The sequence below is a fragment of the Candidatus Binatia bacterium genome (assembly GCA_029243485.1).
Taxonomy (GTDB): Bacteria; Desulfobacterota; Binatia; order UBA12015; family UBA12015; genus VGTG01.
This window is the reverse complement of sequence record JAQWRY010000085.1, coordinates 1-109,833: the sequence shown is the minus strand read 5'-3', so window position 1 is coordinate 109,833 and position 109,833 is coordinate 1. Positions and strand designations below refer to the sequence as shown.

The window sequence follows — 109,833 nt, the reverse complement described above, 5'->3', positions numbered from 1 at the left end:
CGTGCAGTTCGCTCTCCGTCTGAACGTCCCGGTCGGTCTGCTCCAGAGCCCGTGCCGTCGCCGTGAGCACGCCGGGCGACGCTGGCTTCAGATACTCGACCTGGAGAGAAGTATGCATGACAAACGTGCCCTCGGGGAGGACGGCGAGGGCGGCGAGTCCGGTTGATGAGTCGAGCATCGCCGAGAGCATGCCACCGGCGATGGTGCCGATCCTGTTGGTGAACTCGGGCTGGGCTTCGTACCGGACCTCGATCTCTCGGAGACCGGGATCCGTACGGACCACGCTGGTGCCGATGAGCTTGCCGAAGCTGGATTGCCGCTGGAGGTCCTCGCGCATGAGGTCGGGATCTCATCGATGGCGGGAGTCTTCAACTGGGTGCCGCCCTGGCCGTTCGAGGTCGACCAATACACTGAGTCAGGTCAGCGGTGAACGAGTCTCGCAACGCTTCTCAGGAGGTCGTGGCGATCGTCCATGTCGAAGTTGATCGCCCCGAGCACGCCTGCGGTTGTCCTTCTCGTGGAGAGCGCGACTCGGTGCCCGACGAGAACGGCCTCGTGATGCGTCACGACGCATCGTGGCGGCTGATCAACATCGACCAGGTGCATTGGGTTCATGTCGAGACGAACGCGGGGCAGATGGCGTGTTGATGAGCGTGGTGGTGTGAGGTGGCGTGCGCGTGGCCGGTGAGATGGATGTCGGTGAGTCAGCGGTGGCGCAGGCGTCGTCACCGCGCAACTGCACTCACCCCCGGTGTGAGTAGGGAAGAAAATCTGCCCAATTTTGCGCGGTTCTGCCGGAGAGCGATCTGAAAAACCGTTGTGTTTCCGGACTTCACTTCGGTTTCAAATCCCGTCGGGGTCGCCTACTTTCGCTTGGCTTTCTCCGCTTGCTCACCCCGAAAGGGCGGTTCGGGGGGGGGGGGAACAACGGTTCGTTTGCAGAGGCGATGCGTATCTCGTCGGCGTGCCCCTCCCCGCCGTCGATGGCGGCCTGTTCGGGTTCAGCTATGACAAATGTAGAAAGCCTAAGGGGCAATATCATGACTTACGATCTCATCATTCGCCGAGGCCTCATTGTAGACGGAACGGGCGCCGAGCCCTTCATTGGAGATGTCGCCATCAACGGTGACACGATCGTGGCGATCGGGGTCGTCGACGGTAAGGGGGCACGCGAGATTGATGCCGAGGGCCATGCGGTGACGCCGGGCTTCGTCGACCTTCACACGCATCTCGACGCGCAGGTGGGATGGGATCCGGCACTTACGCCTGTCGTCTGGCACGGTGTGACGACGGCGCTGCTCGGCAACTGCGGTGTGACGTTTGCGCCCTGCAAGCCGGAAGATCGAGAAGTGCTCGCAGGCATGATGGAATCGGTGGAGGACATCCCGAGCGAAACCATCCTCAAGGGATTGCCCTGGAATTGGGAAAGCTACGGCGAGTATCTCGACTCGCTCGAAACGCTCGCTCCGGCCATCAACGTAGCCGGCATGGTGGGCCATTGTGCGATCCGGACGTACGTCATGGGCGAACGTGGCGTCGACGAGGAACCGACACAAGACGAGATCGGGCAGATGGCGGCGTTGGCCGGAAAATCGGTCGCAGAGGGTGCGATTGGATTCTCGAGTAGCCGGCTGTTGGCCCACCGCATGCCCGACGGCCGAAGCATCCCCGGCACCTTCGCCAAGACCGAAGAGATGGTCGCCATCGCCAAGGCGGTCGGTGAGAACAACGGCCTGGTGCAGAACGTTCTCGAGTACACGCGATTCGAATCCGAAATGGAGATCCTCCGCCAACAAGCACTGGCGGCCCAGAGCCGGACCATCTTCACAGCGCCCCATATTCCCGGCCCAGATGGCAAGGCGAGTGCCTATGCGCATTATGTAGAGGGGATGCGAGCCGAAGGACTCGACGTCACGGCCCTGACTTTGCCGCGTGCGGGCGGATTCTTGTCCGGTCTCAAGACCAACATCACGGTCATGCCGCCCGACGAGTTCATTCCAGGGTCCATGACGCCGGCATGGCGCGCACTCCTCAAGCTCGACTTCCCAGCTCGACTCGCCACCATTCGAGACGAGGCGTCTCGCGCAACGCTGGTCGAGCAAGCCAAGCAGTCAAAGGGCGTCGCGTTCTTTGCGCCCAACTTCTTCTGGCTGGGCGATGGGGAATCGCCGATTTACGACAAGAGCCAGGGCGAGAGTCTTCCCGAGCTCGCCAAGGCCGCGGGGGAGCATCCGGCCGAAACCTGGCTGCGCATGATGCTTGAGAGTGATGGGGAGGCACTCTTTCACGTCCGCTTCTTCAATCATGACTACGCGGCGGTGGAAGAGTTCCTCCAGAACGAATGGGTATTGCCGAGCCTCGGCGATGCGGGCGCGCACCTCACCCAGATCATCGATGCCGGCTGGCCGACTTTTTTTCTTGCGCATTGGCATCGCGAGAAGGGCACCTTCACTCTGGCCGAGGCGATTCGCCTGCTGACGAGCGCACAGGCCCGCATCCTGGGCTTTGGCGATCGCGGCACGCTGGCGGTCGGAATGCGAGCCGATGTCAACGTAATCGACATTGATCGCGTTGTGGAGGGACAACCCACGTTGGTGACCGACTTCCCAGGTGACGTGCCACGATTGATTCAGAAGGCGCAGGGATACCGTGCGACGATCTGCAACGGGAATGTGATCGTGTCCGAGGGGGAGCTGACCGGCGAGCGAGCCGGCAAGGTCTTGCGGAACAATGCCGTATCAGCGGCTCCCTGACAGCAAGAGCGGTCGAGACGTGTGGGAAGTCAGCCGACTTCGAGTTTGGAATGTGTGGAGCCAAGTAAAATGCGTCGAATGGTAATCACTTTGTGATTGGGGGCCTTAACACATCCGATGCGCGAATCGGCCAGCAGGGCCGTCAGGACAGAGGAGGAAGAATCGGAATACTACGGTTCTCTGGCCTCGCCATCATCAGTTGAACGTCCCCTATGTAGCGTTCCTCGAAGCCGCCCTCGCAGTAGCAGAGGTAGAACTCCCACATTCGGATGAACTCTTCGGAGAAACCGAGCTGGCGCACGTCGTCCAGGTTGTCGAGAAAGCTGGAACGCCAGCGGCGCAATGTTTCGGCGTAATGCGGTGTCAGGTCCTCGAGGTGCACGAGCTTCATCGAGCTGGCGCGCGTCGCGGATTGCAGCAACGCCGAGACCGAGGGGATGCAACTTCCCGGAAAGATGTACCGCTTGATGAAGTCGACGGTTTCTTTCGCACGATCGAACGCTTGGTCCTGAATGGTAATCACCTGGAGGAGGGCCATCCCATCGGGCGTGAGGAGAGAGTCGACCTGCTCGAAGAAGGCGTCGTAGTATTCGGCGCCCACCGCCTCCAGCATCTCGATCGACACGACACGGTCGAAGGTACCTTCGAGCGAGCGGTAGTCGCGGCAGAGGACCTGCACGCGATCTGCGAGCCCTTGCTCCTGCACGCGGCGGCAGGCCCGTTCATGTTGTTCGTGGGACAGGGTGGTGGTCACGACGCGGCAGCCGTACTCGCGAGCGGCGTGGACTGCCAGCGCTCCCCATCCGGTACCGATCTCGAGGAGCTGATGGTCGGGGCGTAGGCCGAGCTTGCGACACGCCCGATCGATCTTAGAGACGCTGGCCTCTTCGAGTGTTGCTTCGGGCTGCTCGAAGATACCGCACGAGTAGCTGAGTGTCGGATCCAAGAAGAGCTCGAAGAACTCGGTTCCGAGATCGTAGTGCGCGACAATATTTCTGCGAGCGCCCACGAGGGTGTTGCGCCGCAAGAAATGAAGGAACCGGTTCAGCGGCGCTCGGAGTCCGGTGCCCGCCGGCTCGATGTCTTTCCAGGCGTCCCGGTTCACCAACATCAGTCGAATGAGTGCGGTCAAGTCGGGGCTGTGCCACTCGCCGCGCATGTAGGACTCGGCTGCCCCGAGCGAACCGTGGAGCCCGAGGGCGCGGTAGAACGCGTCGTCGTAGACCCGCACGCTTGCATTCGGCGCCAGTCCCGCTCCACGAAATTCGTGGGTCCCCTGGCTGTCCTCGATCGTCAGGCACCCTTGCTGGAGCTCGCGGAGTTGCCGGAGGACGAGGCTTCTCGCCCACTTCGATGGAATCCCCAGGACGGTCGACGGATGTCGGGAAAGCGTCTCTGTTCGCTGCGGGGTGGCCGGGTTCATCGTTTCCTCCAAAGGCTCCATGCGTTTGTCGGGTGATCGAAGAAGGGTGCCCTTTTGAGCTTCAACCTCAGCGCTTCAAGATAGATCGCTCCTACCACCTGGCAGGTCATGAGCGGATATCGAACGAGCATCCTCGCGAGCGTCCCGGTGGTGATCTCTCGACGATCGAGTGCCATCGTCGCGTCGAAGACGACCGCGCCGTCGCGGCGATTCTTCATATGGCTCGTGATGTTCTGGGCAGGCTCGCCGAGGAACCACTCGTATTCGTGGTCCATTCCCAGGAACGGGGAGACATGGAAGCTTTTGGCGAAGCGAAAGAGCCAGCTCGAGCCGCGGTGCTCGCCGTCGTCGACGTCCAGCACGTAGCAGTGGCGTTCTCCCCACGGGGTATTGTGGACCTCGGCGACGACGCACTCGACTTCACGACCGGAAGGATCGAAGCAGTAGTAGAAGCTAACGGGATTGAAGCAGTACCCGAAGTAGCGCAGGTGGGTGAGAATTCGGATGGGGCCCGTCAACTCGCGTTCGGTCTTCTCGCGGACGAGGCGGCGGATCTCAACGTCCAGAGGCACGGCGGGGTCGCCGTAGTGATCGGCTCGATGAAACGAAGCCAGCGCTCGACGTTCGACCCCCCAACACCATCGAAGAGCGAACAGCTCCGGTATCTCCTCGAGATCGAGGTAGGCGAGAAAGATCCGGTACCGAAACCGATGCTCGACCGGCTCGAGGCGCCGATGGCCAATCCAGCCCTCGTACAGACAGCTCGCCGTTGCGCCCATCGTCACAGCCTCAACTCGCGAAGCGGGAGATCTGGCTGGCGTGCTCGATGTCGTCGAGTACGGCGATCGCGCTCACGACCCCGTCTTCGTGAAATCCGTGGCGCCAGTAGGCTCCGCAGTAATGCGTACGATTCACCCCGCTGATCTCCGCCTTCTGCTTCTGTGCAGCGATCCCGGCCCGCGTGAACAGCGGATGTTGGTAGTGGATCTCGCGCTGGATCCGCTCCGGGCGGATTTTGAACGTCGGGTTCAAGGTGACGCAGATCTGTTCGTTCGACTGCAGGCCCTGGAGCCGGTTCATCCAGTAGGTGAGGGCCACTGGTCGGGAGCGGTCGGGTGGCACGAGGTAATTCCAGCTCGCCCATGCACGTTGGTTTCGCGGCAGGGCGCGTTCGTCGGTGTGCAGGACGGCGAGGTTTCGCTGGTAGGGCAGGGCTCCGAGGATTTGTCGCTCCGAACGACTTGGGTCCGCCAGCAGGGTGAGCGCTTGATCGCTGTGGATCGCGAATACGACCTCGTCGAAGATCTCCGCCGGGGTGCCGTCGAATTCGAGCCGAACGTGTCCCGGCAATCGCACGACGCGTAGCACGGGACACCGGGTCCGGATGCGGTCGGCGAAGCTGCGGGTGAGCGGCCGCACGTACTCTTGGGAGCCGCCCCGGATCGTTCGCCATTTTGGCCGTCCGACCAGGTCGAGAAAGCCGTGGTTCTCGAAGAAGCGAATGAAGGAGTGGGCCGGGAAACGCTTCATCTCCTCTGCCGGCGTCGACCAGATGGCGGCACCGAGCGGCAGGAGAAACTGATGCACGAAGCTCTCGGAGTACCCCGACGACAAGAGGTACTCTCCGAGTGTGAGATCGCGATGGTCTTCGAGAAACCGTCGGCCCTCCCGGTTGAAGCGCAGGACGTCGCGTAGCATCGCGAGAAAGGAGGGTCGCAAAAGGTTGCGACGCTGCGCGAACAGCGAATTGATTGTGTCGCCAGACCATTCGAGCCCGCTCTGTCGACAGCTCAGCGAGAAGCTCATGTTCGTCTCGCGCGAGGGGACATCGAGTTCGTCGAGGAGCTTGCAGAAGTTCGGGTAGGTGCGCTCGTTGAAGACTATGAAGCCCGTGTCGACGGGAAGCGTCCCCTCGGCTGTCCGAACTTGGGTGGTATGGGTGTGTCCGCCGATCCGATCGTCGGCCTCGAAAACGTGAAGATCGTGATGTTCCGCCAGGCCACGGGCGACGGTGAGGCCCGAGATCCCCGTCCCGATGATGGCGATCTTCACGTGAGGTCCTCGACCGTCGATCTCATCGGGTGCGGTGGCCTAGCAGGGTGTGCGAGACGAACCACTCTTCACCGCCGCGGAATCGAAACAGCTCTTCGCAGGCCATGAAGAAGAGTCGCCACCGGCCGTGCCAGACGGAGCCCTGATCCGCGCCGTAGCACTGCTCGAGGATCGGCAGGATCCGGTCTCGCCGGTGGTCGAGATTGTCGAGCCAGGCGCGGGCGGTATCGGCGTAGTGCATGCCGCTCACGCGCCACTGATCCTGCGTCACGAGGTCGTGGTCGAACGAAGGGAGCGTGTCCACGCTGGGCATGATCCCGCCGGTAAAGAAGAAGCGTCCCATCCAATCGTCGTCTCGCTCGGTCTCGTACGGATACGCGAGCTCTCGGTGGCAGAAGGTGTGCACGAGTGCGCGGCCGTCGGGGCGAAGCCACATGGCGACGCGCGCCAGTAGCGCGTCCCAATTTCGCATGTGCTCGAACATTTCGACTGAGACGACCCGGTCGAAACGCAGCTCGGTGTCGAATGAGTTGATGTCGGCCGTTTCGACGCGGACGGAACGAAGCCCCCGCTCCGCGGCGGTGGCTTCGATTGATTCCCGCTGGCTGCGCGAGTTCGAGAGCGCGACAACGGTTACATTAGGATACTTCTCGGCAATCCAGAGGGTAAGCGCGCCCCAGCCGCAGCCGAGGTCGAACACGTCCATGCCGTCTTCGATCCCTGCACGCTGGCAAGTGAGGGCGAGCATCGCCTCCTCTGCCGCGGTGAGGTCTGCCACCCCGTCTGGCCAATACCCGGAGCTGTACTTGCGTCGGTCTCCGAGGACCTCGCTGTAGAAGGCTGCGGGGACCTCATAGTGCTGGGCGTTCGCGCGCTCGGTCGCAACGGCAATCGGTCCGACAGCCAGCGAACGATGGAACTCCACCTGGCGACGCTGGAGACCGTCGCCTCCCGCACCGTATTCGTCCGCGAGTCGCGTATGGAGCAGTCGGCGGATGGCCGCGCGAATCATCGCGTCGGGAACCCAGCCGCGTTCCGCGAGGCGTTGCCCGACCGTAGATCGGGTCGCCGGGCTGTCGTACGTCGCTGTCTTCGTCATCGGAGACTCCACGTTTCCAATGAATAGACGCTTTGAATGGTTCGCCAAGGAAAAAAATGTCCATCTTGACGACCGAGTTGGACGAGTAAGGCGGATCCAACTCGAAGAGGACCGGCGCCGCGACGGTCCGCGCTACGGGTTGGAGTCGGGCTCCCGCGAGCATGGTGGTCGGGGGAAGAGCGCGGAGGTGCGTTCTGCGTATTCTGCATACCCCGGCCTCGAGCGCTTGAGCCCGCGCTCGAGTATGCGCGCGCCGGACACGCGAATCTGAGCTGGATTGCAGATTCAGCGCCCGAAGAGTGGATCAAACTGATCCGGCGAGCCGACGCCGAGTATGCCCGTCGCGAACGCACGGATCACCGACTTAGGGGCACGTGCGGGGCGCAGATTCCGAGGCGGGCGCAGCGAATCGACCAGTCCGGACGATGCTCGACGAGGAGGCTCCGAGCTCTTCGAGCTGCGCGTTGGTCCCGGGGTGCCGGCTCCCGTGGCCCACCAGAATCATCGCGCCGTCCTTTCCCATGGAAGCTAGCTAGAGGATCTATGCCTCTGTGAAAGTACCGAAATGCAGAGAGTGCACCCTTGCCAGCTGGTCGAGAGGGCGTAGCTGTGGGGTGACTCCAGAGGACGTGTCGAGCATGGCTCTCTCTCTCGCAACGACATCCGAACGATGTTCACCGCGGCACTCGCGACGGCGGCATTCGCGTCGTGAACCGGGGGTATGATCCGCCGGGCCAAGAGTGGCGCGAAGCGGTTGGTCGGGCTTACCCGCAGGGAGATCCCGCGGTGGCGAGTCTGAAGGTGAGCTTCTTCGGACCGGTCTACGGCGGCTATCGCGTGATCTCGCTGGATGAGGATTGCCGCGCTGCCATCGTCGCGGAACCGAATGGCGCCCACCTCTGCTTCCGGCCCAGGACATCGGCCGCTGTCCTGCCATCGAACGCGAGAGTGTGATGTGTCAAGTAGCGTGAGACACTTTTGCTTTGTTGCTGCGTAGCTTCTCTCGAACCGCTTCGTAGGGCGTTGCGCCGCGGAATGCGCCGCGCGGTCGGTGGTAGTTGTAGAAGTTCTCCCACTCCTCGAGCTTGTTTTCGAGATCGACGTCGTCTTTGTACGTAAGCAGCTGATAGAATTCTTGCTTGTCGGTTCGGTGTGAGCGTTCGATCTTGCCATTGAGTTGGGGCGTGCGTGGCTTGATGTAGGCGTGCTCAATTCCGCGATCCGCCAGGTGCCAGTGAAACAGCCCCTGGAACTCCTGTCCGCGATCGGTGCGCACCATGTTGATGCGAAACGGAAACTTCTCGACGACGTAGCCCATGAAGGCGATCGCGTTCTGCTGGGTGTGGCGGGTGTAGTCCTTGAGCGCACGAATGCGGGTCGCGTCGTCGATCGCGGTGTATTGGAAGCGCCCCACAGGCTTCCCCCGCTTCCTCTTCAGGGTCAAAAACGTAACGTCTACCTGCACATGATGGCCCGGCACCTGCTTTTCGTAGCGATGGGTATGAATCGCGCGTCGCCCGACTCGGGCGGAGCCGTGCGAGGGACCAGACGCACTCTTTGCGGTCGCTCTTGGTCACTGTGACGCCGGCGTCCTCATTGTCTCGCGGTGGCAGGGCCTTCGGGTCGTGAACGCGTTCTATGCCGGAGGGACCGAAGAGTTCATCACTGTGGAGGGGGGCTCGGACTTCGTAGACGGTGGACACAACGGTGGTGGGTCTTGGCCGGTGGATGTCGAGTGCGATAGCGCGGGCTTCACTGTGGTGGTCTGTCAGTCCCGCCGATAGCGGGCGCTCGGTCTGCGCGGCGCCCGGGCCGAAGGCGCGCTCCCAATGACCAGCGTGTGCCGAGGGCCCTTCTGCACGTTCCCGCGTGCAAAGACGCTGCGCGACTCCGTCGACAGGCCGCATTTCGAGAGTGACTTCTCGAACGCAGGGCTCGGGGCGGCAGACCAGATCACGAGCACGCCTCCCGGGGACAGCGCACCCGCCATCTTCGACGCGCCCGCGGGTCCGTAGAGGGCAGCGTTGCCGCGAGCCGTGAAGGCATCCGGCCCATTGTCGACGTCGATCAGGACCGCGTCCCAGCGACCCGTGTCGAGCTGCTCGCGGACGTCGCCCTCGAACAACTCCACCCGCGGGTCCCGGAGGGGGTGGTTCGCGAGAGGGCCCAGCACGCCCTGATTGTAGCCGATCAGGGCCGGGAGCAACTCGGCAACCGTGATGTACGAGTCGTCCCCGAACACTTCGAGCGCCGCACGGCACGTGAACCCCATCCCGAGCCCCCCGATGAGGACCCGGTACGACGGGCGCGCGCCCAGCTTCGCACGGGCGACACGCGCCATCTCCTGCTCGGATCCGTGCATCGCACTCGACATGAGTGTCCTGCCGGCAACGCGCAGTACATGGTGGCCGCCCTCGACGGCGAGCTCGAGTGGCTCGCCGTCGGGTGTGACGGAACGGTCGAGGACCTCGCGCGCTCGCACGCTAGTGCACCGCGGAGTAAAGAACCCCGGCTCCGACGAGTTCGACGACGCAGAAGAATGCGGGCCAGAAGCCCGTGCGCTCGACGGCGAACGACACGATCCGCCCCGCCGCCATGCCGAACAGCGCGACCCCGGCGGTCAGGTAGATACCGGAGCTCCATGCCCCGAAGACGGGGTCGGCGAGGAGAAGCAGCGTTCCGAGACAGACTCCGAATCCGCCGTACACTGCGCGGATCTCGTTGCGGTAGTCCGCCGTTTCGACCCTTGCGCCGAAGAAGGCGACGACGGCTTCCGGGCGGACGAGCGCGCTCACGCCCATGGCCATGAAGAGGATGCCAGTGACCATTGCCTGCGGTGTCATGCAATCGGTGTAATCCAAATTGCGTGCCGATGCTTCTACGCGGGATTGCGACCGTTCCCAAAGGGCGCGAGGCGTTCAATGTCGCGCGGGTAAAGCGTCGGTTGCAGACCGGCTTCGCCCGCGGATCAATTCCGCACGAGGCGCACGACGGCGTCGTTCACGACTCCGGGCGTGAGATTGCCGAACCACACCGTGTTGCCCGGCCCGCGCGCGGGCGCAGACGGATTCAGAATCTCGGTATCGAGGAGGGCAATCGTGGGTTCGCCGGAGAGGTCGCCGCTCGCGCGTACGATCACGGTTCCCGACGGGTTGGCATTTCCGAACCAGGTGCTTCGGCCCGGACCGACCAGGGGCGTATCCGGAATGATGCTCGTTTCGAATCCGGTGCGGGTCGGGTTCCCAAGGCGATCTCCTTCGTACCGAGCCACAGGTTCCCGGCCGGTCCGACGACCGGATACATCGGGCTCTGGGCCGGCGTCTCGAATGCGGACACACGGAGCGAGGCCGCTTCCGCCCAGGGCCGCAACCCGTCGCGAGAACGCAGCGGATGGCTGTCCGCCCTCGGAACGGATGTGGTGTCGTTGTCGGCACAGGGTCGTCTCGTCTGAGGGATCACCGGGAGAGGCGACCAGAAACTTATGTCGGGTCAGAGGGAGCCCAGGAACCGAAGCAGGGCGGCGCGACGCTCGGCATCGAGTGCGGCGACATGGTTGCGGGCCGCAGCGGCCTCGCCGCCGTGCCAGAGAATGGCCTCCAAGAGGTTCCGGGCGCGGCCGTCGTGTAGGAAGCGCGTGTGGCCGGCGACGGCAGAGGTTCGTCCGATCCCCCACAACGGAGCCGTTCGCCACTCCCGCCCAATCGCAGGGTCGGGCTCGGCGAGGCCCTCGCCCATGTCGTGCAGCAAGAGGTCCGTGAACGGATGGATGACCTGGCTGCGCAAGGCTGGATGAGGGCCGTTGGCTGCGGTCAGGAGCGTCGGCGTGTGGCATGCTGCACAGCCGGCCTCGAGGAAGGTCTCGAAGCCAAGTTCCACCTCGGGGTCGTCGGTGTCCAGCCGCATGGGGACACCCAAGGTGCCAACGTAGGTGGTCACGTCGGTGAGGTCCGCGTCGCTCAGTTCGATCGATCCGAGCGGCGCCGGGGCCGCAGGGGTCTCGTCGTCGACGGCGAAGACCGGTGTCGTGACGCCCATGTCTCGTAGGTACGCGCGGGCAACCTGTCCCCGGAGGCTAGCGGCCCCGGCTTTCCATCCGAAGCGACCCAGCGCCGTCTCGCCCGTGACGTCGTCGATGACGATGCGAGCGCGGCCTGAGATGCCATCGCCGTTCCCGTCGTTCTGGTCTGCCATCTGCGCGAGCACCGAATCCGGTACGGCTTCGAGAAGCCCGAGGCCGACGAGCCGAGGCGCGACACGGAGCGCCGTGACGTCGGCGGGGCCGAACGCGAGATCGAGGAGTTGCGCCGAAGGCGACACCAACTCGTAGGGCGTTCCGTCCGCGAGGGCCCCCGGAGCCGACGTCCACGTGACCGCGAGCCGACCTTCGCGTGTGGAACCCGGGATACTTCGTCGTTGCAGTTGCGAGCCATACGCCGAGTGCGGCGCGCCGGTCCTCCGCACGCCTACGGTCAAACCGGCGCGCTCGTCGGCTGGGTTCTCCGGGGGGGCGGCAGAGCCATCTCTCACGTGACACTCGGCACAAGAGGCGGCGTCGTACCGCGGGCCGAGTTCGGGGGCGGCTTCTGCCTCGAGGTCGCGGTCAAAGAGCTGCTTTCCGCGCAGGAAGGTCACAAGACCGTCGTGGTCCAGGTTTCGCGCGGCCTGGGCGAACGCCCATTGCGGCTCTGAAATGACGTAGACGGACGTCGCGTCGCCGGGCCGCGAGAACGCAAGATCGACGACTTCGGTGAGCCCGCGTTCGCCCATCCGGTGTCGGAAGATGGCCGTGTAGTACTGCCCGTTGCTGCCGCTGTGCACCGGTTGGCTCTGCACGCGGCGAATCGTGAACTCGAGATCGACGAGCTCGCCCGGAGCGAGGTCGCGATCGAGCACCTCGTTTCGCTCTTGCCGCCAGTGCCAGGTCCGCACACCCGTTTGTGGGTCGTCGTACGCCAGCATCCGCGCGGCGACGCGGTAGTCGGCGCGCACCTCGCGAGACCGTTCGTGGGGGCGTGAGGGGTTCTGATCGAAGAGCTTGATGTCGACGAACTCGGCCTCGTCGGCGACGGCAACCGTCACGTCGAGGGCGTCTCCGAAATCGAGGAGAAGCACCGCAAACGTGCTCGCTTCGAAGTAGCCGGCGATGAACGGCTCGAACCGAAGTTCGTTCTCGTGGCGGTCGCGGAATCGGCCCGCCGTATCCACCAACAACGGCCCCGGTCGCTCTTCAGAACCGTTGCCGACGACCGCGTTGTGCGTGGCGGATCGCAGGTGCAAGGTGTTGGCTCCGTCGGAGATCGGCAGGAAGAAGGAGTACTCGATCGTCTGTCCCGGCTCCGCGTCGAACTCGACGGTCCATTCGTCGCCGTCTCGTGTCAGCTGAACGGACTGCTCGGGGCCACCCGCGAGGCTGTAGGTGGCAGTGGACGAGGCGAGCGGCGTGAACGGGCGAACGCGGAGGGTGGCGCGGCCTCCTGCGAAGGAGACCCCATGGACGTAGTCGGTGAAGGTCAACGGTTCGGGCGCGGTGCCGCCACCCGGGGGCGCCGTCGTCGGCGCCGGTGTGCTGTCCGGCGTGGTTACCGGTGTGGGTGCCGGTGTAGCCGTCGACGTGGGTTCCGGCGTTGGCGTTGCGGCCGGCGTGCCGGTTGGAACCGGCGTCGGGCTGCACCACTTCGCCGCGAATACATGCCGCAACCAGGCGGTGTTGGTGGCGGGACCATTGCGTTCGTAAGTGACGAAGTAGTCGACGACGTCTCCCGCGGAGAGCCCCTCGATGCGGTAGCGCCAACGCGGGCCGACAATGCTCATGCGCAGGTTCAGCTGTGAACCGCCGTTCACCCGGTAATGCACGTCGACGAAGTTCGCTGGGAGGCTCGGCGCCGCGACGAGCACGAGGCGGTCGGGCTCTCGCTCGACGACCGTCAACCGGAGCTCGTCGGTCTTCCAGACTTCCTCGGGTAGGTTGCAGCCGGCGACGGCGGCCACAGTCAGACCAAGGGCGATGTAGAGCGAATTACGCATGGGATCCTCCGCCGATGTCGCACGGAACGAGCGTACGACCTCGGGGCAGTGGGAGAGTCACCGAACTGCCTTGGGGTCCTTCCGTACGTCAATGCGCACCGGGCACAGGCTCTGCGAATTCTGCGCCGCCCGCTGGGGGAATCCCTACTTCAATTCGAGCGCGCAGCAACGGACGCCATCTTCAAATACGGCGACGACGACCTCGCCCGAGTCGCACTCGAGGCGCACGCGCGGTTCGTACGGTGGGCTCTTCTAGAAGTGGCAGGCGCCGAAGGAGATGCCGAACTTCGTCACGGCGACCTTCGTGATCGCGCAGGAGCTGGATGCATCGCTCGTTCCCGAGCCCTCTTCAGCGGCGCGGGCAGGTGCAATGCTCAGACAGATCGTGAGCATCGCTACGACTCCTCCGGGCGTTTCTACCTCCGTGCGGAGTTCGCTGGCGGGTGGGTTCAATCGGAAACCGCCTTTGGACAGCAGTTGGAAGAGCGGCCCCGCTGCGTGATGGCTGCGAGGGCCCATTCATGGATCGATGAACCGACGCCCAAGGAGGACTTCGATGGAGGCAATTCCGATCACCGGCTTCTACTCCGGCATCATGGGATTGATTCTGCTCTGGCTGAGCATCCGGATCGCCGCGACCGTCCGGGCGAAGGCCGAAGTTGGGTTCGGGGACGCAGGCGTTGCCGAGCACACGGTGATCATTCGAGGGCGGGGCAACTTCATCGAGTACGTGCCCACGATCCTGCATTACGTCTAGGCTTCGTTCGACGCGGCGGTCGGAAGCAGGTCGGTGAACACGAAGCCGTCGCGCGTGACGGTCTCACCGACCCGTAGGTCGATCTCGTGATCGAACATCGGCCCGGCGAACGCGAAGCTATGGAACTCACCGTTCTCCCCGCACGGATCCACGCCGGCAGGGAGGGCCGCGAGGAACGCGGCGTCGATCTCCGAGCCACAGAGGGCCTCGGGCATCTGGCGAGGGTCGACACAGGTGATCCGCGCGCGTAGACCGCCGCGGATCATCGTCTGGATGAGAGCGTCGGTCGGTTCGCCCCACAGGGGGAAGAGCGGCTCGATCCCGGTGCCCTCGAGGCGCTCCTCGCGGTATTTCCGAATGTCCTCGAGGTAGAGATCCCCGAAGGCGACGGCCTTGATGCCGGCTCCCTTCGCTCGATCGAGGGCGGATGCCATCGCCGCATCGTACTGCTCGTTGCTGCAACCGATCGGGATGGGGATCTCCTGGAGGGGAAGCCCCGCTGCTGCGGCCTGAGTGGCGAGGAGATCTCGTCGCACCGCGTGCATTGCCACGCGCTCATGGGTGACGTTGACCGTGGTGAGCAGCCCGACGAGTTCGATATCGGGCTGCTGGCGCAGCACGTGGAGGCTCCACGCGCTGTCCTTGCCGCTACTCCACGAGAGCAACACTTTCCGTCGGGCACTCGACATCTGCCCGAAGCTAGGTGCCGAGTGCCCACAGAACAACCGTCAGCGCAGGAAGACGGACCTGAAGGACGACTGGCAAGAGTTGGAGTCCGTCCTGCTGCCCGGCTTCGGCCGCTCGCGAACCATCCGCGAGATCCGCGCTACGACTTCCTCGGCGGTCTTTTGGCGGCCGCTTGGTCGTTGGGGCCGCTCGTCACGCCCTTACGTCTACGCAAGACCGACGAGCCGATCCGCTTCCGTTCGAGCGTGCCCCCGTTCCAGATTCAGCCGGCCTTCGAGTTTCTCGGGCTGTCCTGGGATCCGGCAGTGACTGGGCGCGCGTTCCTCGCCCGTCACGACAGCGGGGGCGGCGATGTGAAGATCTAGGAGACGGACGCCATCCGGAAGGACCGCGTTGGCGGCGCCGAAGGCCTCCTCGCGGACGCCCTGTCGGCTGGATTGCGGCAGCGAGTGAACAGCCTGTCGCGGCGCCTCGGGTACGCCGCCGACTAGCAACGGGTCCGCCCACGACCGTCGAATCACTGGGGGCATCGCGCGCTTGCCAAACGACGGGGGGGCCGCCATTCTCCGCGCCCATGGGTGGGCGCTTGGAAGGACCGGTCGTCGCCTATGGCATCATCGGGTCGGTGGCGTTGGCTTCGGTCGCGATGCTCGGAGCGGCCGGCATCGGGGAGGAGGGGATTCGCCTCGTCATCCGGATCACCGGACGGGTGTCGATGCTCCTCTTCGCGGCCGCCTTCGCCGCCTCCTCGGCGTTCGCGGTCTCGCGCAATGCGACGACGAGGTGGCTGCGCCGCAATCGGCGATATCTCGGTGTCGGCTTCGCCGGGTCGCAGACGATTCATCTCTTGGCGATCGTCGCACTGGCGGCAACGGTCCAGGAGTTCCGTGACGGGGTCGGTGTAGAGACGCTGGTCGTCGGAGGTATGGCGTACGTGTTCACGTTTGCCATGGCGGCAACTTCGTTCGATGCGGCAGTGCGCCGACTCGGGCGCGGTTGGCACCGGCTGCACCTCGTCGGGAGCTGGTGGATCTTCGCGGTCTTCGCCCTCACGATTCTGCCCGACGCCGGCACGAGCGTGGTCGGGGCCGTCTTGTCGGCTGCATTGATCGGGGCGTGGGCGCTTCGGGTGGCCGCGAGACGTGGGGTCCGAGCCGCCGCCGTTGCACCCTGAGGGGCGCAGGCCTCGACGCCCGGCGCCGGCTTCGGTAGCGGAAGACCTCTTCAACTGAGGGAGGTCGAAATCATGGGCGGTCCGTTGAATGGGGTGCGGGTCATCGAACTCGCGGGGATCGGCGCGCTACCGTTTGCGTCGCTCAAGCTGGCGGACATGGGCGCGGAGGTGATCCGGGTGGATCGGCTCTCGGACGTACCCGCGGAACCACAACCTGCGCCACACAATTTCTGGGAGCGTGGGCGCCGATCAATCGCCGCAAACTTGAAGAATCCCGACGCGGTCGAGACCGTCCTTCGGCTCGCGGAAGGCGCCGATGTGTTCCTCGAGTCTTTTCGACCCGGTGTGGTCGAGCGCCTCGGGGTCGGGCCCGACCAGGTCCTCGGTCGGAATCCGGCTATCGTCTACGGCCGCCTCACGGGGTGGGGCCAGGAGGGACCCCTCGCTACGACGGCCGGCCACTCCCTGAATTACGAAGCAATTACGGGTGTAATTCGCGCGATCGGCCCGCGAGGCGGCCCCCCGGTGCCGCTGCTGAACCTCCTCGGCGACTTCGCGGGCGGCGGACTCCACCTGGCCTACGGCGTCGTTTGCGCGCTCCTCGAAGCCAAGACGTCGGGCAAGGGGCAAGTGATCGACGGGGCGATGATCGATGGGGTCATGTCGATCGCGGTCCCGTTCTACGCCATGCACCAGTCTGGCATGCACACCGATAAGCTCGGTGAGAACCTGTTCGACGGCGGCGCCCCCTTCTACAACGTTTATGAGACGAAGGATGGGAAGTACGTGACCGTGGCGCCGATCGAGGGGCACTTCTGGACGCTGTTCCTCCAGAAGGTCGGACTCGATCCCGCGGACTTGCCCGACCAGTACGACCAGAGCCATTGGCCCGAGGTCCGCGACAAGCTCACGGACCTCCTCAAGGGGCGAACAAGAGACGAATGGTGCGAGGTGCTCGAAGGCACAGACGCTTGTTTCACCCCGGTTCTCACGTTCTCCGAGGCGCGTGATCATCCGCATCACCGTGCCCGCGGCACCTTCGTGGAGGGGAGCGAGATGCCCGAGATGGTGCCGACGCCGCGCCTCAGTCGGACTCCGGGAGAGCCGGGAACGTCGCCCGCCTGGCTGGGAGCGGACACTGACGTGGTCCTACGCGAGAGCGGCTTCGCAGAGGAGGAGATCGTGAAGTTGCGCGCTGCGGGTGCCATCGGCTGACACCGGCTCGAGCGCGGAAGCCACCGGGTCTTCGCCTCCGCTTCGAAGCCGAGGCCGGTGTCGCCGCGTGGCGTCATTGAAGGAATCGACTTCTGACACATTGGGGCTCTTGACCGGTCTGCATCATCGCGATTATTATGAAAATGACACCTGTCAAGCTAAAATGCGAGACGATGCGATGAGCACTTCGGCTCGCCGCCCGGTGCAGTTGCGTTCTGAGCGTAGCCGGGCGTCGCGATGCCGTGTCATCGATGCCACGATTGCGTGCATCGCTGGGGATGGGTTCGCCCGCGCCTCGACGACACAGATCGTGAAACGAGTCGGCGTCACCTGGGGGGTTCTGCAGCACCAGTTCGGAGGCAAGGTCGCGACGCTCGAGGCGGTGGTCGACCGCCTTTTGGACAGTGGGGCCGGAATGGACGACGGCCAGAAAGTGCCCGGAGACACAATTCGACAAGACGTCGTCGGGCTCGAACGCGTGCTGTGGCGTGTATTGAAGACGCCGACGTATCGCGCTTTGCTCGGAATCCGGCTCAATGCCCGACACGGCGACGTCGAGGGGGAACTAGGAGATCGCGTCACATAAGGGCTCGGCCGCACGCGCAAGGAGCTGTCGCGCCGCTGGTTCGAAAAGCTTGGGTTTACTCGGGCGCAGAGCCGCGCCGCGCTCGCCGTACTGGTCGCGGGCTTGCGCGGTCTCATCTTAGAGGTAATTACGAGCCGTCGCGCTGGGCGGCTCGACAGGGAACGAAAACTGATCGTCGAAGCCGTGATCCGCGCGCTCGGCGAAGGCGATGGATCCGATCGCAAACGAAAGGGAACTTGATGAGGCTAGTGAGACGAACGGACGCGGGCGATGGCCCGTGGCGTGCGCGCCTGTGGCGTGCGGCACTGGTGGTCGCCCTGTGCGGCGCCGTCGGCTGGAGTGCCGGCGCGCAGGCGCAGAGCGTGAAGGACGCGATCGGAGCCAGTGAGGGCACCAACAAGGAAGCCCAGGCGTCGCAGAAGAAGATCGACGCGATCAGCGACGATACCGACGCGCTTGCCGCCGAGTACCGCGCCGCGATCCAGGAAATCAAAGCACTCCGGGGTTACAACAAGCAGCTCGAGGGCCTGATCGTCTCGCAGGGCCAAGAGATGGAATCGCTCCGCGGCCAGATCGACAACGTGACCGTGGTCGGCCGTCAGGTGATGCCGCTCATGTCGCGCATGCTCGATTCGCTTGATCAGTTCGTCGCGCTCGACGTTCCGTTCCTCCCCGAGGAGCGGGCGGAGCGCATCGCCAACATGAAGGAGATGATGGGTCGCGCGGACGTCACCATCTCCGAGAAGTATCGTCGTATTCTCGAAGGCTACCAGGTCGAGAACGAGTACGGCCGCACGATCGAGGCGTACCGCGGGCCGGTCACCGTCGATGGTGAGGAGATCTCGGTCGACTTCCTGCGCATCGGACGGCTGTCGCTGCTCTATCAGACGCTCGACGGACAGCAGTCGGGGATGTGGGACAACGAGTCAAAGACGTGGGTCCCGCTCGACGACGAGTACCGCAATGCAATCAAGGCTGGCCTTCGCATGGCCCGTAAGCAGTCGGCGCCCGACCTGATCAAGGTCCCGGTCCCCGCCGCTCAGGCCGCAGAGGTGAACGGATGAAACGCGTAATTTGTCTTGGATTGGCGAGCGTACTTCTCGCCGGAACCGGCTGGGTCGCAGAGGCCCAGGAACCGAAGGCCAAGAGCCTATCCGCGCTGCTGAAGCAGGTGCGCGGTCAGCGCGCCAAGGAAAAGGCGGTGAACTCCTCTCGCGAAGCGGAGTTCCGTCAGAAGAAGGCTCAGCAGCAGAGCCTGCTCGCCGATGCGCGCATGAAGCGTGCTGCGGCCGTTGCGAGGAGTGAAGAGCTCGAGGCGGCCTTCGAGCTGAACGAAAACGAGATTCCCGAACTGCAGGAGACTCTGCGGAATCGTCTCGGCACACTCGGTGAGCTGTTCGGCGTCGTCCGTCAGGTTGCGGGTGACACGCGGGGCTTCCTCGAGGGCTCGATCGTCAGCGCGCAGCTGCCCGGTCGCGCCGACCGCCTGGACAAACTCGCCGAGAGCAAGGAGCTTCCGAGCATCGAAGAGCTCGAAGAGCTCTGGTTCGCGCTCCAAGAGGAGATGACGGAGTCCGGGAAGGTCACGCGCTTCCCCGCGGCGGTCGTTTCGGTCGACGGCGATACGACTCAGACCGACGTCGTTCGCGTCGGGCCGTTCAACGTCACGGCGGGAGGCAAGTACCTCCAGTACCTTCCGGAGACGGGCAAGCTCACGGAGCTCGCGCGTCAGCCGAGTGGTCGTCACCTCGATACTGTCGCGAACTTTGAGGGCACGCAGAGCGGTGTCGGCGGCTTCTCGCTCGACCCGTCGCGCGGCACCATCCTGTCGCTCCTGATCGGCACGCCGAGCCTCAGCGAGCGGGTCACCCAGGGTGGTCTCGTCGGCTACGTCATCATTGGCCTCGGCCTCGTAGGCCTCGCCCTCGTAGCGGAGCGGCTCGTGTCGCTCGGCATCGTCGGACGCAAGATCAAGGCGCAGATCGGGCAGGAGAGGGCAGACGAGGGGAACCCTCTCGGACGAATTCTGTCCGTCTACCAGTCGAATCCCAACGCGGATGTCGAAACACTGGAGCTCAAGCTCGACGAAGCGATCTTGAAGGAGACGCCGAGCCTCGAGCGCGGCAACGTGATGATCAAGGTGTTGTCCGCCGTCGCGCCGCTTCTCGGACTGCTCGGTACCGTCACTGGTATGATCGCGACGTTCCAGGCGATCACGCTGTTCGGTACGGGTGATCCCAAGTTGATGGCCGGTGGTATTTCGCAGGCACTCGTCACGACCGTTCTCGGTCTCGTCATGGCGATCCCGCTGTTGCTCCTTCACAGCGTCGTCGCCGGTCGCAGCAAGTCCTTGATCCAGGTGCTGGAGCAGCAGAGCGCCGGCGTCGTCGCCACACATGCGGAGCGGATGCACGGACGAGCTGGGGGGGCCGGTGCGCGCGCTAGCTGATCTCTGGGTAGCCAACCAGGACTTCCTCGAAACCGGAGGAGACGTCCTGGTGGCCATCCTTCTGGCCACGTTCCTGATGTGGCTGCTGATCCTCGAGCGGTATTGGTATTTTCGCACCGCGCACCTGCGCGAAGTGGAAGGTGTACTCGACACTTGGAAGCAGCGGTCGGACCATCACTCGTGGCACGCGCACCAGATCCGGCAATCGCTGATCTCGCGCGTGTCGATCGATGCGAATCGGAACGTCCCGATGATCAAGACTCTCGTTGCGCTGTGCCCTCTATTGGGCCTTCTCGGCACAGTGACGGGCATGATCGAGGTCTTCGACGTCATGGCGGAAGCTGGCAGCGGTAATCCGCGCGCGATGGCTTCGGGTGTTTCCAAGGCAACCGTCCCCACGATGGCGGGCATGGTCGCTGCAATTTCCGGATACATCCCGAGTGTCGCGCTCGAGCGCCGCGTCCAGTCGGAGGTGCAACAGGTCTCCGACCGGTTGTCGCCCGAGGAAGTAACCACATGAGAAAACAAAGAATACGCCACGACGAAGAGACCGAAGTGAACATGACGCCGATGCTGGACGTCGTGTTCATCATGCTGATCTTCTTCATCGTGACCGCTTCGTTCGTGAAGGAGTCCGGCGTCGAAGTGAATCGCCAACAGGCTTCGACGGCTGAGCCGAAGGAGTCGGCGAATCTCTTCATCGCGATCACCGAAAACGGCCAGATCTGGATGGACAAGCGCGTGATCGACGTTCGCGCCGTCCGGGCGAACATCGAGCGCCTCCATGCGGAGAACCCGCAGGGCGCCGTCGTCATCCAGGCCGACAAGAATTCCAAGAATGGGCTTCTCGTCCAGGTTCTGGATGCGGCAAAGGCCGCCGGTGTAGCGAACGTGTCTCTCGCTGCGGACCCCGGTGCGTAAGTGATCCCGCGTTACGCGATCTCCGCGACCGTCGCCCTCCTCATCACGTTTGGGCTCTTCTCGGTCATGCAGCAGTTGGTGGCGAGAGGCAGTGGTGGGCTTTCGGACAAGAAAGAACGCACGGTTTTCGACTTCGTACGCCTCGCGCGACAGGAGAAGACGGAAACCAAGAAGCGTCAGAAACCGGAACGCAAGATTCAGCAGCCGCAGTCGTCGATGCCGATGGCGATCGCCAAGTCGTCGAATCCGGTGAAGCAGGCGATCAAGATTCCGCACGCCGCCTTCCGACCGGAACTGTCGCTCGCAGGCGGGCCGACTCTCGGCGCCGGTGGCGCCGATGCCGACGTCATGCCGCTCGTACGTGTGAATCCACGCTACCCACCTCGTGCGCAGGCGCGCGGGATGGAAGGCTGGGTGTACCTCGAGTTCGCGATCACGCCACAAGGGACGACTACCGATATCGTCGTGCTCGACTCGGACCCCAAGGGGTACTTCGAGCGGTCCGCGGTGAACGCCGTGAAGAAGTACAAGTACAAGCCCCGAGTCGAAGGCGGGAAGGCGATAATGCGTCCTGGCGTGCAGGTCGTGATTTCCTTCGACATTCAGGAATGACCTTGGAGGCACCACGATGAAACGAATCTTGCGGCTCGATTGGCGGCGGGTCCTGATGCTGCTCCTGGCAGCGTTCCTCGTCGGCGGCGTTGGTTTCGGCGCAAGCGACGGGTTCGCGGCGGACAAGCGAGACAAGCCCAAGCCGCAGACGAAGAAGGTGAAGGCTGTCGGGCAGTGGGCCTACAAGCGACTCAACGCGGCTCACGAGGCACTCGCCGAAGAGAAGTACGGCGAGGCCACGGAAGAGCTGAATGACATGAAGGGGAACTCGAAGCTCAACGAGCACGAGCAAGCCCTCATGTGGCAGACGTTCGGCTACGTTTACTCCGCGCAGGCCAAGTACAAGCAGTCCATCGATGCCTTCGAGAAATGCTTGGCGCTGGGTGGTCTGCCCGACGTCGCGCAGCTGAACACCCAGTATAATCTCGCGCAGCTGTACGTAGTTCGAGAGAAGTACAAGCAGGCCGCGGTGACGTTCGGGAAGTGGATGGCGGCGACGGAGAACCCTCCTGCCGAAGCCCACTACATGTACGCGATCCCTCTGCTCCAGCTCGGGCGGAAGAAGGAAGCTCTCGTGCAGGCCGAGAAGGCCCTCGCGAAGGCGAAGACCCCGAAGGAGCCGTGGTTGCAGTTGGCGCTGTCGTTGTACTTCGAGAACAAGCGCTACCGCGATGCGGCGGGTGTTCTCGAGATCCTCGTCACGCGATTCCCCAAGAAAGCCTACTGGATGCAGCTCTCGGCGGTGTACTCGGAGCTGAACCAGCACAAGAGGGCCCTCGGCGCCCTCGAGATGGCCTACCTCCAGGGCATGCTCAAGGACGACCGCGAACTCACGAACCTCGCGCAACTCTACCTCTACAACGAAGTACCCTACAAAGCGGCGCGCGTGCTCGAGAAGGCCATGGCCGAGGGGAAGGTGAAGGGCAACGCGAAGTCGTGGGAGCTCCTCGCCAACGCCTGGCTGAACGCGCGCGAACGCGACAAGGCGCTGCGCCCGCTCGAGAAGGCCGCGGCCCTTTCGTCGAAGGGCCAGCTGTACTTGCGCCTGGCGCAGGTCCAGATCGATCGAGAGCAGTGGGGCCCCGCACGCGGGTCGCTCGCGAAGGCTCTTTCGAAGGGAGGCCTGCCGGACCGCGGCGGCGCCCAATTCCTTCTGGGAATCGCGGCCGTCAGTGGCTCGCAGTGGACTGAGGCCGAGAAGGCCTTCGAGGCTTCGTCGGAGTACGAGGATCGTAAGGCGGCCTCGCGCGAGTGGTTGGCGCACATCGAGCAAGAGAAGGAGGCCGAGGCCGAAGAAGCGGCGGAGCTCGCCGCGGCCGCCGAAGCCGAAGCCGCTGCGGCGGCTGTTGAAGCCGCGACCGAAGAGGGCGTCACCGAGGTCATCGAACAAGACGTCGAACAAGAGGCGCCAGTTGCCGGCAAGGCGGCGTCCGTGCCGGTTGAGGACGGTGTTCCGGCTGCGGGCTGATCGGACCGCTCTGTTCCTGTTCCTGGCTGTCCTGGCGGGCGGCTGCGCGGCGGCGGTCAGGCCTCCCGGGGAAGGCTCCGCGAGCGCCGAGGCGGAAATGTCCGGGGCGGCAGGGGGCCAACCTCAAGCCGGCTTCCCGCCCCCGACGGGGAAGTGCATTTTCCTCGCCACGATCAACGACTGGAAGGCAGTGGACCCGTACCACTTGCTCGTCCGCACCCGGGCGACCGGGTGGCAGTGGGAGATCACGCTCGACCGTCGGTGCTCGGAGATCCTGTACGCCAATGCGCTGGAGTGGAACACTATCGACACGCGTGTGTGTGACTCTCGATCGGATTCGATCATAGTGCCGCGCAACCGGTGCACGATTGGCTCGATCCGCCCGCACGAAGAGCCTCCGAAGGTTCCCGACCCGCCGGCTTCGACTGGTGGTTGGTGACCGGCGGCGTGGGGGCTAAGCTCAAACCATGAGCCTGTTCTCACGAGAGCCTCGCATGCCCGCACCCGAGGACGCCCTCCCGGGTCGCTCCGAGATGATGCCGATTCCAGCCCGTCACTTCGTTCTGGATGCCGCGCTCGTCCCGCCGTTCCCCGAGGGAAACCAGTTCGCCCTGTTCGGACTTGGTTGCTTCTGGGGGGCCGAGCGGAAGTTCTGGGAGGCACCGGGCGTGTACTCGACGATGGTGGGCTACGCGGCAGGTGCGACGCCCAACCCGACCTACCAGGAAGTGTGCAGCGGCCACACCGGCCACAACGAGGTCGTCCGGGTGTCCTTCGACGCGACGTCCGTGAGTTTTGCGGCCCTGTTGAAGGTATTCTGGGAGAGCCACGACCCGACGCAGGGGATGCGCCAGGGCAACGATGTGGGAACGCAGTATCGCTCGGGCATCTACGTCTTTGGGGGCGAGCAGCGTCAGCAGGCGGAGGCGTCGCGCGAGGCGTTCCAGACGAAGCTGACCGAGGCAGGGCTCGCCAAGATCAGCACTGAGATCATCGACGCGCCGGAGTTCTACTACGCGGAGGAGTATCACCAGCAGTACCTTGCGAAGAACCCGGGCGGTTACTGCGGTCTCGGCGGCACGGGCGTTTCCTGCCCGATCGGCACAGGCGTCTAGTGCTAGTGCGCCGTCACGAGAGGTCCCCCTTCGCAGCGACGTCCGACGATCGACGAGAAGCTTCGCACGAGACGTCGACGGCGGTGTACTAGAGAGTGCGAGTCGTACTGGCGTCGGGTTCGCCCCGGCGTCGAGAGATTCTGGCTCGGATCGCGTACCCGTTCGACGTCTGGCCGGCCGACATCGACGAGTCCAGACGCCCCGCCGAAGCGGCGCACGATTACGTGAGCCGACTCGCAGCGGAGAAGGCCTCCGCGGTCGCGCCGTCGGTTCCTGATGCTCTCGTCGTGGGATCGGACACGTCGGTCGTGCTCGGAGACGAAATCCTCGGGAAGCCGGCGGACCCGGAGGACGCGGCACGGATGCTCGCTAGGCTGTCGGGGCGGCGGCACCAGGTGATGTCGGCCGTTGCGATCGTGCGTGGGGGCGACGTCCTGCGTCGGTTCGTCACGACGTCGGACGTGGCGTTTCGTGCACTCGCCGACACCGAGATCGAGAAGTACGTCGCGACGGGCGAGCCGCTAGACAAGGCGGGCGCCTACGCAGTGCAGGGCGAAGCGGGGCGTTTCGTTCTGGGGGTCGAAGGCTCCGTGACCGGCGTGATCGGATTGCCCTTCGAGGAGACGAGGGATGCGCTCGCGGAGTGCGGAGCCGACGAACTGTCGGAACTCACAGCGGATGCAGTCGCACTCCGGTTCCGTGCCGTGCGGGGTGAGATCGCCGCGCGGGCCGTTGCGTGCGGTCGTCCCTGGGATGCCGTGCGGCTGGTGACGGTCACGAAGGGGCACCCCGCGGAGAAGATGGCCGCCGCGATCGCCGCGGGAGCGGCGGACGTCGGAGAGAACTACGTTCAGGAGGCGCGCGCGAAGCGGGACGAGATCGGCGGGGAGGAGGCGCGCTGGCATCTGATCGGTCCGTTGCAACGGAACAAGGCGGCGGTCGCCGGAGATCTCTTCGACGTGGTTCACACGATTGACCGGGCTGAGACGGCCGAGGCACTCGCACGTCGGCTCCCCACGGACCGAGCCTCCATCGACGTGCTCCTTCAGGTGAACGTCGCGCGCGATCCTGCAAAGGCCGGCGTGTTGCCCGAGGCGGTGTCGGAGCTTCTCCAGCGCACCCGGGCGCTGGAACGTGTACGCGTCACTGGCCTCATGACGATCGGACGGGCCGGAGCCACTTCGGTCGACGTCGCCTCCACGTTTGCGGAACTGCGAGACCTCCGGGACGGCCTTCGTGCGTCGGGGCATGAGGCCGTCGCCGAGTTGTCGATGGGGATGAGCGGAGACTATGATGCCGCGATCGAACAGGGCGCGACCCTGGTTCGATTGGGGACGGCCATCCTTGGGCCCCGGCCTCCCCGCCAGGAGGCGGAACGCGCATGAAGACGATCGGATTCGTAGGGGCGGGCAACATGGCCCGCGCCCTTGGTGGCGGTATCGGAAAGCAGGCTGGAGCGGATTCTTTCTCGCTCGTCGCGACGGATCCGATTCCCGCCGCGGTGGAGAGCTTCGCGGACGAAACCGGTGGCCGCGGCGCCGCCGATATTCCTACGCTCCTGGCGGCGTCGGACGTGGTCGTGCTCGCGGTGAAGCCGCAAGTCCTCGCGGCCGTGATGGCGGATATGAAACCGCACATGGCACCGCGGCACCTCGTGATCTCGATCGTTGCGGGAGCGACCCTCGGTGGGATGGCGGAGGGCGTCGGAACCGACGCAAGGATCGTTCGAGCCATGCCGAACACGCCGGCACTGGTGCGGCAAGGGATGACGGTCCTGGTGGGCGGCCCGCACGCCACGTCGGATGATCTCCGGCTCGCCGAAGGGTTGTTCGCGGCGGTCGGCCGCGCTGTGATCGTGGACGAAGAGGCGCTCCTGGACGCCGTTACCGCGGTGAGTGGAAGCGGACCGGGCTTCCTGTTCGCCTACGCCGAGTCGATGCTCCAGGCCGCGGGAGCCGTCGGACTCCCGCCGGATCTCGCGGTTCAGCTCGTCCAGCAGACGATCCTCGGTTCGGCGGTCCTCTGGCAGGAATCTGCGGAAGGGGTAGACGTACTTCGACAGAGAGTGACGTCGCCGGGTGGGACGACGCAGGCGGGACTCGAGGCGCTCGCCGCCCGGGACTTCGCTGCGGCGGTTCGGGCGGCGATCGAGGCGGCGACTGCGCGCTCGCGCGAGCTGTCAGCGGGTTGAGCGGGCAGGGAGGCGGAGAGACGAGATGATCATCCTGAGCAACTTCCTCATGGCGGTGGCCATGGTGCTGAACACAGTGCTCGACCTGTACTGGTGGGTCGTGATCGGCAGCGCGATCCTGTCGTGGGTGAACCCGGATCCCTACAACCCGATCGTCCGCTTCCTGCGGAGGGCGACGGAGCCGGTCTACGCTCGGATTCGCAGGATTCTGCCCATCAACATGGGCGGAATCGACTTCACCCCGCTGATTGTTCTCCTGGCCATCGGGTTCCTACAGGCCTTCCTGGTGCAGACGCTCTACCAACTCGCGGCCGGGATGGGTGGACAAACGCCGTCCCAATTCCTACTCTAGATGGGCTGAAGCGAGGCGACCAATTCGATGCCAATCTACGAATATCACTGCGAAAAATGCGGCGAATTTGACGTGATGCAGAAAATCACTGCGAATCCGCTGCGCAAATGTCCGACCTGTAAGTCGAAGGTCAAGAAGCTGATGTCGAACACGGCGTTCCAGCTGAAAGGCACCGGCTGGTACGTGACGGATTACGGCAACAAGGGCTCCACGAAGAGCGCCGAGAATGCCTCGAAGTCGTCCGAGGGCAGCTCTTCTGACAGCAGCTCTTCTGACAGCAGCCCTTCTGACATCAGTTCCTCTGACAGCAGTTCGTCCGCAAGCAGCGGCTCGGACACCAACTCCAAGAAGAAGTCCAAGGGCAAAGGTAAGGGCGAGAGCGCCGCGGCTTAGGCCACGGTTCGTCCTTCCTTCGTTTTTCGCGAACTACGACGTCGCGGGCGGCTGGTCATGCGCGCTGGCTAGGAGCACGGTGAGCTCCCCGGCCCCTGGCAATCCCGAGGGATTACCAGGAGCCCCTCCTCAACGGGAAGCGCTGGTCAGGCTGCTGCGCTCTCGCGCGTCAGCTCAGTGACCCGCTTCTCGAGGTTAGACAGCTTGCGACGCAAGGCGTCTACTTCGCGAGTGGTCGCGATGTCGAACGACTTGGCTACTGTCTCCACCCCTTTGCGGAACTGGCCTTCGATGGTCTGAAGCTGCGTCCGCACCACCTCAGGGAGCTTTCCGAGTTCGAACTCTTCGGTCTGCTTTTCGAAGTTCTTCTGGGCTTCTTCGATATTGTTCCGGACCAGATTGAGTGTGCGCTCGGAGCGGTCACGGAAGTCGTCCGCGGTCTCGCGGGCGAACTGCACGGCCTGGTCGTTCAGGTCGCGGGCCTGGTCGATGGCCTTCTCAAAGGGGGTCCAGATCGTCTCGTCAGTATTTTTGCTCATCGGTTCTATCCTCCGAGGATTATGTTAACACGTCGCGTCATGATCGCAACAGATTATTTACGCAGTGCGTCGATTTGGCCCGGAGGCCCGTATTTGCTAGCTCATATCCGTGCTTCCCTATGCCCGCCCCTCCATCACGGAGGCTGAAATCCGCGAAGTTGAGGAGTGCCTGCGATCGGGCTGGCTGTCGACCGGGCCTCGCACGCAGCGCTTCGAGGAAGCCCTGGCGGCCTACACGGGCACTCCCCACTGTGTCGCCACGAGTTCCGGAACGGCGGCGCTCCACGTGGCCCTGCTCGCTGCGGGCGTGAAGGCGGGGGACGAAGTCATCACCACGCCGATGACGTGGGTTGCTACTGCAAACGTCGTTCTACATATCGGCGCCGTACCCGTCTTCGCAGACATCGAACCGGCGACCCTCAACATCGACCCGGCTCGGGTGGCCGACGCGATGACGCCGAAGACCCGCGCGATCATGCCGGTCCACTATGCGGGTCTGCCTTGCGATGAGGACACCCTGCTGGAGATCGCCCGGCAAAGGACGGGCGTGGCGCTCGTCGAAGACGCTGCGCACGCGCTCGGAGGTTCCTACAAGGGGCGCCCTATCGGCTCGATCGGCGACGTCACGATGTTCAGCTTCCATCCGGCGAAGAACCTCACGACGGGCGAGGGTGGCGCGCTCGTCACGAACGATCCCGAGCTCGCCGCGCACGCGCGTCGGCTTCGGTATCACGGGATCGACCAGAGCCCGGAGAATCGCTTCGGGGGTCGGGGACCCGCCGGGTACGACGTGGTGGAGGCCGGCTTCAAGTACAACATCAGCGACCTGCAGTCGGCGATCGGCCTGCATCAGCTAGCCAAGCTCGACGAGCGCAACCGTCGCCGCGCGGAACTCGCGGCGCTCTATCGTGAGCAGCTTCCGTCGGTCGAGCATGTGGCTCCGCTCGGCGACGCGCCGTACGAGTACGGCCATGCATGGCACATGATGGTCGTGCGCGTCGACACGGACGCCCTGACGCTCGACCGCGACGGGGTCATTCAGGCGCTGCGTGATCGCGAGGTCGGTGCGGGCGTGCACTTCGTGCCGCTGCATCTGCAGACCCTCTATCGGGACCGCGCGCGAGACGAAGACCTTCCCGTTGCGACCGGTGCTCATCGGCAAATCGTGACGCTTCCGCTCTTCCCGGACATGCGCGACGAGGATGTGACGTTCGTGATAGACGTGCTGCGAGACGTGATTCGTCAGCACGTTCGGGCAGCAGGCTGAAGGGCGCGAAGTGAGCGAGAAAGCGGTGGCAGGGAGCGTGGGAAATCAGCTTGAGGGCCGACCCGAAGTTTCGATCGTGGTGCCCGTCTTCAACGAAGAGGGAACCCTGCGCCACCTGGTAGGCGAGCTCTTTCGCGTGATGGGAGGCGAGAGCTTCGAACTCGTCCTCGTGAACGACGGGTCGAAGGATGCCACGGGCGAGATCCTCCTCGAACTGGCGCACGTCCATCCCGAGATGGTGGTCGTCGAACTCTCGCGGAACTTCGGACAGCACCCGGCGGTCGTAGCCGGCTTCTCCGTGGTACGTGGCAAGTACGTCATCACGCTCGATGCCGACCTGCAGAACCCGCCCGAAGAGATTCCCCGCCTGCTCGAGCAACTGCGTGCCGGCCACGACGTCGTCGGTTCTGTGCGAGAGAACAGGCAGGACCCCTGGCTTCGCAAGCAGGTATCGTCTCTTGTGAACACGGTGACGACGGCGAGCATGGGCGTCGGCATGAAGGACTACGGCTGCATGCTGCGCGGCTATACGCGCGAGGTCGTCGAGGAGATCGTCGAACTGGCGGAGCAGGCAGCGTTCATTCCAGCGCTCGCCATGATGCTTGCGAGCAATCCGGTCGAGATCGACGTTCGCCACTACGAACGCGAACAGGGCAATTCGAAGTACTCGCCCTTGCGACTCATGCGTCTCGGCTTTGACCTGATCACCGGCTTTTCGTTGCTGCCGATTCAGCTCGTGAGCGTCGCAGGTTTCTTCATCGCGATCGCGGGGGGCGCGCTGTCGGCCTTGCTCTTTGCCCGCCGCATCATCTTGGGTCCGGAGAGCGAGGGGATTTTCACCCTGTTCGCGATTCTGTTCGCGTTCATGGGAGTGCTGCTGCTGGCCGTCGGTCTCGTCGGTGAGTACGTCGGGCGGATTTACGCCGAGGTTCGTCGGCGCCCGATCTTTCGGATCCGCGAGGTGATTTCGCAGCCCGCCGGGTCCGACGAAGTCGACGACGCGCAGTGAGAGCCGTCGTCTGCGCCTACGGTGAAGTCGGCCATGCATGCTTGGGAGAGCTACTCGCGCTGGGGACCAACGTTGCTTTGGTGGTCACGCATGAGGATTCGCCGAATGAGAAGATCTGGTTCTCGTCGGTTCGCGACTTGGCGGTCTCGTCTGGCGTCGAGGTCGTCATGCCCGACGATGTGAATGCGCCGGAAACGCTCGCCGCGATTCGAGACGTCGCACCCGAGTATCTCTTCTCGTTCTACTTTCGGCAGATGATGGGCCCCGAACTACTCGCGTTGCCGTCCCGGGCCGCGCTCAACATGCACGGCTCGTTGCTCCCGAAGTACCGCGGGCGCGCGCCGGTGAACTGGGTTCTCGTGAACGGCGAGGCCGAAACCGGCGTGACTCTCCATCACATGGACGAGAAGCCGGACCACGGGGGCATCGTGTCGCAGCGTCGCGTCGCGATCGGCCGCGAGGACACGGCGCAGAGCCTCACCCAGAAGCTCGCCGCGCAGGCGTCGATGATCCTGCGGGAGGTTCATCCACAGCTCTACAAGGGTACTGTGCCCTGCGTCGAGCAGAACCACAGCCAATCGACCTACTTCGGAGGGCGGCGGCCCGCCGACGGACGGATCGATTGGAGCCGACCCGCCGAGGAGATTCGAAACCTCGTCCGCGCCGTGACCGACCCGTGGCCCGGGGCGTTCTCGCATGTGCAGGGGCGAAAATTGCTGGTGTGGGCCGCGGACACGCGCCCGAGTTGGGCCGGCTCCCAGCCGGGAGACGTGTTCGTCGACCGGGAAGGCTCTCCTCTGGTAGCCACCGGGGACGGCGCTCTGGAGCTTCTCCACGTCACATGGGATGGGGAGTCTCGACGGAGCGGCCGGGAGTGGGCGCAGGGTGCGGCGATGGACGCCGGTGCTCGATTCGATGATGAGCCGCAGCACGATGCGGCAGGAGGTGGGATTTGAAGGTATTGATCACGGGGGGCGGCGGGTTCATCGGATCCCATCTCTCCGAAGAGCTGCTCTCGCGAGGACATGAAGTCTTCATCCTCGAGCCCGGTGGCACGACGAAGGTCCGTCATCTAATCGGGCACCCGAAGTTCCGGGTCGTCCGCGACAGCGTGATGGACATGGGCATCCTCGACTCGCTGGTCTCGCAATGCGAGCTGGTCTTCCACCTGGCCGCGGTGGTCGGCGTCGAGCACTACGTCGGCGATCCGTACCAGGTGTTGAACGTCAACGTGAACGGCACGCAGAACGTTCTGAAGACCGCGTTCAAGTACGGACGTAAGGTCGTCTTTAGCTCGACGTCCGAGGTGTACGGCCGCAACCCAAACCTGCCGTGGTCCGAAGACGACGATCGCGTGCTCGGCTCCACGCGCATCGATCGCTGGTGCTACTCGACCTCGAAGGCGGTCGGCGAGCACTTCTGCTTCGCCTACAACAAAATGGGTCTGCCGGTGACGATCATCCGGTACTTCAACATCTTCGGTCCGCGCCTCGACAAGCTCGATGCCGGTCGCATCATCACGATTTTCATGGGGCAGCTGCTGCGGAACGAGCCACTCACGGTGATCGGGGATGGTCTGCAGACGCGCTGCTTCACGTACGTGACCGACGCGGTTACCGCGACGGCGAACGCTGGACTCCAGGACAACACGAACGGCGAGATCTACAACATCGGTACGGACGTCGAGACGTCGATCCTCGACCTCGCGAAGGTCATGATCGAGATCTCGGGCAGCAAGAGTGATATCAAGTTCGTCAAGCAGCAAGAGGTATACGGAGAGAGTTATGAGGACATCGGCCGGCGCGTTCCAAACGCGGCGAAGATGAAGGAGCAGCTCGGCGTCCAGGATCTCGCGAAGCTCGAAGAAGGACTGCGGCAAACCATCAACTGGTTCCGCAACGAAACCCAGTGAAGCCGGAGGCCGCCTTCGTGCTGAAGGTCGACGTGGATACCCACGTCGGTCTGCGCGAGGGCGCGCCGCGCTTGCTCGATCTCTTCGCGAAGCACGGCATTCGCGCCAGCTGGTTCGTTACGATGGGCCCTGACCGAACGGGACGCTCGGTTTTGCGGGTCTTCAAGCAGAAGGGCTTCCTCAGAAAGATGATGCGAAGTGGGGCGCCGAGCCTCTATCCGCTCTCGACGATGCTTCGTGGAACCCTCCTCCCATCGGTGCCCGTGGTAGCCAACCAACCCGAGCGGCTCGTGGAGATCGAGAACAGCGGCCACGAACTTGGGATTCACGGTTTCGACCACGTCTACTGGCATGACGATCTCGCCCTCATGGCGGCGGACGAGGTGAACGCCGAAGTGGGACGGGCTGCGACCCTGTTCGAGGAAATCCTCGGGCGGAGCCCGGACTGCTTCGCCGCGCCCGGTTGGCAGTGCACGGCGGACAGCCTTCGGGCGACCGACGCACTCGGGTTGCGTCACCGGAGCGATACCCGGGGAACGGCTCCGTACCGCCCGCGTGTCGACGGCTACGAGTCGCCGACGCCGGAGATGCCGACGACACTTCCTACGCTCGACGAGATCCTCGGCCGCATCGGAACGACGAACGAAGAGCTCAACGCGGCATACAAGGGGTGGATCGATCCCGGTGCGCTGAACGTGCACACCATCCACACCGAGGTGGAAGGCTCCGCCTACCTTGGGCAGCTGGATTCGCTCCTCGAACGCGTGCGGGACCAGCTGCCGGTGCGCACGCTCGGCGAGGTCGTGACGGGACTCGGTCCCGCAGCGGACCTCCCACTCGGCTCCGTCGCCCCCGGGCGCCTGCCGGGGCGAGGCGGCACGGTCGCGTGTCAGGTTGCCGGGTGACGGCCCGTAACCAAAAGCTCGTCGCTTTCCTCGGTCTGCTCGTGCTCGCCGTGCTCTATCTCGCCGAGATTGGCGGCTACCCGCTTCAGGATCCCGACGAAGGACGCTACGCGGAGATTCCGCGAGAGATGATCGAGAGCGGCGACTGGGTGACGCCGAAGCTGAACTACGTCGTCTATTTCGAGAAGCCACCGTTGTTCTATTGGCTGGTCGCGCTCTCGTTCGAAGCGTTCGGCACGAGCGCAGGTGCCGCGCGTGCCGTTCCGGCTCTCGCCGGAATCCTGACGGTCGTGATGACGTTTTTCCTGGGCCAACACCTGCTCGGACGCCGCGGGGCGCTCTTCGGAGCCGGGATCCTCGCGAGCAGTCCGATCTTCTTCGTCCTCGCCGAAGCGCTCACGATCGATATGGTGCTCACCGCCTGCATGACGGCGACCATGGCCTGCTTCTACGGTGCATCCGTCTCCGAGAAGAAGAGCGGCTGGGTCGCCGCCGTCGCGATCAGCGCGGCGCTCGGAGTGCTCGCGAAAGGCCCGGTGGGCCTGGTCCTCCCGGGACTCGTCGCGCTCGTGTTCCTGCTCTGGCGACGGGACTGGTCGACGCTGGGATCCCTGCTCCGACCGACCCCGATCCTGCTCTTCGTTGCGATCGTCGTCCCGTGGTTCGTGCTGGTTTCCCAGGCCAACCCCGAGTTCCTGCACTTCTTCTTCGTGCGGGAGAACTTCCAGCGATTCACCGCGGAGGTCGGCCACCCCGAAGGGCCGTTCTATTACATTCCGGTTCTGCTGGGCGGTCCGCTGCCGTGGACGGCGTTGGCCATCGGGCTGGCGTGCACGCGCGAGGGACGTGCCTGCTTCAAAGAAGTCCCGAGCGACGCGCGCTTCTTCCTTCTGCTGTGGGGCGTCGTGATCATCGCGTTCTTCACCGCTGCGAGCTCGAAGCTTGCGACCTACATCCTGCCCGCGCTGCCCCCCTTGGCGTTGGTGGCCGGCGGATGGCTCGACCGCGTGGTGGAGCGAACGAAGCTGGCTGCTCGGGTCGCGCGTTGGCTCGGCACGCTCATGTTCGTCGTCGGTCTCATCGCCCTCGCGGCGGCGGCCATCGGTTGGCCCCTGGAGTCGAGGTTCGCGCAGGCGTTCGGCGGGAGCGTGGACGACGTGTCAGCGATCGTCGGGGCAGTGGCACGAACCGGCCTCGCGTTCGGCGCGTTCGGCTTCTTCGTTGGACGCTCGCGGTTCGGTGGCCAGCAAACGGCGGCGACCGCGATGACGCTTCTGATCTTGGGTGTCGGACTCGGCGTGTTCGGGGCGCTGCCGGGGCGTCAGGTCGTGAAGACGTCAGAGGAACTCGCGCAGGTGGTCGACGCCGAGTACCGCGACGGCGATCTCGTCGTGCTCTACAGGAAGCTCTGGCAGGGGATGCCGTTCTACACGCAACGGCGGGTCGGCCTGATCCGCAGCTACGGCGAGGTCTGGCACGGCGTCTCGATCTCCCCCGAGCGCGAAGAGTACTACTGGGCGGATCTCGAGCCCCTCATTCGCGAGTGGAATTCGGGCCGTCGGGTCTTTGTCTTGACCAATCGGGATCTGGTCCCGGAAATCGCCAAACGCGTCGATTCCGACCCGAGGCTGCTCGGTCGGGACCGCCACCGGGTCGTGGTGGTCAACTTCCCGGCAACCGGGGATGGCGAAGGGCCAGCGGCCGGGGTACCACAGGGGGACGGCTCGCCTTCGGGGGGCCGGAGCGGAGGATGAGATGGCCAATCTGAAATGTCCGGTCTGCGGCTGCATGATCGCTGTCGATCGGGGCATCCGCCTCGGAAGCATCGTTTACTGCTGCCAGCCCTGCGTGGACGGCGAGCCCTGCGAGTTCGGCTGCACCAACGAGATGGACCCGGCCAAGGGTGCCGGCGGCGTCGGCAATATCGTCCATGAACCCGGCTTCACCCTCCGCAACATCCAGTAGGGGACTCCAAGAAGAATCTGCCTAAGGCCGGGGAGTTTTCGGGAGTCGACGTGGGCGGCCGGGTGGCGGAGGGACCTTTCCGTCGCTAGAGTACCCGGGTTGTGAGGATCAGTTAGAGGGGACCATGGCGACCGAAACAAAAGAGCAGTTTCTCCACCAGGATGGCCGTCCGGGTGGGTCGGACCTGCGAGACTCGTTCTTTACGTCTCGCTACGAGGACGCTCTGGCGTGGGCGCGGAAGTTCGCGTTCTTCCAGTACCCCTTCGTCACGGCCTGCTGCGGGATGGAATACATGTCCGTCACGGGCCCGAGGTTCGACACCGATCGATTCGGGCTGACCCTACCGCGGTTCACGCCGCGCCAGTCGGATCTCCTCCTGGTCGTCGGCACGATCACGCACCGGCAGGCGCCCGTATTACGTCGCGTGTGGGAGCAGATGGCGGATCCCAAGTGGGTCATGTCGTTCGGTAACTGCACGAATACCGGCGGGCCCTACAACAACTACGCGGTGGTCCAGGGGATCGACAGCATCGTTCCCGTCGACATCTACGTTCCCGGCTGCCCGCCGCGGCCCGAAGCGGTCATCGACGGACTACTCAAGCTGCAGGAACGCATCCGCCGCGAGCGAAGCGATCGCCCCGTCGAGAACATCCACGGACAGCAGCCGGCGCTGGACTTCCAGGCAGGAGCGCCCGTGCGTATGTCCCCAGGGCAGGTCAAGATTCACGATGTCTGACCGGAACGCTGGTTCGAAGTTCGAGAATCCCGTCACGCTCAACATCGACGGCCGGGAGATCGTAGCCGAGAAGGGCGACATGCTCCTTCAGGTGGCGCTCGATAACGGCATCGAGATTCCGCACTACTGCTACCATCCGAAGCTCTCGATCGATGGCAGTTGCCGCATGTGCCAGGTGAAGACCGGCGCGCCGAAGCTCGCGATCGCCTGCAACACTCCCGTCGGTGACGGGATGGAGGTCGACACGCAGTCGGAAGAGGTCGCGAAGGCTCGCCGCGGAGTGATGGAGCTTCTGCTCATCAACCATCCGCTGGATTGTCCGATCTGCGACCAAGCCGGCGAGTGCTACCTGCAGGACTACTCGTACGGATACGGCCGCGAGGACGCGCGCACGTCGAGCCCGCGCCGCAAGGGCCTGAAGCGCCATCCGATCGGCCCCCGCGTCGTTTTCGACCAGGAACGCTGCATCCTCTGCCGACGCTGCGTCCGCTTTACCAACGAGATCTCCAAGACCGACGAGCTTGGTGTCTTCGGGATCGGGGATCACTCGCACATTGGCACGGCGCCCGGGCAGCCGCTCGACAACGACTACTCGATCAACACCGCAGACATATGTCCCGTTGGCGCGCTCCTCTCCGAGGACTTTCACCACAAGCGCCGCGTGTGGTTCCTAGAGGAAACGCAGAGCGTCTGTCCGAGCTGCTCGAACGGCTGCAACGTGAAGCTCGGGATGTTCAAGAACGAAATTCAGCGACTCGTTCCTCGCCGTAATGACGACGTGAACGAAACCTGGATGTGTGATCACGGTCGCCTGCACTACGCGTTTGCTCAGGACGAGACACGCGTTCGCGATGCGACCGTGCGCAGCGAGCCGACAAATGGCGCCACGCCGGTCGTCTCGACCGACGAGGCCCTCGCAGCCGCGTCCGCTCGAATCCGAGCCGTCATCGATGAGCATGGCGCCGGCGCCGTCGGTATTCTCGGCTCGGGCAGCCTCACGAACGAAGAGCAGTATCACCTCGCCGCGCTTGCGCGTGATGCCATCGGCACTCCGAACGTCGACGTCGTCGTCCCGATGGGCGATGCCGATGGCTTCCTGATCCAGGCCGAGAAGGTCGCAAACGCCCGCGGCGCCCGAGAGATGGGTGTCGTCCCGGGCGAAGGAGGCTCCGACGTCGCCGGGATCCTCGCCGCCGCCGCGAGTGGCGACATCAAGCTTCTCTACGTCGTGGGCAGTGAAGCCCTGGCGGAAGTCGCCGAGGACGAAGCTCTCCACAATGTGCTCGACAACGTCGAGACACTGATCCTGCAGGACACCAACCAGGCTCCGTGGGCGGACAAGGCTTCGGTCGTGCTTCCCGGACAGGTCTGGGCGGAGAAGGACGGCACGTTCACCAATCACGCGGGCCGCGTCCAGCGCGTCCGACGGGCCATGACGCCAGCTGAAGGATCCTACTGCGACGGCGGCCTGTTCACGCGCCTCGCGGCCTTGCTCGCCGGTGGCGACCCGGCAAGTGCGCGCTTCGACGCGCGGGCGACACTCGCCGAAGTCGCTGCGAAGGTGTCCGGTTACGAAGGTATGAGTTTCGAGCGCCTGGGCAGCTTGGGAGTCCTCGTCGGTGAAGCGGCTCCGCCGCCTGCACCCGCGGAGACGGAGGAAGGCTCGGCTGCCGCCGAGCCTGGGTGAGGCGACAATCATGGCAAGCCGCGTCGTCAAAGTAGATCGAGCCGCCATTGCCAAGATGGCAGGCCCGTTCTCCATTCGGGCCATCATGGTCGGACTGCGTGTGACCTCACGTCACTTCTTCCGGAATCTCTGGGGTTGGATCATCGGCAAGCCGACGGTCGCGACCATCATGTATCCAGAAGAGGACGTCGTGAAGCCGCCTGCGTTCCGCGGGATGCCGGTGTTGGTCGAGATGGACAACGGCAAAGAGCGTTGTGTGGCCTGCGGTCTTTGCGAGTGGGCCTGTCCGGTCGACTGCATCCACATCGTCCCCGACGAGACCGAAGATGCAATCGAGCGTTACCCGCAGGTCTTCGACATTGATATGGGGCGCTGCATGTACTGCGGGCTATGCGAAGAAGCCTGTCCGGAAGAAGCGATCGTCATGAGCGATCGCGTCGAGATCGCCGCGTTCAGTCGAGCCGGCACGTTGTGGCACAAGGACGACCTCCTTGTGCCGGTCGATAGCCTGGCGCGCCGCCTCGAGTACGTGCGGCGAAGCTACGAGCGTTGAGTCGGAAGGGAGCGAAGGTCCTTTGAGTGACGTCGACGAGCCGACGGTCGAGAAGAGCGCGGAGCAGAGCGCGCCCGAAGATCCGTTGCTGCAGAGCCTGCGCGACAAATTCGGCGAGGCTGTCCTGGCGACGCACTCCTTCCGCGGCGACCGCACGGCGGTTCTCGATCGTGGATCGCTCGTCGATGCGTGCTCTTTTCTGCGCGACGATCCGGTGAATGCTTTCGACATGCTCGTCGACGTGACGGCGGTCGACTACCTCGGTCGCAAGCCGCGCTTCGAGGTCGTCTACCACCTGCTCTCGATACAGAAGAACCACCGCTTGCGCCTGAAGGTTCCCCTGGAAGAGGATGACGCGAAGGTGGCCAGTGTCGTGCCCGTCTGGTCCGGCGCGAACTGGCTCGAGCGCGAAGCGTGGGACCTCTACGGCATCCAGTTCGACGGCCACCCAGACCTGAAGCGGATCTATCTCTACGAAGAGTTCGAAGGTCATCCGCTGCGTAAGGACTACCCCAAGGAAAAGAGACAGCCCCTCATCGGTCCGGGAGCGCCCGTGGGCGCCAATGCCGACAGCGGCGAGTCCCGCAGCTAACGCGAGTCCTAGATCATGGCAGAGCAGGAGCAAAAGACCGCCGAGGAGAGCACCGACCGGCTCGACATTCCGTTCGAGCCGCTCGAGATGAAACTCGGCCCGTCGCACCCCGCGACTCACGGCACGGTTCGGATGAACCTTCGCCTCGACGGTGAGACCGTTCTTAGCGCCGAGGTCGAAGTGGGCTATCTCCACCGCGGCTTCGAGAAGGAGTGCGAGAGTGGGCTGTACTACCAGGCCTTCCCGTATACCGACCGGCTGAACTACGTCTCGCCGATGATCAACAACGTCGGCTACGCACTCGCGTGTGAGAAGCTGTTCGACGTCGAGGTCCCTGAGCGGTGTCAGTACCTCCGGGTCATTGCGAGCGAAGCGTCGCGCATCGCGGATCATCTCACGTGTATGGGCGCTTGTGCGCTCGAACTCGGTGCGTTCACCGCGTTTCTTTACGCGGTCGAGGCTCGCGAGAGCGCCTGGGACATCCTCGACACGATGTGCGGCGCCCGCGTGACGTGCAACTACGTCCGGATCGGCGGCGTCTCAAACGACATCGGCCCGGAGTTCGCGGCGCTTGCCCGCGAGAAGATGGCCGAAGTGGCTCGCCTCCATACGGACTTCGAGGATCTGCTGCTTGCGAATCCGATCTTCCGAGATCGGATGGAGGGGACCGGAGTCCTGCCGAAGGAAGAGTTGATCGCTCTCGGCGTCACGGGGCCGTTGCTCCGAGCGGCCGGTGTGCCGCTCGATCTTCGACGCACCGACCCGTACCTCGTCTACGACCGAGTCGACTTCGATGTTCCGGTCGGCGAGTCCGGCGACAACATGGATCGCTTCCTCGTTCGATGCGAAGAGGTCCGGCAAAGCGCCCGGATGGTCGAGCAATGCCTCGGCGAACTGCCGGGTGGCCCCGTCGACCTCGACGATCCGCGCGTGCGCCTTCCCGCAAAGGCGCAGGTCTTCTCGCGGATGGAGCAGCTCATTTCGCAGTTCAAGCTCGTCACCGAGGGGCCTCGGCCGCCGGTCGGCGAGGTCTATCAGGCTGTCGAGGGTGGCAACGGCGAGTTGGGTTTCTATCTCGTCAGCGACGGAAGCGGGAAGCCCTACAAGTGCCGTGCCCGCTCGCCCAGCTTCTCGAATACGCAGGCGATGTCGCCGATGGTCGAGGGGGGAATGCTTGCCGACGTGATCCCGACGTTCGACATGGTCAATATGATTGGGGGCGAATGTGACCGCTGAGCCGGCCGCCGTGGCCCCGGTTCTTCCTAAGGCGCTTCGCGAGAGGATCATCGCGGAATTTCCGAAGTACCCGGAAAAGCGCGCGGTACTCCTGTCCGCGCTGCACTTCGTGCAGGACACCTTCGAGGGCTGGATCCCGAAGGAAGTCGTGCCGGAAGTCGCGGACCTCCTCGAACTCAAGCCGATCGAAGTGTGGGAAGTCATCCACTTCTACGCGATGTTCAACTCTGAGCCGGTGGGTCGTTGCCACCTGCGTGTGTGCACGAACCTCTCGTGCTGCCTGCAGGGGGCGCGCGGGATCATGGGTCAGCTCGAAAAGATGCTCGCAGTTCGCCCGGGAGAAGTGACCCCGGACGGGAACTTCTCCGTCGGCGAAGTCGAGTGCCTGGGGTCGTGCGGCACTGCTCCGGTGATCCAGGTGAACAACGAGCGCTACCGCGAGAACCTCAGCGGGGACGACCTGCTGGGATTGCTCGAAGAATTGCGCGCCCGGCTCGCGGCGCAGGATGCTGCGAAAGACGGGGAGGGTTAGGGCATGACGGAACAGCTCCGACTCCTGCTCCCGCCCGAGGGCGAGGACTGGACCTCAATCGAGAAGTACAAGCAGAACGACGGTTACGAGGCCGCGGCGAAAGCGCTGCAGTCGATGAAGCCGGAGGACATCGTGGAAGAAGTGAAGTCGTCCGGGCTCCGGGGCCGCGGCGGTGCGGGCTTCTCCACCGGCATGAAGTGGAGCTTCCTGCCCAAGGACGGCCGGCGTCCTCGCTACATCGCCTGCAATGCGGACGAGAGTGAGCCGGGCACCTTCAAGGATCGCCAGATCCTCGAGCGGAACCCGCACAAGCTGATCGAAGGTCTCCTGATCGCAGCCTGGGCCAACACGATCGACGCTGCCTACGTGTACATGCGCGGAGAGTATCGTGGCGCCTTCGAAACCCTGACGGGAGCCGTCGAAGAAGCGCGCGCGGCCGGGTATCTCGGGAAGAACATCCTCGGCAGCGGTCTCGACTTCGACGTGTTCGTGCACCGTGGCGCCGGCGCCTACATCTGCGGCGAAGAGACGGGCCTGATGGAGTCCCTCGAGGGCCGCAAGGGCCAACCGCGCAAGCGACCGCCGTTCCCTGCCGTGTCCGGGCTCTGGAAGCAGCCGACCGTGATCAACAACGTGGAGAGCATGTCCCACGTCCCGCACATCGTCTTGAAGGGCTCCGACTGGTTTAAGGGGATCGGCAAGGAGAAGAGCACCGGAACGACGATCTTTGGTGTGAGCGGCAACGTGATGAAGCCGGGTGTGTACGAGCTGCCGCTGGGCGTTCCGTTGCGCGAGATCATCTTCGAGCACGCCGGAGGCCTCCGACCCGGGCGCACGCTGAAGGCCGTCATTCCCGGCGGTGTGTCGATGCCGGTTCTCACCGCCGAGATGGCGATGGAAGTCGAGATGGATCACGACAGCCTGCAGAAAGCAGGGACGCTCCTCGGCACCGGTGCGATCATAGTCATGGATGATCAGGCCTGTCTCGTGCGAGCCGCCATGGTGATCGCACGGTTCTTCCGCCACGAGTCCTGCGGTCAGTGCACGCAATGTCGTGAGGGAACGGGCTGGCTGCACCAGCTGACGAAGTCGGTCGAGGCCGGCACGGCGACGATCCAGGACCTCGACACGATCGATGAAGTCACGAGCTTCATGGAGGGACACACCATCTGCGCTCTCTCCGACGCAGCTGCGTGGGGGACCGGGTGGTTCCTGCGGCGGTTTCGGGGCGAGTTCGAGGCGCACATCGAGCACGGCGGCTGTCCTCTCGACGGCGTGTCCTTCGATATCTGAGCGGAGACGGAGCCATGGCCGAGACCGAGATCGATACCAAACAGGAAGCCGTATTGAGCCGAAACGAGATCGTTCGGCTGTTCGGCACCCCCGACCACACGGTCGGAAGCGTGAACGAGCCGCGACTCACGACCGAACACGGGATCGAGTTCAACGAGAAGTGGGTCTACGACAAGCCGCGTCACGAGCCGAGTCGGCCAAGGCAGCGGCTTATCTATTGGCAGCGTTACGACCTGGTCGGCGCCCTGCGGGTAGAGCAGGACGGGCATCTCGTCCCGGAATCGCCCGCAGAACTCCGTTCCAGGGCCTGATTCCGCCCACCCCGCCGGTGTCGGGAAGGCGGCGCCTTGGCAGACCATCGAGCAATCCACATGTCGGTTGTGGAGGCGGCTCCCGGATCGTCCGATTGGCATTGCGTACCCCCTTGCTGAGATCGTGATTCTGGCCTTACCCTGATGGCTCACTCCCACCCGAAGGTGATGCTCATGATGATAAAAATGCGGTCTCGACGGATTGGCCTGTTTGGAATGGCCCTGGCTGCCACGGTTCTGGTGACGGAGGGCTGTGGTGGTGGTGGTGGTGGTGGTGGCGGTGGCGATCCTCCGCCGACGCCGGACAAGCTGCGTGTGCTCGCCCGCGATGGAAACACATTCCCGGGCGAGTTCAGGGTCGGCACGATCGAGTCGGCGAAGATGTCTGACGACCGCACCGTCGCGATCATCGCTTCGGAGCGCGCCACGCCGTCTCGAAACGGCGTCTTTCTCCGCAGTCCGGATGGAGGCATGCGATCCGTCCTCACCGTAGGAGATTCCCGCGCCGAGGGTCTCTCGTTCGCCAACGTTCGTAACCTGAGCATGGCTCCGACGGGCGAGTTCGCTTTCGAGGTCGGCAACGAGCTCGACAACGACGGCTTGTTCTTCTGGAACGGGTCGGAACTGTCGACGTTGGCGCGGACGCCGCCGGGCGAGACTCCGGATGGGTTTCGTACGCTGGGAGCGATGCGTGTCGCCGGATCGGGGAGCGTCGTGTTCACCCTCGGCACGAGCCCGTGCACGGTCGACAACACGGACCCAACCGACCCGGACATCAGCTGCGATCTCCGCGTATACGCGGTTCAGAACGGCCAGGGAAGCCGCGTTGAGATTCCGAACGCGCTCAGCGACCAGACGCCGACTTCGGTCCTTCTCGAGGCGAACTCGCGCGGAGAAACCGCCGTCGGACTCCCGGCCCGCGGGAACGAGCCGCTGATCGGCTTGATCCGGGATGGTGAGTTCGAGGGCCTCCTAGCTCGTCGCGGCAACATCGAGGGGCTCGGCGTGTTGTTCTCCGCCAGGCCCCGTGCGATCTCACCGACGGGCGCCATCGCGATCGACGGCTTTTTCGATACCGACGGCGACGGAGAGCGAGATCAGGAGCACGTGTTGTTCTACGACGAGGGCTTCCTCACCACGGTCGAGAAGAACGGCGGCAACTTCGAGGGGCATCCCGAGGTCGACGTACGGGCCGAAGGCATCGACGGCAACAACCAGGTGATCTACCGCGTGTTCTTCGAGTCCGATGCGGCTGGTGGGAACAACCTGGTCAGCCTCCGCGCCTGGAAGGACGGGCGGCGAAGCTACATCGTCCATGAGGGGCAAGGCTTCGCCGATGACCATAAGGGCGATCCGCAGGACATCCTCGACATCCAGCAGGTTCGAGTGGGCGTCAATGGCGACGTCGTCTTCGTCGCGAGGCTCGGCGTCATCGATGAGGAGAACGGTGACCGCAAAATCAGTGGTACGCGACTCATTCGTTGGAATGGCGGGCCGCTGGAGACGTTGCTGGAGCTTGGCGCCGAGGTAGACGGCGGCATCCTCGTCGACGACATCTCGATCGCGGACATCAACGCAAATGGCGACCTGCTGCTGATCAGTTCGATCGATCGCAGTAGTACCCGCGTGCTTCTTCTGCTTCCGCGTAAGCTCCCCGACGAAATCGCTTAGGCTCTCTCGCTCGGGTAGTTCAGCCCGGAGAGGAGGCGAGCGCGGCCCACAGTCCGTTCGTCTTCCCGCCATGACGGAACAGGGCCAGAAGGCTCGGCGGCGTCGCAATGCCGAGGCGCGCGACGAGTGCCTTCACGTCGAGGTCGATCTGTAGGTTCGCCCAACTGCCGCTCGCCCGGAAGGGCAAGTGGATCGAGCCGTCGGTCTCGGAGAGGGCATCGAACGCCGGCGCAGCCGCGAGCAGAATCGCGCCGACTTCCGGCGAGAGTTGGATGGAGCCTTCGGCGGCGAGAGTGCCTTCGAGTCCGATGGATGCGTCGGCGTCGGCGCGGAAGAGGCCCGTGTCGACTTCGAGTCCTGCGATGTGGAGCGTGCCGGGGTCGAGATCGGCCATGCCACCCAGACGGTCGTAGGGAGTATCGGCCGACGCAAGTGCGGAGGCGAGCGCCGCATCGTTGCGCGCAGCGCGAAGAAGCTGGCGTCCGCCCGAAAGTTCGCCGAGGCGCTCGAGGAAGTCCCGTGCGAGATTGCGTCCTTTGAACGTTCCGCAGCACAGTCCGATCTCGCCACCGCCGCGTGCGGCCGCGACGATCTCTCCGAGGGCGCGTCCCGCGCTCTCTAGATGGCCATCGAACGTGAGCTGACCGATGACCGCTGCGGGCCCGCCGGGTATCTTCGCCACCGGGACGGCTTCGAGCTCGACTTCACGAAAGCGGTACACGGGGACGACGCTTCCCTCGAATGGACCGACCTCACCGCGCAGTGCGATGCGGTCCTTCTCGGATCCGAGCTGACCGTCCAGTGAAAGCGCGGCACGTCGCCCGGGGATCCCGTGGTACGAAAGGTTGACGTTCTGGACCCGTAGGGGCTCGCCGCCGCCTCCGATGTCCTCGATCTCGAGAATGCCGCCGTCGATGGTCGCGGAAGTAAGCTGGACGCGGGGCTCGTCCGTGATGCCGGTCGGAGGGAGGCCCGCGGCGGCTTGCTCCAGAGCGCGGTCGACCTCGGCTCGAACGATGCCGGCGACTCCGCGAGCGCCGGGAACCCGGCCACCGAGGGTCTCGATGTTCCACTCACCGCCCGCATTTCGAACAAGGCGGAGGACTGGACGATCGAGCTCGACGGAGCCCTCGAGTCGGCCGCCGAGAAGAGCGGACGGATGCACGTGAAGCGCGATTCGTTCGACGGAGGCGAAGTTCTCATCGGAGAAGCTCGGGTCGTCGGTGATCTCTAGACCGGCGACTTCGATTCCGGGCCCACCGCTGACGACGAGTGAGGTGCCCTTCGTCGTGACATCGCGCTCGGTCCACTCCTCGAGTTGCGCGACGAGGACGGGCTCGAGCCGTCCGGCAACGAGTCGCCCGGCCTCGCGGCTCAGCAGGAGCGCGCCGAACACGAGAGCGATGCCTGCGGCCAGTCGAAGCCAGGTGCGCGTCGAGGACTCGGCTCGTGCGACCGGGCGCGCGGCCTGCGGCGCAGCGCGCGGGCGAGTGACCTCGAGCGCTTCTGCCTCGATCTCGACGCGAACGGCAGCGGCGAGATCCTCGGTACAACGAGGGCATCTCCCGAGGTGCCGCTCGGCAGATTCTCGGTCGGGGCCCTCGAGCGCCCCATCGAGATAGCGGCTCAGGAGCGCGTCACCGAGGTGGTCCTCGGTCGGCACGTCACCGAGCGCACGTCTGAGCAGGTCACTCATGATCGTCCAGCCCCATCCGCTCTCGCAGCTTTGCACGCAGGCGTGACTTGAGCACGTGTGTCGCGTTGTCGGTGATGCCGAGCACCCGGGCGACCTCGGGGATGCTGCGGCCGTCGATGAAGTGCAGTCGCACCAGCATCTGCTCGCGCGGCGGTAGTGTCGCCACCAGGTTGCCCAGCTGACGGATGCGTTCTGCGGTGGCCGCGGCCGCTTCGGGCCCGGCGCCGGGGTCGGGCATGTCGTCGAAGAGTCCGCGCCCGGTGGTGGTTCTATCCTCGCGAACGAAGGTTGGTTGTCGGCGAAGGTGTCGGAGGTGGTCGAGAGTCTGGCGGGTGGCGCACACGCGCACGAAGGTCGCGAATGACGCGCCGCCGCGGCCGTCGTACATCTTCAATCGGCGGCACCCTCGATCGAAGAACGACAGGAGAAGGCTCTGGAAGAGGTCGGCGGTCTCCTCGGCTTCGAGCCGAACGCTTCGCTGCCGAAGCACGGAAGACATCGCGAAGCGGACGAGGGGGCCGTAGGCTTCAAGGAACTCCTCTTGGATGCCTAGCTCTCCTGCCCGGCAGCGCTCAACGAAAGCGAGGCCCTTGTGGTGGGCGTCGGAGGTCGGCGCGTCGGGGACGGCCTGGAGCTTGTCGCGGCCCGGGCTCACGCGTGCCCGCCTTGCCGGTCGCTGAACCAACCCCACCCACGTCCCCGCTCCGAGGACACCCGCATCCACCGCCATCGGGCCGAAACTGACGTTCCGGTGGGCGGATCCTTACGAGCTAACGGTCTGATCCTAGTCGGAAATCGCAACGCTCACCTTGACCGAACCCGTGGTCTTGTCCGCCGCGAGCCGAAAGCCCTCCGAGAGGGCCTCAAACGGGACCCGATGGGTCACGATCTCCCTGCGGATGGCCTCTCCGTCGCTCTCGAGGAGGCCGAGGGCAACCTCGAAATCGGCTCGGTTTCCAGTCCCAGCATAGCACATGGCACCAATGAGCCGGATCTCGTGCGTCATGAGCCGCAGCGCGTCGAGGGACGCTCGCGCCGTGTAAACCCCGACGACCACCACCGCTCCACCGGGCCGGACGGCCAGGAGGCCATCTTCGAGGCTGGTTTTCGGGTCGGCGACCGTATCGATCACCAGATCGAACCCCGCGTCGGCGCGGGCCACGGCTGCGCCGCGCAAGCTCGCGGGGTCGATCACCCGATGCGCCCCGAGGGCGAGAGCCGCGTCCCGTTGGTGCGGTCGCCGTGCCGACACGACGATCTCGCTTGCGCCGGCGGCAACGGCGGCGGGGACACATAGCAGACCGATCGAGCCGGCCCCGAGAACCAGAACCCGCCCGCCGGGTTGGAAGTCCGCTTGGTGCAGCGCGTGGATGCCGACGGCGAGCGGCTCGGTCAGCTGAGCGAGCTCGTCGTCGATCCCGTCCGGCACCGCGTAGAGGTGGCGGGCATCGGTGAGCAGGTAGTCGGCGAACCCTCCGGGGGTCGAGAGGCCGAGGATCCGAATGCCGGGGCACAGCTGCCTGCGGCCGGCCCGGCAGAACGCGCACGCGCCGCACGTTCGCATCCCCTCGGCTGTGACCCGATCTCCCTCGCTCAGGTTCGCAACGCCTGTTCCCACCGCGGCGACGACGCCGGCGATCTCGTGGCCCGGGCAAACCAGGGGAGGGGGAGTCTCCCCGTTGTACCAGTGCAGGTCGCTGCCGCAGATGCCGCAACGCCGCACGCGAACCAGCACCTCACCGTCCCCGACGGGGCGGGGCACCGCCGCCTCGCGAAGCTGCACCTCTCCTGCGGCCTGGCAAAAGGCCACCCGCATCCTTTGCGCGGTCGCGGCCATCGCTTAGAGCGCCAGGCCGAGAGCAGGAGCGCCGTGCGCCCCTGCGATCAGGCTTTGGCGGCTTTCCGCCTCGTCGTGCGCCGCGTCGCGGTTTTCCGAGCCGAGCCGGTCGCCTTCTTGCGGGCAGCCGTCTTCTTCGCGGTTGCTGCAGACGTGGTCTTCTTCGCGGTTGCCGCAGACGCGGTCTTCTTGCGGGCAGCCGTCTTCTTCGCGGTTGCCGCAGACGTGGTCTTCTTGCGTGTAGCCGTCTTCTTCGCGGTGACCTTCCGGGTCGCCGCCTTCACGGTGTCCTTCTTGATCACCTTCGAGGCGGGTTTTGCCGCTTTCGTGGTCGCTTTCACGGCCTTCTTTTTTTCGGGCGCGGCTTTCGTCGCTTTTTTGCGCTTGGCCGTGGCTTCGGTCAGCGAGGAGCTACCAACCTTGACCTTATACCGCCCACGGACCTTCGGGATGTACCGCAGCCGCATCGTGATCTTGTGCTGCTCGTAGTGCTTCTTGCAGCGCCAGCCCTTGAAGGCGGGCTTGCTGCAAAGGACGCACAGGCCCATCGCTCGGTGCTTTCGTTGCCAACGTGCCTGCCGGCTGATCTGAGATTCGTCCCTCAACATCCCCTCGCACTCCTTCCGAAAATCAAACGTGATCGGTGCCTGGCTATCGAATCCCTAACAATGTGTCAAGCAATGGGTCGGTCTTGACACGGGTTGTCGGGTGGGCCGTCGGGATGGCCTCGCCGAGGGAGTGGGGATAGGCTCGCGTCATGAAGACGCTATTATTGCTGGCGCTGGCCGCGATCCTCGGAATCGGGGGAACTCCGCGGCAGGTAGAGGTCCGAATCGAAGGCTATTTGGGGGGTTCCAGGGAACAGGTCAAGCCCTGGAAGATGTTTCAGGTGCGCATCGGGGACGGGGACCTGAAGCCTTTCGCGCTCACGAATCTGATCACGCTTACGGCGACGGGGCCGACGGCGGGGGAACTGGTCTCGCAAGTACAGCCGATCAAACCGAATTTCGTCTTCCAAGGCGGCGCGGACCAGCTGGAGGAGATCCGCGCCTCGAAGCCCAACGAGCTCTTGAAGATCACCGGCTATACCCAGTTCGGTTCTCAGTGGGTTCTGGTGAACCGGGTCGAGCGAAGCGCGCCGATCACGGGGCCGACGCCGACCCCGAGCCTCCGGGAGAAACTCCTCGGATTTTGATCAGTCGAGGTCGGTCAGGGCGATGCCCTGTTCCATCTTCGAGACGACCTTCGAGGGGCACTGCTCGAGTTCCACGTCCGGGGCGGTGAACTTCTCGAGCGCGGCCCGCTTGCTCTCTCCGTAGAACACGACCACGCCAAAGCGGGTCTTCGCGAGGAGGGGAAGCGAGGCACTGATGCGGCGCGGCGGCGGCTTGGGCGAGCCCTCGACCAGCACGAACCCGCTGGCGCCAGAGTCGAGCGCGGGGTGGCCCGGGAACAGAGACGCGGTGTGGCCATCCTCGCCGGCACTGAGAATTGCGATGTCGAAGCGCCCGCCGACGGCCGCCAGGGCAGCATCGTAGGCGGCGACGCCGGCGTCCGCTTGGTCTGGCCGGAATGGGAACGAGTGTGCGTTCGCTTCGGGCATTCGTCCGTCGCCAAGGGGGGCCGACAGCAGATCGTCCTTGACCAGCTTGAAGTTGCTCTCGTCGCTGCTGACCGGCACGAGGCGCTCGTCGGCGAGGAAAACGTGGAGCTTGTGCCACGGAAGGGGCATCCCTTCGAGGTGTGCGTAGATGCCGCCAACACTCCTGCCCCCAACCACGCCCAGCACGACCTGCGGTTGGGTGGCCGCGCACTGCTCGATGGCATTCGAGACGAGCCGCGCGGCGCGGAGATCGAGGTCGGCCCGGTCGCCCCGCAGAACTTCCGCTGAACTCACCAAGATCCCGTGTTTTCCATGGACTGCCAAGGCTCCTTCGGGGCCAGGGACTCGCCCTTTTGCAGGAGCTCGATGGAGATGCCGTCGGGAGACCGCACGAAGGCCATGTGTCCGTCGCGCGGTGGTCGGTTGATTACGACCCCGGCATCCAGCAGACCCCGGCACGTCGCGTAGATGTCCTCGACGGCGTAGGCGAGGTGCCCGAAGTTACGGCCGTCGCCCAGCTCTTCGGGGTCCCAGTTGTGCGTGAGCTCGACTTGCGCGGTCGAATCTCCGGGCGCCGCGAGGAAGACCAAGGTGAATCGCCCGGCCTCGTTGTCGTACCGCCCCAGCTGCTCCAGGCCGAGCTTCGCGATCCAGAAGTCGAGCGACGCGTCGAGATCACTGACCCGCACCATCGTATGTAGATACTTCATGCTGCTCGTCTAGAACACGCGCCTGACCAAGTCACGTTGGTAAATCACCGAAGAACCAGTGGCACGCGGCGACGGCGCCGAAGAAGCCGGCGACGTCACCCGTCAAGCACGCGATGAGGGCGTGGCGCCCATCGCGGACGCCGGCCGCGCCGAGGTACAGGGCGAGCACGTAGAAGGTGGTTTCGGTCGAGCCCTGAAGCGTGCTCGCCAGCAGCCCGATGAAGGAGTCCGGGCCGTGGGCCCTGAGAATTTCGCTCATGACGCCGAATGCGCCCGACCCGCTGAGGGGCCGCAGAAGCGCCATGGGCAGGGCCTCGGCGGGGACGCCGATGCGACTGGTGAACGGGTCGAGGGCCGAAACGAACAGGTCGAGTGCGCCCGACGCGCGGAACATCCCGACCGCCACGAGGATCGCAACGAGGTAAGGCACGATCCGCACGGCCACGGAGAGTCCTTCTTTCGCGCCTTCGATCATGGATTCGTAGACCCGAACCCGGCCGGCCCAGCCAATCAGGAGCAGTCCTGCGACGAGAAGCGGGAACAACCAGGTCTGCACGGCTACGCGAAGGATGTCCGCCGACGCGTTGTCTGTCGCGATCCGATTCAGGTCGAGGGCCAAGCCTGCGGCCAGGGCCACGATTGTGACGAAGATCGCCACACGGCGCGAGCCCGTAGATCCCTCGGGGTCGACTGCGGGCGGCGCCTCATCGGCGGACGGGTCGTCGCCCACGTCGGGGCGAGCGGTTGCGCCGCCGGCGACATCCTGGTGGCGAAACCGCGGGAGTCGGCGAAGCAGATAGAACGCACCGACGGCTGCAACGGTCGAGCACGTCGTTGCGATCAAGGTCGGCGCCCAGATGATCTCGGGGTGCGGAGACCCGGCGGCGAGTCGCACGCCTATCGTGCCGAGGGGCGGCAGGAGCGTGATTGCAGAGGTGTTGATCGCAAGGAACAACACCATCGAATCTGAAGCCGATCCGGGGTGCTCATTCAGCCGGTCCAGTTCGGTCATGGCCTTCAAGCCAAAGGGCGTTGCCGCGTTCCCGAGGCCGGTCATGTTCGAGGCCATGTTCATCACCATCGAACTCATCGCCGGATGGTCAGAGGGCACGTCGGGGAACAGGCGCCGTAGGAGCGGAGCCAGCGCGCGCGCAATCGCCGCCCGGAGACCGCCATCGAAGGCGACCCGCATCAGGCCAAGCAAGAACATCATGATGCCGACGAGACCAATGACGAGCGTCACGGCCGCGCCCGCGCTCGAGAACAGCGCCTCGGTGACTTCAGCCAGGCGTCCGTTCCAGGCCGCGTAGACGATCGAGCCGAGCATGAGAAAGAGCCAGATTCCGTTCAGCATGGGGGCGGCGATCCTCCGGGCTGCCAGGCCGTCCGTCAAGGGTTGCGCTTGAACACGCTCCGGGGTGCCCTATGCTGAAGCGATGGCTTCTGGCCCCGATCTTCGGGCTGGCCTTGCGCTCCTGGCGCTTGTCGCCGGCCTCAGCCAGGCCTGCGGCGGGGCTTCCGAGACGGGCGCGGACGCGGCCCGTCCCGCGATCCCGGTGGAGACGGCCGAAGTCGCTGCGGAGGACGTCGACGTGCTCGTGGAAGCCGTCGGCAGCCTGGAAGCGGACCAGCGGGTCGAGGTGAAGGCCCGGCGGTCCGGTCGAATCCGGAGTTTGCCGGTGAGTGAGGGGGAACGAGTGGAGCAGGGCACGCCCCTGGTTCAGCTCGACGACCGCGACCTCGTCGCGCGCCTCGATCAGGCCAAGGCTGCTCTGGCGCAGGCCGAGGTCCGCGTTGCGCGTGCCAAGCGAACGTCGGCTCGCTCCGGGGCCCTGCGCAAACGAGGCATTGCGTCCGAGCAGGATCACGACGACGTGCAGTCCGAGTACGACCTCGCTGCGGCGGCGCTGGGAGTCGCTCGCGCCAACCTGGCGTTCGCCAAAGCCGAGTTGGACGAGACCGTCGTCGAAGCTCCGTTCGCCGGCGTCTTCGGCCGGCTTCGCGTCGATCCTGGTGCCTTCATTGCCCAGGGGGAGCCGATCGGGCTCCTCATCGACGACGATCCGCTCGAACTCGTGTTCGCTCTACCCGAGCGGTACATCGCGCGACTGGCTCCGGGTCTCGCAGTGACGGCGCGCGTCTCGAGCCTGCCCGAGCGCCCGTTCCCGGGTGAGATTACGTTCGTGGATCCCGCCGTCGACGCCGAGAACCGTACCGTCACGGTGAAGGCGGAGGTGCCGAATCCGGATCGTCTGCTGCGTCCGGGGCAGTTCGGTGGCGTGGAGGTTCGGCTCGAACGCCGGGAGAACGCGCCGGTCGTGCCCGAGGAGGCCATCGTTCCCACGGCCGACCGCCTCCTGCTGTTTGTCGTGAAGGACGGCAATGCCAGCGCGCGTACCGTCCGAACGGGAGTCCGGCTTCCCGGCCGGGTCGAGATCGTGAGCGGTGTCGCGCCCGGTGAGACCATCGTCGTGACGGGCCACGAGAAGCTGCGCGAGGGCGAGCCGGCTGCCGTTCGTGCCGTGGCAGCCCCGGGCTGACGATGTCCCCCTGGTCCCTATCGATCGAGAGGCCTGTCCTCGCCACCGTCCTGTCTCTGATCCTCATCCTCTTCGGAGCGATCGGGTACTCGAACCTGTCCGTTCGGGAACTGCCCAATATCGAGTTCCCAACGGTGAGCATCGTGACGGTTCTGCCCGGAGCGAGCCCTGAGGTCGTTGAGAAAGAGGTCACCGAAGTCCTCGAGGAAGTCGTCAGCACGATCGAAGGGATCGACACTCTGACGTCATCCAGCGTCGAGCAGGTGAGCAAGATCACGATCCGCTTCGACCTCAATCGCAACATCGATCTCGCAGCCCAGGACGTTCGCGACCGAGTCGCGCGCGCCCGCTCGGAGCTTCCGCCGGATACGGAAGAGCCGGTCGTGAGCAAGATCGATCTCGACGCGCGCGCGATCCTTTGGATCTCGCTGAACGCCGACCGGGCGAGCCTTCGCGATCTGTCCGGCTACGCCGACACTGTAGTGAAAGAGCGGCTTCAGCGCCTGCCGGGGGTCGGTTCCGTGCCGATTGGGGGCGAGAAGCGACTCGCGATTCGCATCTATCTCGATGCCGCACGCCTCGGAGCGCACCGACTGACGGTCAACGACGTCGTTGCGGTGCTCCAGCGCGAGAACGTCGAGATCCCCGCCGGCCGCGTCGAGGGGCACACTCGAGAGTTTGTGGTGAAGACCGAGGGCGAGATCTCTTCGGCGGAAGAGTTCGAAAACCTGATCGTCGCGTACCGGGGCGACGCACCCATTCGCCTGCGGGAAGTGGGTCGGGCGGTGGAAGGCGACGAAGGCGAGCGTAGCCTCGCACGCTTCAACCTGCGGCCGCACGTTTCTGTCGGAATCATCAAGCAGTCGAACTCGAACGCGGTCGCGGTGGCCCGCGCCGTCCGCGCCGAGGTCGCGGCAATGCAGGGCGCGCTGCCTCCCGGGTATCACATGACCGTCTCGTACGACGGGGCGCGCTTCATCGAGGACTCGGTCGCGGAGGTCCAGGAAGCACTGGTGATCGCGGGCCTGCTGGTGGTGTTGGTGATCTTCTTGTTCCTCCACACGCCGCGCAGCGCGCTCATTCCGGCGATCACGATTCCAACGTCGTTGCTCGCGACGTTCGGTGCGATGTATTTCTTCGGCTTCACCATCAACAGCTTGACGCTCCTCGCGCTGACGTTGTCGATCGGCGTGGTGGTCGATGATGCGATCATCGTTCTCGAGAACGCTCATCGGCACATGGAGGGCGGGCTCGCTCGGCGGGAGGCGGCGCTGATCGGCACGAACGAGATCGCCTTCGCGGCGATCGCCTCGACGTTGACCCTGGTCGCGGTCTTCGTCCCGGTGGCCTTCATTCAGGGCATCATCGGTCGGTTCTTTTTCGAGTTTGGCGTGACGGTGGCCGTTGCGATCGTTGCATCGTCGGTCGTCGCCCTGACGTTGACACCAATGCTCTGTTCCCGCCTGCTCGTCCTGGATGAGCCAGGTGGGGTGTTCGCGAAATTCGAAGCTGCGCTCGTCGCATTGGCGGAGCGTTACAGGGGCGTCCTCCTGTGGTCTCTCGGCCATCGGGGCATCGTCGTGCTGAGTTCGGCCGTCCTGGTCGCGTGTGCAGGCGTACTCTTCTTCCTTCTCGGGCAGGAATTCGTGCCCTCCGAGGATCGCGGCGGCTTCCTGGTCATCATCGAATCGCCCGAGGGCTCCACTCTCGCGCACCACAACCGACTTCAGATTCAGGTGGAGGAGATCCTCGATGGTCTGCCCGAGATGCGCGCCGGTACGGCCTTCATCGGGGTCGGCTCGGGGGGCGTCGGGGCTACGAACCGCGGTATCATCTTCGCGCGCCTTCATCCTCGTTCAAAGAGAGAGCGTTCGCAGCAAGAGCTCCTCGGGATGTTGCGTTCGCGCTTCGGCCAGATCCCGGGCATTCGGGTGTTCGCCACCCCCTTCTCGGGCCTGCCGACGGGGGGCCGTGGGAAGCCACTCGAGTTTGTGATCCAGAATCCGGACTTCGAGGCACTTCAGGAGTTTACGCCGCGGATGGTCGAGCGTGTTCGGGCTCTCCCGGGCCTGACGGACGTGGATAGCGATCTTCGCATCAACAAGCCGGAGCTCCGGGTCCAGATCGATCGGGACCGCGCCGCAGCGCTCGGCGTGAGCGTTGCCGACGTCGCGAACACGTTGCGGATCCTTCTCGGTGGCAGCGACGTGACCAAGTTCCGCCGCGGCAACGAACGCTACGACGTGATCGTACAGCTCTCCGAGCTGGATCGCCAGACGCCGCAGCAGATCGAGCGGCTGTACGTGCGAAGCCGCACGGGGCGACTCGTGCAGCTCGCAAGCGTGGTTGAAGTCGTCGAGGGAGTCGGGCCCAGCAGCCTGAACCACTACAACCGGAGGCGGTCCGTCATCATCGACGCGAACCTCCAGGGGAAGCCGCTCGGGACGGCGCTGGCGGAAGTCGAGGAGGTCGCGCGCGAGGTGTTGCCGCCAGGGTTCACGACGGCCGTTAGCGGGGAGTCCAAGGAGTTCGAGGAATCGTTCGACGGCCTCGCGTTCACGTTCGTTCTCGCGATCGTCGCCGTGTACCTGGTGCTCGCCGGCCAGTTCGAGAGCTTCGTTCATCCCTTCACCATTTTGCTGGCGCTGCCCCTGGCCTTGTTCGGAGCGTTCGGGCTCCTCTTCGCTCTGGGGATGACGCTCAACATCTACAGCTTCATCGGCATGGTGATGCTGGTGGGGCTCGTGACGAAGAACTCGATCCTCCTGGTCGACTACGCGGGCCGCCTGCGGGCCGTTGGAAAGACCGTTCACGAGGCGATCGTGGAAGCCGGCGTCGTACGGTTGCGCCCGATCCTCATGACTGCGCTTTCGACCCTGTTCGGGATCCTGCCGATCGCCATCGGGCTCGGCGCCGGTGCGGAGAGCCGACGCCCGCTCGGAGTCGTCGTCGCCGGGGGCATCGTGGCCTCTACCGTGCTGACCTTGGTCGTCGTACCCGTGTTCTATACGCTCGTGGACCAGGCCCTGGAGAGGACAGCCGCCCGCTTCAGACGAGGCGTGGACGCGGCCTCCTAGGGCCCGAGATCGAGCCGCCGAGCGGGCGGATATTCAGGCATCAGCACACAGCAAGGAGGAGCAGGTGGGTCCACTCGAAGGAATTCGCGTCATCGAAATCGCCGGCATCGGGCCAGGCCCGTTCTGCGGAATGATGTTGTCCGACATGGGTGCCGAGGTCCTACGGATCGACCGCGCGGACCGCGTTCGCGAGCCCGGCGTCAGTGGCGACCTGCTCGCGCGGGGTCGGCGCAGCGTCGGCGTCGACCTCAAGAGCCCCAAGGGCGTCGAGGTCGTCATGAAGCTGATCGAGAAGTCGGACGCTCTGTTCGAGGGCTTTCGTCCCGGCGTCATGGAGCGACTCGGGCTCGGTCCAGAGCCGTGCCTCGCGCGCAATTCCGGTCTGGTCTACGGCCGGATGACCGGTTGGGGTCAGGACGGCCCGATGGCGATGGCCGCCGGTCACGACATCAACTACATCTCGCTCGCCGGTGCGCTCGAGCCGCTGGGGCGCAAGGGCGAGAAGCCGATGTTTCCCCTGAACCTCATCGGTGACTTCGGTGGGGGTGGGTTGATCCTTGCATTCGGAATCGCCTGCGCGATCATCGAACGTCAGCGCTCCGGCAAAGGTCAGGTCGTGGATGCGGCCATGGTCGACGGAGCGGCCATCTTGATGGCGATGTTCCACGGGATGCAGGGCGTGGGCTTCTGGCAGGAGGAACGCGGAACGAATCTTCTCGATAGCGGTGCGCACTTCTACGACGTCTACGAGTGCAAGGACGGCAAGTTCATCTCGATCGGTTCGATCGAGCCGCAGTTCTACTCCGAGCTCCTCCGGCGCACGGGCCTGGACGGCGACGCACTGGGTGGTCAGATGGACCGCTCGAAATGGGAGGCCAACAAGGGCACCGTCGAAGCGCTCTTCAAGACCAAGACGCGCGACGAGTGGTGCACGGACCTCGAGGGAACGGACGTCTGCTTCGCTCCGGTTCTCTCGATGAAGGAAGCGCCGGACCATCCGCACAACAAGGCTCGCGGGACGTTCGTCGAACGCGAGGGGCTCGTGCAGCCCAGCCCTGCGCCGCGCTTCAGCCGTACGGCCCCGGGAATCCAGGGTCCGCCGCCGAATGCCGGCACCCACACGAACGAAGCCCTGGCGGATTGGGGTTTTGATTCGGCCGAAATCGAGTCGCTTCGCGCAGAGAAGGCGATCGCCTGAGCCGCGAGTGACGCCGCGAGGTCAGTCGGCGAGCGCCCGTGCGTGATGCGCGAGGTGCTCGCCGACGAAGCTCGCGATGAAGTAGTAGCTATGGTCGTACCCGGGACGGCGTCGGACCTCGATCGGATGATCGACTGCGCGGCAGGCCTCTTCCATGCGCTCGGGCATCAGTTGGTCTGTGAGGAAGCCATCCGCCTCTCCCTGGTCGATTAGAAGAGGGAGCCGCTCTGAGGCCCCGCGCACCAGCAGGTGTGCGTCCCAGGCTTCCCAGGTCGTGCGGTCGGGGCCGAGATACTCGGTGAAGGCCCGTTCCCCCCAGGGGCAAGCCGTCGGAGCTACGATTGGCGCGAACGCGGAGACCGAGCGATATCGGCCCGGGTTGCGAAGCGCGCAGACGAGAGCGCCGTGTCCTCCCATCGAATGGCCGAAGATCGACTCGCGGTCGGCACGGGCGGGGAAGGCGCTGCGGATCAACTCGGGGAGTTCTTCGACGACGTAGTCGTACATGCGGTAGTTCGCGGCCCACTTCGCCACGGTCGCGTTGAGGTAGAAGCCGGCGCCGGTGCCGAGATCGTAGGTCTTGTCTTCGCCGGCAACGCCGGCGCCGCGGGGACTCGTGTCCGGTGCAACGAGGAGAAGGCCGTGCTCGGCGGCGAAGCGTTGCGCGCCGGCCTTCGCGGTGAAGTTCTCGGCCGTGCAGGTCAGGCCCGACAGCCAGTAGACGACCGGCACGGGGCCGTTCGCGGCGGCCGGCGGGACGAATACGGAAAACTCCATGTCGGTTCGCGTCGAGCTGGATGCGTGACGACAGAACCGGACCTCGCCGCCGAAGCATTGCTGGCTCGAGAGCGTTTCGATGGACGACATGTTCAGGTCTTCCGGGGTGGAAGGGTCTTCTCGAGGAAGAGCGTCCGTGGACGCCCGTCGGGCGCTCGCTGGCCTTCGAAACCGTCGCTCTCGTAGAGGCGCAGCGCGGGCTTGTTGTCTTCCCGGACCTCGAGCGTGATCTTCGCGGCACCGATCGACTGCGCCTTGCGCTCGACGAAGCGGAGGAGTTCACGGCCGATCTGTCGACCCCGGAATTCTCGCTTGACGAAGAGGTCGTGGACGTTGACGACGGCCTGTCCCTGAAAGGTCGAGAAGCCGCGAAAGCATACGGTGACGCCCACGGGCTCGTTCGTGCGAAACGCGAGGATTGCGATGGCGGCTGGATGCTGACGCAGGCCGGGCACGATCCGCTTCTTCACGTCGTCCGAAAGCGGCCGGCCGATGCCCATCTTCTCCTGGGCGTAGAGATCAAGGAGGGTCACGATGGCTTTGGCGTGCTCCGCGTCGCCGAGCTTCGCCTGGACGAGTGCCATGTCACTGGGCATTCGGGCGGCGGGGCGCAGCAGATCTCGAATCGTGTCCATCCCAGCGTGTACGTTACGTGGTGGTACCGGCGCGGAGCAAGGGGCTGCTGTTCAGGCAGTTGGAATGCACGGCCCAAGCCGCGCCAGTGCTCCGCCTTTGGATCGCCGTCTGCTATGGTTCCTACTAGGTGAAAGTACGGGTCCCGGTGACGGTGTTGTCCGGCTTCCTCGGCAGCGGGAAGACGACACTCCTCAATCGCTTGCTGGCGGATCCCGCGGGGCTGCGGATCGCGGTGGTCGTCAACGAATTCGGCGAGATCGGAATCGATGGCCGACGCGTCGCGGGTGCGGAGCAGTTCGTCGAACTCGATAACGGGTGCCTATGCTGCGCACTCAATGAGGACCTGAAGCAGACCCTGTTCGACCTCCGCGATCGCGGGGGCTTCGACCATCTGGTCCTCGAGACAACCGGCCTCGCGGATCCGCTGCCGGTCGCCTGGACCTTCTCCCGGCCGGGCCTCGACGAGTTCTATCGAGTGGATGCCCTCGTCACCGTCGTGGATGCGGCCAACGTGGAGCGCGTTCTCGACGAGGTGCCCGAGGCGACCCTTCAGATCGAACGCGCCGACATGCTCGTGTTGAACAAGCTCGATCTGGTGCCCGATGACGGCCAGGCCGCGACGCAGGCGGTCCGCCGGTGCAACGAGAGGGCGCCGATGATTCGGGGAGTCCGCGGGGAGGTCCCGACTCAGGCGATCCTCGAGACGGGGGCGCTCTGGGACGGATCGAACGCGCCGGCGGAAAAGCACGGGCACCCGACGCATTCGCCGAGCTTCGAGACATACACCTTCACGACGGACCACGTCCTGGATGACGAGGCCCTGGAAGATCTTCTCGATCAGCTTCCCGACAACGTGTACCGCGCCAAGGGGCTGGTGCGGACCGACGGCGGACCTCGATGGACGCTAATCAACGCAGTCGCCGGTCGCTTCGAGATGGAACCGTTCGAGCCCGTTCCGGAACCCGGGACGAGCGCGTTGGTCTGGATTGGCCGAGATCTCGATCGGGCGGATCTCGAGAGCCGCTGTGCGGCCCTGGCAAAGCAAGTCGTGGACTAGCGCCTACCCGAGGAGATGGAGCGCCAGGGCCGGCTGCTGATTGGCCTGGGCCAGGACGGCCCACCGCGCCGTGGCTACCGCGTTTGGTCGCGATCGTTTCGATCGCCGTGATGATCGCCCCGATGGCCGACTGCGCCGAGCCCTGATCCGCAACCCCGAGCGTCGCGATCGCGAGGCTGCTCGCCGACACATCCACCGTCTCGGCCAGAGCGTGCTTCAAGCGGTCGTTCTCATCCGGCAGACCCTTTACCTCACGGGCGCTCGCCTCGCGCTTCATGTCTCCCAGCAGCCGCTTCTTCCCGGCCTCCAGAAACTCCTTGGACCACCGGTAGTACAAATTCGGAGCGAGCCTCTCGCGACGACACAGAGCCGCAATGCTCTCCTCCCCGCGCAGTCCTTCGAGGACCATCCGAATCTTCTCTTCCGCCGAAAAACGGCGGCGGGTTTTGCGCTGAATGTCGCAGACCACCTTCTCCGCGCTCTTTCTGACCCATTGGATTCTCCTTCCCTTTGGGCGGCTCGCAGGTGGATGCGTTGGGCCTGTTGGGCCACGAAGTCCGGGCTGCGTCGGGCACGGCCGAAGTCGTCGTCTGTTCCAGCACGGGGGGACGGCACTTTCACCGCGGTTCCGACCTTCATCCAGGGCAGGGTCACGGGCGTCGATCTGAACTCCGGCATCCCCGTGCTGCTCCTGGGCGGTCTGCGCATCGATGGGGGCGCCGACCGCGAAGCGCGTGACTCACTCCAGAACACCGACACCGAAACCAAGCCCGACGTCGACCAGGCCTCCCACCCCGGCGGCCCGGCTCGCGAATTCGAGCACGTCGTTCGTTCAGGGCAGCATCGAGGGGCGGGGATTCTTCGTGGTGAAGGAGGGCGCGGGCTTTGTGTACACCCGCCCCGGAAACTTTCTGCTCAACTCCGATGCCCAACTGGTGACCGGACAGGGACATCAGGCCCAGGGCTATGAGCTGGATTCGACAGGCTCTGCCACGGGTCCGAAGGTCGACACCGATTTCGGGAACATCCACACGGAGGTCCGGCAGACCGGGACGATCTCGCTCCAGAACAACTTTTCGGCGGACGCGACCGAGCCCCTGGGGTCCTTTGACCCAACCGATTGGGATTCGGCGTTCGCAAGCTCGAACTACACTACCAACGTGCGGGTGGCAGACTCGCCGCGGACATCGCGTTGACCGGCCCTTCTACCAGCTCGCCCTGGCCCACTTCGCGGCCCCGGACCGCCTTTCGAGGCTCGACAACGGGCTCTACCGGGAATCGGCCGGGTCCCGCACCCCGACCCATCGTCACCCTGGACTCCGCGGGCCTCGGCCGGGTCATCGAGCAGTCCAGCGAAGGATTTCTGAACGACTTCCTGAAGATCGTCCGATAGTCTGACAGGGCGCCGCGCGGTCAGAATTCTGGCCGCGCGAGGCCCGGCCCCCTGACGGAAACCAGCTGCGGCACCTGCACCGTTGTGGGACAGGCGCCCGAACTCACTTTTTTCGCAGGGTTCGTGCGAGCTTTTCCAGAACAGTCCGCTCCTCCCGAACAGGCACGACGCTTGCTCTTAGGGCCTTCGCCGGCCTGTCTTCCCTGTCTGGGATGCGGGCGGCAAGGAGGGTTCGATGGCAGCGGCGGCAGGTGTCGAAGGTGAAGGTCCACAGGGTGAGGAAGCAGAGGTCAAGTCGGGTGGAGGCTCCAAGAAGCTTCTCCTGATCGGCTTGCCCGTGCTTCTGCTCTCCGGCGGTGCAGGGGCGTACTTCGCCGGCCTGCTCCCGATCGGAGCGCCCGAAGTCCTCATGGCGGAGATGGAGACCGACCCGTCGCCCGACTTTGCGCCGACGTCGATCGAGCCTCTCGACCCGTTCATCGCGAACCTCTCGGATGAGAACGCCGGGCGGTACATCAAGACGACCATCCAGCTCGAGTTCGCCGGTGCAGAGCCCCCTGCGTGGCTCGACGCGCGGATGCCTCAGATCCGCGATCACATCCTCAGCGAGGAGATGATCGGCCGCACCAATCAGGCGTTTCAGGCCGATTCCGTCCGCGCCGTCTACTTCACAGAGTTCATCGTTCAGTAGGAGCTCCGGTGGACAGTACTCTCTCACAGGACGAGGTCGACGCCCTACTGAAGGGCATGCAGGACGGCGACGTCGCGATCGAGGACAAGCCTCCTTGCGATGCTCCTCGCCCCTACAACCTCGTCGGCGAAGAACGCGCTGCGGGCCGGCAGTTTCCGGGCCTCGAGCTGGTTCATGATCGCTTCGTGCGCCGGCTTCGGAAGTCGCTGAGCCACGTGCTCGGCTCGAGCGCCGAAATCGAGATCACAAACGTCGAGGTGCTCCGCTACGGCCGTTTCCGGAACCGAATCGAGCCGGGTGCATCGCTGAGCTTGTTCTCGATGGCGCCTTTGTCGGGGAACGGCCTCCTCGTTCTCGGGCCTTCGCTCATGTCCCAGCTGGTCGACCGCATGTTCGGTGGCCAGGGGCGGCCGCCCACGACGTTGGAGATCGGGGAATACTCGCCGATCGAGCTGCAAGTCGTCTCGCGGGTGGCCTCAACGGTCCTCGCGGACCTACAGGATGCCTGGTCACTCGTGGCCGAGCTGAGTTGCAGCTTCCTACGGACCGAAGTGAACGCCGCCATCGTGTCGATTGCCGCCACCGAAGACATGGTCCTCGCAGTGGATCTTCAGTGTGACCTCGGCGGTGGACCGACGAAGCTCACGCTCACGCTCCCGGCCGCCATGCTCGAGCCGCTGCGCGCTCGCCTCGGCGAGAGCCACTCGATCCCGGCGGATGCCGACAACGGATGGCTGAACTCATTGATTGGCGCGATCCAGCAGACCGACGTCGACCTGAGCGTCGAACTCGGAACGAACACTCTCTCGGCCCGCGAGCTTCTTCGCCTGGAGGTCGGCGACGTTCTGCCGCTGCCCACGCGGGGAGACGACCACGTATCCGTTCTCGTCGAGGGCCAGCCGGTCATGACGGGGCTCGCCGGAACGAACCGCGGCAGGCATGTGGTGCGCATCCTCTCTTTCACGCAGGAGACCTGACCGATGAGTGAAGAACAGACTATCGAGCGCAAAGTGGCCGAACCTGCGCCGCTGCCGCCGCCGGAAACCGCCGCTGCGGTATCCAACGAACCGCCCGGCATCGATCTGCTGCTCGACGTGCCGATGTCGGTCACGGTCGAGCTCGGTCGTACGCGCATGCCGGTTCGGCAGCTCCTGGCGCTGGTGTCGGGATCGGTCGTCGAGCTCGGGAAGCTCGCCGGCGAGCCGCTCGACATCCTCGTGAACGGGAAGCCCACCGCCCGCGGCGAGGCCGTCGTGGTGAATGAGAAGTTCGGTGTGCGTCTCACGGAGATCGTGAGCTGCACCGAGCGGGTGGAAAGTGGAGGCATGATGAAGGCGGATCGGGCATCGAATGAGGGAGTCGCGAACGCGACAGTGGCGGCAGGGCAATCGGAACAGCCATCGCCGGGAGGCAACGTCGTCCCGTTCCCGCCGCGAGCCGCGGCGTTGAAGAGCGGGCGTCGTGAATCGGTGTCGGTCGAACCGATGTCGTCGTTTCGCGCGATCGCCGTCTCGAGCGGAAAGGGTGGTGTCGGCAAGACGAACGTCGTCGCCAACCTTGCAGTTGCGCTCGCCCGGCGTGGGCAGCGCGTGATCGTCCTCGACGCGGACCTCGGCTTGGCGAACCTCGACACGCTCCTCGGCCTGCATCCGCGCGCGACGATGCGCCACGTGATCCACGGGGAGTGCAGTCTCGCCGATGTGCTGATTGACGGACCACAAGGCATTCGCCTCGTTCCTGCCTCGAGCGGGTTCGAGGACATGACGCAGCTTGGAGCAGGGGAACGATTGCACCTCCTCGAGCAAGTCGATTCCCTCGAGGAGCAGTTCGACGTGCTGCTCGTCGACACGGCTGCGGGCATCTCTTCGAATGTCACGTTCTTCGCCACGGCGGCGCAGGAGACCATGGTGGTCGTCACGCCGGAACCGACCTCTCTCACCGACGCCTACGCGCTGATTAAGGTCCTCTCGACTCGATACGCGGAACAGGAGTTCGGCGTCTTGGTGAACATGGCGCGGAACGACTCCGAGGCGGATCGGACCTTCGCGCATCTCTCGCGCGTGGCTGCCCGATTCCTCGACGTCTCGCTCCGCTACGACGGGTTCATCCCGTACGACGCGGAGCTGCCCGAAGCGGTTCGCCGCCAGCAGGCCGTGATCGAGCTGGCACCGCGGGCCCAGGTGAGCCGCGCATTCGACTATCTCGCCGATCGAGTGCTGTCGCTTCCGACAAAGCCTCGACCTAAGGGCGGCCTGCAGTTCTTCTTCCGCCGTCTTCTCGAAGGAGTCCAACCGTGAGTATTTCGAGCCAGATTGAGGAGGGCGGCGGCCCGGCCGTCGCGCCTCCGCCGATTTCCGACGACACAGTGCGCAAGTATCTCCCGCTCGTGCGTCGGGTCGTGCGTCGCCTGACGCCCCGGAAGCCCCCGGGCGTCGAAGACTCCGAACTCGTGAGCTGGGGACTCGGTGGATTGCTGGATGCCCTCCAGCGGTTCGATCCGAGCAAAGCCGCGGCCTTCGAGACCTACGCGCAGGTCCGCATCCGCGGTGCGATCCTCGATCGGCTTCGCGGGCAGGACACGACCGCCCGGAGCACGCGCGAGAAGGCGAAGCTTCTGGAGAAGACCTACCAACTCCTCGAGACGCGACACGGTCGCGCCGCGACGGAGGAGGAGGTCGCCGAGGAGCTCGGCAAGTCTCTCCCGGAACTCCATGCGATCCTGGGCGAGATCGGCCGCGGCGGCTTGTTGAGTCTCGAAGACCTGTCGACGGGTCGCGATGGAAAGGCCACGGGCGAGGAGGTCCTCGCCAGTGATTCCCTGGACCCGGAGGACGCGGTGCTCGAACGCGAGCGCGTCGAATTTCTGGCGAAGGCCGTCGATCGACTGCCGCAGAAGGAACGCACGGTGATCGAACTGTACTATCACGAAGGCCTCACGATGCGGGAGGCCGGCGAAGTGCTGGATCTCACCGAGTCGCGGGTGTCGCAGCTCCATTCGCGGGCGTTGCTGCGGTTGCGCGGCTTCCTGCGTGAAAGTGCCGGGAAGAGGTGACACATGATTCCGACGCAAGAGATCCTCCGGTTCGCGGGTGTCGCAGTCGGTGTGATTCTGATCGCCTTGCTGGGCGGCCTGTTCTACCGCCTTATACGCGATCCCACGAAGATCTGGCAGGAGCGTGAAGCCGACTCTCAGAGATTCATGACTCGCTCCATTTGCTGATCACGCAGGCCGAGGGCCAGGCGCGCAGCTTGGATCAGGGCCTCGTCGCTCACACAGACCGCCCCCGCGACCTGTTGGCTCGGGCCGATGCTGTGCGTGCCACCGAGCCGGCGGAGGTCCGTGAGGAGCCGACGCCCACGCGGACCGCCGAAGAGCCGGGCGCGTTGCGGACACGTGTCGCGGGCCTCGCGCAGGGGGGCACGAACGAACCGGCAAATTCTTGCGCCGCGGCCCGCACGGCGGGAAAGCGCCGCGTGGGCGCGAGCGGAGGTTAGGGCGTGTTGTCCGAGAGGACTTCCTCGACCCGTTCGAGCTCGCTGCCCAGTTCACCCAGGAGCTTGCCGGCGTTGCCGTCGCAGCGGCCCCCGGCGACGGACTCGAGCAGGTCCGAGATCGCCGACAGGCGTGCGGCGCCGACGCTACCGCTGGAGCCCTTGAGCGAATGCGCCGCGAGGCCCAGGGCATCCATGTCGGTGCGCTCGAGGGCTTCGCGTGCAGCGGCAAAGTTCCGCCGGGCGTTGCTTACGTAGAGCTCGATGATTGCGGTGAACTCGTCGAGACCTCCGCCTTCTTCGAACTCCGCCCGTAGCTCCGCGAGAACATCGAGCCGGATCGGTCCGTCGTCGGTCTTCATCTCGGCCTCCGCTTTCCCCACGGTGCGTGGCGCCTCCGTGTCCGGAGAGGCCGCAGCTTCGGGCTCAGGCGTCAGGCACCGCTCGAGCGCGTGCACCAGGTCATTCAACTGGATCGGCTTCGCGATGTAGTCGTCCATGCCGGCGTCCAGGCACTGTTCCCGGTCCCCTTCCATCGCGTTCGCGGTCATTGCGATGATCCAGGTGTGGCGGTTCGTCCCCTCGCGTTCGCGAATACGAGTGGTCGCCTCGAAGCCGTTCAGCTCCGGCATCTTGCAATCCATCAAGAGGAGGTCCCAGTGCGAACGCGTCGCGGCGTCGACCGCCTGGACACCATCGGAGACGATGGTGGCGCGGCATCCCAGCCGCGCGAGCTGGGCCCGGATGAGGCGTTGATTCACCGGGTTGTCCTCGGCGACGAGAATCTTCGGCGGATTCGTATCGAGCCACTCTTTGAGAGGCGCGCTCGGCTGCCCGACCACGTTGGGAGACTCCTGGGCCTTGTTCAAGACCGAGCGGACGGTCTCGAGCAGCTGAGACTGTCGCAAGGGCTTCGGGAGCGTGCGGGCGATGCCTGCGGCGCGAATCTTCTCGGACTGACCACGCTCGGTGTACGAGGTCGCCATGATCCGCGGGAGGTCTTTGAATTGCGGATCCGCGTGCAGGACGCGCGCGAATTCCAGCCCGTCCATGCCCGGCATCAACATGTCGAAGATGACGAGGTCGTACGGGCGCGCGGCGAGTTCCGGGGACCGCAGGAGGTCGAGTGCGGCGGGAGCATCCTCCACCGTGTCGACGTCCATGCCGTACATGCCCAGGTAGGCACGCAGGATCATCCGGTTGGTCGCATTCTCGTCGACACCGAGGACCCGCAGCCCCGCAAGAGAGGCCAAGTTGCCCGGTTGTCTGCCGTCGGCTTCGTCGGCCTTCTCCAGTGGGATCGTGAACCAAAAGGTCGACCCCTGGCCCGGCTTGCTCTCGACCCCGATCTCGCCGCCCATCAATTCCACGAGTCGACGGCAGATCGCGAGGCCGAGCCCCGTTCCTTCGAACCGGCGTCGGTTGGAGCCATCGAGCTGCGTGAACTCCTCGAACAGGCGCGGCAGCTCTTCGGCATCGATGCCGATCCCGGTATCGCAGACTTGGAATCGCGTGAGCAGCCGATCTCCGTCGTCCTCCTCGATGCTCGCGTGCATTGAGACCTCTCCATGGGACGTGAACTTCACGGCGTTGCCGACGAGGTTCACGAGGATCTGGCGGATGCGAGGTGCGTCGCCCATTGCGACGGGCGGGACGTCGGGCTCGATGCAGCAGTTCAGCTCCAGGCCCTTGTCGTGCGCTTTCGCGGCGAGCAGCTCGGCGGCTTCTTCGACGGTGCGTCCGGGATCGAACGGCGAACAGTCGAGGTCCATCTTGCCCGCTTCGATCTTGGAGAAATCGAGGATGTCGTTGATGACGCTGAGAAGTGCTTCGCCGGACAGGCGGAGAGTCTCTGCGTAGCCGCGCTGCTCGCTGTCGAGCCCCGTTCCGAGCAGCAGGTCGGTCATGCCAATCACGCCGTTCAGCGGCGTGCGGATCTCGTGACTCATGGTCGCGAGGAACTCGGACTTGAGACGTGCGGCAGCGAGAGCTTCCTCGCGTGCCGCCTCCAGGTCGCGGGCGAGTTTCTCCTGCTCGACGAGGCGCTTCTCTGCACGCGCCAAGGCAGACAGCGCCACGGCCTGCGCGCTCTCGGAGCCTAGGGAGCCCCGGGCCTCCTGGGGGCTGCTCAGATCGTGAAGAGTACCCCGCAGGGTCGGTTCGGTCGCTTCGGGGTCGGCGGCTCCGCAGACGAGAAACCACCGGTATTCGCCGGTAGGGGCGCGTAGGCGAAGAACAACGTCGTACGCGTCGTTCGTCTCGAGGTGCCGCTGGGCGGTCTCTCGGGCGACGTCACGGTCGTCGGGGTGAAGCTCGAGCTCTACGGGCGGAAACAGCCCAAAGGAGTCCCGGGCCGTGGGGCCCGCTTCGGTCCCGGCAGACCACTCGAAGCGTGGGTCTGACGCCGTGGGTGCGCCGTCGTGGGGTCGTGGTGCTTGTGAGCCGGCCCGGGAAAAGCAGGCGGGTAGATCGTTCGTAAGCTGGTTCCCCATGATCGTTCCCAACTAGGAAGGTGCGCCGGCGAAGTGTTTCAGAAGGAGACAGTAGTTGCCCGCTGCCTGCGCTGGGGCGAACCGCGACCGGTGTGCATGGAGGTGCCTCACGTGGAGAGAATCGGAGGTCCAACCGCGAGGCTTGAGAGATTGTTTGCGCCTGCGCGAGATGGGGTGAAGCGGCGAGAATCGCCGCCCAATGGCCTAGATTTCCGCCTGCCGGGGGCGCCTTCGCCCGGTTCGTGAGGCCCGACGGGGACCTCGCGCCGGCACCGATGCGGCACCCTGGATCCAGTCATGGAAGACCGTTTTGCGTGGCTTTCGGACGCTCGGTGGGGCCGAGCAGGGCTGGTTCTGGTGGGGGCGATTGTGGGGCTTCTGGACCCGCTCGCGCTGCTGATCACTGTCCGAGGCGCGCTCGCCGTGAGCCGGGTGACCTTCTGTGGGGAGGCAATTCAGGACGCCTGGGAGCACCTTCGGCAGGCTCTGTATGCGGAGAATTCCGAGGAACTGCAGACCGAGCGGGGCATCACGACGTTCAAGCGCCTGGCCCGGATCCACCGGGTCGCGGACGCGGCGCGGGAGGAGGAGGACGTGTTCGTGCGTCGAGCGGTCCAACAGTCGCTCGAGTGCAACAATGCCGACGAGGTCTGAGCGAGCCTGTTTGGCGAAGCCCGGGTTCGCGCCAGTGAGGGCGAGCAGGCGTGGAGCGTGTTGCTGACTCTCGGTCGACTGTTCCCGGCCTTCGGCCTGCTCGGAACACTGATCGGGCTCGCGATGGTCCTTCGAAGCCTCGCTGGAGAGACGGGCTTGTCGACGGTCGCTCCCACTCTCGGGGTGACCGTTCTCACGACGTTGTACGGCGCGGTGCTCGCTGTAGGAATTACAGGTGCGGATGATGGAGGGGAGGTGTGGGCGCACATTGTCAGACACGCCTACGGTCCGCACGCCGGGGCGCAGTTGCGTTGAGTCCGAGAACAAGTCGTCGAGACCGGGTGCGGCGGTCCCGCTGTACGACAACAGCAAGCTCGTGTTTACGCCAGGTCCGCTGTTCTACCCAGAGTACTTCAAGGCCTGAGGCGGTGCACTAGTCCCAGCGGCCCGGCGACACGAGGATCAAGTCCGCATGCCGCGTTGCCCGGAGGTACTTCTTCTCCAGCACCTCGTCGAGGGCTTCCTCCCACGGACCGTCGATGATTTGGATGGTGATGAGGCCCTTCACCTCCGGCGTGAAGATCACGTCGTAGCCTCCGACGTTCGCGATGAGGCCGATCACCGTCCGTACGTCGGCCTTCCGGAAGTCGATGGTCACTGAACCGGGGGACACCGGTTCGGACGCCGGGACCGCAGCCGCCGGCTTTGCATTACCTTGCGTGGCGAGCTCGGGCGCCGGGCTCGGTGTTGCCGTGGGCGCTGGAGACGGGGACGGGCTTGCCGTGGGGGCCGCAGTCGGGCTCGGGGTTGCGGTGGCGCGAGGCGACGGTGTTGCGGTCGGTACCGCAGTCTCTGTCGGCTCCGGGATCGATTCCGCAGCCGCGGCCTCTGCCGGCTCCGAGCCGGGGGCACGAAGGCGCACGTCCAGCCCGGTCGCCGTGAAGCGGACAGAGTAGGCGGTCGGGCCGCTCAGGTCGAAGACGACGCGCGTGCGTGTCTCGGGTTCCGTGTGGACACCCACCCGGATGCGGAGTAGCTGCCCGCTCGCGGCGTCGAGCCGGTGGCTCGGGAGCGCAGGCACCACTCCGGGCAGATCCATGATCAGTCGGTGGTCGGCCAGCATGTGAACGCTGGGTCGCGCCTGGCCGTCCTCGATGGCGAGGCGCACGACCGTTTCGGCGCGCTCCGTTTTAACCGAGATTGCGCTCAGTCGAGGGGCCTCCGCGCGGATCGGGCTCGCCGTGAGGAAAACCAAACAGAGCACAACGCTCAGACGCATCGCTACGGGCCGCTTCATGTCATCTCCGTGGCGCGCGGGAGAGCACGTCGCACGTCACCGCCGTTCCCTGCGCGATTCTCACGATTGCGTCGAGGAGTCCAAGGGAGAAGGAAACTTCCGCCTCGGGAAGCGACCGAACGAGATGCCGTGTCCTCGCGTCGTCGAGGGCATCGCGCGTCATGAACTGTCTCTCGACGAGGGGCGGGGGGTCGATCTCGAAGAGGGGCGCTTCGCGTTTGACCTGTTGATTGTCGGTGACAAACGTACGAACGATCGGTCCGCTCACCTGGGCGGTGACCCCGACGATGTCGTCCTGAACGAACGCGTCATCCGTGGTCGGGTTGATGCGCTGCTCTTCCCACCGCCAAGCCACGAGCAGCCCCGCCACGATCATCGCGACGACGGCAACCGTCAAACGGCTCGCCCGGACCGAACCCTGCACCTCCGCCACCCTCCCCACGGCGGCGGGACCGTATCAGTCTAGAGACCAAGCATCCAACGATAGACGAGGTTCAGGGGCGGGCCGAGTACGGAGCTGAGCCCTCCGCTGAAGATCATGATGACCAGGAAGATCATCCCGTACTTCCGCATCCACTGGACCGACCCGGCCATGGAAGGCGGAAGGAGACTCTCCAGCACTCCGAACCCGTCGAGGGGCGGGATCGGGATGAGGTTGAACACGGCGAGCACGACGTTCACCACGACCGAGAAGAACGCGAACTCGAACAGGATCCCCTCGGGGACGACTCCCGGGGCGCCGGCCGGACGAAGTGCGAACACGACTGCGGCGAAGGCCGCGGCGAGGAGGAGGTTTGACGCCGGCCCAGCGGCCGAGATCAGGAGGTTCGCTCTGCGAGGTTCCCGTGTTCGGTTGATCGCGACCGGAACCGGCTTCGCCCAGCCGAACACTGGCCCGCCCGAGAACGCCAGGATGGCGGGTAGGACCACACTTCCGATGGGGTCGATGTGCTTCAGCGGGTTGAGGCTGATCCGGCCGAGGTCCTTCGCGGTCGGGTCGCCGCACTTCCACGCGACATAGCCGTGGGCCGATTCGTGGAACGAGACGGCAAAGAGCAAGGCGACGACCTTGACGACGACGAGTTGGAGATCCGGCGACATCGCCTACTGCCCAACCGATGCGGACGACGTGGCGAGGCCCGTCATCTCTTCACTGATCGTCCAGAGGCGCGCCGCCGCGTCGTCGTCGCGCGCGCCGGCAGTCGGAGCCACTTCTTTGCATTTTGCGTAGTAGCGGCCGCTCACACCTTCGAGGTCCGGAGACGTCGCTGCGAACAACGATGTGGCTGCGCCCTTCGCAGGACTGTTGAAGAACAGCCCGACCACTTTCATGATCGCCTTTGCCCAGGCACCGTTGTTGCCTCCCAGGCCCGTGGCCACGGCCCCCGGGTGCACCGCGTTCACGGTGACGCCGGAGCCCTCGAGGCGCTTTGCCAGCTCTTTGGTGAACAGGATGTTCGCGAGCTTGGAGCGTCCGTAGGCCCGCATCGATGCGTACTTCTCCCGGTGCTGGAGGTCGTCGAAGTTCAATCCGCCGACGAACTTGTGCGCGTCCGACGCCACGTTCACGATTCGGGCCGGCGCGCTCGCGCGAACCCGCTCGAGAAGCAGGTTCGTGAGCAGAAAGTACGCGAGGTGATTGACGGCAAATGTATTTTCGATCCCGTCGACGGTCTCGGTGTAGGAGACGTTCACCACGCCGGCGTTGTTCACCAGCAGGTGAATCTCGTCGAACGTCGAAAGGATCTCGCCGGCGACGTTGCGGATGTCGGCCTGGGACGCCAGGTCGGCACGAAATAGGTGCAGCGCGTCGTTGCCCGTCTTTGCCCGGAGGGCCTCGAGGGTGCGACGGCCCTTTTTCTCATCGCGGCAGAGCAGGCCCAGGGTCGCGCCGAGGCCCGCGAGCTCGGTCGCGGTAGCCTCGCCTATGCCCGAGGTCGCTCCCGTGATGATGCAGGTCCTTCCTTTGAGATCCATTGCCAAGGATGATGGCATTGGCCGGAGCGGACGCAAGCTACTCGAGCTTCTCTCGCGGCACCTCCGCCTTCGGGCTATACGCACGAAATGGCGACCATTCAGACGAGTGGCGAGGTCTACGCGACTCCCGAGCACCAATCCTTTCGAGACCTCGTTCGACGCTTCGTTCAAGAGGAGCTCGCTCCGCGCGCGCGTGAGTTCGACGAGGCCGGGCGGATCGACAAGGCGCTTTACCGCCGCATGGGCGAGCTCGGGCTCCTCGGGATCCGCTACGATCCACGCTGGGGCGGGGGTGGCCTTGATTGGTCGTTCAGTGCGATTCTGTTCGAGGAGCTGGGTTTCTCGGACAATGCAGGGGTCTCGCTCGGAATCAGTGTCCAGACGGACATGGCGACGCCATCGCTCCACCAGTTCGGAACGGACGAGCTTCGCGAGAGCGTGCTGGTCCCCGCAATTCGCGGCGAGATGGTGGGCGCTATCGCGGTGACCGAGCCTGACGCCGGGTCGGATGTCGCCGGAATCAAGACCCGCGCGATCCGGGACGGCGACGATTGGGTAATCAACGGCAGCAAGCTCTACATCACCAACGCCGCGACCGCGGACTTCCTCTGCCTGCTTGCGGTCACCGATCCGGAGGCCGGCTACGGCGGCTTCTCCCAGATTGTCGTCCCGACTGACAGCGCGGGCTTCAGCTACGAGCTCCTCGACAAGATCGGAAATCGGGGCTCCGACACCGGGCTGCTCTTCTTTGACGACGTACGCGTCCCAGTAAGCAATACGATCGGGGACGTCGGTCGCGGCTTTCAGCAACAGATGATGCAGTTTCAGGACGAGCGTCTCGTGGCTGCCGTGCAAGCCAACGCGAGTGCCGAGCACATCTGGGAAGTGACGAGAGATTGGTGCAAGCAGCGCGTGGTCTTCGGCAAGCCGCTCGCCAAGATGCAGGTCACTCAGTTCAAGCTCGTCGAGATGTTGGCGCGCATTACCTCGGACCGGGAGATGATCCACTCGTGTGTGCGCCGTCGTGTTCGCGGAGAAGACGCGACAAAGGAGATCTCGATGGCGAAGCTTCTGGTCGGGCGCACGAGCCGCGTCGTGGCCGATGAGTGCATCCAGCTGCACGGGGGCTTCGGCTACATGCGCGAGAGCGCGGCCGGTCGGAACTTCGTCGATTCGCGACTGACGAGCATCGGCGGAGGCGCCGACGAAGTAATGCTGCAGTACCTCGGGAAGATGATCGGCCTCTAACCGATGACTCGAACCGGTCCTCTCGTCGGGCTTCGTGTGCTCGATTTCACCCGGGGGCGTGCGGGTGCCCTGACCGGCATGCTGCTCGCGGACTACGGCGCCGAGGTGCTGCGGATCGAGCCTCCCGGCGGCGATCCGCTGTGGGACGAGCTTCCGGGCTACCCGGTCTGGCACCGGGGGAAAGAGATCGTGGAGATCGATCTCGCGCTGCCGTCGGCTCGCGAGGCCATCGCCAAGCGCCTTCCGGTGGCAGACGTGATGATCGAGAGCCTGCGTCCCGGCGTGCTCGACGCCGCCGGCCTCGGGTTCGATTCGATCGAGGCGATGGCCCCGCGGCTGATCTACGCATCGATCTCCGGTTTCGGCCCGGCTGGCGCCGACGCGAAGGTACCCGGCTACGAAGCTCTCGTGCAGGCCCGGCTGGGTCTCCCGTCCTACCAAGGCGCGCCCCACGGCCGTCCGGCGATCTGCACCTACCCGGCAGGTAGCTTCGGCGCGGGTCTGCTGGCGGTGATCGGGATCCTCGCGGCCCTGCACCAGCGCGAACGCACCGGGCGCGGACAGCGGGTCGAAACGTCCCTGGTCGACGGTGTTCTCGCGCAGCTCGTCATGACGCTGATCCAGCCCGTCGGCGAGGAGGTGAGTGTACCTCCCGTCTCCGGTGGCGTGCCGACGCTCACGATCTATCGGTGCGGCGACGGGGGCTACCTCCAGATCCACCTGGGCGCCCGCGGTGCGCTGGATCGGTTGTTCGAGGCGACGGGGCTGCGTGCGGACGACTTCGTGCATGCCGACACTGGCCGGCACTTTACGGGCGATCCCGCCGGTGGGGAGCGATTCCGAGCCGCGTTGGCGGAGGTGCTCGCGACGCGCTCTCGCGACGAGTGGGTCCAACGCTTCACCGATGCCGACGTTCCGATCGCAGCGTGCCTCGCCCCGGGAGAGGCGCTCGATCATCCGCAGACCGCGGCGCTGGAGATGACGACCGAACTACGCGATCCACTGCTCGGCCCGATCACCAGCGTTGCGCCACCGATCCGCTTCGACGGATCGCCCGGTGGACTGCCGGGGGCGGCGTTACAACGCGGGATGCCGCGGAATCCCGAAGCCGCGCTGCGGCACACGGGTTGGCTCACCGCGGAAGAAGTCGCCGCTGCCGAGCAGCCCCGGTTGGGCGAGCAGCACGGTGATGCCGAGGCCGCCGCCGTCTCCGCCGAGAGCCCGGCGGGACCGACGGATGCGACGACCGAGATCGCGCCGCTCGATGACCTTCGGGTGCTCGACTTCGGCATGTTCGCAGCCGGGCCCTACGCGGCGATGCTCCTCGGCGAGCTCGGCGCGGACGTGATCAAGATCGAGCCGCCCGGCGGCGACACGATGCGGCCGAACGCGCGCCCCTTCTCGGGCCTCCACCGTGGCAAGCGCGGTCTCGCACTGAACCTCAAGAGTCCCTCAGCGGGGCCCATCGTCGCAAAGCTGGTCGGGGGTGCCGACGTGCTGCTGCACAACTTCCGACCGGGCGTCGCCGAGCGGCTTGGGTTGGGCTGGGACGCGCAGTCCGCGAAGCGGCCCTCGCTGATTCACTTCCACAGCACCGGGTACGGGACATCGGGGCCGATGGCCGCCCTGCCGGGCTTCGATCAAATCTACCAGGCGGTCTGCGGGATGTCGGTCGCACAGGGCGGCGAGGGTCAGGCGCCCGAGCAGGTCGCCGGAGCGCCGCTCGATTGCCTCAATGCGCTCCTCACGACCGCCGGTGTCCTCATGGCGCTGCATCACCGTGACCGCACGGGAGAGGGGCAGCACGCGGAGTGCGCGCAACTCGCCGCGGGCTTGTTCGCCTTGTCCGAGGTCTATCGCACCGCCAACGGAATCTCGGATGCCGGGAGATTGGACCACGACCGTCGAGCGCTGGGGGACGGTTACCGGATCGTCGCCGCGCAGGATGGGTGGTTGTTCGTCTGCTGCGGAGACGAGGAGGCGCGAGATCGTCTGCGCGCATTGCCGCGCGAGGGCGAAGTCATCGATTGGGCAGCTCACTCAGTGGAGCACTGGATCACGACGCTCGCTGCGGCCGACATCGCCGCGTCCCGCGTTCGCGACACGTTCGACGGGAGTCTTCTGGAGGATCCACTCCTGGTCGACGCGGCGCGCGTGGTCGAGGTGCAGGACCCGGCGCTCGGCCCTGTTCGCCAAGCCGGGCGCTTCGTGCGCTTCTCCGACGCGGTCCTTCCGGAACCTTCCGGTGGCCCCGGTCTGGGACAACACAGCCGAGAGATCCTGCGGGAGCTCGGAATCGAGGAAGAGGAGACGAGCCGGCTCGTTGCGGACGGCGTCGTCGGAGAGAGGGGGGGAGCATGATGGAGGTCGAGTTCGATCCCGTTTGCGGGATGACGGTGTCTGATCCGAGCCGCGCGAAGTCGGCGACCCATCAGGGGCGGACCTACTACTTCTGCAGCGATCGGTGTCACGCGAAGTTCACGGCGGACCCTGCGGCGATTCTCTCGGGAACCGCCGACAGCGATGTCCCGGCCGACGCGGTCTTCACGTGCCCGATGCACCCGGAGATCGAGCAGATCGGCCCCGGTACCTGTCCACTGTGCGGGATGGCGCTCGAGCCCAAGGATGCCGCAGCCGCTGCGACGGAAGACGAAGAGAGTCCGGAGCTTCTGGAAATGCGCCGGCGCTTCCGGGTCTGCCTGGTCCCGGCGGCCATCGTGTTCTTCGTCTCTATGTCGGAGATGCTCCCGGGCGAGCCGGTGCAGAAGGCATTGCCGTGGACGTGGCTCGCGTGGGGCCAATTCGCGCTCACCACGCCGGTGGTCCTCTGGGGTGCGGCTCCCTTCTTCGTGCGCGCCTGGCAGGCTCTGCAGGCGGGTCGCGCGAACATGTTCACGCTGATCTCCATGGGTGTGGGGGCTGCGTACGGCTACAGCGTCTTCGCCACCGTGTTCCCCGCAGCGGTCCCGGGCGCGCACGGAGAAGGCCCGCCGCTGTACTTCGAAGCGGCTGGGATGATCACCGTGCTGGTCCTCATCGGTCAGGTGATCGAGCTCCGCGCGCGTCATCAGACCGGGGCGGCAGTGCGCTCTCTTCTCGCTCTGGCAGCGAAGAGCGCTCGGCGAGTTCTCGAGGACGGCACCGAGGAGGATATCCCCATCGAGGACGTCGGCGCGGGAGACCGGCTGCGCGTGCGGCCGGGCGAGAAGGTGCCGGTGGACGGCACGGTGCTCGAGGGAAGCAGCTCGATCGACGAATCGATGGTGAGCGGCGAGCCGATCCCGGTCGAGAAGACGTCGGGCGCCCGGGTCGTGGGCGCGACGGTCAACGGTACTGGTAGCTTCATCATGCGCGCCGAGCGGGTTGGGCGCGACACGCTGCTCGCACAGATCGTTCAGATGGTGGGGCAGGCGCAGCGCTCGCGTGCGCCGATCGACCGGCTCGCCGATATCGTCTCCGGCTACTTCGTTCCCACCGTCTTGCTGATCTCGATAGCGACGTTCGCGGTGTGGTTCTCGGTCGGTCCCGAACCGAAGTTCGCTCATGCACTCGTGAATGCGATAGCGGTCCTCATCATCGCCTGCCCGTGCGCGCTCGGCTTGGCGACGCCCATGTCCGTCATGGTAGGGGTCGGTCGCGGCGCGACGGCCGGTGTCCTGGTCAAGAACGCCGAGGCTCTCGAAACGCTCGAGAAGGTCGACACGCTCATCGTCGACAAGACGGGGACGCTCACCGAGGGAAAGCCCCGACTTGTCGCCGTGACGCCCGCAGACGGCGTCGACGAGGCGGAGCTTCTCTCTCGCGCCGCCAGCCTCGAGCGCGGAAGCGAGCATCCGCTCGCCGCCGCAATCGTGGGCGGCGCGAACGAGCGCGGCGTCGCGCTGAGCGCGGTGGACGACTTCCGCGCGATTACGGGCAAGGGTGTTCGCGGCCGGATCGACGGGGAAGACGTGGCCCTGGGCAACGAGGCGATGATGGCGGAGATCGGGGTCGACGCGCCCTCGGCTGCGGCCGACGAGGCGCGGGCCAGCGGTCAGACTGTGATGTTCGTCGCCAGAGGCGGACGCTTCGAGGGGCTCATCGGCGTTGCCGACCCGTTGAAGCCGACGACCGCTCAGGCGATCGAGGAGCTTCACGCGGCCGGGCTTCGTGTCGTCATGCTGACCGGCGACAACAGTACCACCGCGCAGGCGGTAGCGCGCGAGCTCGGCCTCGATCAGGTCGAGGCCGACGTTCTCCCCGACGGGAAGGCGGATGTCGTTGCACGCTTCCAGGAACAGGGCCACATCGTGGCGATGGCCGGCGACGGGGTGAATGACGCGCCGGCGCTCGCACGCGCCCACGTCGGCATCGCGATGGGCACGGGGACCGACGTCGCCATCCAAAGCTCCGGCGTGACCCTGGTGAAGGGGGATCTGCTCGGCATTGTTCGCGCCCGGCGACTCAGCGAGGCGACGATGGGGAACATTCGGCAGAACCTGCTCTTCGCGTTTCTGTACAACTCACTCGGCGTGCCCGTCGCGGCCGGAGTGCTGTATCCGTTCCTCGGTCTCTTGCTGAATCCGATGGTTGCGAGTGCGGCGATGAGTCTCAGTTCGGTGTCCGTCATCGGGAACGCCTTGCGGCTGCGCAGGGCGAAGCTGGGTTAGCGAGACTCTGCATTGCGAGCGGTGGCGCCGCGAGGTTACCCTGCTCGAATCCCTTGAACCGCGTCCAGGAGCACAATCATGTCGGCCACAACGATCATTGAAATCACAGCCCGTGAAGTCCTCGATTCACGTGGCAACCCGACACTCGAAGCCGACGTTCGGCTCGAGGGCGGCGCCCTCGGCCGCGCCGCAGTCCCGAGTGGTGCGTCCACCGGCGCGCACGAAGCGCTGGAACTGCGGGACGGTGACAAGGGTCGCTATCGCGGCACCGGGGTGACCAAGGCCGTCGCAAACGCCAACGGCGCGCTCGCCAAGGCTGTCGTCGGGCTCGACGCGCGTGATCAGAAGGCTGTCGACCAGGCGATGCTCGACGCCGACGGTACCCCCCTCAAGAAAAACCTCGGCGCGAACGCCATCCTCGGCGTTTCGATGGCGGCTTCGCGAGCCGGTGCGGCCGCCGAAGGCGTCTCTCTGTACCGTTGGCTCGGCGACGACGACGAATGCATGCTTCCCGTGCCCTTCATGAACGTGCTGAACGGCGGCGTCCATGCCGTTGGCGGCGTCGACTTCCAGGAGTTCATGTTGGCGCCGGTCGGTCTCCCGACGTTCTCGGACGCCGTTCGCGCGGGCAGCGAGTGTTACCACGTTCTTAAGGACATCTTGCACGACCGTGGCCTGTCCGTCGGTGTGGGAGACGAGGGTGGCTTCGCTCCCGCGCTCGATCGCAACGAGCAAGCGCCGGAGCTGCTGATCGAGGCCATCGAGAAGGCCGGATACCGTCCTGGTGAGGACGTCGTCCTCGCGCTGGACCCTGCGACGACCGAGATTTTGCAGGACGGCAAGTACTCCCTCTCGCGCACGACCGGTGACGTCCTCACGAACGACGAGATGATTGCGCTCTGGGAAGCGTGGAGCGCCAAGTACCCGATTGTCTCGATCGAAGACGGCCTCGGCGAAGACGACTGGGACGGCTGGGCGAAGCTCACGAAGGCAATCGGCGACAAGGTCCTTCTCGTCGGCGACGACCTCTTCGTCACGCAGAAGGCCCGCCTGGAGAAGGGCGTCGAGTCGAACGTCGCGAACGCGATTCTGATCAAGCTGAATCAGGTCGGTTCGGTCTCCGAGACACTCGACACGATCGGCGTTGCGAAGAAGGCGAACTACGGCCAGATGATCTCGCATCGCTCCGGCGAGACCGAGGACGTGTTCATCGCCGACCTCGCCGTTGCTACAGCCGCCGGCCGCATCAAGACCGGCGCGCCTGCGCGCTCCGAGCGTGTCGCGAAGTACAATCAGCTGCTCCGCATCGAGCAGGAGCTCGGCCCGAAGGCCAAGTACGCCGGCCGAGTTTAGAAAACGGCAGCATTCGGCACCCGCCATGCGGGTGTGCACGGCAGTAAAGCCCGACCGGGGACCGCTTGCGCGGTTCGGAGGGCTGCCTCACCATGTGGATCCATGACGAGGCTACTTGCGTTCTTCACAGCAGTCGCGCTGGTCCTGGCCCCTGTCGTGCCCGCGCACGCGTTGGGACCGACACAGCAGGCGCCGACCCGGATCTACTCGATCGGCGACTCGATTACCCGCGCGTTCGACGCAGATCTCCCGGCCGACAATCTGCACCTCAGCTGGGTCAACGGGACCCACGGCTTCCTATCCGCGTTGCTCGGCTTTCCCAACGTCCAATCCCATCACCAACGAGTCGTCGCGAACTTCGGCTCCGCGGGCGTCCGCAACCAGATCGCGGCTCAGAACGGGAACCGCGTGGGGCACATGGTGACGCAGGCCTCGGGAATGAGCGGCGACGAGACGTACGTCACGATTCTCGTCGGCGGAAATGACGTCTGTAAGGACACCATCGACGAACTCCCGACCAACGAGGCGTTCGCGTACACCTTCGCGGAGGGTCTGATCGCGGTCCTCGAGAAGCTCGAGCCGGGCGCGACTGTTCAGGTTGCCGCAATCCCGGACGTCAAACGGCTCTACGAGATCGGCACCGACAAGAAGGCACTCGGTGTCGTCGATTGTTCGCTGCTCTGGCAGACTACGGCTCTCGGTTTCCCGTGCGGTTCGATGCTCTCCCCGGCGAACTCCGAGGCCGACCGGGAGTACGTCCAAGAGAGAAACGTCGTCTACAACCAGATCATGCACTTCCTCACGCTGCTCGGGGCTCATAGCTACCCCCACCTCTACGTCTCGTTCACCGACGTGACGTACACCTTTGCGTTCACGCAGGAGCACGTCTCGAACATCGATTGCTATCACCCGTCAGCCGACGGCCAGGCGCTGATCTCCGAAGGGATCTGGGACGCAGGCTTCTTCTCGGAGTACGACGAGCTTCAATGAAGCGCGCGGGTGTCATCATCGTTGGCGCGCTCGTGTTGGCCGCCGCCTGGACTGAGACAGAACGGGCTCCCGTGACGGAGAGTCCCGTCCGCTTCGTGGGAGACCGCACGGATTGGAGAGAAGCAATCCCGTCGGGAACGCGACACGCCGGCGTGGAGAACCCTCGGCCCGGGTTCCCGACCATGCCTGCGGAAACCGAAGACCGCAGCTGGCGGGCGATGGTGTGGCGCGAGTTGCGCGATCCCGCAGAGCAACTCGGCGCAGACCGATGGGAAGCGCAGGAGAAGGAGCAGTTCCTGGTGGCGCTCACGAGCCTGCGCGACGCGGGACGGCGCCGGGAGCGCTTTGCGACGGATCCCGACGGCGAATCCAGCATCGACGCGGCGCAGCGGCACCGTAGCGCCGCGATCGAAGCCGACGCCCGCTCTCGAGAGATGTTCGGAATGCCTCTGGGCGAGTTCCTTCGGCGGGCAGAGCCCGGGTCCATCGAGGAAGTGCCGACGGGGTGATGGCGCTCGTCGCGCTCCTGGGTCTGCTCGCGCTCCCGGTCGCACATGTGGACGATCGTGCCATCACGCGGTCCGACCTCGACGCGGCCTCTGCGGGGCGAACCGAGGCGCTGCACGGCCAGCTTGCCCGCCTCGTCGAAGAAACGACCTGGCGCGTGATCGACGCACGCCTCCCGCCGCCCGAGGTGTCCCTGCAGGCGCCCTCCGCGGCCGAAGTCGCGGCGCGCCGCGCGCAGGTGGGCGACGGGCTCGATCCCTCCGTCGTCGACGAAGCTGTCCGCTGGCAGATTGAGAAGGAGCGTCGAGAGGTGGCGCTCGTGGAGGCCCGCAGAGAGCTCCACGAGGCGGCGGCCGCGCGCGTGGAGCTTCCGGCGACAGCCCAGCTCGACAGGATACTCCCGCCGGCCCTCACCGTGGGCTGGGTCGGCGACGAGCCGATCCCAGCTGCCGACGTCGAGCGCGCGGCCGCACTCGCGCTGTACCGACTGCGAGGCGAGCTTCACCGCGAACGTGAACGCTCTCTGGAACGCATCATCGAAGAGCGGCTTCTCACAGACGAGGCGGCGCGGCGCGGAGTCGCCGTGACAGGTCTCCTCCCGTTGGTGGCGGTATCGGAGGGCGACATCCGTCGCTACGTGGAGAGCCGCACGGTTGAAGGAGCGAAGCGGCCCGACCCGGAGCGCGTCCGACCCCTCCTGGAGTCGCGGGCTCGACACGAGGCCCGCGCGGATCTCCTCGCGTCGCTGCGGAAGAATGCGAACATCGAGGTGTTTCTCGAGGCGCCCGCCGTGCCTCGGTTCGCCGTGCCCGAGGCCGCCGCGCCTGCACTCGGCCCCGAGGAGGCGCCACCGACTCGGCAGATCGTCGCTTTTGTGAACTACCGCGATTCCGGCGCACGACTCGTGCACGCAGAACTCGACCGAGTTTTGGAGGTCCGTCCGGAGGTGCGTATCGTCCTGCGCGACTTCGTCCCCGGCTTCGATCCCACCGCGCAGGGCGCGGCCCTACTGGGTCGCTGCGCCGACGCTGCGGGCGTCTTCGCGGCGTGGCGGGGACACGCACTCGCGCGCACGCCGCCTCGTGCGTACGGGGCCGCACTGTTCGACGAGAGCGCGCTCGCCCGATTCGCCCAGGAGGCTCAGGTCGACGTCCCGACGTTGAAGACCTGTGTCTCGGATCCCGCCACGGCCGCGGCGATCGACCGCGACACGGCTGTCGCGACGCGCCTGGGCTTCTCGACGGCTCCAGCGCTCGTTGTCGCGGGCAGGCCGCTCACCGGCGTGCAGTCCGCGGGCACGATCCTCGCCGTTCTCGACGAGGCGGAATCCCGTTCGGATTGAATCTGCGGACTGGCTGCGGCACTCTTCGACCCGACGGCGTCGCGCGTGGTCCGACTCTGCGACGCGGGAGGAGGGGAAGTTCATGGTGGGATTGTTACTTCGGTGGGCGATCGGTTCGGCGGGCCTTTGGGTCGCGGCGGCGCTGGTCTCCGGGATCTCGTTCAGCAGCACCGGCCCACTGCTGATCGCGGCGCTGGTGCTGGGAATTCTGAACGCCGTCGTCCGGCCGATCCTCGTTCTACTAACGTTGCCGGTGACCGTCGTGACGCTGGGACTCTTCCTGTTTGTCATCAACGCCGGGATGCTGAAGCTCACCAGCGCCGTGGTCGACGGGTTTCAGGTGGATGGTTTCTGGTCCGCGATCTTTGGGGCGTTGGTGCTGAGCCTCGTAAGCCTCGTGCTCAACATGTTCGTGAGCGACAGCGGCGGCATCACGACGATTTCGGTGGATATCCACCGAAACTGAGCCCCGTGGGCTCGACGCGGATTCCCGCGCGACGGAGTCCGGCGTAGACCGCGGCGGCGATCGGAACCGCTCCGGGCGTGTCGCCGTGTAGGCAGAGTGTGTCGGGCGAGAGGCGAAGGGTGGCGCCCGTGGGGGTTGCGATGTCGGAGCCGCGCGCGAGCGCAACGGCACGGACCGCCGCGGCCTCTGGCTCCTCGATCAAGGCGCCGGGCTCGCTCCGGGGGATGAGCGCGCCATCGACCTGGTAGCCGCGATCGACGAAGCCCTCGGCTACGGCGACGAGTCCTCGCGCACGCGCTGCGGTGAGTGAAGCTGAGCCGGCGAGCCCCACGAGGGCGAGTCCGAGGCCGAGTCCGTGGACGGCCCGCGCGATGGCGTCGGCGATCGTCGAATCCGAAGCCGAGAGATTGTAGAGGGCGCCGTGCGGCTTCACGTGCGCCAGGACTGCTCCCTGCGCGTCGGCAATCGCGGCCAGCGCGCGGGTCTGTTCGGCGACGAGTTCGGCGATCTCCTCGGCGTCCGTGGTCGTGACGCGACGGCCGAACCCCGGTCGATCCGCAAAGCTCGGATGGGCGCCGATCGCGAGCCCAGCCGCCGCCGCTTGCGTAACGGTCCTCGCCATCGAATGTTCGTCACCGGCGTGTCCGCCGCAGGCGACGTTGACAGAGGACAGAAAGGGGTACAGCGGCGCATCGTCGAAGCCTTCGCCGACGTCCGCATTGAGGTCGATCGCCGTTGCGCGTGGTTCAGCCACGAATCACCTCGGGCAGGGACTCCTCGCGGGCGCGTCCTAGATCGAGCGCGGTCGCGAGCGAAGTCTGCTCGAATCGCACCGCGTCTCCGGGTCGAAGGCGGGCGACGCGACCGAGGTGCGCATGGACGACGACCGCCGGCTTGGCGTAACCGCCGGTGATCGGCCGATCCGGGCCGAGCACGATCGGACACCCGTTGGGGGGTACCTGGATCGCACCGAGCGTCGTGCCCTCCGGTGCGATGCCCGACGGCACGTCCTTGAGCGGCGTCGCCGCGCCCTCGGCTGGTGCGAGGCGCACGCCGGTCCGATCCGACGTCGGCTCCACGTACCAATTCGCGGAGCATAGGGCGTCCAGAACCCCGTTGGGAAAGTCCGCCCGCTGCGGTCCGGGGAGCAGCCCGAGGACCGCGGGTTCGCCCGACCCGCCCGCCGGATCGATCCACGATCCGCTTCGGGCCGGCGCTCTCGCGTTCCCAAGTACGAGCTCGTCGCCGGCACGCAGAGCCCGTCCCTCGACCCCGCCGAACGAGGCCGGGACGTACGTGGCGCGGCTCCCCAGAACCGCGGGCACGGCCACGCCGCCGGCCAACGCGACCCACGCCCGGCCGGCGCGCAGCGGTACCGCGAGGCGCAGTCGGGCGCCCGGCGGCAGGACGAAGGCACGATCGAGTGGCACGGCCGATCGGTCCTCACCATCGACGAGTGTGCCCGCCACAGGAGCACCCACGATGGCGGCGGCGATCGGCTCGTCGCCCGCGTTCTCGATCGTGGGACCCATCAGCGTCAGTTCGAGCCCGGCGTGGTGGTCGGGGTTTCCGACGAGGCGATTCGCTGCCCGAAGAGCGATGCGGTCGAACGCGCCGCCGGGCGGCACGCCGAAGCGCGCGACCCCGCGACGGCCGAGATCTTCGACGGTCGTTCTCGGACCGGGCTGCCTGATGCGGAGGAGCCTCATCGCGCCACGAAGCGCACCCGGTCGCCGGGGCCGAGGAGAGCCGGTGGGTTCGCACGAGGATCGAAGAGCGCCGAGCCCGCGGTGCCCAGTAGGTTCCAGCCACCCGGTGACTCGGCCGGATAGATGCCGGTCCATTCGCCGCCGATCGCGACGCTACCCGCCGGAATCCGTGCGCGCGGCGAGGCGCGGCGTACCGTCGCGAGCCGCGCGGGTAGGCCCGAGAGGTAGGCGAACCCCGGCTGGAAGCCCAGGAAGGCGACGTCGTAGACGGCCCCTGCGTGAAGGTCGACGAGCTCGGCAGGGGTCATCCCCGCGGCCGCCGCGACGTCGGTCAGGTCGGGCCCGTCGTAACGGACGGCGATCTCGTGCAAACGGCCGGTCGGGGTTGTCTCGTCCTCGGATGTGACGGCGCCGATCGCGTCGAGTTCCGCACGACACGCCTCGTCCACGGGGTCCGCAAAGACGACGAGGACACTCTGCGCGCCGAGGACGATCTCATCGATCGCCGGAAGCGACGCCGCTTCGATCCGTCCGCCGAGACTCCGGGCGCCCGCCGCCGACCCGGTATCCAACAGAAAGGAATGCTCTCCCACGCGCTGCATGAAGAAACCCGAGGTCCCGTCTCAGGCTTCGGCCCAGGTGCGAACCGCGTCGCTCAACTCGTCGCGACCGGTCTCGAAGAAGTGGCTCGCGCCGTCGATGACTCGAAGATCGGTTGGAGGAGCGACGGACTCTTCGAGGAGCTGGCGCAGCGGACCAAGAGCCGCGAGTTCGTCGTCGGAGCCGTGGACGAAGAGCTTGGGCTTCGAGCAATCGGTGAGGAACCCGAGGTCGAGCAGGCCGACGGGGGTCGCGACCGCGATCAGGCGGGTCACGCGGGCATCCTCAGCACCCAGCCGCAGCCCGATGGCAGAGCCGAAAGAGTATCCAACCACGAGAATATCCCGCGCTTTCGTCTGCGATTCGAGCAGGAAGTCGAGCGCCGCGGAGGCGTCGTCGAACTCGCCGCGGCCTTCGTCCCACTGGCCGGTGCTCTCTCCAACGCCGCGGAAGTTGATCCGCAGGGTCTCGAATCCGGCGGCTTCGAGGGCCTTCGCGCAGTGGAACACCACCGGGTTGTGCATCGTGCCGCCGTAGACCGGATGAGGGTGCAGGACGAGGGCTACGCGCTCCCCATCGGTGCTCCCCGGTTTGTAGATGGCCTCGAGGCCACCGTGAGAGACTGGGATGAGTGTCTTGCCGGCGAACATAGCCACACCCTATAGGAATCCGGTGCCGAACATCTACGTACTCGGACTCGACCGCGAGGAGACCCGGACCTTCAGCCGGCTCGCGACCGACTTCCTCGAGCGTGAGCTGCGAACGCCACGCGAGCACGTCTACGTCTTCCACCAGGAAGCCACCCTGTTTCGCGACGGAACCGAATCGCCGATGCCGACGATCATCCGGGTGAGCTGGATCCGCCGGCCGGCGAAGCACTTCCACAAGGTGGTCGAAGGCCTTACCGAGGTCGTACGCGAGGGGCTCGGGCGCACGGAGGGTTCGGTGCAGGTCGAGCTGCACGAGAAGTGGGAAGACGGCGCGGTGGATGGACGGCTTTGCTCCGAGTGGGCATCGGCGAGCCGGAAGTAGCGGGCCGGTCATGCGAGATCCTCGCCTTCTGCACTGGGCCCTCGGAGGCCTGGTCTTCCTCCTCGCCGGCGGAGCTGCCTGTGCGGACCGACCCCGTGCCGCCTGCGATGCGGCGGATGCGCTCCGGACGGTCTGCGGCTTCGAGAACCCGGAGGATCTGGCCGTCGCGGTGAAGCGCGACGCGGTGATCATCTCGCAAATGCGCCGGGACGAAACGGGCGGAAGCCTCGCGTCCTGGAATCCCTCAGAGCCAGGCGCGACGGCGACGCACCTGTGGCCTCAGGCCTACACCCCTGGCGTCGACAGCGGCCCCGCCGCGGGAGATCCTTCGTGCCCGCCACCGTCGCCGGCGGACTTCGCACCGCACGGCATCTATCTCGCGCCGAGCGGCCTTTACGTCGTGAACCACGGAGGCCGGGAATCCGTCGAGCTCTTCGGTTTGAGCGGGAAGGGCGGAAGTCTCGCCGCCCGCTGGCTCGGTTGCATCGAGCTGCCGGCTGGCACGAGCGCAAACGACGTGGTGGTCGGACCGCAGGGCGAGGTCGTGGTGTCGAACATGTCGGCGCCCGGCGCCTTGCTGACGGCGTCGCTCCAGTCCCAGATCGGAATGAACACCGGTGACGTTCTTCTCTGGCGAGCGGGTGAAGGGTGGGAGCACGTCCCGAATACGGCTGCTCGGATGCCCAACGGCGTGGAAATCTCGGCCGACGGCAAGCATCTCTACTTTGCCGAGAGTGGCGCCGGACGGGTCGTTCGTGTGGATCGCGATGGCACGAACCGCACCGAGATTCCGCTGGAAGGCCGGCCGGATAATCTCACGTGGACCGCCGACGGCCGACTACTGGTCGCGACCCACCGTTCTAGCTTCGAACTCGTGGGGTGCCTGCGAGGCGCGTCGTGTCGGTCGGGCTGGGACGTGTTCGAGATCGATCCCCAGACGGGTTCCGTCGACCGAGTCCTCGGCCATGATGGAAGCCGGCTGGGAGCGGTGGCGAGCGCACATGCGGTGGACGACAAGCTCTACCTCAGCGCGGTGTTCGACGACCGTATCGGCGTGTGGACGCCTCCAGCCGGCCGATGAGCGAAGGTGAGTCCCAGAACGGGAACGGCCCGCTCGGCGAGACCTGGCGCGCGTGGGTCGCACTCGGTGTCGGTGTCGTCGTCGTGAGCGCACACTCCGCACTCGCGTACGGCATGTCTCCGCTTCTGAAGCCGATCACCGAAGAACTCGGCTGGACGCGAAGCACTTACGCGGGCGCGATGAACGCGCGATTGCTGATCCTGATGCTCGTCGTGCCGTTCGCGGGGCGCCTGGTGGATGGGATCGGCGCCCGGACCGTCTTGTCGATCGGTGCCGTCTCGATGGCGATCGGCACGCTGGCAATCGCCAACATGGATAGCGTCTTCACATTCTGGGCATCCGGGATCTTCATCGGCCCCGGGCAGGCCGCGGTCGGAAGCGTGGCCGGCTCGGCGCTCGTGTTGCGGGAGTTCCGACGCAGGCGCGGACTCGCGATCGGCATCTTGAACGGCGGCGACAATCTCATCACCGGACTCGTTCACGTGGCGTCAGCCTACCTCCTGATCCACGTCGGTTGGCGCGGTGCCGTGACGGGCCTGGCCTTTGGCTACGTCTTGCTCGCGGTCCTCGTGTTCACGGTACTCAAGCCCGGCGAGGGCAAAGGCGACGACGAACGCGACGCGACCGTGCAGGGTCGGGACGAAGGCATCCCCTGGAGAGACTCACGACTCTGGCTCCTCCTCGGGTCCTACGTCGTCATCTACGGCTACGTGACGACGATCGGGATTCACTTCCCCGCATACCAGCGAGACCTGGGGCGCACCCCGGACACCGCTGCCTGGATCTACGGCCTCAGCACGATGGTCGGCGCTGCGGGGTCGATTCTGATCGGATGGACGACCGAGCGGATCACGGCTCGGGCAACGCTGCGCGTCGTGGTCCTCGGGCTCCTCGCGAGCACCTTCCTCCTGTGGTTCCCGGTGGGTGTCGCCGCCTACACGGTCTGGGCGGCGGGGTACGGCATCGTCAACGCGGGCGCGGTCGCGCTACTCGCCCTCTTACTGGCAGAGATGTTCGGCAATCTGGGCTTCGGTCGACTGATGGGGGTCGCGATCTCGATCTGCATGGGCGCGACGATCATCGCGAACTTCTTCGCAGCCGGCATCTTCGATTCGTATGGGAGCTACGTCCCGGTCTGGCAAACATACAGCGGATTGCTGCTTCTCACACTCGTGCCCGTTCACGTCCTGGCGCGCCGTCCGGACTGAGTTCGGACATTGCATCACCCGCAGTGAAATGGTCTGCTCGCCTCATGGGCACGCATGACGAGGGGCAGGGCGGCGCGTCTCTCGACGACGCGGTCCTCGACGAGGTCCGGGAGGAACGGGTCAACAGTCTCAGCGGGCCGGATAGTCCCGAAGGCCACGCGCTGGGCAAGGCGGTCGGAGAAAACGTCGCGCGCCTTCGCGCCGAGCGCGGAATCGGCCTCGATGCGCTCGCTCGCCGCAGCGGTATTCGAGCCGAACTGCTGCGGACGCTCGAAGGAGGCCGCGCCGTGCCGAGCCTGCGGGCCGTATGGCATCTTGCGACGGGCCTCGAGGTGCCGTTCGGAAGTCTGCTCGCGCACACCCTCCTGACGGCCGCCGGCGATCCGGACTTCCGGGTCCAGCGCGCCTCCCGTGGCCGCGTGATCGCGTCCGCGACGAACCAGTTCCGGTCGCGCGTGCTCTTCTTCGAAGGCGACCCCCGAGCGGCCGAGGTCTACGACCTCACGCTCGAGCCGGGATGCGTGGAGCCGGCCGAGGCGCACGCGAGCGAGACGTTCGAGCACATCGTCGTCACAACCGGTGAGATGATTCTACGCGCCGGGACGGCCGAGACCCGGCTCGCCGCGGGTGACAACATCTTCTTCCGCGCGGACGTCCCGCACGTGTACGAGAACCCGGGAAGCGAGCCGGCCCGTGCACTTCTCGTCATGCGCTACGCGAAGAACTAGTGTGCCTCACGAACGCGCGGGGTCCGGAGCTTCCGGGTCGAGTCCGAGGCGCGCGATCGCCTCGGCGACGCGCTCGGGTTCGATCTCCTCGCGTCGTGCAAGCTCGTAGAGGCTTGCCGCGCAGATAGTCTCGGGGTCGACCTCGAAGAACCGACGGAGCGCCGCGCGCGTGTCACTTCGTCCAAAGCCGTCCGTTGCCAGGACGTGCATTCCGTCCGGGAGGTACGAGGCCAGCGGAGCGGCGAGGCCCGCGACGTAGTCGCTGGTAGAGATGACTGGAATGGCGTCCGGGCCAAGCGCCTGAGAGACGTAGGGAACGCGCGGTTCCTCCAGTGGGTGCAGCCGGTTCCAGCGCTCTGCGGCGCGAGCGTCGCGCAGGAGTTCGGTGTAGCTCGTCACGCTCCAGACGTTCGCCGCAACGCCTTCCGCCGCGAGCAGAGTCTGCGCACGCAGGACTTCGGGAAGCAGCGCACCGCTCCCGAACAAGTGAACCTTCGGACCGGTCACCGCGGGATCAGCGGCCTGGAAGAGGTAGATCCCTCGCAGGATCCCTTCCTCGGCGCCCTCGGGCATTGCGGCTTGCGGGTAGATGTCGTTTCCGACGGTCAGGTAATAGAAGCCGTCCTCGCGATCGACGTACATCCGACGGATTCCGTCCTCGATGATCACGGCCAGCTCGTAGCCGTAGGCGGGGTCGTAGGCGCGCACGGTGGGAACGACGCTCGAGAGCAGGTGACTGTTGCCGTCCTGATGTTGCAGGCCTTCGCCCGCGAGTGTGGTGCGGCCGGCGGTCGCTCCGATGAGGAAGCCCTTGCCGCGCGAGTCGGCGTGCTGCCAGATGAGGTCGCCGATCCGCTGGAACCCGAACATCGAGTAGAAGACGAAGAACGGGATCGTGTTCACACCCAGAGCGCCGTACGCGGTGCCCGCGGCCGTGAAGGACGCCATCCCGCCGGCTTCGGTGATGCCTTCCTCGAGAAGTTGGCCGTCTTCCGCCTCGCGGTAGAACGCGACGATGTCGGAATCCACGGGCTCGTAGCGTTGGCCCTGCTGAGAGTAGATCCCGAACTTCCGGAAGAGGGCGTCCATTCCGAAGGTGCGCGCCTCGTCGGGGACGATGGGCACGATCAAGGGGCCGATCTTGGGATCGCTCATCAGGTGGCGCAGGAGTCCGACGAAGACCTGCGTCGTCGCGACGTCGCGTGAGCGCCCGCCGGTCTTGTACTCGGCGAACAGGTCGGGGCTGACAGGAGCGATCGGCTTGGACCGAATCCGACGGCGCGGCACGGGACCGCCGAGCGCCTCACGCCGCTCGCGAAGGTACTGCATTTCTTCGGTGTCATCCGTCGGGCGATAGAACGGAACGTCCTCGAGGTCCTGATTGTTGATAGGGATGCCCAGGCGGTCGCGGAACTGGCGAAGTTCCTGCGGGTTAAGTTTCTTCGTTTGGTGGGTGACGTTGCGCCCCTCGGCACCCGCTCCGAGGCCGTAGCCTTTGATGGTCTTTGCGAGGATGACGGTCGGCGCGCCGCGGTACTCGGCAGCGGCGGCGAAAGCGGCGTACACCTTCTTGGAGTCGTGTCCGCCACGACGCAGACGATTCAGCTTCGAATCCGTGAGGCCGTCGACCAGCTGGAGAAGCTCAGGGTACTTCCCGAAGAAGTGCTCCCGAATGTAGGAGCCCGACTCGACAGTGTACTTCTGATACTGGCCGTCGACGACCTCGCCCATGCGCCGCACGAGCAGCCCGCTCTGGTCGCGGGCGAGGATGGGATCCCAGTCTTCGCCCCAGATGACCTTGATCACGTTCCAGCCGGCCCCGCGGAACGCTGCCTCGAGTTCCTGGATGATCTTGCCGTTCCCGCGAACAGGGCCATCGAGACGCTGCAGGTTGCAGTTCACGACGAAGACCAGGTTGTCGAGGCGCTCGCGCGAGGCGAGCGTGATCGCACCCATGCTCTCCGGCTCGTCCATCTCCCCGTCGCCGAGGAAGGCCCAGACGCGTGAACGCGAGGTGTCGGCCAGGCCGCGGGCGTGCAAGTAGCGGTTGAAGCGCGCTTGGTAGATCGAGGAGATCGACGTGAGCCCCATCGAGACCGTAGGGAACTCCCAGAAGCCGGGCATGAGCCAGGGATGCGGATAGGAACTCAGTCCGCCTTCGGGCGCGAGTTCGCGTCGGAAATTGCCGAGGTCTTGTTCGGTGAGCCGGCCCTCGAGAAAGGCACGGGCGTAGATGCCGGGCGCCGAGTGGCCCTGCAGGTACACGAAGTCGCCCGGGGCCTCGTCGGTGTGGGCGCGGAAGAAGTGATTGAACCCGACCTCGAGCAACGTCGCGAGAGACGCGTAGGTCGAGATGTGACCGCCGATGCCGGGACGCTCCCGATTGGCGCGCACGACCGTCGCCATCGCGTTCCAACGGACCATCGCCCGAATGCGACGCTCGACGTCGCGGTCGCCCGGATAGACCGACTGCTCCTCGGCCGGAATCGTATTGACGTACGGCGTGTTCGCCGAGAACGGCGTGATTACGCCACTCTGCTGTGCGTGCTCCAGGAGCCGGCCGAGGAGTTGGCGGCCACGCGTCTTTCCCTGTTTGCGAATCAGGTCGGACAGGGCGTCGACCCACGTCTGAGTCTCGTCCGGATTCGGGTCGGGCTGTGGTTCCAGATCCATGGCGCCAGGCTATCACGGCGCCGGAACCATCAAAGGGCTGTGTGGGTTCTGCGGCTAGCGCGGGTTCTCAGAAGCCGGCGCTCTTGTCGACGATCACCTCTTTGCGCTCGCGTGCCTTGATGTACTTCCCGGTGATCATGTCCTTGTAGCCCATGCCAGGACCGACCATCGGGTAGACGTGCGCGCTCTTGTCGACGACGACCTCGAGCAGCGCCGGCCCCGGGAAGTGCAGGAACGCTTCGAGCGCCTCACGGAGCTTCGGACGTTCCGAAACCCGCTGGCAGAACCCGAAACCGTCGGCCTCGGCGGCCTTCACGAAGTCCTTCTTGTGAAGGGCTTTGTCGGTGCCGGAGTAGCGCTGCGAGTAGAACAGGTCCTGCCATTGGCGCACCATGCCGTCGCCATAGTTGTTCAGCAGAAGGACCTTCACAGGAATGTCGTAGGTGGTGAGCGTCTCGAGCTCGCCCAGGTTCATGCGAATGCTGCCGTCACCGTCGACGTCGATCACCAGCTTGTTGGGGTGCGCGAGCTGCGCTCCGATCGCTGCGGGGAGGCCGAAGCCCATCGTCCCCATGCTTCCGGAGGTCAGGAAGGTGCGCGGGTGGACGAAGTCGAGGTACTGGGCGGCCCACATCTGATGCTGACCGACCCCGGTCGAGACGATCGCCTCGCCCTTGGTGATCTCATTCATCGTCTCGAGCACTTCCTCCTGCTGGAGGTGGGGCGAGTCGCGGTTGTAATTCAGGGGGTGGTTCGTGCGCAGTTCGCGAACGGCTTCGAGCCACGGCGCGAAGCTCTTTGCGCAGGACTTGCCGGCCTGAAGCAGCTCGGTGAGACCCTGGCGAGCGTCCGCCACATGCGCCCAGTCGACGCCCTTCACTTTGCCGATCTCGGAAGCGTCGATGTCGATGTGCGCGATGCGCGCGCCCGGTGCGAACTCCTTCACCTTGCCGGCGACGCGATCATCGAAGCGCGCGCCGACGGCGATCAGCAGATCGCAGTCTTCGACGGCGTAGTTCGCAAACGCGGTCCCGTGCATGCCGAGCATGCGTAGTGATAGATCGTTCGTCGTGTCCAAGGCACCGATGCCCAGGAGGGTGGTCACGACCGGGATCTGGAACCGTTCGGCGAACGCGCGGATTTCTTCTGCGGCTTCGGCATTGATGACGCCACCGCCGGCGTAGATCAGCGGTCGTTCGGATTCCTCGAGCAGCGAGTAGAAGTCGGAGGCCGCCTTCTCGGTCAGGACGGAGCGCTGGAGCTTGGCCATCCGCTGGTCGTAGCCGCGCAGCGGCAGCAGGCCCTCGCCTTTGAACGTGCCTTCGGCGAGCTGCACGTCGCGGGGCAGGTCGATGACTACGGGGCCGGGTCGACCCGTCCGTGCGAGGTCGAACGCCTTGCGTACCGTCTCCTCGATCTTCGTCTCGTCCGTGATCAGGAAGACGTGCTTCGCGCAGGCCGACATGATGTTGAAGATCGGGGCTTCCTGGAACGCGTCGGTCCCCATCGCGGCGCGGGGAACCTGGCCACAGATCAGGACGACCGGAACGGAATCAGCGTGGCAGTCGCGGATCGGCGTGACGGCGTTGGTCGCACCCGGTCCCGAGGTGACGATGAAGCAGCCGACCTTGCCGGTGGCACGGGCGTAGCCTGCCGCCATGAAGCCGGCGCCCTGCTCGGTGGCCGGAACGACCAGTCGGATGGCCTGCTCCGGGTCGCGCTGCTCGTTGTGGCGGAAGACCGCGTCGTAGGTCGGCAGGATCGCTCCGCCGCTGTATCCGAAGACGGTGTCGACCCCTTCGTCCGCCAGAACCTGCACGACCATGTCGGAGCCGGTCATCGTGGTGCCGGCGAGCGGGTGCCGCGGGGCGCTCTTGGCCTCGTGCAGAGTGGTCATCATTCGTCTCCTGAATGCCGAAAGTGGCCTGTTTGACCTAGCATCCGGCCCCCTGCGGTGCCACGGATTCCCAAGAGATGGCGGGACAGGACCAGATGGACGAGGCGTGGATGGCCCTCGCCCTCGAACAGGCCGAGGAGGCGGCTCGCCGGGACGAGGTCCCGATCGGGGCCGTCCTGGTTCGGGGCGAGAGCGAGCTGGCACGGGCCCACAACGCCCCGATCGCGCTCTGCGACCCCACGGCCCACGCAGAAGTGCTCGCCCTGCGGGAGGCCGCACGCAACGAGCAGGCTTACAGGCTGCCCGGCACGACCCTGTACGCCACGATCGAGCCGTGCTCGCTCTGTTTCGGGGCGGCGCTCCACGCCCGCGTCTCTCGGATCGTGTACGGCGCAACAGACCCGAAGGGTGGGGCGGCGGGCTCGGTCGTCGACCTCCGAGCTCTGCCCGGCGTAAATCACCGGATCGAGGTTCAGGGAGGCATTCTGGCGGCTCCGGCCGGCGACCTTCTGCGCCGCTTCTTTCGGGCCCGCCGGGGCGCCGATTGAGGCCGCAGCAGCCTCATTTGCCCGATCTACGGTTGCGACGGCTCAGGGCGCGGGGTAGATCACCCGCGATCGGGAGAGGTGGCCGAGTCCGGTTGAAGGCGCACGACTCGAAATCGTGTAGGCCCCAAAGGGGTCTCGTGGGTTCGAATCCCACCCTCTCCGCTCCCGTAGGTCCGATCCGTGAGATCCGCCGCCCCGGGCCGTCGAAAGACGCCGGTGCGGTGACGTCTCCCGGTTTTGGGAGAGGTGCCAGAGTGGCCGAATGGGCGCGACTGGAAATCGCGTGTACCGGGAAACCGGTACCGTGGGTTCGAATCCCACCCTCTCCGTTTTCCCGTCTCCTCGACGGACAGTTGCTCAGAGTGAAACGGTCCATTAGGTAGTGGCCGTTCGGAAATGCGGGTGTAGCTCAGTTGGCTAGAGCGCAACCTTGCCAAGGTTGAGGTCGCCGGTTCGACCCCGGTCACCCGCTCTCTTCCGAGCCCCGCAGCGTCTTCACGAGCGGCGGCAAGCCCCCGCACTTTCTGGCTGGCCTGTATAGTTTGCTGCGTGATAGGCCAAGGCCATGGCGCCCTGCACCCTGTTTGTCAGCAACTTCCCCTTCGCCACGACCGAGTCGGAGCTTCGCTTGACCGTCGAGGCACACAGCTCGGTGAACGGAATCCGGATCATCACCGATCGCGAAACGGGCCGTAGTCGTGGCTTTGCCTTCATCGAAGTTCCGAATGACTCCGCTGCCGATGCTGCCATCGAGGCGCTAAACGATTCGATGTTGAGTGGTCGTCGCGTCGTCGTGAGTCGGGCGAAAGGTCGCGCAGCCGCGTCGGCGGGTGCCAAGGCGCCGAACGCAGCCGCCGCGCCGGCACCTACAGCCCCCTTCAAGCATCGCATCGTCATCGACTGGCGCGAGGACGAAGGGCGCTATGCGGCCGAAGTTCCCGAGCTCGGCGTCGTCGTACGCGCGGAAACGATCCAAGATGCCGTGCGCCAGGTGCAAGCACTCACGCAGAGAAGCGTATCCGCCGCGGGCGGCTGAACGAGCCCCGTCGCCGAGCCGACTCGGGCGGCCGTTCGCTCAAACGAAGCCGATCGCCTTGACATTCAGCCGAAGTTGGTAGAGCCGTCGGACTTGGGGGGCGGCAACTTTGTCGACGACGAAGGGACGAGAAGGACGTTCGCAGCTGCCGACGACGAGCGTTAAGGTGCAGGACCAGGCAAGTGCGCCGGCGGTAGCTCGTACGAGCACGAAGGCACGCCAGGGATCCTCTGCGTTGCGCGGGAAGCGCGTAGCCTTTGCGGGACGCCTGTTGTCGTGCGATCGCCGCGTCGCACGGCGGTTGGTCCTGCAGGCCGGAGGCCAGATGTCCTCGGCGAGCACCGCTGACTTCCTGGTCGTCGGCGTAGGGGCTCAGGCACGGTCGAGCAAGACCGCGCGGACCGTCGACGAAGCGCAGTTCCTGAGCCTGCTCGGCTCGAGCGCACGCACGCTCACCGTTCCGAGCCGTGAGACCCTGCGCGACCTCGTCGCCTCGACACATGCGGCGCGCCTGTACCCGCGCGTGACCTGGGCAAGGCGGCAGCGACTCGCCCGCCACGGACTGCTTCAGCCCGTCGCGCTCGCCAATGGCACCGGGTACGGCTTTCGCGACCTACGGGTTCTTCGCGAAGTCGACGAGATGCTCGCCGCCGGCCTGACTCTGGCGCAGGCAATCAACCGCCTTCTTCCGCGCGCCGGCGGACAGCTCGAACTCCGCTTCCCAATGGCCGCCGTGAAGCCGCAGCCCAAGCGCGTCGACCTCACGATGGAGAAGGAGTCGGCTGACGCGTGGTTCGATGTGGGCTTCTGCGCCGACCGCGATCGTTCCGGCTTCCCGACCGCGATTGCCGCCTATAAGCGGGCCCTGGAGATCGAGGAGAGCCACGTTCCGTCGCTGATCAACCTGGGCAACGTCTACTACGAGATGGGCGAGTTCGAGCAGGCGCGCGAGGTGTACACGCGAGGAACCATCGCCGACGCCGACAACCCGCGGACGCACTTCAACCTGGGCAACGCTTGTGACGAGACCGGCGACCTCCTGGGCGCGATGCGTGCGTACCGGCGGGCCATCGTGCTCTGGCCCGGCTACGCGGACGCTCACTTCAACCTCGCGCTCGTCGCCGAGAAGCTGGGAAGCTGGGCGATGGCACTGCAGCACTGGCAGAGGTTCCTGGAGCTCGAGCCCGGCAGCGAATGGGCGGCGGTTGCTCGCTCCCACCTCCAGGATGCCCGGAAAAAGGGCGCACCGTCTCGGCGCCGCCCGAACTAGGATCCTGAGTCTGACTGGCGTGACTCCGGGGGCTGTGGTAGCTCACGCGGCCAGAAACGGGCTTTGGCGGCGTACCCAAGTGGTTAAGGGGAAGGTCTGCAAAACCTTTATTCGCCAGTTCAAATCTGGCCGCCGCCTTTCCCCCGTTTCTCCTTCCGATCTCGCGTCACCGGCGTCGCGCCGCTAGGAGTTGGACCTGACATGGCTGCAACGACGGTTGAACCGCAGTGGATCGATACCGACGACGAGTTCGCCTCGTTGGTCGAACTCCTCGAGACGAAGCCGATCTACGGCTTCGATACGGAGTTTCATCGTGAACGCAGCTACTATCCGCACCTGGCGCTAATCCAGCTCTCGTGGGATGAGGGCGTCGCGGTGGTCGATCCGCTCGCGGTCGATATCACCCCGATCAAGCGTGTCCTCGAAGGACCGGGCCTGGCGATCGTTCACGCCGCCGAGCAGGACCTCGAAGTTCTCGATCACGTCTGCAGCACGATCCCGGCGCGCATGTTCGACACGCAGATTGCGGCGGCGTTCTGCGGCCTCGGGTTCGCGTCTCTCGCGAAACTCGTCGGTGCGCTCGTCGGTGACCGTCTGCCCAAGGGCGACCGCCTCACGGATTGGACCCGTCGGCCGCTCGACAAGGGACAGATCGCATACGCGGCCTCCGACGTCGTGTATCTCCTGGGGATGACCGAGCAGCTCAAGGAGAAGGCGCACAAAGCAGGCACGCTCGATTGGATCGAGGAAGAGTGCGAGCGGGTGCGCACGCGTCCCCTCGGACCGCCGGATCCGGACGCCGCGTGGTGGAAGATCAAAGGTAGTCGCAGCTTCCGCGGCTCGACCCGCGGCGTCGCCCAGGAAGTCGCGGGATGGCGCGAACGGCTCGCGGCAAAGCGTGACATCCCTCCCCGTTTTGTCCTCGCGGAACTCGCACTCTCATCGATTGTCCAGCGCGGCCCGCGTTCCCGCGAAGACCTGAGTCGCATCCGTGGCCTCGACGGTCGCGCTCTGAAGGGCGGAGCGGAGCAGGAGATCCTTGCGGCCGTCGAGCGCGGTGAAGCACTGAACAAGGATCAGCTCCGGTTGCCGACCAAGGGTGAGCCGCCCCTGGAGGATCTCGGTCCGACGATCGCACTCGGGCAAGCTTTGATTGCGCGTATCTCTGAAGACCGCGGCATCGAACCGTCGATGCTCGGCAGCCGGTTCGACGTGCACTCGCTGGCCGCGGGCCGCACCTCGGGCAAGCTCGCTTCGGGCTGGCGCCACGAGATCGCCGGTCGCCCGTTACTCGATCTCCTTGCCGGACGGCTTGGCATCACGGGCAACGGTAAGGGCGGAGTCCGCCTGATACCGCTCGACGACGATTCCTCCTCCTAGGCGCTACTTCGGCTCGAGCGCGACCGGGAGCGTGACCAACTCGTCGCCGGGTAGGACCTCGATGTCGCTGACCTTCGCGACGCGGTAGCCTTTGCGCTTTGCAGCGAGCTTGTAGAGCCGCGGCGGTAGGCCCTCGAAGAGGTACTCTCCTGCGGGGCCCGAGATTGTCCGCAGCGAGGTCGGCGAGCCCTTTAGCTTGATCGCGACACCGGGGAGCGGGGCGCTCGTGACACTGTCGGTCACGATGCCTCGTACGCGTCCAGACGCTTCGGTGAGCTGGTTGCCGGCGGCACGCGCCTCGATCGGCAGATACAGGCCGCCGCCGCCGAACGGGAGGGAGGCGAACAAGGCGTCCTGTTCCCAGGAGAGCTTGCCCATGCGGCGATTCCGACGAAGTCGGTCGACGCCGGGCTCGAGCGGCCCGATCACGAAATAGCCGTTCGTGTCGGTGCTCACGGTCTGCGACCCGAAGCGGAGCTGGCCTCCCGCGATGGGGGTGCCGGCGGCCGTTACGCGTCCGACGATCTCCGTGCGCGCCGGCGGGATGTAGAGCGCAGCCAGGTGATCGTCGGCGGTGGCACGGTGCGTCGCGACGATGCTCGGGTGATCACTGGCGACGTCGTTGTACTCGAACGGGTCGATCCCGATCTCGTACAGCTCCTCCGTTCCGTTGTCGTGGCGGATGTAGCGCCAGGGCGGAGCGAGCACGGTGTCGTCGCCGCCGTAGTGCTGGATGATCTCCGTCCGTCCGATCGGGGCTCCACCGAGGGTGCGGGCACGGAGATCGATGCCGGCGGCTTCGGAAGGCTGCCGTGCCGCGTTGGCGAAAGACAAGATGGTAGCGGGGATGTCGCTCGCGAGAACCAGATCCGGGTACTCCGCGGGAGCGATGTGACCCGGCCACGAGAAGATGAACGGCGTGCGCGAGCCAAGGTCGTAGGGCGTTCCCTTGCCTCGGCCTGTACTTCCCACGAACTGGAATCCGAGTCCCCATCCGTTGTCGGAGAGGTAGATGATGACCGTATCATCGCGGAGCGAACGTGCTTCGAGTTCGAGGATGAGTTCACCCACGAGTTCATCCAGCCAGCGAACGTTCGCGAGATACCTGACCTCGTAGGGCAACAGGCCAAGTGCCGCGAGCTCGTTCTGGTAGATCTGAGGCGCGTTTTCCGGTGCGTGGGGGAGCAGGGGCGCGAACCACAGGAAGAAGGGGTCCGTGCCGGCCTCCTCGAGGAAGTCTCGAAGGGGCTCCAACGCAGGGCAGGGCGTCGTGTCCCCGGTCGAGCCGCAGGTTGCGGTGTCCCAGTCGTCACGCCCAAAGTTGACGCCATCGATCCCGAACAGGGTAGGGTGCCGATTGACTGCGAGGCCGTGCGTAAACCCGGCGTCTTCGAAGTTCCCCTCCCACAGCTTCCCACCTTCCCAGGAGCGGTAGCCGTAGCGCTGCAACTCGCGGGGAACCGTTCGGTAGTACGGGACCTCTCCTCGGTACGGAATCGGGCCGATGCCGGTCGCTACCAATGCCGCGCGCCGCGTCGCCCATTCGCTTGGGTACAACCCGGCAGCCGAGAGCAACGTTCGCAGCGAGGGCTGGCAAACCGAGGCGGTCGTATAGCCGTTTCGAAACAGCGCTCCGCCCGCCGCGAGCGCGTCGAGGTTCGGTGTCGACACGATATCGTGAACCGGAGTCGGACCGGACGTCGTCCCGAGTTCTTGCGGGCTGTCGGCGAAGCCGTAGTAAGGCCAGCCCAAGTCGTCCCCGATGATGAGGACGATGTTGGGGCGGTCCACGGGGCTTGCCACCGCGAGGGTCGTACAGGCGAGTAGGGCGAGTGTGATCAGGAATCTCACGGGTGCCTGTTAGTCGCAGATCCAGGGAACGGGGGGTAGGTAGAGATACGCGGCCGCGCCCCCGGAACGCCGCACATGCTAGGGGGTTTGCAGCCGGGGTGGCGAAATAGGCAGACGCAGGGGACTTAAAAGCTCCGGCGGTATCCACGATTCGCTGTCGCCCCGTGCATACCGGCAGACCGGGTTCGCGCGGGTAGACGCGACCCGTTCAGTGGATCGCCTCGCCGTCGGAGGGCTCGTCGGTCGCCGGAGATTCCACCGATTGTAATGCTTCCTGTAGTGCTCTAGCCTCGGCGTCGGTGCCATGCCGTTTGCGATTCCGGGCATCGAGCGCGTCCGCCATCGCCGTGCGGTCGCGGTCGGAGACGATGCGGTAGCGTCGCCACACGGAGTCGGTCCGCATGCCCATCGCCTCCTGCGCGACAGGCTGCGGGACTCCGGCGTTGTCGAGATTCCGAGCTGCTGAGCGTCGGAGCGAGTGGAACATGAGCCCGGGCACGCCGGCCGTCTGGCACGCCGTCGCCCACGCGCCGCGGAAGTCGCGGACCTTCCGACCGTCGGGCCGATAGCACAGCCACCGACAGCCGGTCGGTGCGTGGCGGATCTGCTCCTTCAGCATGGCGGAGAGCTCCGCCGAGACCGGGAAGTCTACGGGCTCGCCGGTCTTGCCTTCGCCCGGCTCGAGTCGGAGCGCGCCGTTCTTCCCGCGGTGTAGGTCGAAGTGGTCGAACGTCCGGTCGAGAATGACGCCTCGCCGCCATCCCGTCTCGTAGGCGATCGCGACGACGGGCCGGAGGTGCTCGGGTAGGGCGGCCATGAGACGGTCGTAGGTCTCGTCATGCACGAAGCCTTTGCGCGGCGCCGGCTCGCGTAGGAGCGGGACGCTCGTGTGATGGGCGATTCTCCGGTCGCGGACGCCCAGGCGGAGTGCCTTCTTCAGCAGGCGAAGCCTCGCGTTGATCGTGGCGTTCGACCGATAGCTGCCGGCCGGCAGGTCTCGAGTGCGCTCTTGCTTCGAGAACCGCCGGACGTCGGCCGAGCTGATTGCCTGCGCCGGCACGTCGCCGAAGTAGGCCCGCAGGATGGCTGCGTTCGTCCGGGCCTTTCGCATCGAGCGGCGCTCGTTGGTCTCGTAGTCTTCGAGCGCGCCGTCGAGTAGAGCCCCGAGCGTCACGCGGTCGGCGTGCTCGAGGTGCCGGCCGGTCTTCACCTGGCTCTGCCGCTCGGCGAGCATCGCCATCGCCGCAGGCTTGCTGCTCGACCTGCTCGACTCGAAGCGCTGCCGGCCGTTGTCGCTCCAGTAGAACCACCAGACGGCACCGCGCTGGTAGACGCCGCCCATCCCGTACTTTCGCCTCATGTAACCGCCCTCCTGGCCGAGAGCGGCGGCGATGGCGCTACCGCATCGGCTTCTTCTTCGCCCGTCGCTTGCGCGAATACTCGCGCATCGACTCGAGCCGCTCCTCGCGTCTGCTGTCGTGGCTGTACGCCTGCGCGCAGCTCGGAGAGCAGAAGCGCTGTCGCGAGGACCGAGGCGCGAAGATGCGCTTGTCCCGCGGGCACAGCGCGAACGGGAAGCGTTGCGATGTGTCGACGGCCTGCCAGAAGGCCTCCCAGAGCCCCTGGGCGCCCTTGACGCCGCGACTCGCGGTCGGAGAGGGGTGCAAATACCCGTCGTCGCCAAGGTGCCTCAGGCGGGAGATGAGGCCAGTGCGAGGCGTGGCGAGCTTCAGGTCGCGGTGCGTGAGGCTCACGTTCTCCCCGGCGAGGAGCCCGGCGATCACGTCGCGGCAGTCGATCTGTAGCTCGCCGAGGATCTCGGTCTGTCGACGTTTCGACACCGTCCCAAACTCCGACGAGACCTTCGCCGCGTCTTCGCGCAGCAGCAGGTTCTCGGCCGGGCTCAGCGCATCTAGGGAGTCGGTCGCTGCCAGCTTCGCCAGGAAATCGAGCGTCGCCTGATTGGGGCTCAGCATGCGCGCGGAAGGTGCCCGAACTCTGGGGCGTCTTCAAGCCTGGTTGCGTAGTCATGTCAAAGCATACTATACATGGATACTCATTTGTACAATGGAGATCTCGAGGGAGGGTCTGCGAATGAAATCGAAGGTCAAGGTTATCGAGCCGCTGCTGAACCCAGCCGGGCTCGCCGAGGCGATGGGGATGAGCGCGGCGACGATCACGCTCTGGCGTCAGTACGCGCGGGACTTGCCGACGGTCGGGCAGGGGAGGTCGCGCCGGCACCGGCTGTCAGACGTGATTCGATGGTTCGGCGGGGGAGGGCACCAGCGCGCGATGGCTGCGCGACGGGCAAGGATCGAGACTCGGAAGGCGAACGGCGAGTATCACCCGACCGGGCCACGCAAGAAGGTGCGCGCGCAGCGTAGGGCGGTCGCGTCGTGATCGCCGTGCTGCCGGTCGTCGCCGGCAACGAACTCGTCGGCTGGGTCGTCGTCCAGGCCGAGGCCTACGAAGGCCCGCTGGGCTTCCTGCCGAGCGCGGCATCGCTCGCCGACCTCGCCGGGCGTTGGTGCTCGTGGCCAGAGCTGCACGCAGGGAACATCGCGGCGCTGACCTCACGGAGAGGCGGCCGCCCGGCGCGACGAACGCAGGACCGTCCGGAGACTTGAATCACGAACTTGTTCGAGCAGTTGGGTATGTATTCGGCGGCCCGTGATCCGCTGCTTCGTCGTCGCACGGCTGTGGCTTCCGAGAACTCGATCGTCCCGAAACCGTTGAGGCCTCCTGAGGGGTTGCTACTCCTCGGCCGCGTCGTGTCCGGGAACTCGGCCGGGGCCTACGCCGCATCTCTGTAGTAGTGGTTCAGGATCCCGCCTCCGCGCTCGCGACGCCGGATCGGTCCATCGGCCGCCGATGGGTCCTGGGGCGTGACGATCGAGTTCCCGAGCAAGAAGTCGTAGGCCCAGGTTTCGCGGGCATGGTTGGGAAGGAACGTGGATGAGCGGTGGCTGGGTGGGCGAGGTCTCTGGATCCGCCGCAGGTAGTTCTGGATCGTGCGCTTTGCGAGTCTGATGTCGAGTTTCGGCAGTTCACCGCGAATCCTCTCGGCTCCCCAGAGGCGATTGGTCGCCGCCGTCTTCTCGATGAGGGTGATCGTCTCGGCAGAGATTCGCGGCTCTGTTTGCGTGGGGTTGGAGCTGCGCTTCCAGAGCAGTCGGAAGCCGCGCCGGTGGCATCGGAGGATGGTTTCGGGCTGGACGAGAAGCGTTGCACTACGCGAGGTCGGCACGAGGCGAGCGAGCAGGGGAAGGATGGCTGGGTCCGCTCGGGGCAGTCTCGGCTCGGCATGAATCGCTCCGGGTTCTCCGGAGCCCATGAGGTTCTCCGGAGTTCGAAAACTGGATTCATGCTGCCGTTCTCGTTCTGTGCCGAGCCTCAAACTCGACAGGCGTGAGCATTCCAAGCGCCGAGTGACGCCGCTGCCGATTGTGGAACATCTCTAGGTATTCGAAGATGGCGTTCGCTAGCTCGACTCGAGTTCGCCACTTCTTTCGATTCAGTAGCTCGACCTGCACCCGCCCCCAAAACGACTCGATCACGGCGTTGTCGAAGCAATCGCCGACCGATCCCATCGAAGGCACGAGACCAGAGTCGAGGGCGCGCTGCGTGAAGGCCCACGAAGTGAATTGCGTGCCGTGATCCGAGTGGATCACGGTGTCGCCGTCCGGCGAGCGTTGGTCGATCGCCATGCCGAGCGCGTTGGTCACGAGCGCCGCAGTCTGTGATGCATCGATCGACCAGCCCACGACGCGCCGAGAGAAGGCGTCCAAGACGACGGCGCAATAGACCTTGCCCTCGCGTGTCGGGTGCTCGGTGATGTCGGTCACCCACAGCTGGTCTGGCTCTGTACGCTGAAAGTCGCGATCAACGAGGTCTTCAGCGGTAGCCATATTCGAAACGTGGCGGTAGCGAGGGCGGCCGACCAAGCCCTGGATTCCGGCCCGATGCATGAGAAGCTCGACTGCCCGGATGCCGACGGCGACGCCGCGGCCTAGTGTAAGCTCGGCATGAACGCCGCGGGCTCCGTACACTTCGCGCGAGTCCACGTGGATCTGCCGGATGATGTCGGTCAACCACACGTGGCGAATCGTACGTGCCGACGGCGGTCGGTCTCGCCACTCGTAGTAGCCCGATTGAGAGACGCCGAGTACTCGGCAGGAGAGTTGCACCGATAGCCCTTCCGCGGCGATCACTTGGATCGCCGCGTACCGACGTTTGGGCGGGTGTCACCCTTCAGGAGTTCCGTGGCCCGCCGATGGACCTGGAGCTCGTTCTCTAGCTCGTGCACGGGCCTTTGAGCCGCGGCGAGCTCGACCTGTGCAGCTGACGAGATGCCCGACTCCAAGCCCTTGTCGATCCGATCCTGGTGACGCCAGTCGTAGATCGTTTGCTGGCTGATACCGAGATCCGTTGCGACCTCCGCAATGCGTCTCCCGGCTTCGACAAGCTTCAATACCCGTCGCCGAAACTCGGCTGGGTAGCCCTTTCTTCCCATGCTGTCCTCCTCCGACAGCAGCTCTAGATTCCAGAAATCCGACTCCGTGAAAACCGGGGCACATCACGTTGAGACTCGGGGAGGAGAAGTCGTCGACACTCTCGTGGGTCCAGAATGGCGGCGGATCGGGCGTCCCGTTTGTCGAACACCGCGGCGCTCTCAGAAGGTGGCGTTTGGCCTCGCTCCGCGACGATTCGTCGATTGACGGCGAACAACGAAGCGGAAGCGGGGTGAACTGGGGCCGTCGTTTGACATCTCATGTCGAGACAATGCATGCAGGAGGGCGTTGCCGGTAGATCCGTGGGCGGTGCAACGAAGAAAGGTGCGTCATGAACAAGATCGGCTGGGCGGCCATGGCCGCCGCGTGTGTGCTCGTCGCGGGAATCAGTGCATGCTCCGATGCCACGCTGTCACCCGTACAGCCCGAGCCATCGGCGGCTGTTCCGGATCTCAGCGATGCCCTCCCGGAGCCCAACCCGGTGCAGATGTTCGGGAACTATCCGCTGGCTTCGGTCGGCTATTCGATCTCGGAGTTCTTCATCTCGGGGGCGGCGTCGTCGTACTCGTCGTCGAGGCCGCTCGGTTCGGACGGGAAGTGGTCAGTCGTGCCGGACGCGACCGCCCCGTACAAGACCCGTCTCGTCGTCGTGCAGCCGGTGGATCGGAATGACTTTAGCGGCACGGTCATCGTCGAGTGGTTCAACGTAACGTCGGGCCTCGACCAGGCTGTCGACTGGTTGTACACGCACAGGGAGATCATTCGTGAAGGTCACGCCTACGTCGGCGTCTCGGCGCAAGCGGTCGGTGTGAATCAGCTGCTGGAATCGGACCCGGCGCGCTACGGGTCCCTCGGGCACCCTGGTGACAGCTACTCCTACGACATGTACTCGCAGGCCGGCATGGCGGTTCGCGAATGGTCCGCCACGCTCTTGCCCGGCCTCCAAGTGAGATCGTTGATTGCCGACGGAGAGTCGCAGTCAGCTGGCCGATTGACCACGTACGTCAACGCGTTGGCGCCGCTCGTGAACGTCTATGACGGGTACCTGATCCACAGCCGTGGGGGTGGGAGTCCAGCCGTGTCCGTGGCACCGGAGGCCGATGTGCCGGCGCCAGAGACGGTGTTCATCCGTGACGACTTGACGGTGCCCGTTCTCACACTCCAGACCGAGACCGACGTGTTGGGTATCAGCGGGTTCTTGCCCGCCAGGCAACCTGATAACCCTTCCCATCGACTCTGGGAGGTCGCTGGCACCGCACACGTCGACATCTACGTCGCCCAGCAGGCCGGCGACGACACCGGCACGATTGAATCAGATGTCGCGCAGTTCTCGTCGATGACGTCGCCCAGCACCGGCTTCACGGTCGACCTCGGCGGGTCGCCGCTCACCTTGGAATGTCCCCCTGGCCTCAACGCCGGCCAGCAGCACTACGTGATGCTGGCGGCGCTTCACACCCTCATCGAATGGGTCGAAACGGGCGAACAACCAGGCTCGATGCCGCGCCTCGAGGTGGACTCGACGACGACACCACCGTCCTTCGGGATCGACGAAAATGGCAACGTGAAGGGAGGCGTGCGAACGCCCGCAGTCGACGCACCGGTCGCGACGCTGTCCGGTCTCCCCGCCGCCGACGCGGCGGGATTCTGCGTTTTCTTCGGACAGACGGTACCGCTCACGCAGGAACGACTCACAGCGTTGTACCCAACACAGGACGAGTTCGTCCGGAAATGGCGTCAAGCTGCCGCAGATGCCCAGGCCGCGGGCTACCTCTTGCCGGTTGACGCCGCCCGGTTGGCAGAGGTCGTATCGGGCACGCAGTGAGGCGGCGTCGTCGCTCTCGAGCCGAACATCATGGTGGTGGTCCGCGGGCTGTCCCTCGAGCCCAACGTCGTTCTAGGCATCTGTCCGGCGCCGTAACGTCCCGAGCAGTGCCTGGGCCGGGCCCCGGATCAGAACGGATTCGTTCCGATGATGGCAGAGCCGCTTCTCGCTCGGGTTTTGCGCGTGTCAGGGCGGGAAGGCCCCGATGGCGTTCGGGGCATCGAGGTCCTCGACGGCGGCCACGGCCCGCTGAAGGAACAAGGCGGAGAACTTCTTGGCGTTCGGTGTGGCGTCCTCGGGTACGGCCAGCGCCTGGCAACTGGCCGGCACGGTATAGGCCGCGTGAATTCGGTGGCGGTTCCACGCGTCGTCCCATCCGATCTCTCGTCCACCGAGCGAGCGGCGGACGTCGAGGTAGTGGCGCAGGAGTTCCCGCTGGTGTGCGCGGCGCACCTCGGTATCGAGTGCGAGGCAGATGAAGTAGGAGGCGTCGCGCATCGGGTCGCCGAGCGAGATGATCCCCCAGTCGAGGAAGCCTACGCGTCCGTGATCGTCGAAGAGGTTCCCGGGGTGCGCGTCGCCCTGGATGACGGTGTGCGGTGCGTCCCACCACAGGGCCTGAAGTTCGGCCACATGGTCGATCCAGAACTCTGCGACCGTGACGTAGGCGTCGTTGAGCTGGTCGCGCGCTTGGTCGATGCCTCGTCGCAGCAGGATCTGGCCGACGTTGGGCTTCTCCGGCCGTTGTGGGTCCGGGGCCCGACGGGGCGCTGGTGCCGCGATCCAGGAAACTTCATTCCCGGTGCGTTGCCCTGGATCCTCGTACCGGACGTGCATCTTCGCGAGGTCCTCGAGGGCTCCTGCGGCGGCGTCGGGGGAGACGCCGATTGCGTTGTAGGGGACGCATCCGCTGTCCCGGAGGTCCTCGATGACGATGGCGAACCCTCCGTCTTCCTCGATGATTGCGGCGTGGGGGGTCGGGACGCGGAGATCGATGACCGGCGCCAGCCGCTGGTAGAAGCGGGCCTCGAGGGCGCCCATACGGGCCGAACCCATCGCCCTCGCCTTGCTGACGTTCCGGGGCGGCAACTTGACGAACACGCGCTCCGGGGCGCCGGCGGCCTCGTCAAACGAGAGCTTCATTCGAACGTGCGTATTCGTCCACTCGTCGACTTTGGTGATCTCCGCGCCGGAGACACGGACGCCGGAATACTGGGGGGTGAGGGCCGTCTGGAACCACGAGGCGTCGAGGTCGTCGGGCTTCAGCATCGGTTGGAATCCTCCTGTTGTGCGACGACGGCGTCTGCCCGTGGATCGCCTACGAGTCGGTCGCGCCCGCTGCGGGCGCGACCGTGGAAGCGGCCATCTGGTTGAACGATTTGGGATCTGTTTTCTCGAAGTCGACGACCGACGCCGATCCGCAGATCATGACGAACCCTTGGCTTGCCACTTAGAACGCAGCGTTGATACGTTGGCAAGCCCACGGCGCGGTGTGCGGGGGCGTAACGGCCTGGGGAGCGAAGCGACTCGAGCCTCGGGGCCGAAGGGAGATCGAAGTTGTGAGCTTGGTTCGAACAGAGATCGTCGACGGCATCGCTCAGGTGACGATCGACGTCACTCCTCTCCCGCTGCTCAACGTCGAGCTGTTCATCGAGTTGTTCGGGCTCCTCGATCGACTCGAGGGCGAAGCCGATCTCCGCGTGGCCGTGTTCCGCAGCGCTAATCCGGACTTCTTCCTCATGCACGCAGACGCACAGGCGTTGCTCCAGATGCAGCCCTCGACCGAACGACCAGCCGAGCCCAACGGCGGAGTCGCCTTGTTCGAGCGGCTTCGCCGCTTGTCGTGTGCGACGATCGGCGTGCTCGATGGCGCGGCGCGCGGCGGCGCTTGCGAGCTGTTGTACGCGATGGACATGCGGATCGGGTCGACACGCGCCGTCGTGGGTCAACCCGAGGTGGCGCTGGGCCTGCTTCCCGGCGGTGGAGGCACGGTTCGATGGGCCAAGGCGCTCGGGCGGGCGCGGGCGTTGGAACTGCTCCTCACCGGTCGAGACATGGACGCGGAGGAGGCACTCGCGGTTGGGTGGCTGCAAGCCGTCGTGCCGCCCCATGGCCTCGACGACGAAGCGGACCGGTTGGCCCGGCGGATCGCACGCATGCCCGCGGCATCGATCACCGAGATCAAGCGCGTCGTCGATGTCGCGCTTGGGCCGATCGAGGACGCCATCCTCGCGGAGACGCAAGCCCTGGCTCGGCTGATGGCCGCCGGGCAGCATGTCGAGCCGATCCGTCGCTTTCTGGCCGCAGGTGGCCAGACCCGAGGGCCGGAGGTTGATGACTTCCAGAAGATCGTGGACGAGACCACGTCCACCTGACCTCGGACAGACGCCGCGCACCGCGGATACTCTTCTGCCGCGCTTCGTCCGCGGCTCACAGGTTGAAGACGCGGAGTGCGTTTCCGCCGAGGATCTTTCGTGCCGCGTCCGGCGGAACGCTGTCCAGAACCGTCCTCATCGAAGCTTCGCTCATGCCCCAACTTCCTTCGGCGTGCGGATAGTCCACGGCCCACATGACGTTGTCGACTCCAATGTGGTCGAGCAGTCTCAGGCCGAGCGCGTCGTTCTGGAACGTTGCATGGCAGTTCCGCGACCAATACTCCGTCGGGCGGAGCTTCGGGAAGTAGTTGTGCAGTCCCGTGAAGCTGTCGAAAACCAACTCCGCGTCTTGAAGTGCGGCCGGAACCCATCCGATTCCGCCCTCGGCGAAGACGATCTTGAGCTTGGGAAACCGCTCGAGGATGCCGCCGAAGATCAGTTGGGCGAGGACGGGCACGAATGGTGAGAAGGAAGTCATCGCCGCGATGCCCCAGCCGCCGCGGCCGCTGAACCTCGCCCCTTCGCCGATGTGGAAGCAGAGGGGAAGGCCGGACGCCTCGATCGCTTCCCAGAGCGGGTCTAGTTCCGGCTCGGAATAGACGACGGGCTTTCCGTCCGCGTGTAGACCAGCCCGGACCGGCAGGATCATCGCTTTGAAGCCGAGATCGACGATGTGCTGCACCGCGCTCCGTGCCTGCGTGGCATCCCACCAGTTCGAGATGACGGCGACGCCGTAGGAGCGGCCGGCCGCCGTTGCCTGCATCTCGGCCAGTGCTTCATCGTAGACCCGGAAGATGGCTTCACGGAGCTCGAGGTCGGGCAGTGCGGAGAACCCCAACCCGAAACTCGGGAAGTTGATCTCTTTCGCGATCCCTTCTGCGTCCATGTCCCGGATGCGGAGGTTCAGGTCATGAATGCCCTCGACCTCCGTGCTTCGCTCCCAGATTTTTTTCATCTCGCTGGTCATGGGGTCGATGACGTTACCCTTGCCGTCAGAGAAGCCGAACTGCACGACGTTGTCCGTCCAGATGCGCGGCGCCATGTCGCGAAACTTGGCGGGAAGGCGCTCGACGAAAATGTCTTCGGCGATTTCCCAGTGACTGTCGGCGGAAACGACTACCGTTCCGGGCGGAAGCTGCAATCCCTCTCGATGCACGACTCGGTCGATTGGCATCGGAAGATCTCTGCGCAAGGGGGTCGCGAGCGTTGCAAGGTCCGTCATCGTCATCCTCCAAAGGTCGTTAGCCACCCGTCGTCGGTAGCTCCCGCGTTGCGTGTGGGTCCGAGTGTTCGAACGGACGTCGACCCACCCCAGCTTTGATACTGCTCACTTTACGTCCTTCTCGAAAGCCACCGGATCGGCGTCCGTCGAGCTCCCCAGGATTCGCGCGATCTCTTCTGCGGTGGCCTTCGCCCCGTCCATCGTCGGGTGAAACTGCGTGCCCGCGGCCTGCTTCCAGCCATTCACCCAAGGACGGGCAGCGCAGGCGTGATGCGGAGCCGACAACCGTTCCAGGTCGAGGACGAGGGCGCCGGCCTCACGTGCGGCGGCCCGGGTCGTCTCGGCCAGCTGAAGACCCACGTCGCGCATGAGCGCTGCCTCCTCTTCCGTCAGACCAAGCTTCGGGCAAACCTCTTGCGCCGGAACGATCGTCGGGTACGTGGCAACGACGATGCGGGCGCGCGGGGAGCGCTGCTGGATTTCGTTCAGGATGCTTCGGATGTCCGCCTGGAGTCTGGAGAAGTCCCGTTCCTCGACGGGCTTCGGCCCGTTCCAGAACTTGCCGAGCAACCATCCGCTCAAGGATCGCTCGCGCCGCGCGGCCAGCATCGACAGATCACCGACGTAGCGGACGTCGTTTCCCCCAATCGTCAGGGTGACGAGTTCCGTACTCGCTTCGAGGGCGTCGAGCTGGGGCCTCTGGAAATACTGTGCGCCGTGCAGGACATGCTTCGCGGCTGCGCCCGAGCAACTCACGTCGACGAGAGACAGCCCCAACAGGCGCGCGAGCTGCTGGGGATAGCCGTTGATGCTCTGCATACACGCATGCGGACTACGCGGTACCCGTGGCCCGAGCCCGATCCCGGCGGCAAACGAGCTTCCCAGCGCGACGAACTGCGGTCGCCCATGGGGCGTCCGGCGTCCCTGGTAGAGGAGTACGACGAGACTCACGAAGCCGATGACGAGCACCGCCACGCCGCCGCTGATCAGCACTACGGTCATCGGCAACCCAGTCTGGCAAGCTCGTCTAGCCCTCGAGGGCGCTGTGTCACGGCTTCGGCTCCTGCGGCGTCGTGTCACCTTGCTGGCTGAGCTGAGCGTTGAAGTGCTGCATCAGCCGCTGGAGATCCTCGTGTGGGTTGATCTCCAGATGATGGCAAGCCTCGTCGTAGATGAAATGGTGACCTTTCGGAATGTAGTAGAGTTCGCCGGCTTTGACGTGCTCTTCGCTGCCGTCGAGGTAGTGGATGCGGAAGCTTCCGGAGATGACGTAGCCGTAGTGTTCGCAAGGGCAGGCGTCGTCGGGCAGCCCCTTGTAGTAGGGAGTCGTGTCCACGGCACTCTTCACCCAAGTGGCGCCGAGCTCCATGTTGCCGGCCTTGACCGATCGCATGCAGCCGTTGCCGTAGTCGGGGGTCAAGATCGGAATGTCCTCAGGCTTGTAGTGCACGGAGGCCCTCCTGAGTCTCTCGCCGACCCGGCCGAGGGACAGCCGCGGACGGGCTCGGGCAAGGTGATCTGCTCGCGCCTCGGCCGCGAGGCCGCAGGCCACCAGACTGAACTCGCGGCCCACCTCGAATCCGAGTCGTGACGGGTCGACAGTTGACGGAGAATAGCCGATCGGCTAGCTGCTCGACCGACAAGGGATGCGTTGAGAGAAGTAGTTTCGTGCCCATGCCTCTGTGCTCAAGGAGTCTCGGATGACCTCCGCAACATATCGTGGTTGGAC

109 protein-coding genes, 4 tRNA genes and 5 pseudogenes are annotated in these 109,833 nt (G+C 65.5%); 75 read left to right on the top strand and 43 right to left on the bottom strand.

Annotated features, from left to right (window positions below):
• Nucleotides 1–337, bottom strand: a 337-nt coding sequence (locus tag P8R42_24750; protein ID MDG2307800.1) for a PaaI family thioesterase, incomplete at its 3' end; no start/stop codon positions are given.
• Nucleotides 338–426: 89 nt separating this feature from the next.
• Between P8R42_24750 and P8R42_24745 the strand changes: the two genes are divergently transcribed.
• Nucleotides 427–648, top strand: a complete 222-nt coding sequence (locus P8R42_24745; GenBank protein MDG2307799.1) for a hypothetical protein — start codon at nt 427–429, stop codon at nt 646–648.
• Between the two features lie 392 nt (nt 649–1,040).
• Complete coding sequence (locus P8R42_24740) at nt 1,041–2,753, top strand: amidohydrolase family protein (protein MDG2307798.1); 1,713 nt, start codon at nt 1,041–1,043, stop codon at nt 2,751–2,753.
• Nucleotides 2,754–2,895: 142 nt separating this feature from the next.
• On the opposite strand, the gene P8R42_24735 is transcribed toward P8R42_24740, so the two are convergent.
• From P8R42_24735 to P8R42_24720, 4 genes are read right to left on the bottom strand one after another with little or no spacing between them, the layout of a single operon-like run.
• Nucleotides 2,896–4,176: a cyclopropane-fatty-acyl-phospholipid synthase gene (locus tag P8R42_24735; GenBank protein ID MDG2307797.1), complete on the bottom strand. Its 1,281-nt coding sequence runs from the start codon at nt 4,174–4,176 to the stop codon at nt 2,896–2,898.
• Entirely contained in the window at nt 4,173–4,955 is a 783-nt protein-coding gene (locus tag P8R42_24730; GenBank protein ID MDG2307796.1) for a DUF1365 domain-containing protein, read from the bottom strand. Before P8R42_24730 ends, P8R42_24735 begins: the two co-directional genes overlap by 4 nt.
• Before the next feature lie 10 nt (nt 4,956–4,965).
• Nucleotides 4,966–6,228 carry an FAD-dependent oxidoreductase gene (locus tag P8R42_24725; protein ID MDG2307795.1) on the bottom strand — a complete coding sequence of 421 codons (1,263 nt, stop codon included), beginning with the start codon at nt 6,226–6,228 and terminating at the stop codon, nt 4,966–4,968.
• 22 nt (nt 6,229–6,250) lie between these two features.
• Nucleotides 6,251–7,327 (bottom strand): cyclopropane-fatty-acyl-phospholipid synthase, encoded by a 1,077-nt coding sequence (locus P8R42_24720; GenBank protein ID MDG2307794.1) that lies wholly within the window; start codon nt 7,325–7,327, stop codon nt 6,251–6,253.
• 681 nt (nt 7,328–8,008) lie between these two features.
• Between P8R42_24720 and P8R42_24715 the strand changes: the two are divergent.
• A pseudogene (locus P8R42_24715) lies at nt 8,009–8,281 on the top strand (lipocalin family protein).
• A gap of 4 nt (nt 8,282–8,285) precedes the next feature.
• Here the strand turns inward: P8R42_24715 and P8R42_24710 are convergent.
• Nucleotides 8,286–8,840: pseudogene (locus tag P8R42_24710) on the bottom strand (integrase core domain-containing protein).
• A gap of 112 nt (nt 8,841–8,952) precedes the next feature.
• Between P8R42_24710 and P8R42_24705 the strand changes: the two are divergent.
• The gene (locus tag P8R42_24705; GenBank protein MDG2307793.1) at nt 8,953–9,111 is read left to right on the top strand and encodes a hypothetical protein; all 159 of its coding nucleotides are present in this window, start codon (nt 8,953–8,955) and stop codon (nt 9,109–9,111) included.
• Here the strand turns inward: P8R42_24705 and P8R42_24700 are convergent.
• From P8R42_24700 to P8R42_24680, 5 genes are all read right to left on the bottom strand, one after another.
• On the bottom strand, nt 9,096–9,809 hold the full coding sequence (locus P8R42_24700) for a hypothetical protein (protein ID MDG2307792.1): 714 nt from the start codon (nt 9,807–9,809) through the stop codon (nt 9,096–9,098). The two genes, P8R42_24705 and P8R42_24700, sit on opposite strands and share 16 nt — an antisense overlap.
• A 1-nt stretch (nt 9,810) precedes the next feature.
• Nucleotides 9,811–10,170 carry a DUF4345 family protein gene (locus P8R42_24695; protein ID MDG2307791.1) on the bottom strand — a complete coding sequence of 120 codons (360 nt, stop codon included), beginning with the start codon at nt 10,168–10,170 and terminating at the stop codon, nt 9,811–9,813.
• Between the two features lie 125 nt (nt 10,171–10,295).
• Nucleotides 10,296–10,598, bottom strand: a complete 303-nt coding sequence (locus P8R42_24690; protein MDG2307790.1) for a hypothetical protein — start codon at nt 10,596–10,598, stop codon at nt 10,296–10,298.
• 218 nt (nt 10,599–10,816) lie between these two features.
• Nucleotides 10,817–13,351, bottom strand: a complete 2,535-nt coding sequence (locus P8R42_24685; protein MDG2307789.1) for a di-heme oxidoredictase family protein — start codon at nt 13,349–13,351, stop codon at nt 10,817–10,819.
• 252 nt (nt 13,352–13,603) lie between these two features.
• Nucleotides 13,604–13,870: a hypothetical protein gene (locus tag P8R42_24680; GenBank protein MDG2307788.1), complete on the bottom strand. Its 267-nt coding sequence runs from the start codon at nt 13,868–13,870 to the stop codon at nt 13,604–13,606.
• A 37-nt stretch (nt 13,871–13,907) separates the two neighbouring features.
• Here P8R42_24680 and P8R42_24675 point away from each other — a divergent pair, with 37 nt between their 5' ends.
• The gene (locus P8R42_24675) at nt 13,908–14,108 is read left to right on the top strand and encodes an MAPEG family protein (GenBank protein ID MDG2307787.1); all 201 of its coding nucleotides are present in this window, start codon (nt 13,908–13,910) and stop codon (nt 14,106–14,108) included.
• Here the strand turns inward: P8R42_24675 and P8R42_24670 are convergent.
• Nucleotides 14,105–14,797, bottom strand: coding sequence for an adenine nucleotide alpha hydrolase (locus P8R42_24670; protein ID MDG2307786.1), 693 nt, complete (start codon nt 14,795–14,797; stop codon nt 14,105–14,107). The two genes, P8R42_24675 and P8R42_24670, sit on opposite strands and share 4 nt — an antisense overlap.
• A gap of 21 nt (nt 14,798–14,818) precedes the next feature.
• Between P8R42_24670 and P8R42_24665 the strand changes: the two genes are divergently transcribed.
• The 17 genes and pseudogenes from P8R42_24665 to P8R42_24585 all read left to right on the top strand — a co-directional run bounded on the left by P8R42_24665 (nt 14,819) and on the right by P8R42_24585 (nt 27,271).
• Nucleotides 14,819–15,160: a hypothetical protein gene (locus P8R42_24665; protein ID MDG2307785.1), complete on the top strand. Its 342-nt coding sequence runs from the start codon at nt 14,819–14,821 to the stop codon at nt 15,158–15,160.
• A 221-nt stretch (nt 15,161–15,381) separates the two neighbouring features.
• Nucleotides 15,382–15,969, top strand: a complete 588-nt coding sequence (locus P8R42_24660; GenBank protein MDG2307784.1) for a hypothetical protein — start codon at nt 15,382–15,384, stop codon at nt 15,967–15,969.
• A gap of 72 nt (nt 15,970–16,041) precedes the next feature.
• Nucleotides 16,042–17,184: a CaiB/BaiF CoA-transferase family protein gene (locus P8R42_24655; GenBank protein ID MDG2307783.1), complete on the top strand. Its 1,143-nt coding sequence runs from the start codon at nt 16,042–16,044 to the stop codon at nt 17,182–17,184.
• Nucleotides 17,185–17,362: 178 nt separating this feature from the next.
• Entirely contained in the window at nt 17,363–17,770 is a 408-nt protein-coding gene (locus tag P8R42_24650; GenBank protein ID MDG2307782.1) for a helix-turn-helix domain containing protein, read from the top strand.
• A 239-nt stretch (nt 17,771–18,009) separates the two neighbouring features.
• Nucleotides 18,010–18,834, top strand: a complete 825-nt coding sequence (locus tag P8R42_24645) for a DUF3450 domain-containing protein (protein MDG2307781.1) — start codon at nt 18,010–18,012, stop codon at nt 18,832–18,834.
• Nucleotides 18,831–20,219 (top strand): MotA/TolQ/ExbB proton channel family protein, encoded by a 1,389-nt coding sequence (locus P8R42_24640; protein ID MDG2307780.1) that lies wholly within the window; start codon nt 18,831–18,833, stop codon nt 20,217–20,219. The genes P8R42_24645 and P8R42_24640 overlap by 4 nt, the downstream gene beginning before the upstream one ends.
• A complete protein-coding gene (locus P8R42_24635) occupies nt 20,203–20,739 on the top strand; it encodes a MotA/TolQ/ExbB proton channel family protein (protein ID MDG2307779.1) in 537 nt (178 codons plus the stop codon). Before P8R42_24640 ends, P8R42_24635 begins: the two co-directional genes overlap by 17 nt.
• Complete coding sequence (locus P8R42_24630) at nt 20,736–21,140, top strand: biopolymer transporter ExbD (protein ID MDG2307778.1); 405 nt, start codon at nt 20,736–20,738, stop codon at nt 21,138–21,140. The genes P8R42_24635 and P8R42_24630 overlap by 4 nt, the downstream gene beginning before the upstream one ends.
• Nucleotides 21,141–21,752: an energy transducer TonB gene (locus P8R42_24625; protein ID MDG2307777.1), complete on the top strand. Its 612-nt coding sequence runs from the start codon at nt 21,141–21,143 to the stop codon at nt 21,750–21,752.
• A 16-nt stretch (nt 21,753–21,768) separates the two neighbouring features.
• Nucleotides 21,769–23,220 (top strand): tetratricopeptide repeat protein, encoded by a 1,452-nt coding sequence (locus P8R42_24620; GenBank protein MDG2307776.1) that lies wholly within the window; start codon nt 21,769–21,771, stop codon nt 23,218–23,220.
• Nucleotides 23,201–23,659, top strand: coding sequence for a DUF6491 family protein (locus P8R42_24615; GenBank protein ID MDG2307775.1), 459 nt, complete (start codon nt 23,201–23,203; stop codon nt 23,657–23,659). The genes P8R42_24620 and P8R42_24615 overlap by 20 nt, the downstream gene beginning before the upstream one ends.
• A 28-nt stretch (nt 23,660–23,687) precedes the next feature.
• On the top strand, nt 23,688–24,335 hold the full coding sequence (gene msrA, locus P8R42_24610; protein MDG2307774.1) for a peptide-methionine (S)-S-oxide reductase MsrA: 648 nt from the start codon (nt 23,688–23,690) through the stop codon (nt 24,333–24,335).
• Between the two features lie 95 nt (nt 24,336–24,430).
• A pseudogene (locus tag P8R42_24605) lies at nt 24,431–24,985 on the top strand (Maf family protein).
• 54 nt (nt 24,986–25,039) lie between these two features.
• A complete protein-coding gene (locus tag P8R42_24600; GenBank protein MDG2307773.1) occupies nt 25,040–25,720 on the top strand; it encodes a YggS family pyridoxal phosphate-dependent enzyme in 681 nt (226 codons plus the stop codon).
• A complete protein-coding gene (gene proC / locus P8R42_24595; protein ID MDG2307772.1) occupies nt 25,717–26,526 on the top strand; it encodes a pyrroline-5-carboxylate reductase in 810 nt (269 codons plus the stop codon). Before P8R42_24600 ends, proC begins: the two co-directional genes overlap by 4 nt.
• Before the next feature lie 25 nt (nt 26,527–26,551).
• Nucleotides 26,552–26,878: a YggT family protein gene (locus P8R42_24590; protein MDG2307771.1), complete on the top strand. Its 327-nt coding sequence runs from the start codon at nt 26,552–26,554 to the stop codon at nt 26,876–26,878.
• A 27-nt stretch (nt 26,879–26,905) separates the two neighbouring features.
• Nucleotides 26,906–27,271 (top strand): zinc ribbon domain-containing protein, encoded by a 366-nt coding sequence (locus tag P8R42_24585; protein MDG2307770.1) that lies wholly within the window; start codon nt 26,906–26,908, stop codon nt 27,269–27,271.
• A gap of 146 nt (nt 27,272–27,417) precedes the next feature.
• On the opposite strand, the gene P8R42_24580 is transcribed toward P8R42_24585, so the two are convergent.
• Nucleotides 27,418–27,810 (bottom strand): hypothetical protein, encoded by a 393-nt coding sequence (locus P8R42_24580; protein MDG2307769.1) that lies wholly within the window; start codon nt 27,808–27,810, stop codon nt 27,418–27,420.
• A 109-nt stretch (nt 27,811–27,919) separates the two neighbouring features.
• Here P8R42_24580 and P8R42_24575 point away from each other — a divergent pair, with 109 nt between their 5' ends.
• The 16 genes from P8R42_24575 (at nt 27,920) to P8R42_24500 (ending at nt 43,479) form a co-directional block, all read left to right on the top strand.
• Nucleotides 27,920–29,077 (top strand): DegT/DnrJ/EryC1/StrS family aminotransferase, encoded by a 1,158-nt coding sequence (locus tag P8R42_24575; protein MDG2307768.1) that lies wholly within the window; start codon nt 27,920–27,922, stop codon nt 29,075–29,077.
• A gap of 10 nt (nt 29,078–29,087) precedes the next feature.
• The gene (locus tag P8R42_24570; protein MDG2307767.1) at nt 29,088–30,086 is read left to right on the top strand and encodes a glycosyltransferase; all 999 of its coding nucleotides are present in this window, start codon (nt 29,088–29,090) and stop codon (nt 30,084–30,086) included.
• Nucleotides 30,083–31,042: a formyltransferase gene (locus P8R42_24565; protein ID MDG2307766.1), complete on the top strand. Its 960-nt coding sequence runs from the start codon at nt 30,083–30,085 to the stop codon at nt 31,040–31,042. The genes P8R42_24570 and P8R42_24565 overlap by 4 nt, the downstream gene beginning before the upstream one ends.
• Entirely contained in the window at nt 31,039–31,998 is a 960-nt protein-coding gene (locus P8R42_24560; GenBank protein ID MDG2307765.1) for an NAD-dependent epimerase/dehydratase family protein, read from the top strand. The genes P8R42_24565 and P8R42_24560 overlap by 4 nt, the downstream gene beginning before the upstream one ends.
• A complete protein-coding gene (locus P8R42_24555; GenBank protein MDG2307764.1) occupies nt 31,995–32,903 on the top strand; it encodes a polysaccharide deacetylase family protein in 909 nt (302 codons plus the stop codon). Before P8R42_24560 ends, P8R42_24555 begins: the two co-directional genes overlap by 4 nt.
• Nucleotides 32,900–34,657, top strand: coding sequence for a phospholipid carrier-dependent glycosyltransferase (locus P8R42_24550; GenBank protein ID MDG2307763.1), 1,758 nt, complete (start codon nt 32,900–32,902; stop codon nt 34,655–34,657). Before P8R42_24555 ends, P8R42_24550 begins: the two co-directional genes overlap by 4 nt.
• 1 nt (nt 34,658) lies before the next feature.
• Nucleotides 34,659–34,868 carry a hypothetical protein gene (locus P8R42_24545; protein ID MDG2307762.1) on the top strand — a complete coding sequence of 70 codons (210 nt, stop codon included), beginning with the start codon at nt 34,659–34,661 and terminating at the stop codon, nt 34,866–34,868.
• A 124-nt stretch (nt 34,869–34,992) separates the two neighbouring features.
• Nucleotides 34,993–35,604: an NADH-quinone oxidoreductase subunit NuoB gene (gene nuoB, locus P8R42_24540; GenBank protein ID MDG2307761.1), complete on the top strand. Its 612-nt coding sequence runs from the start codon at nt 34,993–34,995 to the stop codon at nt 35,602–35,604.
• A complete protein-coding gene (locus P8R42_24535) occupies nt 35,597–37,291 on the top strand; it encodes a 2Fe-2S iron-sulfur cluster-binding protein (GenBank protein MDG2307760.1) in 1,695 nt (564 codons plus the stop codon). The genes nuoB and P8R42_24535 overlap by 8 nt, the downstream gene beginning before the upstream one ends.
• A gap of 10 nt (nt 37,292–37,301) precedes the next feature.
• Complete coding sequence (locus P8R42_24530) at nt 37,302–37,844, top strand: NADH-quinone oxidoreductase subunit I (GenBank protein ID MDG2307759.1); 543 nt, start codon at nt 37,302–37,304, stop codon at nt 37,842–37,844.
• A gap of 22 nt (nt 37,845–37,866) precedes the next feature.
• Entirely contained in the window at nt 37,867–38,436 is a 570-nt protein-coding gene (locus tag P8R42_24525; GenBank protein ID MDG2307758.1) for an NADH-quinone oxidoreductase subunit C, read from the top strand.
• A 15-nt stretch (nt 38,437–38,451) separates the two neighbouring features.
• On the top strand, nt 38,452–39,672 hold the full coding sequence (locus tag P8R42_24520) for an NADH-quinone oxidoreductase subunit D (GenBank protein ID MDG2307757.1): 1,221 nt from the start codon (nt 38,452–38,454) through the stop codon (nt 39,670–39,672).
• Nucleotides 39,662–40,204: an NAD(P)H-dependent oxidoreductase subunit E gene (locus P8R42_24515; GenBank protein MDG2307756.1), complete on the top strand. Its 543-nt coding sequence runs from the start codon at nt 39,662–39,664 to the stop codon at nt 40,202–40,204. The genes P8R42_24520 and P8R42_24515 overlap by 11 nt, the downstream gene beginning before the upstream one ends.
• A 3-nt stretch (nt 40,205–40,207) precedes the next feature.
• Nucleotides 40,208–41,497: an NADH-quinone oxidoreductase subunit NuoF gene (gene nuoF, locus P8R42_24510; GenBank protein MDG2307755.1), complete on the top strand. Its 1,290-nt coding sequence runs from the start codon at nt 40,208–40,210 to the stop codon at nt 41,495–41,497.
• Nucleotides 41,498–41,511: 14 nt separating this feature from the next.
• A complete protein-coding gene (locus tag P8R42_24505) occupies nt 41,512–41,808 on the top strand; it encodes a hypothetical protein (protein MDG2307754.1) in 297 nt (98 codons plus the stop codon).
• A gap of 174 nt (nt 41,809–41,982) precedes the next feature.
• On the top strand, nt 41,983–43,479 hold the full coding sequence (locus P8R42_24500; protein ID MDG2307753.1) for a hypothetical protein: 1,497 nt from the start codon (nt 41,983–41,985) through the stop codon (nt 43,477–43,479).
• Nucleotides 43,480–43,498: 19 nt separating this feature from the next.
• On the opposite strand, the gene P8R42_24495 is transcribed toward P8R42_24500, so the two are convergent.
• The 4 genes from P8R42_24495 to P8R42_24480 form a co-directional block, all read right to left on the bottom strand.
• Nucleotides 43,499–45,175, bottom strand: a complete 1,677-nt coding sequence (locus P8R42_24495) for a zf-HC2 domain-containing protein (GenBank protein ID MDG2307752.1) — start codon at nt 45,173–45,175, stop codon at nt 43,499–43,501.
• Nucleotides 45,168–45,830 (bottom strand): sigma-70 family RNA polymerase sigma factor, encoded by a 663-nt coding sequence (locus tag P8R42_24490; protein MDG2307751.1) that lies wholly within the window; start codon nt 45,828–45,830, stop codon nt 45,168–45,170. Before P8R42_24490 ends, P8R42_24495 begins: the two co-directional genes overlap by 8 nt.
• 129 nt (nt 45,831–45,959) lie before the next feature.
• On the bottom strand, nt 45,960–46,985 hold the full coding sequence (locus P8R42_24485; GenBank protein MDG2307750.1) for an alcohol dehydrogenase catalytic domain-containing protein: 1,026 nt from the start codon (nt 46,983–46,985) through the stop codon (nt 45,960–45,962).
• 74 nt (nt 46,986–47,059) lie between these two features.
• Nucleotides 47,060–47,620 (bottom strand): hypothetical protein, encoded by a 561-nt coding sequence (locus P8R42_24480; protein MDG2307749.1) that lies wholly within the window; start codon nt 47,618–47,620, stop codon nt 47,060–47,062.
• Between the two features lie 149 nt (nt 47,621–47,769).
• Between P8R42_24480 and P8R42_24475 the strand changes: the two genes are divergently transcribed.
• Nucleotides 47,770–48,207, top strand: coding sequence for a hypothetical protein (locus P8R42_24475; GenBank protein ID MDG2307748.1), 438 nt, complete (start codon nt 47,770–47,772; stop codon nt 48,205–48,207).
• Here the strand turns inward: P8R42_24475 and pgl are convergent, their stop codons facing one another.
• Genes pgl through P8R42_24460 form a run of 3 tightly spaced genes read right to left on the bottom strand, consistent with a single transcriptional unit; the run spans nt 48,208 to nt 50,679 of the window.
• Nucleotides 48,208–48,909 carry a 6-phosphogluconolactonase gene (gene pgl / locus P8R42_24470; protein MDG2307747.1) on the bottom strand — a complete coding sequence of 234 codons (702 nt, stop codon included), beginning with the start codon at nt 48,907–48,909 and terminating at the stop codon, nt 48,208–48,210.
• Nucleotides 48,906–49,325 (bottom strand): VOC family protein, encoded by a 420-nt coding sequence (locus P8R42_24465; protein ID MDG2307746.1) that lies wholly within the window; start codon nt 49,323–49,325, stop codon nt 48,906–48,908. Before P8R42_24465 ends, pgl begins: the two co-directional genes overlap by 4 nt.
• A gap of 31 nt (nt 49,326–49,356) precedes the next feature.
• Nucleotides 49,357–50,679 carry a nucleoside recognition domain-containing protein gene (locus P8R42_24460; protein MDG2307745.1) on the bottom strand — a complete coding sequence of 441 codons (1,323 nt, stop codon included), beginning with the start codon at nt 50,677–50,679 and terminating at the stop codon, nt 49,357–49,359.
• An 82-nt stretch (nt 50,680–50,761) separates the two neighbouring features.
• On the opposite strand from P8R42_24460, the gene P8R42_24455 reads away from it, so the two are divergent.
• The 3 genes from P8R42_24455 to P8R42_24445 all read left to right on the top strand — a co-directional run bounded on the left by P8R42_24455 (nt 50,762) and on the right by P8R42_24445 (nt 56,140).
• A complete protein-coding gene (locus tag P8R42_24455; protein ID MDG2307744.1) occupies nt 50,762–51,865 on the top strand; it encodes an efflux RND transporter periplasmic adaptor subunit in 1,104 nt (367 codons plus the stop codon).
• A 2-nt stretch (nt 51,866–51,867) separates the two neighbouring features.
• Nucleotides 51,868–54,942: an efflux RND transporter permease subunit gene (locus P8R42_24450; protein ID MDG2307743.1), complete on the top strand. Its 3,075-nt coding sequence runs from the start codon at nt 51,868–51,870 to the stop codon at nt 54,940–54,942.
• Between the two features lie 64 nt (nt 54,943–55,006).
• Nucleotides 55,007–56,140, top strand: a complete 1,134-nt coding sequence (locus P8R42_24445; GenBank protein ID MDG2307742.1) for a CaiB/BaiF CoA-transferase family protein — start codon at nt 55,007–55,009, stop codon at nt 56,138–56,140.
• Nucleotides 56,141–56,161: 21 nt separating this feature from the next.
• Here P8R42_24445 and fghA read toward each other — a convergent pair whose 3' ends face one another.
• The gene (fghA, locus tag P8R42_24440; GenBank protein MDG2307741.1) at nt 56,162–57,007 is read right to left on the bottom strand and encodes an S-formylglutathione hydrolase; all 846 of its coding nucleotides are present in this window, start codon (nt 57,005–57,007) and stop codon (nt 56,162–56,164) included.
• 2 nt (nt 57,008–57,009) lie between these two features.
• Nucleotides 57,010–57,552, bottom strand: a complete 543-nt coding sequence (locus P8R42_24435) for a GNAT family N-acetyltransferase (GenBank protein MDG2307740.1) — start codon at nt 57,550–57,552, stop codon at nt 57,010–57,012.
• A 128-nt stretch (nt 57,553–57,680) separates the two neighbouring features.
• On the opposite strand from P8R42_24435, the gene P8R42_24430 reads away from it, so the two are divergent.
• Entirely contained in the window at nt 57,681–58,610 is a 930-nt protein-coding gene (locus P8R42_24430) for a GTP-binding protein (protein ID MDG2307739.1), read from the top strand.
• 202 nt (nt 58,611–58,812) lie between these two features.
• Here the strand turns inward: P8R42_24430 and P8R42_24425 are convergent.
• Nucleotides 58,813–59,109 (bottom strand): annotated as a pseudogene (locus tag P8R42_24425) (transposase).
• Between the two features lie 235 nt (nt 59,110–59,344).
• Here P8R42_24425 and P8R42_24420 point away from each other — a divergent pair.
• From P8R42_24420 to P8R42_24395, 6 genes are all read left to right on the top strand, one after another.
• Nucleotides 59,345–59,806: a hypothetical protein gene (locus tag P8R42_24420; GenBank protein ID MDG2307738.1), complete on the top strand. Its 462-nt coding sequence runs from the start codon at nt 59,345–59,347 to the stop codon at nt 59,804–59,806.
• Between the two features lie 432 nt (nt 59,807–60,238).
• A complete protein-coding gene (locus P8R42_24415) occupies nt 60,239–60,694 on the top strand; it encodes a flagellar basal body-associated FliL family protein (protein ID MDG2307737.1) in 456 nt (151 codons plus the stop codon).
• A gap of 8 nt (nt 60,695–60,702) precedes the next feature.
• Nucleotides 60,703–61,671 carry a flagellar motor switch protein FliM gene (fliM, locus tag P8R42_24410; GenBank protein MDG2307736.1) on the top strand — a complete coding sequence of 323 codons (969 nt, stop codon included), beginning with the start codon at nt 60,703–60,705 and terminating at the stop codon, nt 61,669–61,671.
• A 3-nt stretch (nt 61,672–61,674) separates the two neighbouring features.
• Complete coding sequence (gene fliN, locus P8R42_24405; GenBank protein ID MDG2307735.1) at nt 61,675–62,991, top strand: flagellar motor switch protein FliN; 1,317 nt, start codon at nt 61,675–61,677, stop codon at nt 62,989–62,991.
• Entirely contained in the window at nt 62,988–63,746 is a 759-nt protein-coding gene (locus P8R42_24400) for a FliA/WhiG family RNA polymerase sigma factor (protein ID MDG2307734.1), read from the top strand. The genes fliN and P8R42_24400 overlap by 4 nt, the downstream gene beginning before the upstream one ends.
• A gap of 3 nt (nt 63,747–63,749) precedes the next feature.
• The gene (locus tag P8R42_24395; protein ID MDG2307733.1) at nt 63,750–63,914 is read left to right on the top strand and encodes a hypothetical protein; all 165 of its coding nucleotides are present in this window, start codon (nt 63,750–63,752) and stop codon (nt 63,912–63,914) included.
• A 271-nt stretch (nt 63,915–64,185) separates the two neighbouring features.
• Here the strand turns inward: P8R42_24395 and P8R42_24390 are convergent, their stop codons facing one another.
• Nucleotides 64,186–66,678 carry a response regulator gene (locus tag P8R42_24390; GenBank protein MDG2307732.1) on the bottom strand — a complete coding sequence of 831 codons (2,493 nt, stop codon included), beginning with the start codon at nt 66,676–66,678 and terminating at the stop codon, nt 64,186–64,188.
• Nucleotides 66,679–66,975: 297 nt separating this feature from the next.
• On the opposite strand from P8R42_24390, the gene P8R42_24385 reads away from it, so the two are divergent.
• On the top strand, nt 66,976–67,332 hold the full coding sequence (locus P8R42_24385) for a hypothetical protein (GenBank protein MDG2307731.1): 357 nt from the start codon (nt 66,976–66,978) through the stop codon (nt 67,330–67,332).
• Nucleotides 67,333–67,338: 6 nt separating this feature from the next.
• Nucleotides 67,339–67,647, top strand: coding sequence for a MotA/TolQ/ExbB proton channel family protein (locus tag P8R42_24380; GenBank protein MDG2307730.1), 309 nt, complete (start codon nt 67,339–67,341; stop codon nt 67,645–67,647).
• Between the two features lie 118 nt (nt 67,648–67,765).
• Here the strand turns inward: P8R42_24380 and P8R42_24375 are convergent, their stop codons facing one another.
• Genes P8R42_24375 through P8R42_24360 form a run of 4 tightly spaced genes read right to left on the bottom strand, consistent with a single transcriptional unit; the run spans nt 67,766 to nt 70,606 of the window.
• Nucleotides 67,766–68,629, bottom strand: a complete 864-nt coding sequence (locus P8R42_24375) for an AMIN domain-containing protein (GenBank protein MDG2307729.1) — start codon at nt 68,627–68,629, stop codon at nt 67,766–67,768.
• A gap of 1 nt (nt 68,630) precedes the next feature.
• Complete coding sequence (locus tag P8R42_24370) at nt 68,631–69,053, bottom strand: hypothetical protein (GenBank protein ID MDG2307728.1); 423 nt, start codon at nt 69,051–69,053, stop codon at nt 68,631–68,633.
• Nucleotides 69,054–69,091: 38 nt separating this feature from the next.
• Entirely contained in the window at nt 69,092–69,730 is a 639-nt protein-coding gene (locus tag P8R42_24365) for a site-2 protease family protein (GenBank protein MDG2307727.1), read from the bottom strand.
• A 3-nt stretch (nt 69,731–69,733) separates the two neighbouring features.
• Entirely contained in the window at nt 69,734–70,606 is an 873-nt protein-coding gene (locus P8R42_24360; GenBank protein MDG2307726.1) for an SDR family oxidoreductase, read from the bottom strand.
• Between the two features lie 87 nt (nt 70,607–70,693).
• Here P8R42_24360 and P8R42_24355 point away from each other — a divergent pair, with 87 nt between their 5' ends.
• The 8 genes from P8R42_24355 (at nt 70,694) to P8R42_24320 (ending at nt 81,161) form a co-directional block, all read left to right on the top strand.
• Complete coding sequence (locus tag P8R42_24355) at nt 70,694–71,854, top strand: acyl-CoA dehydrogenase family protein (GenBank protein ID MDG2307725.1); 1,161 nt, start codon at nt 70,694–70,696, stop codon at nt 71,852–71,854.
• A gap of 3 nt (nt 71,855–71,857) precedes the next feature.
• Nucleotides 71,858–74,215: a CoA transferase gene (locus P8R42_24350; GenBank protein MDG2307724.1), complete on the top strand. Its 2,358-nt coding sequence runs from the start codon at nt 71,858–71,860 to the stop codon at nt 74,213–74,215.
• The gene (locus P8R42_24345; GenBank protein ID MDG2307723.1) at nt 74,212–76,503 is read left to right on the top strand and encodes a heavy metal translocating P-type ATPase; all 2,292 of its coding nucleotides are present in this window, start codon (nt 74,212–74,214) and stop codon (nt 76,501–76,503) included. Before P8R42_24350 ends, P8R42_24345 begins: the two co-directional genes overlap by 4 nt.
• A gap of 78 nt (nt 76,504–76,581) precedes the next feature.
• Nucleotides 76,582–77,856, top strand: a complete 1,275-nt coding sequence (gene eno, locus P8R42_24340; GenBank protein ID MDG2307722.1) for a phosphopyruvate hydratase — start codon at nt 76,582–76,584, stop codon at nt 77,854–77,856.
• A 102-nt stretch (nt 77,857–77,958) separates the two neighbouring features.
• On the top strand, nt 77,959–78,846 hold the full coding sequence (locus tag P8R42_24335; protein MDG2307721.1) for an SGNH/GDSL hydrolase family protein: 888 nt from the start codon (nt 77,959–77,961) through the stop codon (nt 78,844–78,846).
• The gene (locus P8R42_24330; protein ID MDG2307720.1) at nt 78,843–79,355 is read left to right on the top strand and encodes a hypothetical protein; all 513 of its coding nucleotides are present in this window, start codon (nt 78,843–78,845) and stop codon (nt 79,353–79,355) included. The genes P8R42_24335 and P8R42_24330 overlap by 4 nt, the downstream gene beginning before the upstream one ends.
• Nucleotides 79,355–80,695: a thioredoxin domain-containing protein gene (locus P8R42_24325; GenBank protein MDG2307719.1), complete on the top strand. Its 1,341-nt coding sequence runs from the start codon at nt 79,355–79,357 to the stop codon at nt 80,693–80,695. The genes P8R42_24330 and P8R42_24325 overlap by 1 nt, the downstream gene beginning before the upstream one ends.
• An 82-nt stretch (nt 80,696–80,777) precedes the next feature.
• Nucleotides 80,778–81,161 (top strand): phage holin family protein, encoded by a 384-nt coding sequence (locus P8R42_24320; GenBank protein MDG2307718.1) that lies wholly within the window; start codon nt 80,778–80,780, stop codon nt 81,159–81,161.
• Here the strand turns inward: P8R42_24320 and P8R42_24315 are convergent.
• From P8R42_24315 to P8R42_24300, 4 genes are read right to left on the bottom strand one after another with little or no spacing between them, the layout of a single operon-like run.
• The gene (locus tag P8R42_24315; GenBank protein ID MDG2307717.1) at nt 81,127–81,915 is read right to left on the bottom strand and encodes a LamB/YcsF family protein; all 789 of its coding nucleotides are present in this window, start codon (nt 81,913–81,915) and stop codon (nt 81,127–81,129) included. The two genes, P8R42_24320 and P8R42_24315, sit on opposite strands and share 35 nt — an antisense overlap.
• On the bottom strand, nt 81,908–82,870 hold the full coding sequence (locus P8R42_24310; protein ID MDG2307716.1) for a biotin-dependent carboxyltransferase family protein: 963 nt from the start codon (nt 82,868–82,870) through the stop codon (nt 81,908–81,910). Before P8R42_24310 ends, P8R42_24315 begins: the two co-directional genes overlap by 8 nt.
• Complete coding sequence (pxpB, locus tag P8R42_24305; GenBank protein ID MDG2307715.1) at nt 82,867–83,472, bottom strand: 5-oxoprolinase subunit PxpB; 606 nt, start codon at nt 83,470–83,472, stop codon at nt 82,867–82,869. Before pxpB ends, P8R42_24310 begins: the two co-directional genes overlap by 4 nt.
• Nucleotides 83,473–83,493: 21 nt before the next feature.
• Entirely contained in the window at nt 83,494–84,120 is a 627-nt protein-coding gene (locus tag P8R42_24300) for an alpha/beta fold hydrolase (protein MDG2307714.1), read from the bottom strand.
• A 22-nt stretch (nt 84,121–84,142) separates the two neighbouring features.
• Between P8R42_24300 and P8R42_24295 the strand changes: the two genes are divergently transcribed.
• Genes P8R42_24295 through P8R42_24280 form a run of 4 tightly spaced genes read left to right on the top strand, consistent with a single transcriptional unit; the run spans nt 84,143 to nt 87,519 of the window.
• Nucleotides 84,143–84,502: a hypothetical protein gene (locus P8R42_24295; GenBank protein ID MDG2307713.1), complete on the top strand. Its 360-nt coding sequence runs from the start codon at nt 84,143–84,145 to the stop codon at nt 84,500–84,502.
• 10 nt (nt 84,503–84,512) lie between these two features.
• A complete protein-coding gene (locus P8R42_24290; protein MDG2307712.1) occupies nt 84,513–85,583 on the top strand; it encodes an SMP-30/gluconolactonase/LRE family protein in 1,071 nt (356 codons plus the stop codon).
• The gene (locus P8R42_24285; GenBank protein ID MDG2307711.1) at nt 85,580–86,791 is read left to right on the top strand and encodes an MFS transporter; all 1,212 of its coding nucleotides are present in this window, start codon (nt 85,580–85,582) and stop codon (nt 86,789–86,791) included. Before P8R42_24290 ends, P8R42_24285 begins: the two co-directional genes overlap by 4 nt.
• 44 nt (nt 86,792–86,835) lie before the next feature.
• Nucleotides 86,836–87,519: a cupin domain-containing protein gene (locus tag P8R42_24280; GenBank protein MDG2307710.1), complete on the top strand. Its 684-nt coding sequence runs from the start codon at nt 86,836–86,838 to the stop codon at nt 87,517–87,519.
• 6 nt (nt 87,520–87,525) lie between these two features.
• Here P8R42_24280 and aceE read toward each other — a convergent pair whose 3' ends face one another.
• Both aceE and ilvB read right to left on the bottom strand, forming a co-directional pair.
• The gene (gene aceE / locus P8R42_24275; protein MDG2307709.1) at nt 87,526–90,192 is read right to left on the bottom strand and encodes a pyruvate dehydrogenase (acetyl-transferring), homodimeric type; all 2,667 of its coding nucleotides are present in this window, start codon (nt 90,190–90,192) and stop codon (nt 87,526–87,528) included.
• 67 nt (nt 90,193–90,259) lie between these two features.
• Nucleotides 90,260–92,089 (bottom strand): biosynthetic-type acetolactate synthase large subunit, encoded by a 1,830-nt coding sequence (ilvB, locus tag P8R42_24270; protein ID MDG2307708.1) that lies wholly within the window; start codon nt 92,087–92,089, stop codon nt 90,260–90,262.
• 77 nt (nt 92,090–92,166) lie between these two features.
• Between ilvB and tadA the strand changes: the two genes are divergently transcribed.
• The 8 genes from tadA (at nt 92,167) to P8R42_24230 (ending at nt 96,323) form a co-directional block, all read left to right on the top strand.
• Nucleotides 92,167–92,637 carry a tRNA adenosine(34) deaminase TadA gene (gene tadA / locus P8R42_24265; protein MDG2307707.1) on the top strand — a complete coding sequence of 157 codons (471 nt, stop codon included), beginning with the start codon at nt 92,167–92,169 and terminating at the stop codon, nt 92,635–92,637.
• A 72-nt stretch (nt 92,638–92,709) separates the two neighbouring features.
• Nucleotides 92,710–92,799 (top strand) — tRNA-Ser (locus P8R42_24260).
• Nucleotides 92,800–92,877: 78 nt separating this feature from the next.
• A tRNA-Ser gene (locus P8R42_24255) sits at nt 92,878–92,966 on the top strand.
• Nucleotides 92,967–93,035: 69 nt separating this feature from the next.
• Nucleotides 93,036–93,109 (top strand) — tRNA-Gly (locus P8R42_24250).
• A gap of 93 nt (nt 93,110–93,202) precedes the next feature.
• Nucleotides 93,203–93,673, top strand: a complete 471-nt coding sequence (locus tag P8R42_24245; protein MDG2307706.1) for a hypothetical protein — start codon at nt 93,203–93,205, stop codon at nt 93,671–93,673.
• A gap of 166 nt (nt 93,674–93,839) precedes the next feature.
• Complete coding sequence (locus tag P8R42_24240) at nt 93,840–94,943, top strand: tetratricopeptide repeat protein (GenBank protein ID MDG2307705.1); 1,104 nt, start codon at nt 93,840–93,842, stop codon at nt 94,941–94,943.
• 65 nt (nt 94,944–95,008) lie between these two features.
• Nucleotides 95,009–95,081 (top strand) — tRNA-Cys (locus tag P8R42_24235).
• A 63-nt stretch (nt 95,082–95,144) separates the two neighbouring features.
• Nucleotides 95,145–96,323, top strand: a complete 1,179-nt coding sequence (locus tag P8R42_24230; GenBank protein MDG2307704.1) for an HRDC domain-containing protein — start codon at nt 95,145–95,147, stop codon at nt 96,321–96,323.
• A 3-nt stretch (nt 96,324–96,326) separates the two neighbouring features.
• On the opposite strand, the gene P8R42_24225 is transcribed toward P8R42_24230, so the two are convergent.
• The 3 genes from P8R42_24225 to P8R42_24215 all read right to left on the bottom strand — a co-directional run bounded on the left by P8R42_24225 (nt 96,327) and on the right by P8R42_24215 (nt 100,150).
• Nucleotides 96,327–98,174, bottom strand: a complete 1,848-nt coding sequence (locus P8R42_24225) for a sulfatase-like hydrolase/transferase (protein ID MDG2307703.1) — start codon at nt 98,172–98,174, stop codon at nt 96,327–96,329.
• Between the two features lie 208 nt (nt 98,175–98,382).
• Complete coding sequence (locus P8R42_24220; protein MDG2307702.1) at nt 98,383–99,534, bottom strand: site-specific integrase; 1,152 nt, start codon at nt 99,532–99,534, stop codon at nt 98,383–98,385.
• A 37-nt stretch (nt 99,535–99,571) separates the two neighbouring features.
• Nucleotides 99,572–100,150, bottom strand: coding sequence for a hypothetical protein (locus P8R42_24215; GenBank protein MDG2307701.1), 579 nt, complete (start codon nt 100,148–100,150; stop codon nt 99,572–99,574).
• A gap of 118 nt (nt 100,151–100,268) precedes the next feature.
• Between P8R42_24215 and P8R42_24210 the strand changes: the two genes are divergently transcribed.
• A complete protein-coding gene (locus P8R42_24210) occupies nt 100,269–100,574 on the top strand; it encodes a hypothetical protein (protein ID MDG2307700.1) in 306 nt (101 codons plus the stop codon).
• A complete protein-coding gene (locus P8R42_24205; GenBank protein MDG2307699.1) occupies nt 100,571–100,801 on the top strand; it encodes a hypothetical protein in 231 nt (76 codons plus the stop codon). The genes P8R42_24210 and P8R42_24205 overlap by 4 nt, the downstream gene beginning before the upstream one ends.
• A 167-nt stretch (nt 100,802–100,968) precedes the next feature.
• On the opposite strand, the gene P8R42_24200 is transcribed toward P8R42_24205, so the two are convergent.
• Entirely contained in the window at nt 100,969–101,508 is a 540-nt protein-coding gene (locus P8R42_24200; protein MDG2307698.1) for a hypothetical protein, read from the bottom strand.
• Between the two features lie 28 nt (nt 101,509–101,536).
• Nucleotides 101,537–102,687 (bottom strand): annotated as a pseudogene (locus tag P8R42_24195) (IS3 family transposase).
• A gap of 329 nt (nt 102,688–103,016) precedes the next feature.
• Here P8R42_24195 and P8R42_24190 point away from each other — a divergent pair.
• The gene (locus P8R42_24190) at nt 103,017–104,507 is read left to right on the top strand and encodes an alpha/beta hydrolase domain-containing protein (protein ID MDG2307697.1); all 1,491 of its coding nucleotides are present in this window, start codon (nt 103,017–103,019) and stop codon (nt 104,505–104,507) included.
• Nucleotides 104,508–104,693: 186 nt separating this feature from the next.
• On the opposite strand, the gene P8R42_24185 is transcribed toward P8R42_24190, so the two are convergent.
• Nucleotides 104,694–105,776, bottom strand: a complete 1,083-nt coding sequence (locus P8R42_24185; GenBank protein MDG2307696.1) for a phosphotransferase — start codon at nt 105,774–105,776, stop codon at nt 104,694–104,696.
• A gap of 290 nt (nt 105,777–106,066) precedes the next feature.
• Between P8R42_24185 and P8R42_24180 the strand changes: the two genes are divergently transcribed.
• The gene (locus tag P8R42_24180) at nt 106,067–106,882 is read left to right on the top strand and encodes an enoyl-CoA hydratase/isomerase family protein (GenBank protein ID MDG2307695.1); all 816 of its coding nucleotides are present in this window, start codon (nt 106,067–106,069) and stop codon (nt 106,880–106,882) included.
• A 55-nt stretch (nt 106,883–106,937) separates the two neighbouring features.
• On the opposite strand, the gene P8R42_24175 is transcribed toward P8R42_24180, so the two are convergent.
• The 3 genes from P8R42_24175 to P8R42_24165 form a co-directional block, all read right to left on the bottom strand.
• Nucleotides 106,938–108,104 (bottom strand): amidohydrolase family protein, encoded by a 1,167-nt coding sequence (locus tag P8R42_24175; protein MDG2307694.1) that lies wholly within the window; start codon nt 108,102–108,104, stop codon nt 106,938–106,940.
• A gap of 105 nt (nt 108,105–108,209) precedes the next feature.
• On the bottom strand, nt 108,210–109,106 hold the full coding sequence (locus P8R42_24170) for an SGNH/GDSL hydrolase family protein (protein ID MDG2307693.1): 897 nt from the start codon (nt 109,104–109,106) through the stop codon (nt 108,210–108,212).
• Nucleotides 109,107–109,152: 46 nt separating this feature from the next.
• Entirely contained in the window at nt 109,153–109,554 is a 402-nt protein-coding gene (locus P8R42_24165; protein MDG2307692.1) for a hypothetical protein, read from the bottom strand.
• Nucleotides 109,555–109,833: the final 279 nt, after the last annotated feature.

What these genes read in the sequence shown, in the direction of transcription:
- P8R42_24395 (MDG2307733.1), top strand. Translation starts at nt 63,750, where the DNA reads ATGATTCCGACGCAAGAGATCCTCCGGTTCGCGGGTGTCGCAGTCGGT.
- P8R42_24505 (MDG2307754.1), top strand. Translation starts at nt 41,512, where the DNA reads ATGGCCGAGACCGAGATCGATACCAAACAGGAAGCCGTATTGAGCCGA.
- P8R42_24290 (MDG2307712.1), top strand. Translation starts at nt 84,513, where the DNA reads ATGCGAGATCCTCGCCTTCTGCACTGGGCCCTCGGAGGCCTGGTCTTC.
- P8R42_24670 (MDG2307786.1), bottom strand. Translation starts at nt 14,797, where the DNA reads ATGTCGAGTGCCCGACGGAAAGTGTTGCTCTCGTGGAGTAGCGGCAAG.
- P8R42_24245 (MDG2307706.1), top strand. Translation starts at nt 93,203, where the DNA reads ATGGCGCCCTGCACCCTGTTTGTCAGCAACTTCCCCTTCGCCACGACC.
- P8R42_24185 (MDG2307696.1), bottom strand. Translation starts at nt 105,776, where the DNA reads ATGCTGAAGCCCGACGACCTCGACGCCTCGTGGTTCCAGACGGCCCTC.
- P8R42_24330 (MDG2307720.1), top strand. Translation starts at nt 78,843, where the DNA reads ATGAAGCGCGCGGGTGTCATCATCGTTGGCGCGCTCGTGTTGGCCGCC.
- P8R42_24460 (MDG2307745.1), bottom strand. Translation starts at nt 50,679, where the DNA reads ATGCTGAACGGAATCTGGCTCTTTCTCATGCTCGGCTCGATCGTCTAC.
- P8R42_24480 (MDG2307749.1), bottom strand. Translation starts at nt 47,620, where the DNA reads ATGTTGAGGGACGAATCTCAGATCAGCCGGCAGGCACGTTGGCAACGA.
- P8R42_24500 (MDG2307753.1), top strand. Translation starts at nt 41,983, where the DNA reads ATGATGATAAAAATGCGGTCTCGACGGATTGGCCTGTTTGGAATGGCC.
- P8R42_24175 (MDG2307694.1), bottom strand. Translation starts at nt 108,104, where the DNA reads ATGACGGACCTTGCAACGCTCGCGACCCCCTTGCGCAGAGATCTTCCG.
- P8R42_24630 (MDG2307778.1), top strand. Translation starts at nt 20,736, where the DNA reads ATGAGAAAACAAAGAATACGCCACGACGAAGAGACCGAAGTGAACATG.
- P8R42_24680 (MDG2307788.1), bottom strand. Translation starts at nt 13,870, where the DNA reads ATGGGCCCTCGCAGCCATCACGCAGCGGGGCCGCTCTTCCAACTGCTG.
- pxpB (MDG2307715.1), bottom strand. Translation starts at nt 83,472, where the DNA reads ATGCAGCGCGTGGGAGAGCATTCCTTTCTGTTGGATACCGGGTCGGCG.
- P8R42_24355 (MDG2307725.1), top strand. Translation starts at nt 70,694, where the DNA reads ATGGCGACCATTCAGACGAGTGGCGAGGTCTACGCGACTCCCGAGCAC.
- P8R42_24170 (MDG2307693.1), bottom strand. Translation starts at nt 109,106, where the DNA reads ATGACCGTAGTGCTGATCAGCGGCGGCGTGGCGGTGCTCGTCATCGGC.
- P8R42_24390 (MDG2307732.1), bottom strand. Translation starts at nt 66,678, where the DNA reads ATGGGGAACCAGCTTACGAACGATCTACCCGCCTGCTTTTCCCGGGCC.
- P8R42_24190 (MDG2307697.1), top strand. Translation starts at nt 103,017, where the DNA reads ATGAACAAGATCGGCTGGGCGGCCATGGCCGCCGCGTGTGTGCTCGTC.
- P8R42_24740 (MDG2307798.1), top strand. Translation starts at nt 1,041, where the DNA reads ATGACTTACGATCTCATCATTCGCCGAGGCCTCATTGTAGACGGAACG.
- P8R42_24365 (MDG2307727.1), bottom strand. Translation starts at nt 69,730, where the DNA reads ATGTCGCCGGATCTCCAACTCGTCGTCGTCAAGGTCGTCGCCTTGCTC.
- msrA (MDG2307774.1), top strand. Translation starts at nt 23,688, where the DNA reads ATGAGCCTGTTCTCACGAGAGCCTCGCATGCCCGCACCCGAGGACGCC.
- P8R42_24335 (MDG2307721.1), top strand. Translation starts at nt 77,959, where the DNA reads ATGACGAGGCTACTTGCGTTCTTCACAGCAGTCGCGCTGGTCCTGGCC.
- nuoB (MDG2307761.1), top strand. Translation starts at nt 34,993, where the DNA reads ATGGCGACCGAAACAAAAGAGCAGTTTCTCCACCAGGATGGCCGTCCG.
- P8R42_24735 (MDG2307797.1), bottom strand. Translation starts at nt 4,176, where the DNA reads ATGAACCCGGCCACCCCGCAGCGAACAGAGACGCTTTCCCGACATCCG.
- P8R42_24325 (MDG2307719.1), top strand. Translation starts at nt 79,355, where the DNA reads ATGGCGCTCGTCGCGCTCCTGGGTCTGCTCGCGCTCCCGGTCGCACAT.
- ilvB (MDG2307708.1), bottom strand. Translation starts at nt 92,089, where the DNA reads ATGACCACTCTGCACGAGGCCAAGAGCGCCCCGCGGCACCCGCTCGCC.
- P8R42_24640 (MDG2307780.1), top strand. Translation starts at nt 18,831, where the DNA reads ATGAAACGCGTAATTTGTCTTGGATTGGCGAGCGTACTTCTCGCCGGA.
- P8R42_24720 (MDG2307794.1), bottom strand. Translation starts at nt 7,327, where the DNA reads ATGACGAAGACAGCGACGTACGACAGCCCGGCGACCCGATCTACGGTC.
- P8R42_24545 (MDG2307762.1), top strand. Translation starts at nt 34,659, where the DNA reads ATGGCCAATCTGAAATGTCCGGTCTGCGGCTGCATGATCGCTGTCGAT.
- P8R42_24675 (MDG2307787.1), top strand. Translation starts at nt 13,908, where the DNA reads ATGGAGGCAATTCCGATCACCGGCTTCTACTCCGGCATCATGGGATTG.
- P8R42_24685 (MDG2307789.1), bottom strand. Translation starts at nt 13,351, where the DNA reads ATGCGTAATTCGCTCTACATCGCCCTTGGTCTGACTGTGGCCGCCGTC.
- P8R42_24450 (MDG2307743.1), top strand. Translation starts at nt 51,868, where the DNA reads ATGTCCCCCTGGTCCCTATCGATCGAGAGGCCTGTCCTCGCCACCGTC.
- P8R42_24530 (MDG2307759.1), top strand. Translation starts at nt 37,302, where the DNA reads ATGGCAAGCCGCGTCGTCAAAGTAGATCGAGCCGCCATTGCCAAGATG.
- P8R42_24590 (MDG2307771.1), top strand. Translation starts at nt 26,552, where the DNA reads ATGATCATCCTGAGCAACTTCCTCATGGCGGTGGCCATGGTGCTGAAC.
- aceE (MDG2307709.1), bottom strand. Translation starts at nt 90,192, where the DNA reads ATGGATCTGGAACCACAGCCCGACCCGAATCCGGACGAGACTCAGACG.
- P8R42_24415 (MDG2307737.1), top strand. Translation starts at nt 60,239, where the DNA reads ATGGCAGCGGCGGCAGGTGTCGAAGGTGAAGGTCCACAGGGTGAGGAA.
- tadA (MDG2307707.1), top strand. Translation starts at nt 92,167, where the DNA reads ATGGCGGGACAGGACCAGATGGACGAGGCGTGGATGGCCCTCGCCCTC.
- P8R42_24285 (MDG2307711.1), top strand. Translation starts at nt 85,580, where the DNA reads ATGAGCGAAGGTGAGTCCCAGAACGGGAACGGCCCGCTCGGCGAGACC.
- P8R42_24455 (MDG2307744.1), top strand. Translation starts at nt 50,762, where the DNA reads ATGGCTTCTGGCCCCGATCTTCGGGCTGGCCTTGCGCTCCTGGCGCTT.
- P8R42_24620 (MDG2307776.1), top strand. Translation starts at nt 21,769, where the DNA reads ATGAAACGAATCTTGCGGCTCGATTGGCGGCGGGTCCTGATGCTGCTC.
- P8R42_24200 (MDG2307698.1), bottom strand. Translation starts at nt 101,508, where the DNA reads ATGGGCTCCGGAGAACCCGGAGCGATTCATGCCGAGCCGAGACTGCCC.
- P8R42_24345 (MDG2307723.1), top strand. Translation starts at nt 74,212, where the DNA reads ATGATGGAGGTCGAGTTCGATCCCGTTTGCGGGATGACGGTGTCTGAT.
- P8R42_24650 (MDG2307782.1), top strand. Translation starts at nt 17,363, where the DNA reads ATGAGCACTTCGGCTCGCCGCCCGGTGCAGTTGCGTTCTGAGCGTAGC.
- P8R42_24645 (MDG2307781.1), top strand. Translation starts at nt 18,010, where the DNA reads ATGAGGCTAGTGAGACGAACGGACGCGGGCGATGGCCCGTGGCGTGCG.
- P8R42_24655 (MDG2307783.1), top strand. Translation starts at nt 16,042, where the DNA reads ATGGGCGGTCCGTTGAATGGGGTGCGGGTCATCGAACTCGCGGGGATC.
- fliN (MDG2307735.1), top strand. Translation starts at nt 61,675, where the DNA reads ATGAGTGAAGAACAGACTATCGAGCGCAAAGTGGCCGAACCTGCGCCG.
- P8R42_24585 (MDG2307770.1), top strand. Translation starts at nt 26,906, where the DNA reads ATGCCAATCTACGAATATCACTGCGAAAAATGCGGCGAATTTGACGTG.
- P8R42_24520 (MDG2307757.1), top strand. Translation starts at nt 38,452, where the DNA reads ATGGCAGAGCAGGAGCAAAAGACCGCCGAGGAGAGCACCGACCGGCTC.
- P8R42_24210 (MDG2307700.1), top strand. Translation starts at nt 100,269, where the DNA reads ATGAAATCGAAGGTCAAGGTTATCGAGCCGCTGCTGAACCCAGCCGGG.
- P8R42_24580 (MDG2307769.1), bottom strand. Translation starts at nt 27,810, where the DNA reads ATGAGCAAAAATACTGACGAGACGATCTGGACCCCCTTTGAGAAGGCC.
- proC (MDG2307772.1), top strand. Translation starts at nt 25,717, where the DNA reads ATGAAGACGATCGGATTCGTAGGGGCGGGCAACATGGCCCGCGCCCTT.
- P8R42_24695 (MDG2307791.1), bottom strand. Translation starts at nt 10,170, where the DNA reads ATGACACCGCAGGCAATGGTCACTGGCATCCTCTTCATGGCCATGGGC.
- P8R42_24230 (MDG2307704.1), top strand. Translation starts at nt 95,145, where the DNA reads ATGGCTGCAACGACGGTTGAACCGCAGTGGATCGATACCGACGACGAG.
- fghA (MDG2307741.1), bottom strand. Translation starts at nt 57,007, where the DNA reads ATGTCGTCCATCGAAACGCTCTCGAGCCAGCAATGCTTCGGCGGCGAG.
- P8R42_24435 (MDG2307740.1), bottom strand. Translation starts at nt 57,552, where the DNA reads ATGGACACGATTCGAGATCTGCTGCGCCCCGCCGCCCGAATGCCCAGT.
- eno (MDG2307722.1), top strand. Translation starts at nt 76,582, where the DNA reads ATGTCGGCCACAACGATCATTGAAATCACAGCCCGTGAAGTCCTCGAT.
- nuoF (MDG2307755.1), top strand. Translation starts at nt 40,208, where the DNA reads ATGACGGAACAGCTCCGACTCCTGCTCCCGCCCGAGGGCGAGGACTGG.
- P8R42_24320 (MDG2307718.1), top strand. Translation starts at nt 80,778, where the DNA reads ATGGTGGGATTGTTACTTCGGTGGGCGATCGGTTCGGCGGGCCTTTGG.
- P8R42_24310 (MDG2307716.1), bottom strand. Translation starts at nt 82,870, where the DNA reads ATGAGGCTCCTCCGCATCAGGCAGCCCGGTCCGAGAACGACCGTCGAA.
- P8R42_24730 (MDG2307796.1), bottom strand. Translation starts at nt 4,955, where the DNA reads ATGGGCGCAACGGCGAGCTGTCTGTACGAGGGCTGGATTGGCCATCGG.
- P8R42_24475 (MDG2307748.1), top strand. Translation starts at nt 47,770, where the DNA reads ATGAAGACGCTATTATTGCTGGCGCTGGCCGCGATCCTCGGAATCGGG.
- P8R42_24465 (MDG2307746.1), bottom strand. Translation starts at nt 49,325, where the DNA reads ATGAAGTATCTACATACGATGGTGCGGGTCAGTGATCTCGACGCGTCG.
- P8R42_24495 (MDG2307752.1), bottom strand. Translation starts at nt 45,175, where the DNA reads ATGAGTGACCTGCTCAGACGTGCGCTCGGTGACGTGCCGACCGAGGAC.
- P8R42_24300 (MDG2307714.1), bottom strand. Translation starts at nt 84,120, where the DNA reads ATGTTCGCCGGCAAGACACTCATCCCAGTCTCTCACGGTGGCCTCGAG.
- P8R42_24280 (MDG2307710.1), top strand. Translation starts at nt 86,836, where the DNA reads ATGGGCACGCATGACGAGGGGCAGGGCGGCGCGTCTCTCGACGACGCG.
- P8R42_24385 (MDG2307731.1), top strand. Translation starts at nt 66,976, where the DNA reads ATGGAAGACCGTTTTGCGTGGCTTTCGGACGCTCGGTGGGGCCGAGCA.
- P8R42_24220 (MDG2307702.1), bottom strand. Translation starts at nt 99,534, where the DNA reads ATGAGGCGAAAGTACGGGATGGGCGGCGTCTACCAGCGCGGTGCCGTC.
- P8R42_24535 (MDG2307760.1), top strand. Translation starts at nt 35,597, where the DNA reads ATGTCTGACCGGAACGCTGGTTCGAAGTTCGAGAATCCCGTCACGCTC.
- P8R42_24375 (MDG2307729.1), bottom strand. Translation starts at nt 68,629, where the DNA reads ATGAAGCGGCCCGTAGCGATGCGTCTGAGCGTTGTGCTCTGTTTGGTT.
- P8R42_24360 (MDG2307726.1), bottom strand. Translation starts at nt 70,606, where the DNA reads ATGGATCTCAAAGGAAGGACCTGCATCATCACGGGAGCGACCTCGGGC.
- P8R42_24215 (MDG2307701.1), bottom strand. Translation starts at nt 100,150, where the DNA reads ATGCTGAGCCCCAATCAGGCGACGCTCGATTTCCTGGCGAAGCTGGCA.
- P8R42_24350 (MDG2307724.1), top strand. Translation starts at nt 71,858, where the DNA reads ATGACTCGAACCGGTCCTCTCGTCGGGCTTCGTGTGCTCGATTTCACC.